The organism is Marinobacterium mangrovicola, assembly GCF_004339595.1.
GTDB classification, from domain to species: Bacteria; Pseudomonadota; Gammaproteobacteria; order Pseudomonadales; family Balneatricaceae; genus Marinobacterium_D; species Marinobacterium_D mangrovicola.
On record NZ_SMFU01000007.1, the window covers coordinates 1 to 112,862 of the forward strand.

A 112,862-nucleotide genomic window follows, 5' to 3' on the forward strand; every position below is an offset into this window, starting at 1 on the left:
TGTCATCAGGTGTGGGCATACATGCTGTCGACACGGTAAGCTCTCGGGTAGATAAAAGGTTTATTTTAAGGCTTTACCCCTTTCGCGACACCCTCTAACGAGCAGGGATTTTTTATGTCTGGGGCTGTGATTAGGCAGCGGCTGCGGTGCTTCGAGTTCGTCTGGCGATCCAGAGCAATAGCAGCCCCGCTGCAGCGATCAGCCCACCAGCAACAGGGATCGCGCTGTAACCGAACCCAAGCTGAAGAGCTCCGCCGCCGACCATTGCCCCAATCGCATTGCCGAAATTAAACGCGGACATGTTCAGCGCAGAACCAAGGCTGGGGGCTTCAGCAGTAGCATGCATTGCTCGCAGTTGCAGCGGCGGTACGATAATGAACGCAGCCACGGCCCAGACCGACAGGGTCAGTGCTGCGCCGGTATGAGTGGTGAGGAACAGCGGTGCAAGCAGCAGTGAGACGCAGAGCAGGGCCTTGCCAATCGCTGTGGCGCCGTCCAGTGACCAGTCAGCCAGGCGGCCTCCGATCCAGTTGCCCGCGGTCAGGCTCAGGCCGATCAACAACAGCATTCCGGTAATAAATCCGCCCGAAGCGCCGGTGATCTCCTGCAGTAGTGGTGCGACATAGGTGTAGAGCGCAAAAAAGGCACTGGCGAACATGACGGTTAGAGAGACCGCGACCAGCATCTCCGGGTGCATAAGGGATTTAAGCTCCGAAAGCATGTCTGGCTTATAGCCTTTTTCACCGTGGGGCAGCGCCTTGAAAAGGGCGCCCATGGCCAATACACCCAGCACTGCGGTACAGATAAAGACTGTACGCCAGCCATATTCTTGCCCCAGCCAGCTGGCCAGTGGAACGCCGCCTATATTGGCGATACTTGCCCCCATAAACATAGTGGCTACTGCGCTGGCCTGCTTTTCTCGGCTGACAACCTGAGTGGCGACGACGGCGCCAAAACCGAAAAAGCCGCCCTGACACAGGCTGGTGATAACGCGACCGACCATGAGCCACATATAATCCGGCGCCATGGCGGAAATGAGGTTGCCTAAAACGAACACTGACATCAGGGCGAGCAGGGCGGCACGTTTGCTGATCTGGCTGAGCAACAGGGTGATAATCGGGCCGCTGATCATAACGCCGACGGCGTAGGCGGTCACCAGGGTGCCGGCGGTGGGGATCGAAACATCGACTCCATCCGCAATAATCGGCAGCAGACCCATGGGAGCGAACTCAGTGGTGCCTATGCTGAATGTGCCCGCAGCCAGCGCAAACAGGGCTGTCTTGGCGTCTGCGGTGTGTTCGGTGTTGCTGTCGGTGGTCATCGGTTCTCTTCTCTATCCATGCGCCCGCAACTGCTGATGCTTGCCATCTCAGGATGGGGCGGAACGGGTATCTTTGGATTTATTCACGGGGCGCCGCAGATGTTCAATCACTGCGGCGGGATGGGCGCTTGGGCGGAGGGGTAGGCGATATCGGGAGCTGTGAGAGCCTGCCTTTTCGCGCCTTGTCTGCTGCTTTAGAGGTTCTCTTTATCTAAAACTAGCCGACGTAAACCGGAAACTGCTTAATTAGTATGGCTAGTGTATAAAAGAGGTCTTGCGGGATTAATAGTCGGTGGCTGATAGCAGATATCGTTCCTGTGCATTAATACAAGCGACAGTCGAGCGGGTTATAGCCTGAGAGCGAAGCTCAAGCGAGGGCGCAAAAAACGGGTGGAAAACTGATTTTTCCATTGTGTGCAGCTGTTTATTTAATATACTGCTCGAAATGTTGCTCAAATTAACGGATACTGGGCGACCCGTATTATTTTCGTTTTTACCTGTGTCTAATTCCAGGTGGTGTTATTTTGACAAAAGTATCTTCTTCTCTTCGTCGCGTTACTGCTTTCATTAAACAGCTTCCCATCGCCTATCGTGCGGTACTACCGGTTCTCTCTCTTTCGCTCCTTGTACTTCTGGTCTATCCCGGTGAGGAATCCAGGGCAACCATTGTCTCGGGCAAGGACGTGGTCGCCGGTGAGCCGGTGATCGATGGCGACCGCGTGGTGATTCCGCTGGAATTACCGGAGCCTGAATCCAGTGCGATGCTGCCGGAAGAGCCTGCCAGCGTTGATGTGGAACCGCTCGTTGAGGATCAGGTCGATGAATCGCGTATGTGGGCCTATGAAATCCAGAAGGGCGATACGCTGACCGGCATCTTCGAGAAACTTAACCTGCCGCTGAGCGACCTGTACCAGGTGCTGGAAGCGGACGAGGCGGTGCTGGCACTGGATAACATCAAGCCGGGTGTGAAACTGCTGATCGATGTGGATGATGAACAGCTGCAGCGGCTCGAGCTGAAGTTCTCCATCGCCCACAAGGTGACCTACAAGCGTAAACTGGATGCTGGTTTTGAGTTTGCTGAGACACGCCTACCGGGTGAGTGGAAGCAGTATGCGATCACCGGAGAGATAGGTCGCAGCTTTTCCGTTGATGCCGAAGCGCAGGGGCTGGATGTCCGCGACGTTTACCAGATTACCCGTCTGCTGAAAGAGAAGATCAATTTTAGCCGTGATATCCGCAAGGGCGACTCCTTTGAAGTCCTGGTTTCGCGCCAGTACGTGGATGGCGAGGCCACAGGGGACACTAAGGTGGAAGCGGTGCGGATGATGGCCAACCGGTCACCGGTATCGATCTTCTACTATGATGGCACCTATTACGACGAGAACGGGCGCAGTTTGAGCAAGGCGTTTATGCGCTACCCGTTCAATGGCAAGCATCGTGTTTCGTCCAGCTTTAACCCGAATCGTCACCACCCGGTCACCGGCTTGTCTCGTCCGCATAACGGTACCGACTTTGCCATGCGCACCGGAACCGGTGTGTTGGCGGCGGGCGATGGCGTGGTGACCCGTGTGGTAAATCACAAGTATGCCGGGCTCTATGTGGAGATTAAGCACAGTGAGCGATATACCACGCGTTATCTGCACTTGAACAAAGCGCTGGTACGCAAGGGGCAGCGTGTGAGTCGTGGTCAGAAGATCGCTCTGTCCGGTTCCAGCGGTCGGGTCACCGGCCCGCATCTGCATTACGAGTTCCGCATTGCCGGACGTCCGGTTAACGCGATGACAGCGGAGATACCGATCGCCAAGCGTCTGGAAGGCAAAAGCCGTAAGGAGTTTGATGGTCTGCTGGCGCAGTACCTGACGCGGATGGATGAAGCTCAGCCGGGCAGAGGTGGGCTGATGGTTTCTCAGCGTTCGGAAAACGCTCAGACGGATAAAGACGCTCAGTCGCTCTAATCTGCAGCGTTAAAACGGAACCGCTCGGTGCGTTGTTCGCCCGAGCGGTTCCGTTTTTTAAATGACGGCATGCGCGGTTAGTCGTCATTTCTTGGAGGCGGACGAGCCGATTCAGTTGAACAGTCGGGTACGTTCGCTCAGGTAATCGAAAGCTTCTCCCTTGCGCTCAGCCTCGGCCCTGGCTTCGTCCAGCTCGGCAAAGCGTTCCAGCTCCTCATCGGCCATGTGGTGCAGGCAGTCTCCGCCGAACAGCCAGAACAGGTCTCGTGCTACCAGGTGAACCAGTTGCGGGTAGGCGCGTACAAGGCGGGACAGAATCTGCTGTCCCTCTTCATAGGCCCAGGTTTCGTTTTTCTCGAACCCCTTTGCCAGCGCCTCGAACTGCTCGAGAAACTCGGCGTCGTCAGCGCTGATGACTGGATCGTTAAACGGCGGCTGCTTGATCAGGTTGTTGTAGGCCAGCTTCATCAGGTTGAGATGGTAGGTGTAGAAATCGGTCACGCTTGCTCCAGGTCTTACAGAGTATTTTCCCCTCGGTGGATGGAGCCGGCAGAGGCCGAACACAAGGGGGAGGAGTTGATTTTTCCGGTAACGGCCCCACATTAGAGGTCCGTTATGCAACGCAAAATATAGTTTAAAGAAGGCGGTTTATGACTTCAGCGCTGAAGATTGAGAATCTGCGCAAGACTTATGGTAATGGATTCGAGGCCCTGAAGGGTATATCCCTGGAGGTTGAGGAGGGTGATTTTTTTGCTCTGCTGGGCCCTAATGGCGCCGGTAAATCCACCACCCTGGGCATTGTTTCATCTCTGGTTAACAAGAGTGACGGCTCGGTCTCGGTATTTGGCCACAGTATCGATAAGGATCTGGCCAGGGCCAAACTCAGCCTGGGCGTAGTACCGCAGGAGTTCAACTTCAACCCGTTCGAGAAAGTGGTCGATATCGTTGTGACCCAGGCGGGTTATTACGGTATTCCGGCGCGCCGCGCTCAGGAGCGTGCCGAGTTTTATCTGAAAAAGCTGGGCCTGTGGGATAAGCGCAATGAGCGCGCCCGCATGCTGTCCGGTGGTATGAAGCGTCGTCTGATGATCGCCCGTGCTCTGGTCCATGATCCGAAAGTATTGATTCTCGATGAGCCCACCGCCGGGGTCGATATCGAGCTGCGTCGCTCCATGTGGGAGTTTCTGCGCGAGATCAACGCAGCGGGCACGACCATCATTCTGACCACCCACTACCTGGAAGAGGCGGAGAGCCTCTGCCGCAATATCGCGATCATCGATCACGGCCAGATTATCCAGAACAGCTCAATGAAAGCACTGCTGGCGAAGCTGAACATGGAGACCTTTATCCTCGATCTGGACGGGGATCTGGAAACCGTGCCGGAGATCGAAGGCTACCAGGTCAACCTGACCGACAGTCACACGCTGGAGGTCGAGGTGCAGAAATCCCAGGGCCTGAACGCGGTATTTAGTCAGTTATCCGAGCAGGGCGTTGCCGTGGCCAGTATGCGTAACAAGGCCAACCGCCTGGAAGAACTGTTCGTCTCGCTCGTCGATAAGAATCTGTAAGGAATATCTATGCACAGCCAGCTGCTGTTTACCGCCTTCTGGACCATCGTGGTCAAAGAGGTGCGTCGCTTTACCCGGATCTGGCCGCAGACACTGCTGCCGCCGGCGATCACCATGACGCTCTACTTCATTATCTTCGGTAACCTGATCGGCTCGCGTATCGGCGAGATGGGCGGTTTCGATTATATGGAGTACATCGTTCCCGGTCTGATTATGATGTCGGTGATCACCAACTCTTACGGCAACGTGGTGTCGTCTTTCTTCGGCACCAAGTTCCAGCACAATATCGAGGAGCTGTTGGTCGCGCCGGTGCCGAACTGGATCATCCTCAGTGGCTATGTCATCGGTGGTATGGCCCGTGGTCTGGCGGTCGGCCTGATCGTGACGGTACTGTCGATGTTCTTCACCGATCTGCAGATCCACCATCTCGGCGTTACCGTCGGTATCGTGCTGCTGACCTCGATCGTCTTCGCCCTCGGTGGCTTCATTAATGCCGTGTTTGCGACCACTTTCGATGATATCTCGATTATCCCGACCTTCGTGCTGACACCGCTGACCTACCTGGGTGGCGTGTTTTACAGTATCGAACTGCTGCCGGAGTTCTGGCAGGGTGTATCTCAGCTGAATCCGATCCTGTATATGGTAAACACCTTCCGTTACGGCATACTCGGAGTCAGCGATATTAATGTCGGTTTCGCCTTTACGATGATCCTCGTATTTATCGTCGTTCTGGCCGGTTTTTCGCTGCACCTTCTTAACATAGGTAAAGGCATTCGCAACTGATGAGTGAACATGAATCGGTAAAGCAGTCACCGCTGGGGCAGGGGACACGTTACGTTAACCGTTACGATCCTTCGCTGCTTTATCCCATCGCCCGGGATATCAACTGGCAGGCTCAGGGGGTTGATCGTGCCACACTGCCGTTTCGAGGTGTGGACATCTGGAACGCGTATGAGTTGTCCTGGCTCGACAGTCGGGGCAAGCCGGTAGTGCGACTGGCAGAGTTCCGTATTCCGGCCAGCTCGGACCACATTATCGAGTCCAAGTCGTTCAAGCTTTACCTGAACTCCTACAACCTGACCCGCTTCGGTAGTGAAGAGGAGGCCCGCTCACACCTGCAGCAGGATCTCTCCCAGGCGGCTGGCGGTCAGGTGTCTGTGCGCCTGATCCGCCCCGATGCGCCGGCGACTATCGGTCAGCTGGAGGGTGTCTGTATCGATGACCTGGAGATCGATGTGGAGCATTACTCTCCGGCGCCGTCACTGCTGAAATGCAGCAGCGAGACAGTGACCGAAACACTGGTCACGCATCTGCTGAAATCCAACTGCCCGGTGACCGGTCAGCCGGACTGGGGCAGTGTGCAGATCCGCTATCGTGGTGGCAAGATCGATCGTAAAGGACTGCTGGCCTATATCGTTTCCTATCGTGAGCACGGCGATTTTCACGAGCAGTGCGTGGAAAATATCTTTATGGATATCTGGCGCCACTGTCGGCCGCAGAAACTCAGCGTCTACGCCCGCTACGTGCGCCGCGGGGGCCTGGATATCAACCCTTACCGTTCGAGCATCCAGGACGAGCCGGTCAATACACGCCTGTCCCGACAGTAAATCGGTTTCAGGTCGAGAGTCAGAAAGGAGAACCCAATGGATGCACTGGAACTGCTGGTAAACCGCACATCAAGCCCCATGCTGCAGGCACCCGCGCCCACGGATGCGCAGCTCGAATTGATGCTGAAGGCCGCCTCACGTGCGCCGGATCATGGTTCGCTGCGGCCTTACCGTTTCCTCAAGATCGAAGGTGAAGGTCTGAATGCACTTGGGGAGCTGTTCCTGTCGGTATCCCAGGCGGAAAACGCTGATCTGCCGGAAGCGCAGATCAACAAACTGCGCAATATGCCGCTGCGGGCGCCCATGATCCTGGTTGCCATTGCGGTCACCCAGGAACATCCCAAGGTGCCGAAGAGCGAACAGATCATCACTGCTGGCTGTGCCGCCCAGGCGGTGATTCAGGCAGCCAGTGCCCAGGACGTCGGCGCCATGTGGCGCTCAGGTGACCTGGCGTTCAATCCCCGGGTAGCCGAGGGGCTGGGACTGGCCGCTAACGAAGAGATTATCGGCTTCGTCTATCTGGGTACTACCGTGAAGGAGAAACCCGTGCCGGAGGTTGATATCTCCTCATTGGTTTCAGACTGGCCCTCCCATGGCTGATACCGGCGCTAGCCTCACCACCGATCCGGCTCAGTTTCTGAGCTGGCTCTATCGCAGTATCCCGCTGACCAGCGCGATGCAGATCGAGCGCCTGGAATTTGATGGTCAGGTGCTGGAGCTGCATGTGCCGCTGGCGCCCAACGTCAACGACAAGGGCACAGGTTTCGGCGGTTCTATCTCGGCACTGGCGACGCTGGCGGGTTGGTGTCTCACCACGCTTTATCTGCGTGGTAAGGGGCTGGATTGCGATGTTGTTATCGCTGATGCCCATCAAAGCTATAAGGCGCCGATCAAGGATGCCTTTTTCGCCCGGGTGCGGCTCTCCTCCAAGGAGGACTGCGATCATCTCCTCAACCGAATCGATGAACGCGGACGTGGCCGCCTGGATCTGAAGATCGACGTACTCTGTGATGATCAGGCCGGTAAGGATGAGGTGGCGTTTGTTATGCAGGGGCGCTACGTCGCGATTCAGCGATAGGTCAGGTGTGATCCCTGAATGAGTTCGAGGCGCCGATGATCGTGCGTGGGGACAGCCCAGGATAGGCCAATAACAGCACTGCCCGCAGAGATCTGTTGCTATCTCTTGAGCAGCACTGTTGAGCCGATCGCCTTGTTTCTTACGGCGTGGAAATAACCACCGCCTTTTCAATCACGACCGGCGTGACCGGTACGTCGCGGAAGGGAGCGCGAGTGGTGGTGTCTACACCGCCTATCCTGTCGACCACATCCATACCTGAAACGACCTTGCCAAACACCGTGTAACCCGGCTTACCCGGCATGCCGTCGAGACGGCTGTTATTCACGGTATTGATAAAAAACTGGCTGTCGGCACTGTCCGGGTCACGGGTACGGGCCATGGCCAGGGTGCCACGCTCATTACTCAGACCGTTGTCAGATTCATTCTCTACCGGCGGCCGGTTCGGCTTCGTCTGCATAGCGGCGTTCATACCGCCGCCCTGGATCATAAAGCCGGGAATCACCCGGTGAAAGATCAGCCCGTCGTAGTAACCGCTGTTCACGTACTCAAGAAAGTTAGCCACGGTTTTTGGAGCTTCATCGGCATAAAGCTCGATCTGAATATTGCCCATGGAGGTTTCCAGGCTGACCTGCTCCTCCGCCTGCGCCAGCGGTGCAAGCATCAGTGGCAGCAGGGCTAGAAGTCTGGTTGTGCGTTTCATTGTGCCGCTCCTTGTTGGTGGCGATCCCAAAAGATGATCCCGGTTATTGTTTCAGAGATGCTGTAAATATAAGTGTTGAATATTTAAGAGGAAACTCATGTAATCGCGGTATCAGCCGATAATTCGGTTCAGGGTAGACAGCATAACCCGTCTAGTGACCGGCAGCCTCCCTGAAATGAAAATTCTCCGGCCCGCCGCCGGCTTTCCTGAATATGTTGTAAGGAATCCAAGATCATGCGTATTCGATTAAAGGGAAAAATCCTTCTGTTCGCCCTGGTGCCGATGCTGTTGGTGACCCTGGCGGTGATGCTGGTAGTCAATTTCCAGATGCGAAGCGTGGGCGAGAGAGAGGTTGAGGCTGTCAGGGAGGAGTTGATTGAGAAGCAGAAAGAGGAGCTGAAAGCCTATATCGATCTGGCAATCACCGCGGTCAAACCCATAGTGGAGAGCCAGGCACCGGATGCCAAAGAGCGGGCTAAAGACGTGCTGCGCTCGATGACCTATGGCGAAGACGGCTACCTGTTCGTTTATGACTTCAACGGCATCACCGTAGCCTACCACCCCGATCCGTCATCGGAAGGGACCGATCGTTCCGGTGTGGTGGACCCCGACGGTGTCAGGGTGGTCAAAGAGCTGATCGACAAAGCCCGCAGTGGCGGCGGCTTTCTGCCGTACGGCTGGATGAAGCCCAGTGCCAATGCGGTGATGCCCAAACTCAGCTACGCGGACCAGATTCGTGAGTGGGGCTGGATGGTGGGGACCGGTGTCTATATCGATGATATCGATGCGGCAGTGTCCGAGCGACAGCAGGCGATCAGCAACAACATCGCGGACACCATGTGGACCATTATCGGCATTTCGGTGGTGCTGCTGCTGATCGTGTCGCTGCTCTCCTGGTTCGGCGCTAACCTGATTGTCAATCCGATACGCAAGGTGGCGGCTGCACTGGCTGAGATCAGCCAGGGCGAGGGTGATTTGACCCAGCGCTTGCCCGACAACAGTCAGGACGAAGTGGGTGATCTGGCGCGTGGCTTCAACGGCTTTGCAGCCAATATCCAGGGCGTCATCGCGGAGGTGAAGGGCGCTGTCGCTTCTCTGACCCAGTCCACCGAGCAGCTTGATGGTGTCGCCGGCCAGACCCGTAGCGATGCGGAACAGCAGAAGCAGGAAACCGATCAGGTAGCCGCGGCGATCCACGAGATGGCGGCTGCGGTGCAGCAGGTGTCCGGCAGCGCAGCCCAGGCAGCGGAAGCAGCGCAGGAAGCGGATCGCGAATCCGGTGATGGTCAGGCCGTGGTAGAGAAGTCGATCAGCTCTATCAATGAGCTTGCCGACGATGTGAACCGTGCCGCCGAGGTGATCAGGCGCCTGGATGAAGATAGCAACGAGATCGGCAGCATCGTCAGCGTGATCCAGGGGATCGCTGAGCAAACCAACCTGCTGGCGCTCAACGCCGCCATCGAGGCGGCCCGGGCGGGCGATCATGGCCGTGGCTTTGCGGTGGTGGCCGATGAGGTACGCTCGCTGTCGGGACGGACTCAGCAGAGCACCGAAGAGATCCACCGTATGATTGAGCGCCTGCAGAAGGGCGCGCAGGAAGCGGTGAAAGTGATGGAAGCGGGCCAGTCGCAGAGCCGCGAAACCGTAGATACGGCCGAGCTGGCCAGCGAGTCACTGAACCGGATCGCCCGTTCTGTAGGCCTAATCACCGAGATGAACACTCAGATCGCCAGTGCCGCCGAGGAGCAGACCGCGGTGGCGGATGAGGTGAGCCGCAGCGTGCAGGAGATCGCCGATATCTCCGAGCGCTCAACCCGCAACGCCGTGGAGGTGGCCGATATGTCCGCGACCATGGCTCAGATCGAACAGCGTTTGGCGACTCTGGTGAATCGCTTCAAGGTCTGAACCGGTTTGCTCTCTCGGGCGTACTTCCACTAAAGGAGGTACGCCATGCTGAAAGATTCGAAACAGCTAATATGGATAACGGGCGGTGGCACCGGCATAGGTCGGGCCACCGCTCTTGCGTTTGCGGCGCAGGGCCACCGGGTCGTGGTCAGCGGCAGGCGGGAGGAACCCCTGCAGGCGGTCAGCGATAGCGTACGGGAGCAAGGCCTGAGCGGTAGTCTCGGCATTCTGGCATTTGATGTGACCGATACAGCAGATGCACAGGGCGCCTTTGAGACGCTGTGCCGACGCGAGGGTGTGCCCGACCTGGTGATGCTGAGTGCCGGCAACCACCAGCCGATGCCGGTCAGCGAGCTCTCTGTAGATAGCTGCCGGGCGCTGATGGAGGTGAACTATTTCGGTATCCTTAACGTGCTTGAGGCAGTGCTTCCTGCGATGCGTGAACGTGGGCAGGGCACCCTGGCGCTGGTCTCCTCGGTGGCCGGTTATCGCGGACTGCCGACCGCTGGCGCCTATGGTGGCAGCAAGGCGGCGGTGATCAACCTGGCGGAGTCGCTGGCCTGTGAGCTGAATGGAACCGGCATCGATCTGCGCCTGATCAATCCCGGTTTTGTGCGTACACCGCTGACCGATCGCAATGATTTTGAGATGCCCTGTCTGATCGAGCCGGAAGAGGCCGCCGAGGCGATTATCAAAGGTCTGAGAGGTCGCGGGTTTGAGATCTGTTTTCCGACCGGTTTTGCGATGATCATGAAACTGATGCGGCTGTTGCCGTACCGACTCTATTTCAGCCTGATAAAACGGAAGACCGGCTTATGAGCGACGCGCAGCAAACACTCGACCTCTATTGCCAGGCGTTTGAACAGCTGACGCCGGAGAATGTCGATCAGCTTGAGGCGCTGGTCAGCCGCGATATCCACTTTCGCGATCCGTTCAACGATGTGACCGGCTGGAGCGCTATGCGTGCAGTGCTGGTGGATATGTTTGAGCACTGCGATAACCCTGGTTTTACCCTTACCGAGCGGTTGGCAGATGAGCAGCGCGCCTACCTGCGCTGGATTTTCACGGCGAAGATTTCGCGGCTTGGCGAGTTTAATATCGATGGTGTCAGCCGGCTGAGCTTCGATGCGGACGGCCGCATCACTGAGCACCTGGATTTCTGGGACAGCAGCCCGCTCTATCTCAGGCTGCCGCTGGTTGGCTGGTTACTGCGCAAGGTGAAAAAGCGGATCAGCGCCGGCGCCTGAGGTCTAAGTTCTGAGTTCTGAGTTCTGAGTTCTGAGCTTTTGGCTATCGACCTTCGAGAACCGGCCATTAGGCCGGTTTGATCCGGTACAGTCCCACATCGATGGTGTCTTCGTAAAAGCCACCGGCGCAGTAGGAAAGGTAGTAATTCCACATGCGGCGGAAGCGTTCGTCGAATCCCAGGCTGCGGATCTCCGGCCAGCGCTCGTTAAAGTCTCGTTGCCAGATCTCCAGTGTGCGGGCGTAATCCCTGCCGAACAGCAGTTCTTCCTGTAGCGACAGACCTCGTTCGGTGATGCAGTTTTTCATCACCGAGGGGCTCGGCAACATACCGCCGGGGAAGATGTAGCGCTGGATGAAATCGGCGCCACGACGGTAACCCTCAAACCGTTCTTCGGCGATGCTGATTACCTGAAGCACGGCTTCGCCACCGGGTTTTAGGCAGTCTTTAACCTTGTCGAAATAGCCGGCCCAGTGGCTTTCCCCCACCGCCTCGAACATCTCTATTGAGACGATATGGTCATACTGCTGGTTCAGGTCGCGGTAGTCGGTCAGACTGAAACTGCACTGCGCGTTAAGGCCCGCTTTCTCTATTCGCTGCCGGGCGAAATCCAGCTGTTCCTGTGACAGGGTAATGCCGTGCACTTTGGCGCCGAATTCGGTAGCGGCGACCTCGGCAAAGCCGCCCCAGCCACAGCCGATCTCAAGTACATCCTGGCCCGGTTTCAGCTTCAGCATTTCACAGATGCGGCGGTACTTGTTCAGCTGCGCATCTTGTAGAGACTGATGCTCTTCGAACAGGGCTGAAGAATAGGTCATGGTGCTATCCAGCCAGAGGCGGTAGAACTCGTTGCCCAGGTCGTAGTGATAGGCAATATTGCGGCGACTGCCGCGGCGTGAATTGTTGCGGCTCAGGTGGAACAGGCGATTAAGCATCCGGATCAGCGGATGGCCATCCATAAAGTGAGTCATCGCCTTTTCGTTACGTACCGCCCAGCGGATCAGGGAGGTCAGATCCGGCGAGTCCCACTCGCCCTCCATATAGCTTTCCGCCCAACCCATGAGCCCGCCGCGCATCAGACGGCGCAGCGGGCGGTAACTTTTAAGGTGCACACTGGCCCTGGGCTCATCGGCCTGAGCCTGGCCAAACTTCAATTGTCGCCCATCGGGAAGAACCAGATCGAGCTGGCCCCGGTCCAGGTGGGGTAGATGCTTCAGCACGGCCTCAAGGCAACGTCGGTTGAACCAGCTCGCTTTCGGAGCCAGGGCCGCAGGGTTCATTTGCGAATACTCAGCGGGTTTCATGTTCCAGCCTCCTGGTTCTGATCAGCGTAATGGCTTCACGTGGTGCTTCCGGACGCGGTTGAATCGGGACTTTTTTGCGCCAGAGTTTCAGCGCCTCCCAGTGGATGCCGGCGATCACTTTCAGTGTCATCAAGGGGTATCGCGTAAAAGTACGCAGCAGGGAGCGATTGTTTAACGGCTCCTGTTTTCCGGTAAAGGTGGCGTGCAGCAGGCTGCCTTCGCTGTCGCTCTGTCGGATGCAGACAGCGACCCGGGTGTCCGGCGCAAGCAGACGGAAGCGATAGGGCGCGTCCATCGGCATAAAGGGCGATACATAGAACGCCTTGTCGCAGCACTGGCGGATCTGATCCGGCAGCGTTTCGCCATCGGCTTCTATCAGATAGCTGTGGCGCTGGCCAAAGGTGTTGCTGACCTCGTACAGCACCGCCTTGAGGTTTTCCTGCCGGTCGTAGCAGTAGTAAACGCTGAGCGGGTTGAAGACATAGCCCAGAATGCGAGGGTAACAGAGTAGCCGTACCGGTCCGCCCGCCGTATCGATGCCGCTCTGCTGTAACAGTTCGTCGATCTGCTGTTTCAGAGGCTGCCTTGATCCATTGCCATGATCGCTTTCGCGAAATGAAAACAGGTTGAAACGATTGACCGAAAACAGGCGCAGTGAGCGGTCCAGCGTCTGCAGTTCGTCCAGGTCGATCAGCCAGGAGACCACCCGATAGATGAAGCGGTGCTGCTTGGGCCGAAAGCGATGATGCATCACATGCCCGGCGTAAAGGCAGCTGGAGAGCTTCATGCCACCGCCTCCGCGACACTTTTGACCGGGCGTTTCTGCGCATGAACCTGGATGCGACTGTTGGGCTCTTTCAGATCCCAGGGTCGTTTTACGCCACCCAGTGCTTCCGCGACAGCGAGCCCCGATTGCAGCCCGTCTTCGTGGAAGCCGTAACCGAACCAGGCGCCGCAGAACCAGGTATTTTGCCGACCCTGCAGATTCCAGAGTTCGCCCTGAGCCTCGATCGACTGCAGTGAGAACTGGGGATGATCGTACAGGTAGCTGCGGTGGATAAGCTCGGTCGCTGGCTCGCGGATCGGGTTCAGTGTCACGAACAGATCCCTATCTGTATTCAGCGGCTGCAGCCGGTTCATCCAGTAGGTGACAGACAGCGGGGAATCCTCGGCATCGGGTTCTGACAGGTAGTTCCAGCTGGCCCAGGCGCGACGACGCTCAGGCATCAATGCAGGGTCACTGTGCAGAATGGCGCGATTCCGTTGATAAGGGAAGCAGCTCAGCAGCCGCCGTTCCTCTGCGGTGGGTGCCGCCAGCAGTTCCAGCGCCTGATCCGCGTGACAGGCGAGGACCACGTGGTCAAAGGTTTCACGCTTGCCGTGCAGATGCTCCACGACGATCTGGCCGCCTTCGCGATGGATTCGGTGGATACGGCTGTTCAGCTTGATCCGTCCTTCCAAGGGTTCCATAAGCCGGCTGACATATTCGCGACTGCCACCTTCTACGGTGCGCCACTGAGGGCGATCCTTCAGCTGCACCAGCCCGTGATTCTGACAGAAACGAAGAAAAGTCAGGGCCGGGTATTGGAGCATCTGGTCCGCGGGTGTTGACCAGATGGCGGCCCCCATGGGGACCAGATGGTCTTCAATAAAGGCACGGCTGTAGCCGCCGCGGTCCAGCATGTCGCCCAGGGTTTCACCGCTGATCTGAACCTCTTCCATCAGGCGGGGCGCGTCCCGGTAGAAGCGCAGAATCTCCCGCATCAGTCCCCAGTGTGAGGGGCGCAGCAGGTTGGAGCGCTGCGCGAAAAAGCCGCCGAGGCCGCAACCGCTATACTCAAGTTGACCGCCGCGGCTGGATACCGCGAACGACATATCGGTGTCGGTGTTCGGTACACCCAAATGGTCGAACAGGCGCACCAGGTTGGGGTAGTTGACCGGGTTGTACACGATGAATCCGGTATCGACCTGCACCGTTCGGTTGTCCAGCCCAAGCGTTGCGGTGTTTGAATGTCCGCCGATGCGGTCGTCCTTTTCAAACAGCGTCACCTTATGGTGCTGATTGAGCAGCCAGGCGCAGGACATTCCGGAAATCCCGGAGCCGATAACGGCGATATTGAGTGGTCGCATGATGCTTATGCTCATAGAAGCTGGCTCGTAAAAATATCATTCGCAATGGGAAATCGTGTTCCCAATCGCTTACGATGCCGGTGTGGATGATGGATCACAAAAAATAATTGTCGAGCGTTGATCCGTGCCCGGGATCCGCGCGTAGAGGAGACAAAATGCAGGAAGATGATAGCGAGGGTAAGAATGTGAGTGCAGCGGCCGATCTGACCCGTGATCGACAGAAGCGGGAGCGGGAAACCTGGACCAAAGTGTTGGCGTCTCTCGCCGAGACGCGGGACAAGCGACTGTTTGCCGAGCTGTTCAGCCATTTTGGCCCACGCATCAAAGCCTACATTATCCGGCTCGGCCTACCCGCGGCCAGCGCTGAAGAGGTGACCCAGGAGGCGATGCTTTCGGTGTGGCGCAAGGCGCACATGTTTAACGCCAGCAAAGCGAGTGCGAGTACCTGGATCTACACCCTGGCGCGCAATCTGTGTATCGACCGGATGCGCAAAGAGAAGGCGGTGGAGTATGAACTCCCCGAAGATGAAGTTGACCCCAGCCCCCGTCATCTCGGGGAGCATGCAATTCTGGAACAGCGTATGAAAGCGGCTCTGGGCACACTGCCTGAAGCTCAGGCTCAGGTTCTCTTTCTTTCATATTATGAGGGAAAGAGTCACTCCGAAATCGCGGAGCAGTTGGGTATCCCCCTGGGGAGTGTGAAGTCGAGGCTCAGGCTTGCTTTCGACAAACTCAAGACCCACTGGGAGGCGCAGTCATGAAAATTCGCCACCACTTTGATGATGCCACTTTAATGGCCTATAGCAGCGGCTCCCTGCCTCAGGGGATGGCCGTGCTGGTTGGTTCTCATCTTCACTGGTGTGACGAGTGCCGAGAGCGCGTAAGCCAGACTGACCGCATAGGTGGCGACCTGCTGGAGGCGATCGAACCCGTGGCGATGGAGCCTGATGCGCTTGCCTCTATCATGGCGCTTATCGATCAGCCGGAACCCGAGCAGAAGCTGCGCAGCCTCTCCTCTGATCGGCTCGATTCTGCACGTACGGGCTTGCCCCTGCCTTTGGCATCGATGCTGGGTAGTTCGCTGGATGAGCTTGACTGGCGTCGCATCGGTTACGGTGTGCAGCAATACGATCTTAAACTGGATGGGCCGGGCGCAACCCGTTTGCTGCGTATTGCGCCGGGCGTTTCGGTGCCGCATCACACTCACCGTGGCAATGAGCTGACGCTGATTCTGCGTGGCTCTTACAGCGATGAGCTGGGTCGCTTCTGTGTGGGGGACGTGGCCGATGTGGATACAGAGGTGAAACATCAGCCGATCGTCGATACCGATGAAGAGTGTATCTGCCTGATCGCTACCGATGCGCCGCTGAAGTTTACCGGCCTGATGGGCCGCCTGGCACAGCCGTTTATCGGTCTTTAAAGACATATTTAAGGGCATCGCCGGTAAGGAAGTATCATGGCCAACACAAAAATCGAAATGGAGCGTAAGATTCCCGTCGGTATCAGCAGTTGTCTGCTGGGGCAGGAGGTACGCTACAACGGCGGTCACAAACGTTCCCGCTACTGTCAGGATGTGCTGGCGGACTGTTTCGAGTTCGAGCCCTTTTGCCCGGAGATGGCGATAGGGCTGGGCGTGCCGCGTGAGCCGATTCGTCTCGTCGGCGAGGCCGATGAAAAGCCCCGCGCCCTGGGCACGGTGGACTCCAGTATCGATGTTACGGAACCGCTGTTGCAGTCGGGCTATGATCTGGCGAGTAAGCGCTCGCACCTGCGCGGCTACATCCTGATGAAGGGCTCACCCAGCTGCGGCATGGAGCGGGTCAAGGTCTATCACCCCAACGGCATGCCTAACACGGCGGATTCCGGTATCTTCGTGCGCGCCCTGCGTGAGGCCAACCCGGCGCTTCCCTTAGAGGAAGAGGCTCGGCTCAACGATGCCGTGCTGCGCGATAACTTTATCGCCCGGGTGTTTGCCTACGATGACTGGAAAACCAGTGTTGAAGCGGACCCCAGTTACCATAATCTGATTCAGTTCCACAGCCGGCAGAAGTACCTGCTGATGGCGCATCACTACCAGGGATACCGGGAGCTGGGGCGTTTCCTGGCCGAGTCCCACGAGCTGCCGCTGGAACAGGCGATGAACGAGTATATCCTCGGCTTTATGCAGCACATGACGCACAGGGCGACGCGCAAGACCCACACCAATGTGCTGATGCATATGCTCGGTTATATGAAAAAGTCTCTGGATACCGAAACCAAACAGGAGCTGCTGGCCAATATTGAGGAGTATCGCCTCGGCACCGTGCCGCTGGTAGCACCGCTGGTGCTGCTCAAGCACTACCTGAAGCGCTACGGCGGCGACTATATCTGCGAGCAGACCTATCTCAATCCCTATCCCCATCAGTTGGGATTACGTAACTACATCTAACTCTTCTCCGGCATACGGATACACAATCGATGGATACGCATTCGATGGCTGAACTGTCACTGATCTGGCTGCGTAACGACCTGCGCCTGACCGACAACCCGGCCCTGACCTGGGCCTGCAAGCAGGCGGAGAAAACCGTAGCGGTGGTCACCCTGACCCCGCAAAGTTGGGAGTCCCACGGTGAGTCTGCTGCGCGCATGGGGCTCTGGCGCGATCAGCTGCGCTCGGTGGCGGAGCATCTGCAAAAACTGAATATTCCTTTGCGTGTGCTGCGCCTCGATTCATTCGATGACTGTGCGCCGGCGTTGACCGATCTGGTGCGGGAGCTCAATGCCGGCGCTTTGGCTTTCAACTACGAGTATCCGCTGAATGAGCGTAACCGCGACAGCGCCGTGTGCCAGGCGCTAGAGTCGGTCGGTGTTGAGGTGCGCGGTTTTCATGGCGAGCTGATTATTCCGCCGGGGCAGGTGCTTACTGGGCAGGGCGGGCCGTTCAAGGTCTACACCCCGTTCAGCCGTGCCTGGCGCCGTCGCCTCGCTGATTTCGACCGGCCGGTACTGCCGGTGCCAGAGGCGCAGCAGACAACCGGGCTCGATTCGGATCCTGTGCCCGATGACCTGGACTATAAGCCGCTTCAGTACCGTGAAGACCTCTGGCAGGTTGGCGAAGAGGCGGTCAGCGAACGTCTTAACCGCTTTATCGATGAGCGGGAGCCGGACTATGCCGACAAGCGTGATTTCCCCGCGCTGCCAGCCACCTCTGCGCTCTCGCCCTATCTAACCATCGGTGCTATCTCACCGCGCCAGTGTATGGCGGCGCTGCGCGCGGCGGCAGGCTCGCGTGACTGGCTGGATTCCAGCTGGCTTAACGAGATCATCTGGCGCGAATTCTACCGTCACCTGCTGGTCGCTTTCCCGGGGTTGTCCCGGTTGGAACCGTTCCGGCCGGAAGTGGAGGAGAAGATCTCCTGGCTTAAAAACGATGCCGCGTTCGAGGCCTGGTGCAAAGGCGAAACCGGCTTTCCCATCGTCGATGCGGCGATGAAGCAGCTGCTGGAAACCGGCTGGATGCATAATCGCCTGCGCATGGTGGTGGCTTCGTTCCTGACCAAACTGCTGCGAGTTGACTGGCGCCTGGGTGCCGACTTCTTTATGCGTCACCTGATCGATGCGGACTTCGCCTCCAATTTGGGCGGCTGGCAGTGGAGCAGCTCAGTGGGTGCCGATGCCGCTCCCTATTTTCGTATATTTAATCCCCAGGCCCAGGGCGAGAAGTTTGACGCCGAAGGCCGTTTTGTCGCCCGCTGGTTGCCGCAGCTGGAGTCATTGAAACCGGGCAAGCCGCGCCAGCAGCCGGGTGCAGGTGCCGCGCTCGGCAGGCCGGAACCGGTGATCGACTATAAAAAGGCCCGCGCCGCCAGTCTCGACGACTACCAGTCCTGAGGTCAGATCCCGTACCATAGGCCTGTTAGTCAGCCGTGGGAGTAAAGTGTGGACGAGCAGTACCGGGTTCCTGTCAGCGAATTCGAGGTCGAGATTGAGATCAAGAAGAGTCGCTTTATCGCCACCGGCGTGCCGGTGAGCTCGGAACCGGAGATGCGTGCCTTTATCGAGTCGCAACGCCAGCGTTTTCCCTCCGCCAACCATCACTGTTCCGCCTATGTTATCGGTCCGCCGAACAAGCCCCGCGCTGCCGGCAGTGATGACGATGGTGAACCCTCAGGCACTGCCGGCAAACCGATGCTCAATGTCTTGATGGGTCAGGATGTGGGCGATGTTTGCGTGGTGGTGACCCGTTTCTTTGGCGGCATCAAGCTGGGTGCTGGTGGTCTGGTGCGCGCCTACGGCGCATCGGTCAAAGAGCTGCTGGCCGAATGGCCGCTGGAATCCCGCGAGCCGATGGCGGCGCTTATGCTGACCTTTCCCTATGATCAGCAGGGGTTCATCGACTCTATGATCGGCCGCTTTGAAGCCGCAGTGGCAGGCAGCGACTACGGCGCCGATGTGAGCCTGACTCTGACCCTGCCGCAGCGTAATATCGATGCACTGAGCAGCGCCCTGGATGAGCGTGCTCATCTGGGTGTCACCTATAAGGTAGATAACCGATAAAGTGGTTCATTCATAAAGTCAGTAAGAGGCACGGAATATGCGGATGCAGTGGTCCGATCTGTTGACGACCAAACGCTACAGCCACGAGCGGGAAGTGGACCAGGAAGCGGGGCGCAGCCACTTCCATAAGGATCATGACCGCATTATCTTCTCCAGTGCCTTCCGCCGCTTGGGGCGCAAGACCCAGGTCCACCCCATGGCGCTCAACGACCATATCCATACCCGGCTGACCCACTCCATGGAGGTGGGTAGCCTCGGGCGCAGCCTGGGCATTCGGGTGGGTGAGCTGATCGCCGACCAGCTGCCGCCCTGGGCTTCGGCCCATGATCTTGGTGTGATTGTGCAGGCGGCCTGTCTGGCCCACGATATCGGCAATCCTCCCTTTGGCCACGCCGGCGAATACGCTATCCGTGACTGGTTCCGCCGCCGTGCCGACGACAGTAGATTTGCCGAACTGACCGAAGGTGAACGCCGTGATCTGCAGACCTTCGAGGGTAACGCCCAGGGTTTTCGCGTGGTCACCCGGATCGAGAACAACCTGTTCGATGGCGGCCTGCGCCTCACCTATCCAACCCTGGGAACGCTGCTGAAATACCCCTGGACCGCAGAGTACGGCGGCAAGAGAGGCAAGTTCAGCAGCTTTCTGGCCGAAGCCGAGATCCTCAACGCCCTGGGGCGTGAGCTGGGCATGATCCCCCAGGGAGAAAACCGCTGGAGCCGCCACCCGCTGGCTTACCTGATGGAGGCGGCGGATGATATCTGTTACGCCATTCTCGACCTTGAAGACGCCATCGAGCTGCACCTGCTGAGCTTTGACGAGGTCAAGCCGATCCTGCTGGAACTCTGCGGTGATCTGGAGTTCGATGACGAGATTTTCTCGACCCAGGCCTCGGCACGTCGCAAAATATCCGCCCTGCGCGGCAAGGCGATGGAAAACATGGTGAACTCGGTGGTCTGTGCTTTCATGGCCAACGACGACGCGATTCTACGCGGTGAATACAGCGGTGAGTTGCTCAGTGATGGTGATCCCATGGTGCGTGACGGTATCGCCCGGGCGAAGCGGATCGCCCGCGAACGGGTGTTCCCGGATACTCGCAAGGCGGAACTGGAAGTGGGCGCTTACACCACGCTGGGGGTGTTGCTGGATGCGTTTATCGAAGCGATCTGGGAGGTACACCAGCAGAGTGGAGAGGAACTGGGCTACCGCAGCCAGAAGATCCTCAATCTGATGGGTATCCACGCGCCCACTGGAGAAATGTCGCTTTACCAGCGCTATATGCGGGGGCTGGATTTCATCGGCGGAATGACCGATACCTATGCCACCTACCTGGCGCGTCAGATTGGCGGTGGCATCGGACTCTGATTTGAATTAGATACAGGAAAAGATTTATGGCTTCACTTCAGGATCAGCTCGGCAAGCTGGTTTATTCTACAGAGAAGGGGCGTCTCTGCCCGGGTTGCGGTGAGGAGCTCAGCGCCTGTATCTGTGACGAGCTGGCGGATAAAGAGCGGATCGCGGGGCTGGATGGCGTCGTGCGTATCCGCCGTGAAACCTCCGGCCGCAAAGGCAAGGGCGTGATCACCATCAGCGGTGTGCCGCTGGCGGAGAAAGAGTTGAAAGCACTGCTGAAAAAACTCAAGCAGCGCTGCGGTACTGGTGGGGCACTGAAGGATGGAATCCTGGAGATTCAGGGCGATCATCGGGACACCATCAAACAGGTGCTTGAGGCCGAGGGCTTCAAGGTCAAGCTGGCCGGCGGCTGAACTCAGCGTCGGTGGAGAAGGCGGCAGGAAGCTGCGCTTTTCCGGGAGAATGAACTCATGCGAGCGTTAATACTGGCGATTCTGCTAGGTGTTTCTTGTTCCGCAGCGGCGGAGATCTACCACTATGTCGATGACAAGGGGCGCAAGGTTTACGTTAACCGCGAAAGCCAGATACCCCACCGTTATCGTGATCAGGTGGAAACACGAAAGGAACGCAGCGGCGGACAGGTCACACCTGTGGATCCTCAGCTGTCGGCGCTGCGCCATGAGCTGAACACCAGCCTTAGCAAACTGGACAAGGCGATCGATGAGCTGGTGACACCGGTGAAGGTACAGGGTAACCAGGTGATCGTACCGGTGCGTGCTGTCTACGGTAACCGCTCGGTCAACACTCGCATGCTGCTGGATACCGGTGCTTCCGGCACCGTATTTCATCGCAGTGCGCTTAAAGACCTGAACGGTGCTACCTACAGGGCGGGCCAGGCCCGGGTGGCCAGCGGTGAGATGATCGAGGTTCAGGGGATCAATCTGGATCGGGTTGAGATCGGCCCGTTCAAGATCGGCACCACCCAGGCGATGGTGATCGACCCAATCAGCGGGGCAGGGCACGATGGCCTGCTCGGTATGGATTTTCTGCGCCAGGTGGATTATCGCATCGACTTCGATAACCAGCGCATTGTCTGGATGCCTGACCGGCTGCGGGAGCTAGAGGAGCAGCGCGCCGATCTGGAGAAAAAGAAAGCGATGGATGCCGATGAGCTGATTGAGTCACTCTCAAGCGCTAAGTAATCGGCACCCGCAACTTCAGGCCAGTAAAACTGCTGCTCAGCCCAGCTGCTGTTCCGCCAGTTTCAGGTCCAGGGTGGCCTTTAGCAGACGGTAGAGCTGGATCGCCGCGTCGATCTCTTCCTTACGGTTGGTCAGACTTTCTATGTTTAGTCCCAGCGGCAGTCCCAGCGGCAGGCAGGCTTCGATAATCTGATCCAGGCTGTTCTGGCAGATCCGAATCGACTCCAGCAGCGGGTTTTCCGCATCCAGAATACGCCAGCGGGTCGCCGGCGGAACGGAAATGCCCAGCCACTCCATAAACTCCAGCGTTTTTGCACTACCGCAGGGTGAGAAGGTCAGCACGATGCGTTTGGGCTCGATACCGCGTTCGCGGCAAGTGCGGGCATAGCTGGCCAGCAGATCAGTAGTCGCCTGGGGGTTGTAAACCGCCTGAGAGACAAAGAACTCCACGCCGTTTTCCTGCTTGCCCAGAATACGCTCGTGCTCGTTGCCCTTGGTCGCGTGGCGCTCGGCGATGGTGACACCACCCAGATGGAAGGGGTGAGCGTTCGCGCCGATCGCCTTGTAGGCTTCCGGCAGCGGCAGGCGAATATCGCCGTCGGATGAGGGGCTGCCCACCAGAACCACGTTCTTCAGGTTGAAGTCGTTCCAGGTCTCTTCCAGCCACTTATCGAAGTCAGCGCGGTCGCGTTGTGCCACGCTTTTGTAGGTGATCGTTTCACGGTCAGAGAGGGCGGAGATCAGACGTGAGTATTCACGTGGATCACGGGTGCGCTTGAACGGGAAGGGGCGCGGTGTATCGATACGCGCGCTCTCATCCTGAATGTCATAAACGATCAGTCCGTCGTACTCCAGTGCCGCCAGACGCCCCAGGAGTTTCTCGGCGATCTCCTGCATCTGCTCGTCGCTGGTGCTCTCGCGGGGCGGAGTAGTGCCGATGAAGTACACGCCTCGGCTAGGGTCAGCAAACTTGTCGCGCAGGGTCTGGTGCATGGTGTAGGTCCACTCGTTCATTAAAAGCTGGCGAGCATTATAAACGTGAAAGAGATTCAGATCTTTTGGTTATATGATGAAATGTTTTGTGGTTGATGTGAGCCAGTCTCATAAAGAACTCTATTCCTGGCTAATCGGCAGGCGATCTGCCGGCTGGTTAGCGTTTGCCGCGTTTATGGTCGCAAAATAGCCAAACTAGTATAGGGTTATTTGAGGGAGGCAAGCGTCTGTATGAAGGCCAGGACTTCAGTTTCCCGCTAATAAGGACAACAAACCCGGGATGGGGCCGCCAGGTATGAAGCAGACCGATCTCACGCTGCTTGAACAGCTTAGAATCACTGAATTTGAAATCGAAAACCGCCAGCGTTTGTTTATGATCAGCGACGAGGATGTGCGTTTGATCGTCGAGGCGCGATCTATCGTCGAGGCGGGGCTTGATGCACTGGTCGATCGCTTTTATGACCTGCAGACCAGTGTGCCGGAAATCGCGCTGCTGATCGGCGATGCGGAAACCCTGGGGCGGCTGCGCAATGCGCAGAAACGCTACATCTCGGACCTTTTCAGTGGTGTTTACGATATCGATTATGTGAACAACCGTCTGCGGATCGGCTTGGTTCATAAGCGGATCGGTGTGGATACCACGCTCTATCTATCGGCGGTATATATCCTCAAGGCGTTGCTGAGCGACCTGCTCTCCGAGCATATCGTTGATCTCAACCGCCGCGCCAAGACGCTGGCTGCGCTGGAAAAGGTTTTCCTGTTTGATATCACCCTGGTCTTCGAAACGTACATTCGTAGCCTGCTCTCCGAGATAGAGACCTCGCGCAAGAAATCCGAGCAATACGCCAGTTCCCTGGAGGAGAAGGTCAAGGACCGTACCCGCCAGTTGGAGCAGATGGCACGCACCGATCCGCTAACAGGCTTGTTTAGTGTCCGCTACCTGGATGAAAGCCTGACCCGATACCTGCGTGCCGCAGAAAGACGTCTCGAGCCGGTAAGCCTGGTTTACATCGACGTGAACGATTTCAAAGAGTTCAACGATAGCCAGGGGCATCAGCGCGGTGATGAAATTTTGCGTGCGGTAGGTAGTGCTATCCGCCAGGTAAGTCGGGCTGAGGATGGTTGCTTCCGGTACGGTGGTGATGAATTCTGCATTATTTTGCCCAACTGTGATCGTGAGCAGGCGCAAAAAAACTATTGTGACCGCCTGGTAGAAGAGCTCGATAAGGCGGAGCAGAATGTGGTTCTCAGCATCGGCATCGCACAGACCGGGCCGGAATCCTACGCCTCGGCCACGGCACTGATCGCGCAGGCGGACAGCGCCATGTATCAGAGCAAGGCGGAGTTCAAATCCTGTCCTCAGCTCGATGGCGCAGAGTTGCCCGCTCTTGAGGCTGACCAGGTGACTGACGAGGCGCTGCTAAAGCAGAAATAGCGAGCCCAGTCCGAGGAATACCACAAACCCCACCACGTCGGTGACCGTGGTCAGGATCACGGAACCGGATAGCGCCGGGTCGATCTTCAGCTTATCCAGCAGGATCGGGATCAGGACACCGGATAGCGCCGCCACGGCGATATTGACCACAATCGCCAGGGCGATGACCACGCCGATGGCAAAACTGGAAAACCACCAGGACGCCACAATCCCGATCACCACCGCCCAGAGCACACCGTTCAGGCCGCCCACGCTGAGTTCCTTGCGTAGCAGCGGCATCACGTTAGCTGCGGTTATCTGACCCAGGGCGAGGCCGCGGATCATCAGTGTCAGGGTTTGGCTGCCGGCTATGCCGCCCATGGAGGCAACCACCGGCATCAATACAGCCAGCGCCACGACCTGTTGCAGGGTGCCTTCAAACAGGCCGATCGCCCAGGAGGCGAGGAACGCCGTCAACAGGTTGATCCCCAGCCAGGTGGCGCGGCGACGGGAGGAACGCATCACCGGAGCGAACAGATCTTCCTCCTCATCGAGACCGGCGCTGGCCATCATCTGTGCCTCGTACTGCTCATGCAGCAGCTCCAGCGCCAGCCGCATCGACATTCTGCCCAGCAGCAGGCCGTTCTCATCCACCACGGGGAGTGCCGATAGCTCGGCATGTTCGAACGCTTCGGTGGCTTCCTTCAATGAACGCAAGGCTGAGAGCGGCTCTATCTCATCGTCGATCAGGTCGACCAGGGGGAGATGGTCTGGTTTGCCGAACAGTGAGAGTGTGGGGACAGCGCCGGTGTAGCGTCCGGTACGGTCGACCAGCCAGAGGTGGGTCGTATATTCCGGTACCTCACGGCGCAGCAGGCGCTCGGCGTCTCGTACGCGGCTGTTTTGCGGCAGGATTAGCAGGTCATGGTCGACATAACGGCCGATGGCATCTTCGTCATACTGCGCTGAACGCTCATAGTGGGCGCGCTGGCGTTCGTCCATGCGCGCCAGGGCGATATCGACCACATCGTCCGGCAGTGACTCGGCCAGTTCGATTAGGGTTTCTGCATCCAGGCCGGAGATCAGCTGATCCAGCGTCTTACTGTCCAGGTCCTTGACCAGCGGCGCTCGCGCTTCGGCGCGCATCTCCACCAGTACATCGACCCGTTGTTCCTCGGGAACCTGTTCCCAGCACTCCTGACGTTCGTCACGGGGCAGGGATTCAAGCAGCAGCGCGACCTGATCTGCTTCAAGATCCTCGGCTACCTCGGCGTAGAGGGCGGCGTCCAGCTCCTCTTCGCTGCGAATAAGTTGTTCTATACGCTGGGTAATATCTTCGCTCATTACTCGCTGCCGCTGTTTCGGGAAATAGGGTAGAGGGGGAGCCGGGCCATCTGTGCGTCATGATAGCGGGGCAAGATGGCAAGTGCGAGAATCGCACCGATCAGCGCCATCAACATATCGGACTGGGTGTCCCAGACGTACCCCTGAGTGCCCAGGAAAGCCTCGGCCTCGGTGCCGCTCAGCAGCGCCACCCACCATTCAATCAGTTCATAGAACGCGCTCAGCGCCAGGCAAAAACAGGTCACCAGAAAGGCACACCAGCGTTTGCGGTTAATAATGCTCAGCCGCAGCAGCAGTTCACGGGCGATGATCGCCGGCACGAACCCCTGGGCAAGATGGCCGAGCTTGTCATAATTGTTGCGGCTCTGTCCGAGCGCTTCTGCCAGCCAATCGAAGGCGGGAACCTTGGCATAGGTATAGTGGCCGCCGACCATCAAAATGATGCAGTGGCCAAGGATCAGCCAGAGACAGAGCGGTGTCAGCGGAAAGCGCTTGTGGGTTGCTCCAAGGATAATCAGCGCAGCCAGGGCCGGGGCCACTTCCAGCCACCAGGTAAGGCGATCCTCAGGAGAGATGCCCGACCAGATCAACACAAGGGCAAATATCAGTATCCAGAGACGGAGCACGGCGCTATCCTTCTGCGGCCCATAGCTTAGTTATCAATATAGTCGCCGCGTCGGCTTCGTGGATCAATATCGAATGGCCCTCAAATCAACGATTTATAAAGCAACCCTGAATATCTCCGATCTGGATCGTCAGCACTACGCCGAATACCCGCTGACACTGGCGCTGCATCCGTCCGAAACGGAAACCCGTATGATGATCCGGCTGCTGGCATTCGCGCTTTACGCGGATGAGGCGCTGAGCTTTACGCGAGGCCTGTGTGTGGATGATGAGCCGGATCTCTGGCAGCACGCGCCCAACGGCGAGATCGAACGCTGGATCGAGGTCGGACTGCCTAGCGAAAAGCGTCTGCGCAAGGCATCCTCAAGAGCGAAAGAGGTAGTGTTGCTGGCGTACGGCACGGATCAGCAGTTCGACCCCTGGTTTCAGGGGGTACGTAAAGCTTTGATGCGTCTCGATAACCTGACAATTCTGCGGATCAATGAGAATGACTGTGAAGGGCTGACTGCGCTGGCTGAACGCCAGATGCGGTTGCAGTGTACGATTCAGGATGCTGAAGTCTGGCTGACCGGAGAAAGTGCCAGTGCGGCGGTGGTTCCCCGGCCAGTGCCTGTTGTCTGACTGGCTTGGCTCTTGGTTTAGCTATCCGCCAGATTTTTCTGCCAGAACAGCGCTTTTCCGGTTTCCGGATCCAGTTCATAACCGCCGTAGCCGTTGCGGCGGTACACCGTTTGGGCGCGAGCATTACCTTCCAGCACTTCCAGGGTCAGTTTGCAGCAGCCGTTGCGTCGGGCGATCCCTTCGGCGGCTTCCAGCAGCTGATCGGCCAGACCCAGTCCGCGGTACTCGCTGCCGACAATCACGTCATGAATATTCAACAGGGGGGCACACTTGAAGGTGGAGAAGCCCTCGAAGGCGTTGAGCAGCCCCGCCGGTTTGCCGTTGCAGAACGCCAGCAGGGTGTAAGCATCCTGGCGCAGGGCCAGTGCCAGCGGCAGCCTTTCAAGCAGTTCCGCGTCCAGCGCAGTGCCACCACCCATGGGGTCGCAAGCGTAGGTTTGCATCATCTGGCGAAAGGCGTCAGCCTGTTCGGCAAGGCCGAGATCGGCTTCTATAATTTCGATATTGCTGGGCGTTGGCATTAGCTGATCGCTCCAATAAACTGACCGGTAGGTTAACTTACAGAGGCGTTCAGTCGCTTACAAGGGACGAAATCAACTCGAGGCCCATTAGTGCTGCGCCCGGCTAAAGTTTGTCCTGTTTCAGCCGATATCCTGCCCATTCCCTCCGTTTTTTGCATTTGCGGAGTCGACTAATACAGATATACGGAGCGGATCGTGATTAATATCTATCCCTCATCAGATTCTTATACTTCTTCAGGCTTGGGCCGCTCGTCGGGGACCACGCTGACCAGCGTTAATGGCAACACCGGTGCTACGGCCAACAAGCCGACCGATACCCTGCTGAACAAGCTGGCGGAGAACATTCCCGGCATGGACGCGGATGGCCTGCGTTCGTTGAAAGCCGAGGATTTTACGCCGGAGAAGGTCGCTGAGCGGATCAGTGGCTTTGTGGCTTCCGGTCTGGAAGCGGCCCGGGCACGTGGTGTCGGCGAAGAGCGCCTGCAGTCGATGTATGAAGCGGCGGTGAGCGGCGTCAAGAAAGGCTTTGAGGATGCGCGTGAGATTCTCGATAACCTGCAGTTGCTCAATGGTGAACTGGCCGAGCAGGTAAAGCAGACCGAGAGCCTGACTTTTGAGGCTCTGGATGCGCTGGCGCCCGGGACCGACGAAATCAGCGGTGGCCTGTCTACCCGCAAGAGCATTATCGAGCGTTTCCAGAACGCCGAAGATATGGAGCTTAACGTCACCACCCGTGATGGCGATGAGGTGCGTATCAGCTTTTCCCGTAACCAGAACTACGAGAGCGGCTATGCGTCCGCCTCTGATGGTCAGGGTAACTCGGCTTCCGTGTTTAGCCTGAGCCGTTCCGAGTACAGCGAATACAGCTTCTCCGTTTCCGGCGAGCTGGATAACGACGAGATCGACGCGCTGCAGAGCCTGATCAAGGATGTCTCCAGCCTGGCCGACGAGTTTTTCGATGGCGATGTGCAGAAGGCGTTTGAGCAGAGTGGCTCTCTGAGTTTCGATACCAGCGAACTCGCTTCCATGAGCCTGGACATGAGCTACACGCGCCAGTATGCCGCGGTTTCCCGCTATGAGCAGGTAGACCAGCTGGATCAGGCTGCCGATAAGCCGGGACGTCGTCTGGGGCATATGATGAAAGATATGGCGGAAACCTTTGGCGCGCCGTCGTTGGGTTTCCTCACGTCTCCCGGGCAGCTTGGGCGGGATCTGTTCGAGGGGCTGGTGAACCAGGACTCGCGCTACAGCGATTCACCGCAGGAGTTGCAGGATATTTACGATAATAACCTGCTGGATCTGCTGAATGCGGTGCTGCCGCTTGAAGAGGCGGAAGTCGCCCAGAACCAGCCGCAGCCTGACGCCTCGACCGACAGTTAATTGCCCTCTATTCAGCGCCGCAGGCCGTTTTTCTCCGTCGCCTGCGGGGCTGATTCCAGCCCGTTTTCCCCTCATTTTGGTCTGTTTCCTCTGCTTGGCTTACATCGTTTTCCGGGAACTTTACACAGCCCCTCCGGTCTTGGAATGTGAATCGGTAAAAAACTGCACAGTACCGCATCTGACCGATGTGGAAGGAACGGAGGAAAGGAGGAAACGTGAAGAAATCGATAATCGCAACTGCAGTAATGGCTTTTTTGCCTGCCATGGCCATGGCTGATGATCTACGTGTGGACTCTGCCGTAGGTGGCGCCATCGGTGGTGCCCTGGGTGGTGTCCTTGGTGCTGAAGTCGGTGGTCGCGAGGGTGCTATCGCGGGTTCTGGCATTGGTGCTGCCGTGGGTACAGCCGTTAACACCCGGGATCACGATGATGGTCGTCGCTATGATGATCGCCGCTATGACGATCGAAAGTATCGCGACCGCCGTGAGTACCGCGAGGTGCACCATTACTACGATGACGGTCGCCGCAACCGCTCCAGCTTCTGTCCGCCGGGACAGGCGAAAAAGGGGCGTTGCTAGACCCCAGTGATCGGCACGCCGCCCCTTCCGGCGTTTGCTGTCACATTTTTTACCGCTATCGTTGCCAAGGGACTGGCAACCTGGTTTCTCCGAATTATCTCCAATTTCCCTGCCTGACAGACCCCATTTCAGCGTACTTCTGCCCGTGCGGCACTGTGTCACATTCTCAATTCACTCCTTATCTCTAAAATCCCAATCCTGTTTATTAGTATTTTTTAATGTAGTATTGAGGGGACGTTTGGGATGAACCTGAGCAGGGGAGCTTTTTGGACGCTGGCGCTCTATGGCGCCATCAATACACCGGTATGGGCGCAAAACCAGCCGTTGCTGATTGATGTGGTCAAGGCGCTGCCGGTAAACGCCGGTGAAGCAGGAATTGATCTGGCGCACTCTCCAGCGCTGGCGGCCGACGGTGGTGAGCTGCTGCGAGACGTGACCGGTGTGTCCGGCTCACGCATGGGCGGACGTGGTATCGACCCGGTGATTCGCGGCCAGCAGCAGAACCGCCTCAATGTGATTCTCGATGGTGCCTATGTCTATGGTGCCTGCCCCAACCGTATGGATCCTCCCACCACCTATTCCGCCGCAGAAAGCTACGACCGCGTCGTCGTGCTCAAGGGCAGCCAGAGTGTGATCTATGGCCCTGGCGGCAGCGGCGGTACTGTCCTGTTCGAGCGTGAGCGCCCGCAGTTTGACGAAAAGGGTTACCGCGGCAGCTTTTCGGCGGGCTATGCCGATAACGGTGAAGCCAGTTCGCTGGCGGCGGATCTGGCAGCCGGAAACGATCGCGGCTACGTGCGTTTTATCACCGAAAACGCTGATGCCGGCAACTACGAGGATGGCGCCGGGGATGAAGTACGCTCCTCCTATGAAACCGACAGCAACGCCCTTTTGCTGGGGGCACGTATTGCCGAGCGGACCTGGCTTGAGGGCAGCTACGAGCAGGTGCGGGAGGAGGATGTACTCTTTCCCGGTGCCGGTATGGATTCTCCTTACAGTGATGCGGACACCTGGCGCTTGAAGCTGGATCACCAACCGGTGAACTCGTCGCTGCAGCGGGTTCGCGCGGAGATCTATCGGGCCGATATCGACCACCTGATGGATAACTATTCCCTGCGTCCGACCGGGATGATGCAGATGGCGGCGCCCACCTCATCGGATACCCTGGGCGGTCGTCTGTTGCTCGATAGCACCCTGGGTGGCCATCAGTTGCAGTGGGGCCTGGATCATCAGGAAAACTACCGCAAGGGCACCCGGCAGATGGTGATGCCGACCGGCGTGCGCAGGGATGTCAGTGCGCTCTGGCCCGATGTCAGCATCAAGCAGACGGGTGTGTTTGGCGAGGTAAAACATTACCTCTCTGCTGACGCCTGGTTGAAAGCGGGTGCGCGTTTCGACCATGTCACGGCTGATGCGGACAGAACGCCGGTTGACGATGATGCCAGCGAAAACAATTTAAGCGGTTTTGTCACCTGGAATCAGCGTCTGCAGGGGCCTTACAGCGTGCAAACGACGCTGTCGCGCAGTGTAAGAACAGCCGATCCGACCGAGCGTTATATCGACGCAGGTACCTGGCAGGGTAACCTGGAGCTGGATCCGGAGATCCATCAGCAGCTGGAGCTGATGCTGAATGCCGATGCGAAGCGGTTCAGCTGGTCGGTTTCCGGTTACGTGGACCGGGTAGATGACTTTATTCTGCGCAGAAACAACCGTTACACCAACGTGGGCGCCGAGCTTTACGGTATCGATTTTGAACTGGCCTGGCAGTTGAATCCCAACTGGCGTCTCAGCAACGGCATCTCATGGGTGCGTGGCAGCAATCGGGATGATGACAGCAATCTGTCGCAGATTCCGCCGCTGACGGCCACTCTGGCGCTGGATTACCAGCGCGATGCCTTCCGTGCCGGCGTCGACTGGCTGGTTGTCGCACAGCAGTCCGATGTCTGTCTGGCAGGCACGGAGTGCGGCGGACTGGATCTGCAGAAAACACCAGGTTATGGCGTGGTCGGTGTGGATGCGGGGTGGGATATCAACCCGAGTCTGAGCCTGGATGCGGGTGTCGATAACCTGTTCGACAAGCGTTATTCAGATCATCTGAACCGGGAGGATCTGCTCGGTAACAGTGTGCAGGTGAGTGAACCGGGCCGCAACGCCTGGGTGCGGATGACGGCCCGATTCTGATCAGAAGGTAGGAGCTCAGCCGCTAAAACGAGTAAGACAGAGCGATGGAGCCGAACTTGTGGCCGCCGTCCTGTTTGTCGAACTGCTGGGTACGGTAGTAGCGCGCCAGTGACAGCTTCCAGCGGTCATAGGTGGCGGCAACGCCCCAGGCCGCATCGGCCACAAAGGGACGTTTGTTCACCGAGTGGCTGTCCCTGAAAGTGTTGCCGTCGAGGAATATATCGCGCAACACCCAGCGACCATCGATGGATACGAAGGCGTGCACACCCCACTGGTCGTGGAAGCGGGGGTCGCCGCTGCCCGGTGTGCTGTTATCGCCGCCCGGGCGCAGGGCCGAGGTGCCAAAGTCCTGTGGCAACTGATAGCCGATACGGTATTCCGCACCGGTGTTTACATAGGTGGCCACGTTACCCAGGCTGCCACCGATATGACCGATAAAGTCATGCTGGATATTATCGATGATGCCGCCCTGGAACAGGCGCTGCTTGCGCTCGTAAAGCAGCTGGATACCGGGTTCGTTATGGAGCTGGTTGTCCCAGCCTTCAAAGCGGTCAAAGCCGCGCAGATCATGGATAAAGTTCTGACTCTCTTCCGCCAGTGACCAGGGGCCGATCATGCCCAGGTTGACCTGGAAGGACTTCAGTTTATGCCGGGTCTGGGTGTGGTAGCCAAAGCCCAGGTAGAGCCAGCCTGCATAGGGGCGATCATCCGGGTCGACGCTGGTGCGCTCCTTGTCCTTGGGCGTATACATCTCCTGCCCGAGGGTGACGATCAGGTGGTGGCGCGGGTCATCTTCAAACGGCGCGGGTTCCGGGTCCAGCTGCGTCAGCCAGTGATTGGCATCGCGTACCCATTCCGGAATCTGCGGATCATCGATGAAGTTACCCACCTCCGGCGATACCCAGGAAGCGCGCACACCGTTGGTGTACTGCTGATCCGTGTCGGTGAACAGATCATTTTCCAGATACAGGTTCAGCGTCCAGGCATCGCTGGGTTTTTCCGCGGGTGTCAGTAGATCTTCGGCCAACCGTTCTTCGGCGAACACGGGGCTGGCCGTAAGGCTGAGCAGCAGGGGCAGGGCCGCGTAACGCAAAGGTTTGCGGAGCCTGTTTTCGAGAGCGCTTCGCACAGTGGCCGTCAGCGTGTTATGCAACAAAGCAGGCATCTTTATTTACGCACCCAACGGCCATCGGGAGTGCGTACGTATTCTCCCGGCGCCGCGCGGTCCAGCAGTCGTTCCCCGGTACGCAGCTCCATAATCTGCAGTTCGACGCCAGCCTGTTTGGCTTTCTCGCCATAGAGTGCTTTGCGCTTGCTGTTGATGCTCTGCACCAGCGCTTTGACCTCAGCGTTGGCGTTGTTGCTGACGACGCCGAGATAACCGGTACTCTGTTCACCAATCAGCCCCTGCTGTTTGGCTTCGTCCAGGCTGATGGCGAAGGCAGGCAGCGACAGCGGCAATGAGATCGATAGCAGCAATGCGGCGATCAGTTTGCGTGGGTTATGAATCTTCATCCCGTTATCTCCGTCAGAATAGGTCACTGTTTTCTTCCAGCAGGGTATCGATCTGTCGGTCCACCTTGACCAGCACTTCATGCTCCACCTTGACGTTAAGGTTGATGGTAATCGGATCCGATGGCGCCGCCAGCTGGACGGTGGGCGTACATGCCGCCAGGGAAAATATCGCCAACGGCAGCGCAAGTGGCAGGCCGATCCTGCGCACACTATGTTTCAGCATTGTCAGAACACCTCCGGTTGGTTGTCCTTGATCCCGAGCTTCTCTGCAGGGCGAGTTGCTCTCTATTCCGAGCTTAGAGCCGTTCAGCTGAACCGGGTCTTACTGGGAGTCAGCGTTCTTCGTTTCCAGATTCTTACGTAAAGAATCGCCAATCTTTTCTGATAGTTGCAGGGATTGGAGAAGCGCCAGCAGATTCTCTTCCACATTCAGCGACAGGTCTATAGGGCGCCCCTGCTGCCAGTCGGGATTATGACCCTGAAGCCGGCTGTTCAGTTCCAGTTTGCCATCCGGGGCGTAGTTAACGTCCAGGTCCAGCGCCTTGATCTGCAGGTCGGTGAGGGCTGACAGCGCGAGTTGCAGCGCTGGATTGCTCTGCGCTGTTGAACTCAGCGCGCTACTGGGTTCATAGCGCAGCCAGCCTTGTGCAGCGCTGCGTATCTCTCCGCCGCTGACGCTGATCTCGCTGCCCTGAACACGGATCGGTAGCTTGCCGTTTAACGAAGTGTCTCCGGTGAGTCCCGGTTGCTGGTAGAGGGCCAGCAGCTCGCTTAGCTGTATACCCTGTAGCCTTGCATTTACGATGAAATCCGGTGCCAGCGGATTAAACGAAAACTCCGGCAGGCTGATCTGGCCACCGAACAGATTCTGGCGGAAGGGCGCCAGTGTCAGTGTCGGTGCGCTGCCGTCGGCGGGTTGGCTGAAGCTATAGCTTAAGGATGTATCGTGCAGGTCGATACCGGTGCGTATCAGGTCGCTGCTCACCGTTCCGCTGGAGGAGAGCTGGCCGCCACGGCTGCGCGCCAGCTTCAGCTTGGCGTTCAGGTTATCGGTCTCCACATGGGTATCCCAGGCGAACGCCAGGTTATTTATGTTGAGGTCGGCATTGAGCGCGCTATCTTCGGGTGTCGGGCCCTGCAGATAGCCCTTGGCTGTCAAGTCTCCGTGGGTCACGGCCAGATCGATGGGCCAGTCCGGTATCCAGCGTCTCAACGTCGGCTGGGCGGACGGTAGATCGATCGGTTGACTGGTCCAGTCGGCGCGGAACTGGTTGGGGCCAAGCAGCCAGAACGCATTCAGTTTCAGCGCCGGTTTATCACTGGCAACAGAGAGCTGGCCACGCTGGCCGTCGGGGGCGCTGCCACCGGTCAGTTTGGCGCTGAAGACCGGCAGTTCTTTTCCCGCCAGGGCCGCCGCTATGCGTTCGGCCTGCAGTTGGTATTTGATCTCTGCGGAGCCTGGATCGTAACCGAAGGTCAGCGATAGAGGCGACAACTCCAAGCTATCCAAAGCGGCTGTATTCAGCCCTTTGGGAATCAGTGAAACCTGGAGGCTGTCCAGCTTACTCGGAGTCTCTTCGGTATCGCTGAAGAGCACATATCTCGCATTGAAGGCCTGTTGCAGGGATAACTGCACCGAGTCGGCGGTCAGCTCGGGAGCGCGAATTTTGTGAGCGCTCAGGCGGCTGGCGTCAGTCAGGCGAAGCCTGGCCTGTGCCTGGCTAAGGTTTAGCTCGCCTTCAGTATTCAGCTCGATCTGTTCTGCGGCGACCTGCTTATCCAGGTTTAAGTTTCGCGCGCTTATCTCCAGGTCAAAGCTTAGCCCGGCGTCGATAGACTCCAGCAGTGCCTGGGTATCCAGTGGGATCTTTGCTGGCCAGTGGCTGGATAGAGAGGTCTTGAGCATGCCTTCGCCGGGTTCAAATGGAAGCTCTGGCAGCAGTGGCTGGCTCCAGCTGTAAAGGTGTTCCAGGTTGATTTCGGTATCGAGATCCAGCCCCCAGTCATCCTCGCCGGTTGTCAGCTGGCCGCTGTTTGCCATCAGACGGCGGCGATTGCTGAACAGGTTCAGCGTGATCTGCTGCTCGGGGTTGTAGCGCAGGTCCATGTAGACCGGTGCAGCCAGAGCGGTGCCAGAGTCATCTGAGAGAGTGATGCGGGCCCAGTTCAGGAACTGATCGGGTGTCAGATCCAGGTTGCCGGTGGCGCGCAGGCGCGGCTGCTCCGGGGCCAGGTAGTCGACCCTTACCTGGCCGATAACCAGGCGGTTTGAGGGTGCGTAATGGAACAGCAGAGAGGGAGGATATGAGTTCAGATCGAAAACAGTCTGGTCACTGCTTTCTATGCGCTTTTCAAGGCTGCGTTCGGTGCGGATCTCGATGCTGAGTTCCGGGATCCGGATCTCTTCAATCTGCCGGTTGAACAGCAGATCGACAGGGTCGAAGGCGAGGCTGATATCGGCACTTTGCAGCGCAATAGTCCGCCCTTCACTCTGCTGAGTCAGCGACAGGCTGGGAATTTCCAGTCGGTCCCAGCCAGGATGGGAGATCAGTATTCGTGGCTGGGTAAAGCCCTGATCGGCCAGCCAGTCTTCAATCAGATTGCGGGCCAGGTAGGGCAGGGCGGCGTAGCCGAGGCTCGATATCAGTACAAGAGGGAGCAGAATCCAGAGCAGTTTGCGCATGCCTCTCTTCCTTTATCCCTGTCTCAGAATCCGGCCCTGCACGGCATGCCGGAACTCAGTCCTTCTTGCGTACCACGTTGAGGCCATCCCGAATGGTCAGGAAGACGTTTTCTACATCCGTATCAGCGGCGATGCGACGGTTGGTCTCGACGAGAATATCGTCAATCTCGGATTCCGGCTGCAGCACCTTGCCTGACCAGAGTACGTTGTCGAGCACGATCAGACCACCGGGGCGGGTCATCTCTTTCACGCGTTCGTAGTAGTTCAGGTAGTTGCGCTTGTCGGCGTCGATAAAGGTGAAATCCAGCTGCATATCCAGCTTTTCGATGGTGTCCAGGGCGCGGCCGAAGATCACCTCGATCTTGTGGCCGTGCTCGCTGCGGTCGAAAAAGCCCTGTGCAAATTCGATGGCTCGGGGGTTGGTTTCACAGCAGACCAGGCGACCATCCTTCGGCATCCCTTCGGCGATCGACAGTGCGGAATAACCGGTGAACATGCCGATCTCCAGCGCCTGCTTGGGCTGGATCATGGCGGCAAGCATTTTCAGCGTGCGGCCCACCAGGCGGCCGGACAGCTTCTGCGGCCAGCCCATGTTGATGTTGGTCTGGTCGATCAGTTCCTGCAGCAGGGGCGGTTCGGCACTGGTCTGTACAAAGGCGTAATCTTCGATCGCTTCGTCAACGAGAAATTCAGGCATAGGAGGTGTCGATAAAATTGGTTTGGGTGGAGCTGTTCAGCGAGAAAGGCGGAGTTTAACACTTTTCCAGCCTGGGCCCGATGGTATGAGGAAATAGCTTTCCTTTGTCGCTACAATTGCCCCTCATCGAAGCTGGAGGCGTTATGGTAGAACCACTGTATATCTTTCTTTTCGCGGGCGTAGTGTCCATGTCGCTGGCACTGAGCGCCGGTGCGCTGAACAAGTTGACGCCGGAGCAGAAGCCCCCATTCATGCAAAAGCCCAACGGTCAGATCGCGGTGGTGATGGCCGGTAACCTGGGTGCGATCACGCTGCTTGGCGCCATGGCATTTGGCTTTTTGAAACTGCACTGGTCGATTCCGCTTTCCTGCATGTTTATCACCTTCCCGGTGGTACATATTCTGCTGTTCCAGCGTCTGCTTGGCGATTTTAAAAGCCTGGTTCTGATGGTTCCGCTGGTGGTGATCGCGGCGGTATCGCTTTACTACTACTGGTAATTGACCGGGAGGCAAGATGATTTCTGTTGTGGGGTTCGGTTCGCTGCTGTCGGAACGTTCGGCACGGGATACGGTGCCCGGTTTGAAAAACTACCGGCTGGTCCGCGTGGACGGCTACAGGCGCATCTTTAACAAGGTCGGTATTCTGTTTATCGCCGGTCACGGCCAGGCGCCGGATAGCCTGGAGGTCTCCTCCTGCTCCACCGAGCCTTGCGCCGATACCTCGATCATCGTCGCCCAGTTTGACTGTCCGGTAGATCAGTTTGGTGAGCTCTACGAGCGGGAACACCGTTACCGCTGGATCCAGGTCGAAGCCCGTGGCCTCGATGGTGCGCTGCAGCCGCCGGCACGTATGTGCACCAGCTACAGCGATCTTGAGTACCGCCTCAACAAGTGCGTGACCGACGAGGAGTATCACGACCGTGTCGGGCGCCATTATGAAGGCCGGATCTGGCGCGACGATATCCTGCCGTTTCCGCGTTACCTCAAGTTCTGCCTGGTATCCGCAGCCTCCCACGGCGATGAGGTGCTGGATAACTTTATCGATACCAGTTTTCTTGCCGACGGCCAGACCTCCATCCGCGAATATCTGCTCGAAAGGAGCGATCTGATCCCGTCATCACTGCGCGAGCGGGCGGCATTCACGCGCAACTCACAAAGCTGAGAATAAGCTCCCGGACAAACCAGTCCAGGTGTTTATTCCATGTTGATTGTTGATGTTCCGCGGCGCGAAGCCTTCCGTGCCCCCGTTCTTCTGCCGCTACTGGCGGCTCTCTCTCTGCAGCTGCTGATCAGCGCCCTCCAGCTTGATAAAGCGTTGGCCGACTTGCTCTATACGCTGGAAGGCGGCCGGTGGCTGTTCAAGGATTACTGGTTTTTCGCCAATTTGCTGCACACTGGCGGGCGCCGCTTCAGTATCCTGCTTCTGCTGTTCGTGCTGGCGCTGTTGGTGGCGAGCTTTTTCGTTGCCTGGTTGAAACCCTATAAACGGGTACTGGGCTATCTGACGCTGGCGCCGCTCTGCGCGACGCTGCTGGTGTCGAGCCTCAAGCAGGCCACCGGCATTGATTGTCCCTGGGATCTGGCACTCTATGGCGGTGACCTTCCCTACGTGCCGCTGCTGTCCGCACTGATAAATGATGCTGGCGAGGGCGCCTGTTTTCCGGCGGGGCACGCCAGTGCTGGCTACGCCTGGGTGGCGGTCTATTTTGCCGCTGCCCTAGTTTGTCCGCGCTGGAAATGGCGTCTTTTGGGAATAGCGATGACGTTGGGTCTGGTATTCGGCGTCTGTCAGCAATTGCGCGGAGCGCATTTTCTGTCGCATGATCTCTGGAGCCTGACGCTGTGCTGGTGCACCGCGGCAGTGATTGCCCGGTTGATGCTGGTGAAGCAGCGCAGCCCGGTGACCCCCCGGATGAACAACCTGAGCGGACTCAGCTTTGTCGAAGCAGATAAAAATTCTGGTGGCCGACGATGACCCCCAGATTCTGGAAGGATTGGTAGATTACCTCGAATTTCACGAGATTCTCGTAGATTGCGCCCGCACCGGCGAGCAGGCGCTGAACCTCTGCCACAGCAATCGCTATGATGTGCTGGTACTGGATGTGATGATGCCGCGCATGGATGGGCGCAGTCTGTGCCAGGCGCTGCGTCAGGAAGGCAGTGCCACGCCGGTACTCTTCCTGACCGCTCTCGATACGCTGGAGGATAAGATTCTCGGGTTTGAGGCCGGTGCCGATGATTATCTGGTTAAACCTTTCGCCATGGCAGAGCTGCTTTACCGCATCCGCGCCCTGAGCCAGCGTGTCTCCCGCCAGCAGGTACGGCGTCTCTGCGTCGGTGCGCTGGAGCTTGATCTGGACAGCCAGCAAGCGATCCGGGAAGGGCGTGAACTATCGCTGACACCGCAGATGTTCCAATTGCTGCATTACCTGGTGGCGCAGTCGCCGCGCGTGATCTCTCGCAGCGAGCTGGAACAGGCACTCTGGGGGGAAGAGCCACCGGAGAGTGATGCCCTGCGCTCGCTGGTCTACCAGCTCAGGCAGAAGCTCGATAAGCCGTTTGCACACCCCATGTTACAGACCCGCAGAGGGCAGGGTATCTGCCTGCTTGAAACGGAGTCGACCACTTGAAGCTCAACTTCACTACCCGCCTTATATGGACTATCGGCACGTCGACGCTGGTACTCACCAGTCTCTATTTTCTGATCGGCTGGCATTACGTCGAGGGGCTGGAGGGAGACCACGAAGCCCGCGTGTTGGATTATCTCGCCGATCACTTTGCGCCGGTAACGGATGGCAGCGCTCCCCATGAATCAGCGGGCTTTGCGGATCTGGCAACGCTGTATCGAAGTGCCGATGAGCTGCCGGCTGAATTAAAGCCGTACGCGGATGCGGCGCAACCGGGAAACTTCGATATCTCTGACAGTGAAATTCTGCTGGCGCGCCAAGCACAGACTACCGGGCAGAGCTATTTTGTCTACCTGCACGATGTGCAGGGGCTGCTGGCTCCAGAGGATTCGGAGTTTGCCGAGGCGGCCCTGGTGCTGGGTGGAATCCTCCTATTTACCCTGGGCACCATGGGACTGACGCTGAGCCTGATCTGGTATCAGACACGGCCGGTGCGACAGTTGACCAAGGCGGTGGCGGCGGTGGATCCGGCCCGGCCGGAGCTTGAACCCCTGCAGCGTGACGATGATCTCGGGCGGATGTCACAGAAAATCGCCGATCTACTGAAGCGCATCTCCGGTTTTATCGACCGCGAACGTAACTTCACCCGTTTTGCCAGCCATGAACTGAGGTCGCCGCTGATGGCGATCCGCAGCTCTGCGGATCTGCTACGTGAAACCGCGGCCGGCAACCGCCTGCAGCAGCGGGCTGTGGCGCGCATCGATGTGGCGCTGCAGCGGATGTCTAAACTGTTGGACGCTTTTCTCTGGCTTAGCCGTGAGAAACGCGATGAGCAGCAGAATCTGAATGAAGCCGAATTTAACGAGCTGATCTGCCAGCTGCGTAATCTGACCCCGGGGCTTGATGAAAGGCTAGAGGTCAGTGGCAGTGTTACCTCCCAATGGCCGGGCGATCCTTTCGTGCTGTCGGTAATCCTCGATAACCTGCTGCGCAATGCACTGGACCACGGTGAGGGCAGTATAGAGCTAGCGCTGAGCGAAGCTGGTATCGAGATCTCCAACGGCATAGCCGCGCAGGAGCAGAGAGAACAGAGCCATTTCGGCTACGGCTTACAGATAGTGGATCTATTGTGTGAAAAGGCGGGCTGTCGCTGCGAGCGTCGGGCGGACGCCGGTATTTACCGGGCCCGCCTGTTTCTGGATCAGTAGCAGGGTTGTGGCTTAACCCGCCTGATCGGCGCTCACCGGTTGCAGTGCCAGCTGGCTTTCGCTCTGGCGGCAGCTGGCAAACATATCCAGTTCCGGCTGGTAGGCGTTGGTAGAAACCTGCATCAGGCCGAGCAGCGAGTGGGGCAGATAATCCTGGCTCAACGCCTTGTCTTTCATTCCCTGCAGGCAGGTCTGGTCGATACCGCGGCTGTTACGGAAGCTTTCGGATGACCAAAAAACCATCGGTACATGTTTCTGCGCATCCGGTGCCAGCAGCCAGGGCATGCCGTGCAGGTAGAGATTATTCTCGCCCAATGACTCGCCGTGATCCGACAGGTAAAGCATCGCGGTGTTGTAGTTCGCCTGCTTGGTTTTCAGGTAGTCGATCACGCTGGCGAGAAAATGGTCGGTATAGAGAATCGTATTGTCATAGGCGTTGACGATATCCGCGGCGCTGCAGGTCTGCAGTTCACTGCTTTCACACACCGGCGTGTAGCGCTGAAAATTCTCCGGCACGCGCTTGTAGTAAGCGGGCCCGTGGCTACCTTTCTGGTGCAGTACCAGCAGTTTCGGACCGCTATCCTGGTTGAGGAACTCATCCAGGCGGTTCAGCATTGACTCATCGAAGCACTCACCATCCGCGCAATCGGCATCGACCACGAACTGCTTTGGCTCTTCGCTGGGGATACGTTCGCAGACGCCCTTGCAGCCTGAGTTGTTATCGCGCCAGAGCAGATCGATCTTGGCGCTGCTCATTACGTCGAGCACATTGCTTTGGAAACGCGCCCTGGTGTCATCGAAGTGATCACGCCCGAGGAAGGAGAACATACAGGGTAGAGAGACTGCCGTGGCGGTGCCGCAGGATTCAACCTGGCTGAAGCTGATCACGTTGCGCTGCTCCAGTTCCGGGTTGGTATCGCGATCATAGCCGTTCAGCGAGAAGTGGTCCGCACGGGCGGTTTCACCGACCACCAAGACCATCAGGTCGGAGCGGGGACTGCTGGTGACCGGCTGCAGTGGGTTAGCCACACGGCGTGCATCCGCACCAATAACCTCAAAACTGTGATCTTCAGGATCATAGGCACCGGCCAGGTAGCGACCACCGTAGTATAAAAAGTTGGATGGCACGGCCAGGTTGCGCACTTCGCGGTGGTTACGGAACAGGGAGGAGTAATCTTTGTAGAGCATGCCCGCGTTGAGGCCGATCAGCGCCAGACAGGCGAACAGGTTGGCGGACTGAAGGGCGAGCATGCGCAGTGGGGCCACCTTTTTAATCGGGATCAGCAAAAACACTAGCGCTGGCAGCAGCCCGGTCAGCAACAGATGCAGAATCAACCCGGAACTCAGCAGCTCGCCGGCTTCAGCCACATCGGTCTGAAACAGGTTCTGCACCATCCCCTTGTCTATCACTATGCCGTAACTCTGCATGAAATAGCTGATCGAGCTGGAGCTGAGAATCAGGAAAATCGCCAGTGGCTTGATTATCTGGCGCCAGCAAAACAGGCCCATACACAGCTGCAATACGGCATAGATAAAGCTGAAAAAAGCGAGCGTAAAACCCCAGCGTTTTAGATCGCTGGGGTAGCTCTGGTCGAGAATAAGTTGCCACAGTGGTGCGTTGTACAGCAGTGCTAGAACCAGCGTCAGCAGGGCCGAGTAGGTCAGCGGGCTGAGTGTGGGGAGGGTGGGGAGCCTGAATCGGGTCATCTTCGAAACCTGAGATTGATAACGATGGTGACGTAGAGCGTAGAGAGGACTGTGTGAGCGGAACGTGAAAGCGGTATACAGAGGCTGAGTATCCGCGCTTAAAATCAATATCAAATATTGAAATTTCTATGAAAAATCAAAATTAAATATTGAATATTTTGCAAAACGTCAAAATTAAATTTTGATTATTCGTCTGTTATTCAAAATTGAATATTGATTTTATATTTAGAAAACCACATGAAAGTTTTTTGACGGACTAATTGGTAAGCGGCAAAAGTTTTCACCTCCGGCAATTCTATTTTTTTGAAATACAACGGATTTGCCCTTTAGAACGGCAAAAAACTGCCGATATGGTGGAATATCACCTTGTTGCTTTTTTAATCACCGGTACGCAATACTTGCTCTCGAAGACCATTGGGGAACAGGGTTTTCGGCCTGGCCTGTAAATTGCTAGAAATTCCTCAGGGTCGGATTCCCAACGCAATATCAGATATCCGGACACGGACAAATATGACGATCGCAAATAACATGATAGTGGCGCTCGATATCGGCACATCCAAAGTGGTGTGTCTGGTGGGTGAAATCACACCGGGCGGCGATATCGAAATCGTAGGTTTCAGCTCCCAGCCATCTCAGGGGCTGAAGCGCGGCGTCGTCGTCAATATTGAATCTACTGTCGCCTCTATTCAGCGCGCGGTAGAAGAGGCCGAACTGATGGCCGGCTGCAAGATCCACTCGGTGACCGTAGGGATCGCCGGCAGCCATATCAGCAGCATGAACTCCCACGGCATCGTCGCTGTACGTGACCGTGAAGTGAATGAATATGACCTGGAGCGGGTGATCGATGCGGCCCGGGCTGTGGCTATTCCGGCGGACCAGAAAATCCTGCATATCCTGCCGCAGGAGTACCTGATCGATAATCAGGAGGGGATTCGCGAACCCCTGGGTATGTCCGGTGTGCGCCTGGAGGCCAAGGTTCATCTGGTCAGCGGGTCGATCAACTCGATCCAGAATATCGAAAAATGTATCCGCCGTTGCGGCCTGGAAGTGGACGCGGTAGTGCTGGAGCAGCTGGCATCCAGTCATGCGGTCCTTACCGATGACGAGATGGATCTGGGTGTCTGCATGGTGGATATCGGCGGCGGTACCACCGATATCGCGGTATATACCCACGGCGCGATTCGTCACACGGCGGTCATTCCCATTGCCGGTGATCAGGTGACCAACGATATCGCCATGGCGCTGCGTACGCCGACGATCAATGCAGAGCAGCTGAAGATCAAGTACGCCTGTGCCCTGGCGCAGCTGACCCGTGCCGACGAAGTGATCAAGGTGCCGAGCGTCGGTGACCGCCCTGCGCGTGATCTGTCGCGTCAGGCGCTGGCGGAGGTGGTGGAGCCTCGCTACGAAGAGCTGTTCAATCTGGTGCAGGCGGAACTGCGCCGTTCCGGGTTTGAAGATCTGATCGCTGGCGGCATCGTGCTGACCGGCGGTACCTCGAAGATGGAAGGGGCGGTGGAGCTGGCGGAAGAGATCTTCCATATGCCGGTGCGCCTGTCCCGCCCTCAGGGTGTGCGTGGTATGGAAGAGCTGCTGCGCAATCCGATTTATGCCACCGCCATCGGGCTGCTGCATTACGCCCGGGAATCGGTGGGCTCGGTGGAAGCTGCCCCGTTGGCGGCACGTACACCGGAAGAGCTGGATTCCTCCAGCCGGTTTGAGTTTCCCGGTATGTTTGGGCGCATGAAAGCCTGGTTGCAGGGGAATTTCTGATAAAGCCGCCAGCAGAGCGGTGAATATGGATCGGCAGTCACTTTTTAATGGTGGCTGGGTAAGAACGACTTTTTAAATAGTGCAGGAACCCGACGCAGAATCGGGGACGGAAAAACCTGGAAGGAGATGCAGATATGTTTGAACTGGTTGATAGCGTGCCGCAGAGTGCGGTTATCAAGGTGGTGGGCGTCGGTGGTGGTGGCGGTAATGCCGTCGATCACATGGTGACTTCAGAAGTTGAAGGGGTGGAGTTCATCTGTGCGAACACCGACGCCCAGGCGCTGAGCAAAATGTCCGCCCGCACCGTGTTGCATATTGGTGGAGAACTGACCAAGGGTCTCGGAGCGGGTGCCAATCCGGAGGTAGGCCGCTCCGCCGCCATGGAAGATCGTGACCGTATCGCCGAGGCGCTTTCCGGCGCCGATATGGTGTTTATCACTGCAGGCATGGGCGGCGGTACCGGCACAGGTGCTGCGCCGATCGTGGCCGAAGTGGCCCGTGAAATGGGTATTCTTACCGTTGCCGTGGTTACCCGTCCGTTCCCGTTCGAGGGCCGCAAGCGGATGAAGATCGCTGATCAGGGGATCCGCGAACTGCAGGAGAGCGTCGACTCCCTGATTATTATCCCGAACGAAAAACTGCTGCCGGTACTGGGCAAAAACTGCAGCCTGCTGCAGGCGTTTAGCACCGCCAACGACGTTCTCAAGGGCGCGGTACAGGGTATTGCCGATCTGATCATCCGTCCGGGTATGATCAACGTCGACTTCGCTGATGTGCGCACCGTAATGTCCGAGATGGGCATGGCGATGATGGGCACGGGCAAGGCGCGTGGCGACAGCCGCGCCGAAGAAGCGACCCTGGCCGCTATCAACAGCCCGTTGCTGGAAGATGTGGACCTGAAAGGTGCCAGCGGCATCCTGGTGAATATCACCGCCGGTATGGATCTGGGTCTCGGTGAGTTCTCCGAAATTGGTGATCTGGTCGAAGAGTACGCCTCTGAAAACGCCACCATCGTGGTCGGTACCGTTATCGATCCGGATATGACCGAAGAGCTCAAGGTAACCGTTGTTGCCACCGGTCTGGCCAAGGCTCAGGGCGCTGAGGCCCGGGTCGTTAATGGCGATACCCGCACGCACGCCCGTTCCACCAAGAGCGTGACCACGGACTTCTCCCAGATGGAGCTGCCTACCGTGATGCGCAATCGTCAGAGCGAAGAACGCGCCAAGCCCAAGGCTGCGCCCGAATCCGAACACCAGGGCGAGATGAAGCGCACCGGTACCGATGATATGGACTTTCTGGACATCCCGGCGTTTCTGCGACGCCAGGCTGACTGAGTTAGACCCTTAGCCTAACTGAAGCGGTCTTACGACCGTCCAGGTTTCCCGCCTGATTTCTGCATTTATCAGGCGGGTTTTTTCGTTTGCTCCGGAGTGCTGACCTCATTCTCGCTGCAGCTGTTCAGGCTGGTTAGCGGGGTGTAGTGGGCGTTTTTCGCAAGAAACTCCGGCGAGAGCTCAAAGCTCGCGTTCTGACGGCGTAGCGGACAGGTAAAGGCCAGTGCCTTGGCCCATAGCTGCAGGCCTGCTCTGTTCTTGTTGCCCTGTCCGTAACGGGGGTCCCCAATCACCGGATGGCCGATGCCGGCCAGATGGCGTCTGATCTGGTGGGTGCGCCCGGTATCGATCTTCACTTCCAGTTCTGCAATATCGTTCTGCGGATCGTAATCCACGCGGACATAATGCGTACGCGCGTTTTTTCCATCCAGCCTGGCTTCAATGGTGCCGCTGTCCGGCGTGTGGCCGAGCACCCGTGCCAGATAGGTTTTATCCACCTGATTATCACGGAACAGCGCCGAAAGCTGGGCAGCAACGCCAGCTTTATGCGCCACCAGCACCAGCCCTGCGGTTTCCCGGTCCAGTCGATGCACCGGAAATGCACCACGTTTGGGTTCCAGAATCTGCTCGGCCAGTCTCAGCAGGGAAAGATGGTCGCCATAATCGTTGCCCTGGGAAAGGATGCCAGCTGGCTTGAACCAGACCGAGTAGCCGCGGGCATCGTGCAGGCAAACGGGCGGCTCGGCCACGCGGGAGAGCAGGTCGGCATCGTAGAACAGCATCAGGCTGTCGCCGTTTTTCAGCGCTTCGGTCACCTTTCTCAGGCGCTTACGGTTGCGCCCACGGCGCAGCCAGACGGCGCCCTTGGTCATGGCATCCTTGATACGCTGTTTCGGCAGGCCGGAGGCCTCCGCGAGAAAGTCGGACGCCTTGCGTCCGTTGTGTTGCTGATCGACGCTCAGTTCCAGGTGCAGTTTGCCGGTCATCGGTTGTCCTTTTTGCGGGCGACGAGCATGAATTCGCGGTTGCCGTCACCGCCCCGGATAGGGCTGTCGGTGTAATTCAACAGGGTGAAGCCGAGCTCGCTCAGCAGCTTTTCCATCTTTGTTCTAAGCGCCGGATAAAGGCTCTCATCGCGGACCAGGCCATTTTTGCCGATATGCTCGCGCCCCAGCTCAAATTGAGGTTTTACCAGGCTGAACAGTAGGCCGCCGGGTTTCAGCAACCCGGCAAGTCCTTCGAGAATCAGTGTCTGGGAAATAAATGACACATCCATGACCGCCAGATCGAAGGCTTCGCCCTGGTTGTGTAGGAGTACATCGCTGCCCAGGTTGCGGGCGTTGTAACCCTCGATGCAGGTCACTCTCGGATCTTGCCGCAGGTTTGGCGCCAACTGATCGTGGCCCACCTCTATGCCGACAACGCGTGTGATACCTCGCTGCAGCAGGCAGTCGGTGAAGCCTCCGGTGGATTGCCCCACATCCAGTGCGCTGAGGTCGTCAAGATTGGGGGCAAAACTTTCCAGCGACGGGATCAGCTTGAGTGCTCCGCGGGAAACGTAGCGGTCGCTTTCGTCCTCTTCGATCTCGATCTCGGTATCGAAGGGCAGCTTCAGGCCCGGCTTTTGCGCCACCTGCCAGTGATTAAGGTTTACTTTGATCCGCCCCTCTTTGATCAGGCGTTGGGCGCGGGCGCGACTGCTTACCAGACCGCGTTCAACCAGCAGAATATCCAGGCGTTGCATGCTCGATCCGAATCGTGGAAAGCGGGCAAGTATAGCGGTTTTGGCGAGGCAGGAGGAATAGGCAGAAAGGGGAGGGCAATGGGGGGGAGGGTGCCGGGCAGCCCCGCTGGGCGCCCGGCGATAATCGGCTAAGCGATCAGTGTTTGTCGAAGTATTCGCGGGTCAGCTTGAACACCACCGGGCTGAGCAGCGCCAGGGCGATCAGGTTGGGGATCGCCATCATGGCGTTCAGGGTATCCGCTACCAGCCAGACGAAATCCAGGCTCAGGGTGGCGCCCACCGGAATCGCGATGATCCACAGGACACGGTAGGGAATGATCGCTTTAACGCCGAACAGGAATTCGACGCAGCGTTCACCGTAGAACGACCAGCCAATAATGGTGGTGAATGCGAAGATTGCCAGCGCGATCGCCACCAGATAGTTACCGAACGAGGGCAGTGCGTGTGCAAAGGCAGCGCTGGTCAGTGAGGCACCTTCGGCACCGCTGGTCCATTCACCGGAGCTGACGATAACCAGGCCGGTGATGGTGCAGACGATCAGGGTGTCGATAAAGGTACCCAGCATCGCCACCAGACCCTGACGTACAGGGTCTTTGGTCTGTGCAGCGGCATGGGCAATAGGTGCAGAACCCAGGCCCGCTTCGTTGGAGAACACACCGCGCGCCACACCGAAGCGGATCGCAGCCCAAACAGCCGCACCGGCGAAGCCGCCTTCGGCCGCAGCCGGAGAGAATGCATGGGTAAAGATCAGGTTGAGTGCATGGGGCAGTTCCGCGGCGTTGATGGCCAGAACGATGATGCCGGCAACGATATAAGAGATCGCCATGAATGGTACCAGAGCGCCGGCAACGTGGCCGATACGCTTGATGCCGCCGAGCAGTACCGCGCCGACCAGCACCATGATGATCAGGCCGCTGATCCAGGTTGGGATGTCGAAGGTGGTTTCCAGTACGTCAGCTACAGAGTTGGACTGTACGGTGTTGCCGATACCAAAACCTGCGCAGGCACCGAAGATCGCAAAGGCCACGCCGAGCCAGGCCCAGTTTTTACCCAGGCCGTTACGTATGTAGTACATCGGGCCGCCGACATGATTGCCGCGCTCGTCGGTTTCACGGTATTTAACCGCGAGAACCGCTTCGGAGTACTTGGTGGCCAGGCCGATCAGGGCGGTGATCCACATCCAGAACAACGCACCAGGGCCGCCGAGGAAGATGGCGGTGGCAACACCGGCGATGTTACCCGTACCGACCGTGGCCGACAGGGCGGTCATCAGCGCCTGGAACGGGGGGATCTCCCCCTGGGATTCGTCGTCAGCGGATGCCTTGCGACCGCTCCAGAGCAGTCGGAAACCGGTGCCTATTTTCAGAATAGGCATCAGTTTCAGACCGAGAGAGAGGAAAAAGCCAACGCCCAGGATAAGGATCAGCATCAGCGGCCCCCAGACAACGCCGTTAATGCTGGATATCAGGGATACCAGAGCTTCCATGAATGATTCTCCATGCGGGTGGGTGATTCATTTTATATAGCACGAAAATGGCATGTTCAGGCGAACGCCATTCGAAGGGCGTGCATTTTCGTGGTCTGACGTCAGGATGGCAAGATGGTAGGGCAGCGCTTTTGATCTGGAGTCGGTCTTAATGCAGGGCGGGGGGAGGCTTACTCCTCCCGCAGGCCTGCAGAGGTGGGAAGGGTGGAGTGCTCCTTGACCTCTTCCATGACGATGTAGCTCTTGGAGTTTTTTACCCCGGGCAGCGTCAGCAGCATCTGGCCGAGCAGTTCGCGATACTGTGACATGTCGTGCAGGCGCGCTTTCAGCAGATAATCGGCATCGCCGGATACCAGGTGGCATTCCAGGATATAGGGCAGGTTTTCCACCGCCTTGTTGAATTTCTCGAAAGCGTCCGGTGATTGGTATGACAGGGCGATCTCGACAAATACCAGCAGGTTATAGTCGAGCATGTCCGGGTTCAGGCGGGCGTGATAGCCGGTGATGACACCGTCGCGCTCCAGGCGTTTGACCCTTTCCATGCAGGGAGTGGTAGACAGACCTACGCGGTCGGCCAGCTCGGTGTAGGAGATACGTCCTTCCTGCTGCAGAATAGTCAGGATGTTACGATCAATCCTGTCGAGCTTTCGTGCTTTTTGATTTTGCGCCATTTTTTGGATTTATTCTCTGAAATCTATCTAAATTCCAGTTTATGTTAGCGTGAACTCGGCAAATTCACAAAAAAATGTTCTTACTCTTCCCTTAGAATGAATGCTCTGCGCCGCGCGGCTCCTGGCGTGCGCGCCATGAGTCAAATGCTACAAGATCACCGGGATCCTTGCATCTGTCCCGGTAGTGACGTGATTTGACTCCGCTGTTTCGGATACGGGCTGACAGAACGAGGGCGATTGAGCGAAGATAGTCGCCTCGGATCCTCCTCCGTTTTTAATCCCTATCAAAGCTTTATAAAAGGATAGAGTATGTCCAACAAGAGCGTTATTTCTACAGATAAGGCCCCGGCCGCTATCGGTCCTTATTCCCAGGCCATCAAGGTGGGTAACACCGTCTATCTGTCTGGTCAGATTCCGCTGGTTCCGGAAACCATGGAAGTGGTCACCGAGTCTTTTGAAGCTCAGGCCGAGCAGGTGTTTCAGAACCTGTCCGCCGTCGCCGAAGCTGCGGGCGGTAACCTGGGTGATATCGTCAAACTGACTATTCTCCTGTCCGATATGGATCATTTTGCCGCGGTTAACGAAGTGATGACCCGTCATTTCACTGAGCCGTACCCGGCGCGCGCCGCCTACGCGGTGAAGCAGCTGCCGAAAGGCGTAGATGTAGAAATCGAGGGCATCCTGGTTACCGGCGAGTAACAGGTGCCGACGGAGGAGGATCAATGAGTCGTAAAGTACGTGCCGATGTGGATCTCAAGGCGATCCGGCATAATTACAGCCTGGCCTGCGGACAAGCGCCCCAGGCCCAGGCAGCAGCCATCGTCAAGGCCAACGGTTATGGCCACGGTGCTGTTCAGGTCGCTAAAACTCTGGAAGCCGAAGTGCCGGCTTTCGGTGTGGCCTGTATTGAAGAAGCGATACAACTGCGTGAAGCGGGTATCACCAAGCCGATTATGTTGCTTGAGGGCTGCTTCGACGCGGATGAACTGTCTCTGGTGGACAGTGAGAATTTCTGGCCCGCCGTGCACAGCGAGCATCAGTTGCAGGCACTGGAACAGGCCGAGCTGCGTAACCGTTTCCCGGTGTTTCTGAAAATCGACTCCGGCATGCATCGACTTGGCTTTCAGCCAGCTGAAGTGGCGGCTGTGGTGTCTCGTTTGCAGGCGCTCTCCTGTGTCTCTGAAGTGATTCTGATGACTCACTTCGCCCGCTCTGATGAGCCGGCTGAGGCCGCTACCCAGCACCAGCTGGAAGCCTTCGCATCGGTCGTTGGCGTTGAAGGGCTGGCTGCCTGTTTGTCCAATTCAGCGGCGGTGATGGCCTGGCCGCAGGCACACCGGAACTGGGTACGCCCGGGGATGATGCTATACGGCGCCACGCCGTTTATGGAGCCGAACCCGGTAGCCGACCAGCTGCAGGCGGCAATGACACTGAGTACTGAGGTGATCGCACTGCGTGATGTGGCTCCGGGAGAGTCGGTTGGCTACGGCGGCACCTTTGTCTGTGAACGTCCGACCCGTATTGCTACCATCGCCATGGGCTACGGCGACGGCTATCCGCGTCATGCCAAAAACGGTACGCCGGTGGTTATAAACGGTCAGAGAGCGGCTGTGGCCGGGCGCGTATCCATGGATATGATGACCATCGATGTCACTGATCTGGATAGGGTGGAGATTGGCGATCGTGTGGAGCTGTTCGGCAAGCAGCTGTCTGTGGCTGAAGTGGCTGTCTGGTGCGATACCATCCCCTATACGATGGTCACCTGTCTGACACCGCGAGTACCGCGCTACTACAGCTGATACCGCTAAGCGGGTCTTTCCGGTTGATCGTAGCGGGGGATGACCACCCTGTTGTCGATCAATCGGTGCGAGGGCGCGCCTCCTGCCGGGGTGTTTCCCGCAGGTGCGGCGACCTTGCAGCGATCATCCGTGGTGGTTTGGTAACCCCCCCCCCGCTAATCAGGGGCGGTTAAGCAGACGCAAGAGCAGTTGCTTCACCGTTTCCGGCTCGAAGGGTTTGTCAGCCATGGCATCCACGCCGGACTGGCTGATCGACTGCAGATGAGCGTCCTGCGCCTCTGAGGTTACCATCAGCACCGGCAGGTGGGCATAGAGTGGCGACTGGCGGATAAACTCTGTCAGCTCCGCGCCGTTCACTTCCGGCATGTTGTAGTCGGTGACCACCAGGTCCACCGTTTCCCGTTGCAGTATCCCGATCGCTTCTTTCCCGTCACAGGCTTCCGTCAGGTAGCGAATCCCCAGGTTCTGCAGCACCCGCATGATATGGCGGCGTGCGAGGCGGCTGTCGTCCACCACCAGGGTGCGGACGCTACTGATATCCATCTCGGCCAGCTCAACTTCATTCTGATCGAGAATATCCAGGGTGGCGTTCAGGGCTGAGCGAAGGTGATCGTGATTGAACGGTTTGGGCAGGATGGCGATAACACCGGATTGCTTGAAAATCTCGAGCTGCGCACGGCGGCGTTCGCTGGAGATCAGCATGAAGGGGGTATCGCTCAGGGTCTCGCTGGCGCGAATCTTTTCCAGCAGCTGATCGGCCGAGCCATCATCGTAGTACAGTGCGCTGATGATCAGGTCCGGGTGGGTGCGGTCGAGCAGTTCGAGCGCTTCACGCATCGAGGCAACGGCATCGATCTCCATCACCTGCTCTTTGGCCAGCTCTTGCGTAATGAGCTTGCGTTGCATCGCTGATGGTTCGATCAGCAGGATTTGCAGGTCATCCAGTTGGAGGTGGCTCATGGGGGCGTGCTCGTTACTGTTGCTTTGTGTGTACACAAAATAGCGGTAGCGAGGTGTAAATGCCAGCCCCTGAGAGGCTGCAGGTTGCGATCAGGCGGTGACCCAGATCACGGTGGCGTCTTCCTCTGAGAGTGACACCAGTGCGTGCCCCATTTCGCAGTCGTAGTAGGCGCTGTCACCCTGCTTGAGCTGGATCGGCTCGTAAAACTCCGTGTAGAGCATGATTTCCCCTTCCAGCACGTAGAGGAACTCCTCGCCATCATGTCGAACCCACTCGCCGTAGGCATCGAAGTCCCGGGCTCTGACCTGGGTGCGATAGGGAATCATCTTTTTACGCGTCAGGCTGGTGGCCAGCAGCTCATGTTCGTAGGTTGGCGTCGGATGGGGGCGACCTTCGCCGAAGCGGGTGATATCGCGCCGGCCGCCGCCGCCACGTTCACGCTTGGGTTGGGTGAACAGCTGGGGCATATCGATCCCCAGGCCGTTGACCAGTTTGGTCACGGCGCTGAAGGTGGGGGAGATCTGTTCGTTTTCGATCTTTGACAGGGTAGAGCGGGCCAGCCCGGTCAGTTTGCTGGCCTCTTCGAGTGTTAGATTCTGGCTGAGGCGGATCTCGCGCACCCGCTGACCGAGCTGAAGCGGCTCTACGCGGGCGTCAGAATCGGCCCGTTCTACCTGCAGGTTTTGCTTGTCCAGCTGTAAAAATCGGGGCTGATCGGACATCGAGCGCTCCACAGAGGAAAGTTCTGGCGATTAAACGAAACAAAGTTTCCAGAAAGTATACTCTGCCTTGAGCGCGTGATCACCACATCAGGTCGTCGGGGATCTGATAGTCCGCGTACGGGTCATCCTCATCCGGCTTATCCTGCTCCGGCATCGGTAGAACAGTGCCAGGCAGGCGCTGCTCGATACGCTCGACGATCTCGCGCGGAATCAGGTTGAAGCCGTCGGCGAGCACCGCTACGCGCAGCTGCCCACGGGCCAGCTGGTTCAGCAGGCTGTCATCTATCCACAGTGACTTGATCTTGGATTCGTAGACAAAGTTGTACTTGGTTTCGCCGTTCTTCGGCAGCGCGACACGGTGCTGTTCGATCAGCTGACGCACCTCGGCAAGCGCGGCTTTCTGGCCCTGGGCTTCCTGGCGCTGGCGGTTTAGCTCGCGATCCTTCTCGGCTTTCGCCTTGCGGGCGGCTTCCAGCTCAGCCTGCTGCTTCACGCTTTCGTCCGGGGTGTTACTTTTTTTCTGCTGCTTTTTCGCCTGTTTGGCTTTCTTGGCCTGTTGCTTGTTGGCTACTCCGGCTTTGAGTAGCTGGTCCTGGAGTGAGATTGCCATGCCAAAACTCCGAAAAAATTTGATGGGGCGGGAACTATACCCCAAGGCGGTTTAACGTTGAACGGGCAGTGTGACACACCTCCCGTAGCGGAGGATAATGGCGCTAAATTTCGCTATTCCAAGGATAGATGATGTCGTTGATGCTTTGGGGCTCCCTGCTGCTGGTCTGTGTGATGGGGGCGATGTCGCCGGGCCCGAGCCTCGCGGTGGTGCTGCGTGAAACGGTGCGCAACAGCCGTGCCCACGGTGTAGTGGCGGGGCTGTCCCATGCGCTAGGGGTTGGGCTCTGGGCCTTCCTTACCGTGCACGGTCTGGCGCTGCTGGTGGCCGAACATCAGACGCTTTATCTGACCCTTAGCTGGGCCGGCGCCGCTTACCTGGCCTATATGGGCGTTCAGGCCTGGCGCCATGCTGGAGAGGGCGGGGCACTGCAGGTTGCTGATGGTTCTGTGCATTCCCTGTTTGGCGCAGCCCGCGCCGGTGCGCTGGTTTCTCTGCTTAATCCCAAACTCGCGCTGTTCTTCATGGCGCTGTTTTCCCAGTTCGTGAGTGCCGAGCAGAGTGTGCTGGCCCAATGGGTGATGGTCCTGACCGCCACGATAGTGGATGGTGCCTGGTATACGCTGGTGGCGCTGCTGCTGTCACACCGCCGCTTGCTGAATGCCCTGAGGCGCCGCGCCAAGCTGGTGGAACGAGCCACCGGTGCGTTGCTGGTGGGGCTGGCGGTAAGGGTGGTGACTCTCTAAGGCGTATTTTGGTTGTCGCGGCACTGATCGCACGAAGTATTGTCCCAAAAGGAAGACTGTCTACAAAGGGAGCGCTATGGGTGTAGGTCGAAAGCTAAAACACTGGATCGGCGACGAGCGGGTGGATCTGGCTCGAAGCCGTCTGCATGAATTCGCCGAACAGAGTACGGAACGGCACCTGCGTCTTGCTGTAACCGGGCTGAGTCAAAGCGGCAAAACCATTTTTATCACCTCGCTGGTTCATCACCTGTTGCACGCTCATCGTAGCGGTTCGCTGCCGTTTTTCGAGGTGGCGGCCAGTGGTCGGGTGGTCAGCAGTCGTGATCTGAGTACCGCTTCCGAGCATCCTTTTCCATTGCGTCAGGCGTTGGCTGGATTGTCCCAGGATCCGCCGCAGTGGCCAGAATCCACCACCGGCCTTTCCGAGGTGCGCCTTGCGATCCGCTATCGCCGTCCGGCGGGATTAAGGCGGGTGCTGGGGGAAACCGGCACCCTGTATCTCGATATCATCGATTATCCCGGCGAGTGGCTGCTGGATCTGCCGTTGCTGGAGATGAGTTTTGAGCAATGGTGCGAACAGCAGACGCAGCTCTTCACCCGTGAACCGCGCGCGAAAGTGGCTCAGGGCTGGTTGGCCCAGCTGGGTGAGATCGACTGGACGGCGCCGGCGGATCCTGCTGTGCTGCGCCGCCTTGCCGATGGTTTTGCATCGGTGTTGCAGCAGCTGCGCACAGGTCCGGATGGGTTGAGCCTATTGCAGCCCGGGCGTGCGGTGCTCCCCGGTGAATATGCTGGCAGTGAATTGATCGAGCTGTTCCCGCTGATGATCGATTACTGGCCGTCGGGAGAGGTACCCGCCGGTAGTTACCTCGATCTGCTCAGGTCGCGCTATGACCAGTATTGCGAGCAGATTATCAAGCCTTTCTACAGCCGTTACTTCTCCCGTTTTGATCGCCAGATTGTGCTGGTGGACTGTCTCAAGACTCTGAATCGCGGGGAGGCTTGCTTTGAGGATATGAAAGCGGCGCTGAGTGCGATTCTGGAAAGCTTCAACTACGGCCGCTCCGGTTTTCTGCGGCGTCTGTTCGCGCCGCGGATAGACAAGGTACTGTTCGCGTCCACCAAGGCCGATCATGTGACCGCCAATCAGCACCATAATCTGGATCGCTTCCTGGAGCTGATCGTTGAGGAAGCGCAGCGCAATATCCGTTTCGACGGCATCGAAACCCGCTCGCTGGCGCTGTCGTCTATTCGTTCGACCCATGCGGCCCAGGCGCAAATGGATGGTCAGGTGCTCTCCTGTCTGCGTGGCATCAGCAAGGAGAGCGGTGAGGAGGTGGCGCTGTTTCCGGGAGAGGTGCCCACGGAACTGCCGGGCGCCGACGACTGGAATGAAGAGCGCTTCAGATTTATCGACTTTGCGCCCCGGCGTCTGCCGCTGAATGATCTGGAGGCGAAGCACCATATAAGGCTGGATCAGGTGCTGGAGTATATGACGGGGGATCTGTTTCGATGAGCGAGTCTAAACGTCGACAGGGTGCGGTCTGGCTGGACCTCGACAAGCTGCAGGCCGCTGAACAGGCTCCGAAAGAGTCTGCGCGGGTGCAGGAGGTGCCCCTGGATCAGGTGGTCGATATCGCTGATAACGAAGGCGCCGAGCTGATTGAGTCGCCAGCGCCACGTCGGCGACGTGGCTGGAAAAAACTGTTTGGCTTTTCCCTGGGCGCGGTTCTGGTGACCGGCGTCGGTGCGGAGCTCTACCGTCTGCTGAACTGGGGATTTTCTATTCACCCCGGTGTCGGCATAGGTTTTTCGGCACTGCTGGCGTTGCTGGCCGTCAGCGGTGGCGTGCAGATCTGGCGCAGTCTCAAGGGGCTGCGTCAGTTGCGTGATACCGAGCGCCTGCATGATCGGGCCCGTGAGTTGCTGGAGCATAGCGGTCAGGGCCGCTCAGCAACTCTGCTGGCCGGCCTTGAGCGCCGTTACCAGGACCAGGCTGGCCACAGCAGTGTGATCGATGCGATCAGGGAGCTCGATTCGGCCTACAGCGATAGGGAGGTGGTGCAGTTTCTGTCGCGCCATGCGCTGGAAAGTCAGGACGTTGCCGCACGCCGCTGTGTGCAGCGTTATAGCGTTGAATCCGGGGTAATGGTAGCGCTGAGTCCCTGGGCTACCTTCGATATGCTGCTGGTGGGCTGGCGCAACCTGAGAATGCTGCGTGAGATCGCCGGGATTTATGGCATCGCGCCGGGGGCCGCTGCGCAATGGAAGCTGCTTAAAAGCGTGTTGCACGGCCTGGCATTTGCTGGCGCCAGTGAAATGGCGATCGACGCCGGTTCCGCCGCCCTGGGCAGTTCGCTCACTTCGACTCTATCGGCACGAGCGGGGCAGGGGCTAGGCGCAGGCCTGTTCACGGCCCGCACCGGTTTGCAGGCGCAGAAGCTTTGCCGCCCACTGCCGCTGGAGCGTGATGAAGGGCGGGTGTTCGATGCAGTCGCCAAGGGGATAGTGCAGCGCCTGGGTGGATCGAAGTAGTCGAGCCCCTTTATCTGGTAATCAAAACCCGGTTTGATAAATCGGGTTTGCATTCGCAGAACACGCTGCTTATACTGCGCGCCTGTTTCGATTTGAGGCGTTAAACCTCTATCGGAACAAGGCGTAAGCCACGTTATGGTGGCTCTGCCGGTCCTCTCGCAACGAGAAGCCGTGAACCTGGTCAGGCCCGGAAGGGAGCAGCCACAGCGGTGGATTCGTGTGCCGGGATGTTGGCTGGTGGGGCCACCCCCAGTTTCCTCTGCTGGGTTATTTTCTCGTGTTCCCTGCTCTGTATCGCCTTGGTGTAACGCAAGCTAGGCCCGATACCCCCCCGAGCAACAACCTATCCACTTCTCTCAACACTCCGTTTGATACCGTCACCTGCATTGATTCTTTGTCTTCAGTAGCGCGTCTGCACAGCCTGTTTCATCCCCGCTGAGTCTACTCGATACATCAACTCAATTGAGGTTTGGCAGATTTTCCAAAAATTTAGATTATCCTGAAATGTGCGGGACGCTGTTGTGAACATTGGATAGCACAGGGGATGCGGATGACTGAATCAGACAGGGTAAAACGCAGTGGAAAGCTTTCGCTAACTTCCAAAATTCTGATCGGGATGATCGCCGGCGTTATTTTAGGCGTGATTTTCAATATCATCGACAATAACTTCGTTAATACGCACATTGTTGGCGGTCTCTTCGCGATGATCGGCAAGATGTTTGTGAATGCGCTCAAGATGCTGGTGGTACCACTGGTATTTTTCTCACTGGTCACCGGCGTAACCGGGATAGGTGATATCCGGCTGCTGGGCCGTGTAGGTGGCAAGAGCTTCGCGCTCTATCTGATGACCACAGCTCTTGCGATTGCCATTGCCATTACGGTCGCTGTGGTGGTCGGGCCCGGCAATAACTTCGATATGGTCGGCGTTGATACCGGCGGCGTCGAGGGCAAGGCGGCGCCGAGCGTTTGGAATGTGTTTGCTGCTATCGTGCCGACCAATCCGGTGGCGGCTTTCGCGAATGGCGAGATGCTGCAGATCATTTTCTACACCATTGTGCTTGGCGTCGCAGTGATGATGTTGGGTCACCGCTCGAAAGCCTTTGTGGAGGGCTGCGAGTATATGAATGAGGTGATGATGAAAATTGTCACCATCGTTATGAGTGTTGCGCCAATTGGGGTGTTTGCCCTGATAGCCAAGACCTTCGCCGAACAGGGCGTTGAGCTGTTTGCACCGGTTTTGGCTTATGTGTTCACGTTGGTGGGAGCGCTGTTCCTGCATCTGTTCGTGACGCTGATGATAATCCTTAAGCTGTTTTCAGGCCTTAATCCCTTCACTTTCATGGCTAAGATGCGGCCGGCGCAAATTTTTGCCTTTTCGACCGCTTCGTCTAATGCCACCATCCCCGTCACCCTGCGATCGGTAACGGAGCGTGTGGGGGTCGATAACTCAGTGGCCTCGTTTTGTGTTCCTTTTGGCGCAACCATTAACATGGACGGTACGGCAATCATGCAGGGGGTTGCGACTGTATTCCTGGCGAATGTTTATGGTATTGAGCTGGGACTTACCGGTTACCTCACTGTCATTGCCATGGCGGTTCTGGCTTCCATTGGTACGGCCGGTGTACCAGGGGTCGGGTTGGTCATGTTGACCATGGTGCTCGGACAGGTGGGGCTGCCGATCGAAGGGGTCGCGCTGATTCTGGGTGTTGACCGTCTTATGGACATGATCCGTACGGCGGTGAATATCACTGGCGATGCTGTGGTGACCAGTATTGTGGCCAAGGGCGAGGGGAAGATCGACATGGCTGTGTTCAACGACCCGGATGCCGGCCTTATTACTCCTGCGGATATGCATATTGATGCGGAGGCGGAAGCGGAGCTCGTCACAGCAGCGCACAAACACTGACAGTAAGAGGGCCTTGTCACGGCTTTTCAGCGGCGATATGAGGGGCTCTCTTAATCTTCCATGCAAAATCAACTCAGTAGAGGGCGGCAGGAGTCTCCAGGTCGCCCTCGACTTTTCCTTGTCCGGGCGGAAGGCTTCTGTTTAGGCCTCTGCATAGCGGTAGACGCGTGAACCGGGACTTCCATCGCAGCTGTTCCTGTCTATGGTTATCTGCTTTAGCACGGTTGTTCTCTGAATCATCGATAACGCTTTGTTGTCCTATATGGAAACGGAGAGTTTCCCATGAGAGGGCGCAGTGATGTGCAGTCTCGGAGTTACACTGCAAGCAGGCCAATGAAAAGGAGAAGGATTCATGGTGACTGGCGAAACGTACACTCTGTCCAATGGTGTAGTTATTCCAAAGCTCGGTCTGGGGACCTGGCTGATTACCGGCGACAGTGCTGAACAGGCGGTCCGGGATGCGCTGAAGCTTGGCTACCGGCATATCGATACTGCCCAGGATTACGGTAACGAGGCCGAGGTGGCTACGGCGATCAAGACCAGCGGTATCGATCGTAACGAGATTTTTCTCACCAGCAAGCTGGCGGCGCAGTACAAATCCTATGAGGGAGCGGTGCAGGCGATTGACGAATCGCTGCAGCGCATGGGGCTGGATTACATCGATATGATGATTATTCACAGTCCTCAGCCCTGGGGGAATTTCGGTGAGACTGATCGCTTTTTTGCGGGTAACCGCGAAGCCTGGCGGGCGCTGGAAGATGCGCAGAAAGCCGGTAAGCTGCGCGCTATTGGCCTGTCCAACTTCACCGCTCCCGATATCGACAATATCCTGCAGTCCTGCACGGTGGCGCCAGTGGTGAACCAGATACTGGCGCACATCAGCAATACCCCGGCGGAGCTGATCAAATACTCCGAGGAGAAAAGGATGCTGGTTGAAGCCTACTCTCCAGTGGGGCATGGCGAGCTTTTTAAAAACGGCGAAATTACGCAGATGGCAGAGAAATACGGCGTTTCCGTACCGCAGCTCTGTATCCGTTACGATCTTCAGTTGGGCCTGCTGCCGCTGCCGAAGACCGCAAACCCGGATCATATGAAAAACAACGCTGATCTGAATTTTGTGATCTCGGATGCCGATATGGCAGTGTTGAAAGACATGAAGAAGATCGAGGATTACGGCGACGCCAGTCACTTCCCGGTCTATCGCGAGGGCTGAACCGCACGCTGATCCGCATTAAACACACCCGCTCTTTTCTTTAAGAAAGGAGTGGGTTTTTCATGTCTGCTCTCCAGACGGATCTCGGGGGCGTCGGCTAACGACTCTGCACTCCTGTCATGCTAATATCGGCCCCCTGCAAAGTTACGGACGCAAGCTGCACGAGGCACAATGAGCTATCAGGTACTGGCACGAAAATGGCGACCCCGCCGCTTTCAGGAGATGGTGGGGCAAGAGCATGTTCTAAAAGCGCTGGTTAACGCGCTGGATGACGATCGCCTGCATCATGCCTATCTGTTTACCGGCACGCGCGGGGTAGGTAAGACCTCCATTGCGCGACTGTTCGCCAAGTCGTTGAACTGTGAGCAGGGAGTCTCTTCCGAGCCCTGTGGCCAGTGTACCGCCTGCCGCGAAATCGCCGAGGGCCGTTTTGTCGATTTGATCGAGGTCGATGCGGCGTCGCGCACCAAGGTGGAAGATACGCGGGAGCTGCTGGAAAACGTCCAGTACGCACCAACCCACGGGCGTTTCAAGGTGTACCTGATAGATGAGGTACACATGCTCTCCAGCCACTCCTTCAACGCTCTGTTGAAGACGCTGGAGGAGCCGCCTCCCCACGTTAAGTTCCTGCTGGCGACCACCGATCCACAGAAGCTGCCGGTCACTATCCTGTCGCGCTGTCTGCAGTTCAACCTGAAAAACCTGATTCCTGAGCGCATCGTCAGCCATCTGCGTCATGTGCTTGAGGCGGAAACCATCAGCTTTGAAGACCCGGCGCTCTGGCTGCTGGCGCGCTCTGCTGATGGCTCCATGCGTGATGCACTCAGCCTGACCGACCAGGCGATCGCTTTCGGTGCTGGCAGTATTACGGAGCCGGATGTACGCGCCATGCTGGGCACCATCGATCAGCGTTTGGTGTATCGCATCCTGGAAGCGGTGGCGAGCCACAATGGCGCCGAGGTCTTGGCTGCCAGCGCTGAGCTGGCTGACTTCTCGCCCGACTACTCCAGTGTGCTAGGTGAGCTGATCAGTCTGCTGCACCGCATTGCGCTGGCGCAGGCGGTACCGACAGCGGTGGATAACAGTCTGGGCGACCTGGAACAGGTCAAGGCGCTGGCGGCGCGAATGCGCGCCGAGGATGTACAGCTCTATTACCAGATCGCCGTGATGGGTCGTAAGGACCTGCCGTTTGTTCCCCATGCCCGCGAAGGGCTGGAGATGGTGCTGCTGAGAATGCTGGCTTTCCGCCCGGCTGGCGCCGCGGTTGGTGCTACCGAGCCGCCGGCGAGCCTGGATGCTACAGCTTCTGGAGCATCTGCCGCGCCGGCTGTGCCAAAAGCCCCTGAGGCTCAGGTGCAGCAGCCTGCGCCGGCACAACCAGTGCCTGTACAGCCGTCCGAACCGGTTAAAGCAGAACCTGTCGCTGCTGAACCTCCGGTGGCTCCCGAGCCTGCTCCGACACCTGGTTCAGAGCGGGCTCCAGAGCCTGCTCCGGAGTCAGAAAAGCAGGCGCCCGTGCAGCCCCAGGCAGAGTTTCAACCGGAGCGACCGGAACCGAATATCCCGGCACCTGCAGCTGCTGAGCCGCAGCACAGTCCTGCCGGTAATGATATGTCGCCTCCGCCGATGGAGGAACCACCGCCCTGGGATGAGTACGACGCAGCGCCCGTAGATTACGAGGAGCCGTCGGCAAAAAAGCCTGAGCCGGCCCCCGCGCCGGTGCCTGCGGCGCAACCCCAGCCTGAACCGGAAGCTGTCAAACCGGAAAACAGGCCGTCGGTCGCTCCGCAGAAAACCGGACCTTCATCCTCCATCGCTGTCCTGCTGGCCGGCCTGGAAGCGCCGCCCGCCAGTGTTGAGCAACTGACGCCCGAGCACTGGGTTGTGTTGTCCGCCGACATTGGCCTGACCGGTATGACCGAAAGCCTGGCGCGCAGTCTCTCCCTGGAGCAGGTGAACGGCGCAGATCTGTGCTTTCATTACAATGCGGAACAGGAAGCCCTGCTGAACCAGACCCAGCGTGAACGTATTGCCGGCGCGCTGAAAACTCGCTACGGCGAAGCGCTGACCGTGGAGTACAAACTGGCGGCGCAGACCCGGGAGACGCCGGCGCAGTTTGCCGATCGCCGCAGGGCTGAGCGCAAGGCTGAAGCGATAGAAGCGATGAAGGCCGACCCGGTCGTTCAGCAGATCCTCGAGCAGTTCGGGGCACATATCGATGAAGAATCTGTCACACCAGTAGACCCGTCTTAAGAAAATAGAGGTAATCGAGATGATGAAAGGTGGCATGGGTAACCTGATGAAGCAGGCCCAGAAGATGCAGGAAGACATGCAGAAGGCGCAGGAAGAGATCGCTAATGCAGAATGCACCGGTGAATCCGGTGCGGGTCTGGTCAGCATTGTTATGAACGGCCGTCACGATGTGAAGAAAGTCAGCATCGACGACAGCCTGCTCGAAGAAGACAAGGAGATGCTGGAAGACCTGATCGCAGCGGCCGTGAACGATGCGGTGCGTAAGATTGAGCAGAGCACTCAAGAGCGGATGTCTCAGGTCACCTCCGGCATGGGTATGCCGCCGGGCTTTAAGATGCCGTTCTGATTATGGCGTTCAGTCCTCTTCTGCAAAATCTGGTCGATGCCCTGCGCTGTTTGCCGGGCGTCGGCCCTAAATCGGCCCAGCGCATGGCGTTGCACCTGCTGGAGCGGGATCGCAGTGCAGCGCTGACGCTGTCTGGCGCGCTGGTGGAAGCGGTCGAGAAGATCGGCGAGTGCACTGAGTGCCGTACCCTGTCTGAAGACCCGGTCTGCGAGATCTGCAGCAGCGAAGCGCGCGATAGAGGCCTGCTTTGTGTGCTTGAATCGCCGGTCGATATGATGGCGATCGAGCAGACCGGCGGCTACAACGGGCTCTATTTTGTGCTCAAGGGGCGGCTTTCTCCGATAGACGGTATCGGCCCGGATGCACTGGGGATCGACAAGCTGTTGAGCAAGGTGATCGACGGCGGTGTTCAGGAGTTGATCCTGGCCACTAACCCGACCGTAGAGGGGGAGGCGACCTCTCATTACATTGCCGAACAGCTCAGCGACCATCCGGTGAAGATCAGTCGCATTGCGCATGGTGTGCCGGTGGGTGGCGAGTTGGAGTACGTTGACGGCGGTACCCTGGCGCATGCGCTGGCAGGCCGTCGTTTACTGCGTTAAGGATATGAGATGACGGAAAAATCCAGGGCATGGGATTGGCAGGAACTGGAACGCTCGGCTGCGGCCCCCTGTTGGATCAGGGATAGCGAGACGCTGGCGCAGCATTGTGAGCGTTGGCGGCAGTTGCCGATGGTGGCGCTCGATACCGAGTTTATGCGGGTGGACACCTTCTACCCACGTCCGGGGCTGATCCAGTTGGCGGACGAGCACAACTGCTACCTGATCGATCCGCTCTGTATTGAGGACTTTTCCGCGTTTGTCGAGCTGATGGCCGATGGTTCGGTGCTCAAACTGATCCATGCTGGCAGTGAGGATCTGGAACTGCTGCTTAACAGCTACGGTGTGCTGCCCGAGCCGCTGTTTGATACTCAGGTGGCGGCGGCGTTTGCCGGCTGGGGCTTCAGCATGGGGCTGCAGCGCCTGGTTGATCATGCGCTGGGCGTGCAGTTGGGTAAGGGCGAGACCACGTCCGACTGGATGCAGCGTCCGCTGACGCGAGAGCAGGAACACTATGCGGCACTGGATGTGGCCTATCTGCCGGCCATTGCCACCGAGCTGCAGAATCAGCTCCGGGAGCAGGGGCGGCTAGACTGGGTCATGGAGGAGTGCTCCACGCTGCGGTTATCGGTGATCGATACCGATCCGCAGGGCTTAAGCTATTATCAGCGGTTCAGCCAGGTCTGGAACATTTCCGAGGTGAAGCGGGCCGGGCTGAGAGATCTTACCGCCTGGCGCGAGCAGGCCTGCCGTGCCCAGGATATTCCGCGTAACCGACTGCTGCGTAATCAGCACCTGCTCAGCATTATTGAGCGCTGGCCGCAGACGCCGGAAGCACTGAGCCGGGTACCCGAGCTGCGGCGGAAGGTGGTTAAGGATCATGGCGAAACGATACTAAACTGTATTCGTAACGCTCAGCATTCTGCTGCTGAAGTGCCGCCGGAGCCGATCCAGCGACCGTTGCACTATGCGTGGAACAAGCGCATCAAGGTGCTCAAGGCGATTGGTCGCCAGGTAGCGGATGAGCAGGGACTGGCGGTCGAAGTGTTGCTGAGAAAGCGTGATATTGACGCGCTGATCCAGTCGCGCTCGTCTGTGGGTGGGTACACACTACCGCCCACGCTCCAGGGATGGCGTAAACCCCTGGTGGGAGAGGCGCTGCTTGAGCAGCTGCAACAATTCGAACAAGAGAATTAGTATGAAAATCTGCAGTATCTATAAGAGTCCGCGTAAGGACGAAATGTACCTGTACGTGGATAAGCGTGATGCGCTGACGCGCGTGCCTGAAGCGCTGCTGGAGATGTTCGGCCCGCCGCTGCACGTTATGGATATGCCGATGAAGGCGGATCGTAAACTCGCCCGTGCCGATGCGGACAAGGTGCTGGATGGTATTACCGAGAAGGGTTACTACCTGCAGATGCCGCCGCCGAAAGAGGAATATCTGCTGGATCTGCATGCCAACCGCCCTGTCACCGGAGTGCGCTGAGCATGGTGGCTCAGGAGGTGTTCTGGCGCCGTAAAACCCTGCGCGAGATGAATCGTGAGGAGTGGGAATCACTCTGCGACGGTTGTGCGCTCTGCTGCCTGCACAAAATCGAGGATGAGGATACCGAGGAAATTTTCTATACCACGGTGGTTTGCCACCTGATGGATACCTCGGATTGCAGCTGCACCCAGTATGAAAAGCGCACGGAGCTGGTGCCCACCTGTATCCAGCTGACTCCGGACGATGTGGAACAGCTGAACTGGCTGCCCCCCACCTGTGCTTATCGGTTGCTGAATGAAGGTCAAGACCTGCCGGAATGGCATCCGCTGGTTACCGGTGACCGTCGCAGTCCGATCAAGGCTCACGCTTCGGTGATCGATATCTACGATATCACCGATGACCAGATCGATGAGGATGATCTGGTCGACTATGTGATCGATCCCGGGTAATTGCCCGGGTCGTCCCGCCTTTCTATTTCCCTTTCTTTTCTGATTCAGCGCCGATAATCGCTGCGGTCTGACGATCTCGCTTCTGCCCGGCCATAACTTTGTTTGGTTAAAGCAGGGCAGCGTTTGGCTGGAACAGAGCGGCGGCCTTTGAGTCCCTATGTTGGTAGAGCGACCGCCGCTGACCTGTTAGCGCTTAATCTGTATCTTGTCGCTGCTTAGCAGCTGCAGCATTGGGTAGCGGGCCAGCACCCATTTATGCAGGGCAGCGCCCAATCCAAGCCCGGCTGCGAAGCCGCCGATATGTGCCATGTAGGCTACCCCCTGTTCGCCGCTGGCCATGCCGAGGAGGTTGAAGCCGAGCCAAACCAGGAAAAATACCCAGGGGGCGACTTTCTTCTGAAAGAAGAAGATCATCAGTGTCAGGCTGGCTTTGCGGAACCAGAGCAAATAGAGGCCGAAGAGTCCGGCTATGGCTCCGGATGCGCCGATTACCGGAATGGTCGATGAGGGGTCCACCATCGCCTGTGCGAAGGCGGCGACGGTACCGCAGAGCAGGTAGATAAGCAGGAAGCGGACATGGCCCAGTGCGTCTTCCAGGTTATCCCCGGTCAGCCAGAGGAAGTACATATTACTGATCAGGTGCAGCCAGCTGCCATGCAGAAATTGGCTGCTGATCAGTGTGCCCAGGTTGCTGCCGTGGCTGATGTGATCGGGAATCATCGCCCAGTCATACATCGCCATTTCAATCCCGGGTTCAAGCATCATGGCGGCGAAAATCAGCGTATTCACCAGCAGTAGCGTCCAGGTCACCCAAGGGCGCTTGTGCGGCTTGATGTTGTACTCCACCGGCATCTGGGTGATCGACTGGAACAGCCAGGTGCGCCAGTTGATGCCTGCGTTCATCGCTTCCAGTGGCTCATGCAGTGCTTTGGCAGCCTTGGCCTCCTCCAACTCGCTGCGCTCTATCCAGCTGCCGTGACCTTTGGGGCAGCACTCGATCTCTATGGTGTAGCCCGGTAGCAGGTGGTGACGGTCCATCGCAGTGCCGCAGTCCGGGCAGGGGAGGTTGGTTTGCGTATGGGCGTCGCGCCGTTTTTGTTCGATGGAGCTCTCTTCTTCCAGGTCAAGCACGGCGTCGAATTCGCCGGCCTCAAACCAGAGTCCTGCGCAGCGTGGGCAGACATCGATCTCCTGACCGTCGTAATCGGTTTCCCGAAGTGCATGCTGGTGGCATTGGGGGCAGTATTTCATGGTGAATCCTTTCGCTGTCCGTTGTCAGCCGGCTATTCCACGGCGACTTCGTTCTTCGCCAGTTCGGCTTTCATTGTTTCCAGGTTTTGATCCAGTGCGACCAGGGTTTCCTGTTCCATTTTGTCAGCGGCTTCCAGCAGTTTGGGCATGAAGTAGGAGCGGCCATAGGTACGCTCCTCGCCCTTGCGTACCAGGTCGTTGACCTCGGCATAGAAGCGGCGGATATCGGAAAGAAAGCGGGAAGGTGTCTGCAGGGTGTTCTTGGAATAACGCATGGTATCCCAGATGTAGGTCTGCAGCTCCGGGTGGAATTTTGTCAGGTCATAGGGGTTGTTCTCTTTGACCAGCTCGACATAGTCGCGGACCAGTTCCACGTTGTCACTGACTTCATCGTAAAGCGAGCGCTGCAGGTAATAGTTGTTCTGCATATCGTCGATCTCGTTGAAGCGGATCGCCTGGGATAAACCCTCCTGCGATGCGAGGTAGACGCCGAGCACGGTGGCGATCAGCATGAAGACCTGACCTACCCAGAAGCCGGTTTTAACCAGTTCCGAGTTATCCAGCTTATCGCGAAGCTTGGTGTTTGTGCGGGTATTTTCCATATCTTCCATGAACGCTCTTCCTTGTTCACTGTGTTGAAGCGGGGGATGGTAACTGTATGAAGGAGTTGGGAAAAGAGGGGGTATAGAAACAAAAATGGCCCGCTAGGCGGGCCATTTTAGGAGTTCAGATGCTAATCAGTCTTTCTGGTTAGCGATCTGCTGCTTGATCAGGTCACCGATGGTGGTCGGACCAGCAGTTTCAACTTCCTGGTTGCGAACGGCGCTCAGAGCTTCTTTCTCTTCAGCCTGGTCTTTAGCACGAACAGACAGGTTGATCGCGCGGTTGCGACGGTCAACACCGGTGATCTTAGCTTCGACGTTTTCGCCTACAGACAGAGCAGTGCTGGCATCTTCGATACGCTCAGCAGAGATCTCGGAGACTTTCAGGTAGCCTTCGATGCCTTCTGCCAGATCGATTACAGCGCCCTTAGCGTCAACGCTCTTAACCGGAGCGGTAACGATGGAGCCTTTCGGGTGAGCTGCCAGGTACTCGCTGAACGGATCGGTAGCGAGCTGCTTGATGCCCAGGGAGATGCGCTCTTTCTCGGCGTCGATAGACAGGATAACTGCGTCGACTTCTTCGCCTTTCTTGAACTGGCGCAGAGCGGTTTCAGGCTCGGCATCCCAAGAGATGTCGGACATGTGAACCAGGCCGTCCAGGTCGTTATCCAGACCAACGAAGATACCGAAATCGGTGATGGTCTTGATAGTGCCGCTGACACGGTCGCCGGCAGCGAACTGCTCGGAGAAAGATACCCACGGGTTAGCAGTGCACTGCTTGATACCCAGGGAGATACGACGACGCTCTTCGTCGACGTCCAGGATCATCACTTCCACTTCGTCGCCGATGTTTACAATCTTGGACGGGTGGATGTTCTTGTTGGTCCAGGACATTTCGGAAACGTGTACCAGGCCTTCAACGCCGTCTTCGATAGAAGCGAAGCAGCCGTAGTCGGTCAGGTTGGTAACACGTGCAGCAACCTTGGAGCCAGCCGGGTAGCGAGCTTTGATGTCATCCCACGGATCAGCAGACAGCTGCTTGAGACCCAGGGAGATACGGCCGCTTTCCTTGTCGAACTTGATGATCTTGACAGTGATCTCGTCGCCCGGAGTGAGCATTTCGCTCGGGTGAGAGATGCGCTTCCAAGCCATGTCGGTGATGTGCAGCAGGCCATCAACGCCGCCCAGGTCGATGAACGCACCGTAGTTGGTGAGGTTCTTAACGTAACCCTTGGCGATCTGACCCTCTTCCAGAGTGGCCAGCAGCTCTTCGCGCTGAGCGCTGTTAGCTTCCTGGAGAACGGCACGGCGGGAAACAACGATGTTGTTACGCTTCGGATCCAGCTTGATCAGCTTGAATTCCAGCTCTTTGCCTTCCAGGTGGTCAATATCACGGATCGGACGAACATCAACCAGAGAGCCCGGCAGGAAGCCCTGGATGTTGTTGATGCTGACAGTGAAGCCGCCTTTGACCTTGCCAGAGATGTAACCTTTGACAGTTTCTTCGGCTTCGAACTTGGTCTGAAGAACTTCCCAAGCTTCAGCACGCTTAGCTTTCTCGCGGGACAGACGGGTTTCACCGAAGCCATCTTCAACCGCTTCCAGCGCTACCTTAACGGTATCGCCGACAGAGATTTCGAGTTCGTTGGCATCGTTGATGAACTGTGAACGCGGGATAACGGCTTCAGATTTGAGGCCTGCGTTCACGGTAACCCAGTCGCTGTCGATGTCGACAACTTCACCCATGACCAGGGTGCCCGGAGTCATCTGTACGTTCTGGAGAGATTCTTCAAACAGTTCAGCAAAGCTTTCGCTCATGAAAATGTCCTATATTGCGCTGCTTCGGCGGGGTTGGAATGAACGCCTTAGACAGCTTGCCAGCCTGTATCGTCAGCTATACAGGGTCGGTTATCGATAGTCATTCCGACCCGCGCCGCGCTGACGTAGGCGAGGGTAGAATGATTAAAGTTGCAAAATTATACAGAGGTGATCTGGCGATTAACAGCGCAGTCTCATGAAAAATTATCCGGCGGGCACATGTTCACAGGGCGCCCACATTGCCTGCCAGATAGGTATCGAGCTTCTTGCGCAGCGGTATGCGACAGGGGGGGATAACGACCTTGAGATCTTCCTGCAGCGCGCTGCCCAGGCGAGCGCTTTGCGGATCTTTCAGCCAGCGCGCCACGCTGCGTGCTTCATCGACGGAGTTGGCGGCCAGCTCTACGGCCTTGCCGATACAGAAACCGAAGTCGACCAGATCCTTGCCGACCAGCTGTTCGCGGCGGGCCTCATCGAGCATCATCCGGTTGGCGTTGATGAACTGACGATATTCGTACATTGATGCGTCGGTCATCATATTGACCCAGAAATCGGTGAATCGCTGGGCTTCGGGCAGGGCGCGGAGCTTATCGCGCAGCTCTGCGCGGGTACGAGTCAGCTCCTGGGCCAGGTTTTCCGGTGCGAACTGCTCGTTGCTGGTTTTGTACTGCTCCAGATTGTCGACGCGGGCCTGGAGGATATCGATCTGGTTCTGCAGCTCGGCGTTTTCTTCGATCAACTGCTCCTTGTCATACATCAGGCCGCGGATCACTTTTTCCACCGGCGACAGGTCGTCTTCGGCAAAAGTGGCGGGCACCTGCTTGGCACCGAGCTCACCGGTGGTTTCGGTGTAGGGACTGTTGGGAACAATTTGAAAACCGAACTTGTGCAGAATCTCTTCGTTGGCTTCCTGGGAGGCTTGCATTGAATCCCAGAAGAAGTAGACCGCGGCCCCCAGGGAGGCAATTATCAGGGGAACCGCGATGATCAGGCCTAGCTTTGCCGCGTTGAGCTTCATTCAGCCCTCTTGAGCAGGGGGGGAGTCTGTTGCGCTGTGGCGAGTCGTTCTGACAGATCGATCATATCCAGAGTGATTGCCGCACCTTCCTTGAGAATCGCTTCCGCTTCCTGATTGATCGGCATGCCCTGGTCGTCCTTGGGCAGCTCATCATCCAGGTCGGTCAGGTTTTCCAGCGGCGTTTCACCCTTGGCGGTGCGGCGACGGTTTTCAGCGCTTAACAACCAGGTTTCAGCCTCGTCGCGCTCCCGCTTTAATTTCTCTTCGTTCAGCGTTACTCGAGTGCTGGCCTTCTTCTCTTTCAGGTGAGCGATCTGCTCTTCCATGAAATTGAAGTCCGGATCTTCGACGGTACGCTGCTGGTGGCGGTTTTTCAGCTCCGGCAGCATGCTGTCAAACGATGGGAAATGGCCATAGCGAACCGGGCGCACCTTGTCCCAGGGCAGGGCGGAATCCAGTGCACTTTCGCCGATCTCGTTTTCGTCGTACAGGGTCGGCAGCTCGATATCGGGTACCACGCCCTTGTCCTGGGTGCTCTCGCCGGAGATACGGTAGAACTTGGAGTGGGTCAGCTTGATCTGGCCGTGATCGATCGGTTCAACCACCTGTACAGTACCCTTGCCGAAGCTGCGGCTACCGACGATCAAGCCACGGTTATAGTCCTGGATTGCGCCGGCGAAGATCTCGGAAGCGGAGGCGCTAAGGCGGTTGATCAGCACGGTCATCGGGCCGTTCCAGGCTACATCCGGATCGAAGTCACCCAGAATATCGATGCGGTCTTCCGGATCGCGGATCTGTACGGTGGGGCCGCGGCTGATAAACAGGCCAACCAGCTCATTGGCTTCGCGCAGGGAGCCGCCGCCGTTGTTGCGCAGATCGATCACCAGGCCTTCGACCTGCTGCTGCTTGAGCTCGTCGATCAGCTTGTGAACGTCGCGGGTGGTGCTTTTGTAGTTGGGATCGCCGCTCTGAAGAGCCGCGAAATCGATGTAGAAGGTCGGAATAGTGATGACGCCTACGCGGTGAGTTTCACCGCCGTGTTCCAGCTCAATCACGCGGCTTTTCGCTGCCTGCTCTTCCAGTTTGACCTTGGAACGCACCAGACGGACCGTTTTGCGGGTGGACTGATCCACCGCATCGGACGGAATAACCTGCAGACGCACCACGGTGTCTTTCGGACCACGGATCAGCTGCACCACGTCATCGAGACGCCAGCCGACGATATCTTCAAAGTCGCCATCCTCACCCTGAGCGACGCCAACGATTTTGTCCGCAGCCTTCAGCTGGCCGCTTTTCTCAGCCGGGCCGGCGGGAACCAGGCGGACGATCTTGGTCATCTCATCTTCGCTGGAGAGCACCGCACCTATGCCTTCCAGCGACAGGCTCATATTGATCTTGAAACTTTCAGCGGTGACCGGTGAGAAGTACTGGGTGTGGGGGTCCAGTTCAGCGGTCAGTGCATTGACGTAGGTCTGGAAGACGTCTTCGCTCTTGGCCTGTTCGGCACGCTGTTTCTGTGAGCGGTAGCGCTTGAGCAGCACTTCGCGGGCGTCATCGACAGTCTTGTCGGCGAGCTTCAGGCTGAGCAGGGCGTTTTTCACGCGGCGGCGCCAGAAATCGTCCATCTCCGCTTCGGACTCGATCCAGGGAGCCTCTTCCCGTGCCAGATCGATCGATTCATCCGCGTTGAAGTCGTAGTCAACGGAATCGTCTTCAAGTCGGCTGATGACATAGTCCAGACGCTCAAGCTGGCGCTTCTCGAAACGGTTGAAGATGTTGTATGCGGCGGAAAGATCGCCGGCGAGAAGCTGGTCGTCGAGCTGGTCGCGAAGCGGCTCAAACTCGGCGATATCGGATGCGTAGAAATAGCTGCGACCGGGATCAAGGCGCTCCAGATACCGATCGAACAGCTCGCTGGACAGCTCGTTGTCGATAGCCACCTTGTTGTAGTGGCCCCGCTGCAGGGTGTCGACCACTTCGGTCAGCGTCTGATTGTGGATCGGTTCAGGACTCAAACGGGCCTGGGCCGGCAGGCTGATCACCAGGGCGCCAACTAGCGCCGGAACAAGTGTGAGGGCCTTGAAATGTTTCTTCATCGGGAAGGAGGGCTCCAGATCGTTCGTTTATAACTCGGACCCGTTCCATTAGTTCCGAGTTCCGCTGGCCGGACTTTCGAGTGTAGTCAGGCATCTAAGTAATGTAAAATCAGTATTTTGTACCTGTTATGGGGCTTGCGATGAGATATTCCAGGCGTTGGCTGCGAAGTGGTGCAGTTTTGTGCCTTAGTGCGGCGGTTTTGATGCTGAACGGCTGCGGTGAAGATCCGGAAGAAGAGCGTTTTCGCCAGGAACTGCTGGATAAAGCGCTGAATGACGACACCCGCCGTGCCGGCGACGCGTTTCTTGCAGAAAACGCCAAAGCATCGGGCGTAGAGGTGAAACCGTCCGGTTTGCAATACAAAGTGTTGCGTGAAGGCGAAGGCGCAAGCCCCGGTCCGCAGGATGTGGTTGTGGTTCACTACGAGGGCACCAACATCGATGGCGAAGTATTCGACAGCTCCTACAAACGAGGTGAGCCGGCGCGTTTCCCGCTGAACCAGGTGATCCGGGGCTGGAGCGAGGGGCTGATGGATATGAAACCTGGCGGTGAGCGTATGCTCTATCTGCCGGCTGATTTGGCCTATGGCGCCCGCAGTCCTTCACCGGCGATACCGGCCAACTCGGCGCTGATCTTCAAAGTCGAGCTGCTGGAAGTCCAGAACGCTGCAACAGGAGAGTGATATGTCGAGCACCCCATTCAATGCTGAACTGATCAAATTTCTCGATGCATCGCCAACCCCCTGGCACGCGGTGCGCTCCATGCAGGAAAGGCTCAGTGCGGCAGGTTTTACCGAACTGGTTGAGCAGGAGAGCTGGTCGCTGGAGCCCGGTGCCGGTTATTTCATCTGTCGTAACGGCTCTTCGATCATTGCCTGGCGTCAGCCGCAGGGCACAGAGCCCGAGAAGAGTGGCTGGCGCCTGGTGGGCGCTCATACCGATTCGCCCTGCCTTAAGGTAAAACCGCAGCCGGAGCTGTTGCGCAAGGGCTATTTCCAGCTCGGTGTCGAGGTCTACGGCGGTGCGCTGCTGAACCCCTGGTTTGACCGTGACCTGTCACTGGCGGGCCGCGTCAGCTGGCGTGATGAGGCCGGTGAGCTGCACAGCTCGCTGATCGATTTCGAACGTGCGGTGGCGACCATTCCCAGTCTGGCGATCCACCTGGACCGGGAGGCTAACTCCAGCCGTGCCATCAACGCCCAGACCTATCTGCCGGCACTGCTGTGCCAGGCAGAGGAAAAGCCCGACTTCCGCAAGTTGCTGGCTGAGCGGCTCAGCGCTGAGGGTGAAAAAGAGGTGGCCAAGGTTCTCGATTACGAACTTTGTTTCTACGATACCCAGGGCGCTGCGGAAGTGGGCCTTGAGGGTGATTTCATCGCTTCAGCGCGGCTGGATAACCTGCTCAGCTGCTTTATCGGCCTCAAGGCGCTGATCGATGCCAAGCCGGGTGTCGGCCAGGTGCTGGTGTGTAACGATCATGAAGAAGTAGGCAGTCTCAGTGCCTCCGGAGCCCAGGGGCCGATGCTGAAGCAGTGGCTGGAGCGTGTGATGCCTGATGCCGAAAAGCGTAACCGGGCGCTGTCGGTTTCCATGCTGATTTCCGCGGATAACGCCCATGGCGTACATCCGAACTTCAGCGACAAACATGATGAAAACCACGGCCCGCTGCTTAACCAGGGGCCGGTGATCAAGATCAACGCCAACCAGCGCTACGCCAGCAACAGCGAAACCAGCGCCGTATTCCGTCATCTGGCAGAAGAGCAGGGCGTGGCGGTGCAGAGCTTTGTGGTGCGCTCCGATATGGGCTGTGGCAGCACTATCGGGCCGATCACGGCGGCGGAGCTGGGCGTGCCGACCCTGGATATCGGCGTGCCTCAGTTCGCTATGCACTCCATCCGCGAGATCTGCGGCAGTCGTGATGCTGAGGCGCTGAGCAAGGTGCTGACACCGTTCTTCGAACGCGTGAAAATCTGATCCCCACGGCGGGCGTTCTGCCCGCCGTCTTCCTGAGTTTTACCCTGTGCAGTCAATGTCTGACCCCGGTCATCCCGCCTGACGCTTAAGTTGAGAACTCGCTGTGATGTGCCATTCTGAAGTTAAAATCTTCAGGGGTTTGCTATGCGACAAGAGCAGCAATACCGTCGATTCTTTCTGCACCGCGCTGCCGTTTCCGGACTGCGTTCCCTGACCCTCAATTCACGGTTGAGCTGAGGCGCGTATGGGACAGGCGATCAGCAATGCCAGCTATTCCGACCGTTCCCTGCAGCGCTTCCAGAAGCGCCTCCTGACCGATCTCGATGTGCTGGCTCAGGTGCTGGCACGACCAAGATTTGGCCAGGGTGCACGCACCTTTGGCGCTGAGCTGGAGCTATATATCGTTAATGACCAGGGGCGTCCGGTGGACGCTAATGCGGAGATCCAGAAGGCGCTGGATGATCCACTCGTGACCCTGGAGCTGAACCGCTACAACCTGGAATACAACCTGGCACCTACCCGCATTAAAGGTCAGCCGTTCTCCGCCATGGAGGCGCAGATCAGTGACGCGCTGCGACGGCTGAACGAGACGGCGACGGATTTCAACGCCCGCATCATACCCGTCGGTATCCTGCCGACATTAAAGCGACGCGATTTCGGCCCGGCTCATATGACCGATCTGAAACGCTACCACTGTCTGACCCAGCGCCTGGCGGATCTGCGCGGCAAGCTGTTTTCGGTGAAGATCAACGGCGCTGAACCGGTGGAACTGCGCTCCCGGGATCTAACCCTGGAGGGCGCCAACACCTCGCTGCAGCTGCACTACCGGGTGGAGCCCAAAGCCTACGCACGTATTTTTAACGCCATTCAATTGGCCACGCCGATAGCGCTGGGGGTCGCCTGCAATTCGCCGTTTATGCTTGGGCGAAGGCTGTGGCACGAAACCCGGATACCGCTGTTCAAACACGCCATCGACGGATATACCCGCGATCTGCGCGATGCTCATCTGCCATCCCGTGTGGATCTGGGCAACGGTTGGGTACGCGAGGGCATTCATGAGCTTTTCGCCGAGAATGTTTACCTGCACCCGCCGTTGCTGCCGATCTGCAGCAAGGAAAACCCGCAGGCGGTGTTCGATGCCGGCGAGGTGCCAGAGCTCTATCAGCTCCAGCTGCACCAGGGCACGGTCTGGCCCTGGAACCGCGCTATCTACGATTCTTCGGGTAAGGGGCATGTGCGTATCGAACTGCGGGCATTGCCAGCGGGACCGAGTGCCTGCGATATGATGGCGAATGCCGCGTTTCTACTGGGGCTGGCGGAAGGTCTGGCGCCGGAGATGGAGCGCTATACCGCGGCGATGCCCTATCAGACCCTGGTCTACAATTTTTACCGTGCTGCACAGCAGGGGATGGAGGCCGAGTTGCTCTGGCCCAGGGAAAAGGGTGGCGGGTTCCACACAACCACACCCTGCGATCTGGCGCTGAAACTGCTGCCTCTGGCTGCCCAGGGGCTGAACGGCATCGGCATCGACAAAGCAGACGTTGATTACTACCTGGGCCTGATCGAAGAGCGCCTTAAAGCCAGAGTGAGCGGTGCCAGCTGGCAGCTGCGTCAGTTTGAGCGTTTGCATAAATCACACAAACGGCACCTGGCCATGTCACGCTTGATGCAGAACTACATGGCGAGCAGTCATGACAATCTGCCGGTTGCCCGCTGGAAAAATATCGATTGAAGCGTTGCACATTTCAGGTTTTGTAGCGGAAAAAGAGGGAGCATGACCAACGATCCGATCCGTGTGCTGGAAGCGTCTCCCCGGTGTAATTGGGGAGAGACCTCGGGTGATTTTCTGCAACGCCTGGGTGGCACCACGCTGATACTGATTCCGGGGCGGGACCGCAGTCGCTGCCGAGCGGTGGCGACCCTGCTGCACGGTAACGAGCCGTCCGGCACCCACGCACTGCATCGCTATCTGCGCACTGGCCAGGAGCCAGCGGTGGACCTGCTCTGCTTTGTGGTGTCGGTGGAGACCGCGCTGCATGAGCGGTTGTTTCTTTACCGGCATCTACCGGGGCTGCGCGATATGAACCGCTGCTTTCAGCCACCCTTTAACGATCTACCGGGCCAGGTGGCGCAGCGGATGATGCAGTTGCTGGACCAGTACCAGCCGGAATGCGTGATCGATATTCATAATACCTCCGGTGCGGGCCCGGCGTTTGGCGTGGTCTCCCATGAAGACGCCTTGCACGAAGCGCTGGTCTGTCTGTTTACCCACCACCTGGTGGTCACCGATCTGCGCCTGGGGGCGTTGATGGAACTGAGCAGGCCTGGTCGTCCGGTCGTGACCATTGAATGCGGCGGAGCGGGGGATGCCCGTGCCGACCGGGTCGCCTACGAAGGGCTGGTGCGCTATGCGGAGAAAGATCGGGTATTGAAGCTCGAGAGCGGGCAGAGGATGGAGCTCTATCACAGCCCGGTGCGGCTGGAATTGGCCAGTGGTGCGACCCTGGCGTTTGATACCCGCCCGGTGGCCGGGATGGATCTGACGGTGCCGCCGGATCTGGAGAGATTCAACTTTGGTACGGCGCCAGAAGGGACCTTTATCGGTTGGGTTGGACCGAACAGCCGACAGCGCTTCAGTGCCCGTAACGGCAACGGCATAGACCGCTTTGATGAATGGTTCAGAGTGGATGATCAGCGGCTGCTGACCGCTCAGCCGCTGAGGTTGTTCATGGTAACCCACCGCCAGGACATCGCGCTGAGCGACTGCCTGTTCTATGCGGCACCTGAAGCGGGACACAGTCGGCTGGATAGCTGACTCTGTCCGCTCAGGCTCAGGCTCAGGCTCAGGCCAGCGCCGGGTAGCTGGTATAGCCTTCCGGAGAGGAGGCGTAGAAAGTGCTCGGATCCGGTGTGTTCAGCTCGGCACCCTGGGCAAAGCGTGTTTCCAGGTCCGGGTTGGCGATGTAGGGCACACCGAACGCCACTGCATCTGCATTGCCGGCGTCGATCCAGGCGTTGGCGCTGTCAAAACCGAAACCTTCGTTGGCGATATAAACGCCGCCAAACAGCTTTTTCAGTTCAGGGCCCAGGCTGTCTTCACCGGCTTTTTCACGGGCGCAGATAAACGCGATGTTGCGCTTACCCAGCTCGCTGGCCACGTAGGAGTAGGTGGTCTTGCGATCGGAGTCGGACATATCATGGGCATCGGCGCGCGGCGACAGATGCACGCCGACACGATCAGCACCCCAGACACCGATCGCCGCATCGGTCACTTCCAGCAGCAGGCGGGCACGGTTTTCCAGAGAGCCGCCGTAGGCATCGGTACGCTTGTTGGTGCCATCGAGCAGGAACTGTTCCAGCAGGTAGCCGTTGGCGCCGTGGATCTCAACACCGTCAAAACCGGCGGCCTTGGCGTTGGCGGCACCCTGACGGTACGCCTCGACAATGCCGGGAATCTCATCGGTCTCCAGTGCGCGTGGTGTCTCATAGCCTTTCTGCGGACGCACCAGGCTGACATGGCCTGCAGGCTGGATGGCGCTGGGTGCCACCGGCAGTTCACCGTCCAGGTAGATCGGGTCGGAGATACGGCCCACATGCCAGAGCTGCAGCACGATCTTGCCGCCTTCGGCGTGAACCGCATCGGTGATCTTACGCCAGCCGGCGACCTGCTCATCGCTCCAGATTCCTGGAGTATCCGGGTAACCCACGCCCTGGGGCATGACCGAGGTGGCTTCACTGATGATCAGGCCTGCGCCAGCGCGCTGGCGGTAATATTCCAGCATCAGTTCGCCCGGAACCCGGCCTGCATCCGCGCGGCAGCGAGTCAGCGGCGCCATGATGATACGGTTGCGCAGTTCCAGTGCGCCGGCTTTAAGAGGTTGGTGAAGAGTGCTCATAGCGAGGATTGCCTCCTTGGGTTGAACAGGCTGTTGAAAATCTATCTGCGTTGCCGGTAGGTCGTTAAAAACAGGCTCAAAGTGCTCATTTAGTTCACTAAACTGCGCTTTTTCGCTTGTTTTTGCCTAGTTCCGGCTGCCTCGATAACGTTTTTCAACACCCTGCTAAAGCTGTTTGTTTCAGGAGGCGTAGAAAGTCACTTAAAGACTTTCCCCGATCGCCTCCAGAAAGGCCTGGATATTGGCTTCATTACGTTTGTAATAGATCCACTGACCGATCCGCTGAGTTTCCACCAGGCCCGCTTTCTGTAGTGTGGACAGGTGAGCGGAGGTAGTGGACTGCGACAGGCCGGTCCGTTTATCGATCATGCCGGCACAGACACCGTAATCCAGCGGATGGGCCTGTTCCGCAAACCACTCCTCAGGGTCTTTGAGCCAGGCCAGTATTTGCCGGCGAACCGGATGAGCCAGTGCCTTGATAATGGCATCGATTTCGGACGAGTCGGTCATATTTATATCGCTTTTTATCGAAATGTATATCGTAAAAAATCGATACACAAGTTACGGAACATGATTTTTTTTAATAGCAGCCAGGGCTGAAGCCTGCGCATTCTCTGCTGAGCAGGCTAAAGGTACAGCGAGCGGCGATGATCCGCAAAGTAACAGAATGATAAACTGGCCAGGTTCAGGAAGCTTTCGAGATTACGCCGGATGGTCGCTTTCTGCCGCGGCGTTCGTTGATCAGCGGCACGCATTGATGGTCATCGCGGTAGATCACCTCGCAGTCATAACACTGGATGCATTCGCGGTAGTTGATCTTGCCTGAAGGCTCGATGGCGCGGATACCGCAGCGGTGGCTGCAAAGCTGGCAGGGGCTACCGCACTCGCTGCGTCTTGGCAGCCAGCGCAGCAGGTGGAAATGACCCATCACCGCGAAGAAGGCGCCCAGCGGGCAGAGGTAGCGGCAGAAGAATTTATGTACGAACAGGCCTGCAACCAGCAGCAGAATCGCGTAGATCACAAAGGGCCACTCGCGCACAAACCCCAGGGTGATAGCCGTCTTGAACGGCTCGACCTCGGCGCCGCGTTCGGCGGAGCTCAGTGAGTAGAAGCTGACGCCCACCAGCCCGGCGAGAATCAGGTATTTCAGCCCCCAGAGTTTCTGGTGCACGGACCAGGGGATCTTCTTCTGTTTGATCTTCAGTTTTGTGGCGAGGGCGGCGGCCATCTCCTGGAGTACACCGAAGGGGCAGAGCCAGCCGCAGAAATATCCGCGTCCCCAGAGTACCAGCGTCAAAATCACGTAGCACCAGAGGATGAAGATCACCGGGTCGATCAACAGTATGGAGCTGTCGGCGGAACCGGTAACCACCTGCAAAATGGTAAAGACGTTGGTGATCGAGAGCTGACCCTGGGTGATGTAACCGATAAAGATCAGCGTGTAGAGCAGGTATCCCCAGCGAATAACCCGGAACAGGCGGGCGTTCTCGGTGACCTTTCGGTGCCAGAGAATAATCGCGGTCAGCAGCGTCAAACCGGCCAGCAGGCCCGCAATCAGACCGGCGCGCTGCTGCCAGATCTGCATCCATAGCGGGCGTGTTTCGGCGGCCTGGATCTCAACGGGTTCGAAGAAGCGTTCCGGCATCTGATACCGGGTGCTGAAGCTGCGAACCTCGTCGGGGCGCAGGTAGCCCTGTTCCTGGCTGACCACCAGCCTCAAGACCCAGGGGGAGGCCGGATCGAAGCCGGCTCCGCTATGTATGCTGAACAGTCGCATCTCTTCGAACTGCGGCAGGTCGGCGGGCAGTTGCGGATCGACGAAGTTATAGAAGTCCATATCCCGCAGTTCGATCTGAATACCGTTCTGCTCCAGTGCCAGGCGATCCGGCGCGGTGCCGCGTACAAACTCCTCGCCCATGATCGAGTAGGGCCCGCGGTTGATGACCGCAATGGCGTGATCGCCCGGTTCCAGTTTCTCCTGCATCAGCCGCTCATAATGGGCATCGCCCAGCAGGTAGCGTCCGGTAGTCGGCGTGTTCAGGTAAACAAAGTAAAGGTTGGCGAAGTCGATGTTGTCAGCGCCAGTAGAGCCGAACGCCTTTGCTACCTCGGCATCGCTCAATCGGATCTGGCCCGCCATCTGGTTGGCAGTCAGGCTTTGCCAGTCCGTATCCTCTTGCAGCTCCGTGCGAACCCTGGCGGGCGGGTTGCGATGCGGAATCAGCCCCGTGCCCTGGGCGGCCTGAATGGCGGAAATCATCACGGTTTCATTCAGCACTATGGCGGAGGCGGTGGCCTTGGTGATGCCGTCTATATAGACATTGCTGCCGGCGCCTTTGCTACGCACCGAAGCGCTGGTGATCTTGATCGGCTGGCGCAGATCCAGGCCCGGATACTGCTCGGTAAAGCGGTGCATCGGCTCGGGGCCGAGCCCATGCAGGAAGATCGGTTCGTGATGCTCAAGTACCTTAACGCCGCGATAGATCCCGTCGCGGTCGATACCGATCAGCAGTTGATAGGGCGCACCGGAAAACCCGGGTAGTTCGATGTAATCGCCGGATAGAAAGGCGAAGCCGATTAGTTCGGTCACCTGGTAAACCGGCCATACCTTGGGGCTGGTCTGCTTTTCACCGATTTCGGTGGCCTCGGGAAAAAGCTCCTGAATCAGTGGTGGCAGGTTGTTTTCCAGCGCCTGCGTTTGAAGAGCATCGGCACGGGCCTGGCTTCCCAGCAGTGGCAGCCAGAGCAGCATGGCCAGGCATATGCGAGGCACCCAGCTTGGCATCACGCAGCTTTGCATCCTCCAGCTTTGCACGATAGTCCCTCTATTATTGTTGTTATCCGGCTTATATATCTGACTCGCTAATCGGGAAAGCGTGGCAGATCAACATCGGTGTGGCTAAGGGTCAAAGGAAGTAAATCGGCTACTACTTTTGGTGGGAAAATGACCAGTTCGGGACCGTGCAAAACCCGGTAGCAATACTCGGCCTACAGAAAAGAGGATGGCTGGGGTATGCTGCAACGAACTGTTTTACTGGGGTTTATCGACCGTGATTGTGCGTGAAAAGCCGGGATTTCTGGCGCTGTTTTTTGTTTTTCAGGGCTCCATCGCACCCAGGGTGATGCCCCAGATTATCCTGGTGTCGCTGCTGGCGGCGCTGACGGTGGTGCTGCATGACCATTTCCCTGACTTTTTCCCGGAGCTGACCACCACCTCGTTCGGCTTTATCGGTGTGGCGCTGTCGCTCTATCTGGGTTTTCGCAATAACGCCTGCTACGAGCGCTGGTGGGAAGGTCGCAAGCTTTGGGGGCAGCTGTTGGTGGAGGGGCGCAGCCTGCTGCGTCTGAGCCTTAGCTACCGCGGCCAGGACAGCGAGCGTCATCAGCGCATGGTGCGGCGCCTGATCGGATTTACCCAGTGCCTGCGTGATCAGCTGCGCGGTACCGATCCGATGCCAGGACTTGCCAACTGGTTGAGTTTTGCTGAGCTGGCCCAGATCGAGTCATCGGTGAACCGACCCGAGGCGATTCTTGGTCTGCTCGGCGAGCAGCTGGCGACCGAGGTGAAAAGCGGCGGCCTGGACCCGGTCACCGTGCGTAACTTCGAGCAGCGGCTGGTGTCGCTCAGTGAAGTGGTCGCTGGCTGTGAACGTCTGGGCAACACACCGCTGCCTTTCGCCTATATGCTGCTGGTGCACCGGATCTGCTACATCTACTGCCTGCTGCTGCCGTTTGGCCTGGTGGCCAGCAGCGGCATCCTGACGCCTCTGCTGACAGCGATCGTCGCCTATGCTTTTTTCGGCCTGGATGAGCTGAGTCAGGAGCTGGAGAACCCCTTCGGTCAGACCGACAACGGCCTGGCGCTAGATTCGATGACCCGCACCTTTGAGCGCGAATGCCTGCAGGCGCTGGGTACACCGGCCCTGCCAGAGCCCCATGCCAGTGAGAACTACCGCTTAAGTTAACCTGAGTCTATAAGGACAGACAGCATGACCGACTGGATTAACAGAGCGCTGCTCGATGATGTGGCTCAGCTTGCGAGGGATGCGGGTGCAGCGATCATGCAGGTGTACGCGCGTGACTTCGAGGTCAACTTCAAGGCGGATGAGTCGCCATTGACCGAGGCAGATCAGGCGGCGCACCGGATCATCGCGGCGGGGCTTGTCGCGCTGACGCCAAAACTGCCGATCCTCTCTGAAGAGGATATAGAAGGTTTTAGTGGCGCTGACGAGCAGGGCCGTTACTGGCTGGTGGATCCTTTGGACGGCACCAAGGAGTTTATCAAGCGCAACGGCGACTTCAGCGTTAATATCGCGCTGATCGAGAAGGGTGAGCCGGTGCTCGGCGTGGTCTATGCGCCGGTGGATGCGGTGCTCTGGATGGCGGCGCGAGGTATAGGCGCTGTGAGAATCGACGCCGAGGGCGAGAAGCCTCTGCAGGTGCGTGAGCACCACTCGGGCCAGACCTGGCACTTGTTGCGCAGCCGTTCTCATCCCAGTCCCGATATGCAGGCCTGGATCGACAAGCTGGAACAGCATGATCAGGTCAGGTTGGAATCGGTGGGCAGCTCGCTGAAGTTCTGTCGCATCGCCGAAGGCACGGCCGATATCTATCCGCGCCTGGGCCCAACATCCCTGTGGGATACCGCCGCCGCTCACGCCGTGTTGAACCAGGCGGGCGGGGCGGTGATCCGCTTCGATGGTTCACCGCTGGGCTATGGCGATACCTCTGAGCTGTTAAACCCCTGGTTTATCGCCCATGGCCGCGGCGAGATCGACTGGAGTCGGTTCTAGCCCTTAGGCCGTCTTTTTCGATCTGCTCCGGCAGCCGCGACTGCAGTACAGCCACGTCAGTGGTGCGCCCCCACATACACAAAAAGAGCATTATTTTGGTGCCCCGTCACCAAACTGGTGCGATTTTAATAGGGCGTTCGGTTGTTCTTAATTACTAACTATCTGTTATCTAAAAGAAGTGCGCTGTTGGCACGGCTTCTGCTTTAAAGATTCCAACAGCCGGGCATATCCCGGACAACATATTTGATGAACAAAGGCGTTCATCGATCAGCTTCCTTTTCAGGGTGCTGATCGGTGAGCGCCTTTTTTCGTTTCTGGGGTTTGCAAAAGCGCAGCAAGCAGGCCCAAAACAGATAAGCAGGAGCAGCACAATGAGTAAAACCGCCCTGGTCGTCGTTGGTAACGGTATGGTGGGTCACCAGTTTCTTCAGAGCCTGGCAGATTCCGGTCGTCTGAATGAGTTCGAGGTGACTGTGTTCTGTGAGGAGCCGCGTCTGGCCTATGACCGTGTCTACCTCAGCTCATACTTCACGGGCGCGACCGCCGAAGATCTCGCCATGGGCAAGATCGATCAGTACCGCGAATGGGGTCTGAACGTGCTGCTCAACGAGCGCGTGGTGGAGATCAACAAGAACGACCGCCTGGTTGTTTCCGACAAGGGCACCACGCTGAGCTACGACAAGCTGGTGATGGCCACCGGTTCATACCCGTTCGTACCGCCGGTGCCGGGTCATGACCGCGACCACTGCCTGGTTTATCGCACCATCGAAGATCTGGAGGCGATCAAGGCCAGCGCGGCGCAGGGCAAGGTCGGAGTCGTCGTAGGTGGCGGTTTGCTGGGCCTGGAAGCGGCCAAGGCGCTGCGTGACCTGGGGCTGGAAACCCACGTGGTCGAGTTTGCTCCGCGCCTGATGGCGGTGCAGCTGGATGAGATGGGCGGCGGTCTGCTGCGTTCCAAGATCGAAGCGCTGGGCGTGCAGGTTCATACCGGCAAGAACACCCAGCAGATCGTCGATGGCGAGCATCATGTGCATCGTATGGAGTTTGCCGACGGTGAAGTGCTGGAGACCGACCTGATCCTGTTCTCCGCCGGTATCCGCCCCCGCGATCAGCTGGCGCGGGAATCTGGCCTGGCGGTGGGCGAGCGTGGCGGTATCCACATTAACAACCGGTGCCAGACCTCCGACGAAAACATCTACGCCATCGGCGAATGTGCCCTCTGGGATGGCAAAATCTTCGGTCTGGTCGCGCCGGGTTACGCCATGGCCAAGGTCGCGGTGGCGCAGCTTAACGGCGGCGAAGCGGAGTTCGCCGGTGCCGATATGAGCACCAAGCTGAAACTGATGGGTGTCGATGTCTGCTCCATCGGCGATGCCCAGGGCCGTACACCGGGTGCCAAGAACTTCACCTGGCTCAACGAAGCTGAAGGTACCTACAAGAAACTGGTGATCAGCAGCGATAACAAGAAACTGCTGGGTGCCATCCTGGTGGGCGATGCCGAAAGCTACGGCACCCTGCTGCAGTACATGCTCAACGAGATCGACCTGCCGGCTAACCCTGAATCGATGATTCTGCCGAGCGTTGATGGCGCTGCCTCCGCCGGGCTTGGCGTGGCGGCTTTGCCGGAAACTGCGCAGATCTGCTCCTGCCACGATGTCAGCAAGGGCGACGTGCAGGGCGCGGTGGCCGGAGGTTGCTGCTCCCTGGGCGATGTTAAAGGCGCTACCAAGGCCGGCACCGGTTGCGGCGGATGCGTCCCGTTGCTGACCAGCCTGGTCAACCACGAGCTGGAAGCTCTGGGCGTCGAAGTCAGCCACGATCTTTGCGAGCATTTCGCGTTCACCCGTCAGGACCTCTACAACCTGATTCGCGTCGAAGGCATTCACAGCTTCGATGAACTGATGGCCAAGCACGGCAAGGGCGGTAAGGGCTGCCATATCTGCAAGCCGGCGGTAGGTTCTATCCTGGCGTCCTGCTGGAACAACTATGTGCTCGATCCCAAACACGTGATTCTGCAGGACACCAACGACACCTTCCTGGCCAATATGCAGAAGGATGGCACCTATTCCATCGTACCGCGTATCGCCGGCGGTGAGATCACCCCTGATAAGCTGATCGTGCTCGGCGAGGTGGCGCGGGATTACAACCTCTACACCAAGATCACCGGCGGCCAGCGTGTTGACCTCTTTGGTGCACGTCTTGAGCAGCTGCCGGAGATCTGGGGCCGCCTGATCGATGCTGGCTTCGAGACCGGCCATGCATACGGCAAATCGGTGCGTACCGTGAAATCCTGCGTCGGCAGCACCTGGTGCCGCTTCGGTGTCGACGACAGCGTCGGCCTCGCCATCGACATCGAGAACCGCTACAAGGGGCTGCGCGCGCCGCACAAGATCAAGTTCGCCGTCTCCGGCTGCACCCGTGAGTGCGCCGAAGCCCAATCCAAGGATATCGGCGTGATCGCCACCGAAAACGGCTGGAACCTCTATGTCTGCGGTAACGGCGGGATGAAGCCGCGTCACGCGGATCTGTTCGCAACAGATCTGGATAAAGAGACGCTGATCAAATACATCGACCGGGTGCTGATGTTCTATATCCGCACGGCGGATCGTCTGCAGCGCACCTCCGTCTGGATGGACAACCTGGAAGGCGGGCTCGATTACCTGCGCGACGTGGTGATCAACGACAGCCTCGCTCTGGGTGACGAGCTGGAATCTCAGATGCAGCACGTGGTGGAAACCTACGAGTGCGAGTGGAAGAAAACCGTCAACGACGAGCAGGCGCTCAAGCGCTTCCGCCAGTTCGTAAACAGTGACAAGTCAGACAGCAACGTGGTGTTCGTGCAGGAGCGTGGCCAGATCCGTCCCGCCCGCCCTGAAGAGAAAGAGATCGAAGCCCAGCCCATCGTGATGGCCTAAGCCGGAGGAGAGAATCATGTCTGTAGAAATGAAAGCTATAGAAACACAGGGCATCCCGGTCTGCACCGTTGATGACCTGGTCGCCGAATCCGGCGTCTGTGCCCTGATCAACGGCCGTCAGGTTGCCCTGTTTTACTTCCCGGCCAGGGCGCGGGTCTACGCCATCGATAATTTCGATCCGGTAGGGCAGGCCAACGTGCTCTCCCGCGGGCTGGTGGGCAGCAGTGAAGGCGGCCTGTTCCTGGCTTCGCCGCTGTACAAGGAGCGTTACTGCCTGGAGACCGGGCGCTGCCTGGATAATCCGGAGGTGGTGTTGGATACCTGGAATACCTGGCTGGAGGGGGATCAGTTGCTGGTGGATCCGCAGGCGGTTAACCAGGGGGTATTGCGCGAGAGTGCTTGATCCCGCTGACTCCGCTTTGAAACGATCCTTTCTTTGGTTATGACCTGATATTTCAGCTGCTTTAGCTGAGTCAGGTTTCGCCTTGCTGGCGAATTAGGGGCCTTGCGCGCTTACATTGATGAAAAAGGGGCCCCTAATAACTCCAAGCCGCCCCGACAGTTTGATCGGCTGCGCCGATTCCCCTGTGCTTCTCGCCTGAAAGAGCAGTACGGCTTCCCACCTTAAAGTAAGTCGCTGCTTCGCTGCTTCGCGGCTCAAGCAGCCTTTCCCTTATTTCTCTTTCAGCCTGTGATGCTCGGCTGCACTGAAGGGGGATGGTTATGGCTGCGAGTAGTTGGTTTATCCTCAGGCTTTCTGGGTTACTTGTTTTACCGAACGCTCGATTTATATCCTGGTTAAATGTTTGAATTAAATCTTTATTTAGAGAGTCAGTGATTGCTATGCTGATTCAAAATATCTGAGAGTTTTTATGCATCCATTTTTAATTTCCTTATTGTTGATTAGCGCTGGGGTTGTTATATCCCCGCTTTTTCTCCCATCAATTGCGCTTTTTGAAATTGACGGGAGTAGCTTCTGGTATGACCTTTCACTTTCTGTAGGCGGAGCTATTCTTGGTGCCTTCATTGGGGTTCGAATCTCTCTTTTTTACCAGAGGCGGGACGAATTTTTTGCGCTGCGGGATGGCATAGCTGGAATCGTATCTCTTGGGAATACGTCTCTACCGTATGAAGAATGGATAGAATATAGGGTATATCCTGCTGGCGGAAAGCAATACAAACTAACAAGAAGAGGCTCGATTGCGTTGTTCGTAATACGAGAAGAGCTTTCGCAAGCAAAAGGGCAGCTAGAGAAGAATGGCTATTCTAATCTGGCCAAAATACTTCTAGATGCTCTTAATACTTATGAGCGGCTTTCGGATGCTGGCTTGGGTTATGAGCAAGAAATATTTGAAAAAGGGTTGGAATTTCGTGCTTTGGTGAAAGATGCAAAACCAGATTTTAAGGCGCTACTTTTCTGGAGGCCAGCAATGATGCTGCGTATCAAAACTCATATCAATATCGACGATTGGGACAGTCGTGTGTCTAGAAAATAATGGAATCTTTATGGTTTGCGAGTTATAGCGAATCGCAGCAAGAATCCCCCTTCAGCGCAGCCGATCAAGCTGTGGGGCGGCTCAGGATTATCAAGGATCTTGGCCGTCCAAGATCCTTGATACGCCAGCAGGCGGAACCTGCACCATCTACAAGCTCCGAAATAAGAACCGTCCCACCAAACAAAAAAACCGGGCACAGGGCCCGGCAAACTTACGCGGAGTGTCGGTAAAACACTACCTGGGGGTGAAAAGGGTGGAGACCCTCAGCTAAGCATCCATACACCGCTGGCCGCGATGGCAGCGCCTGCGCTGCGAACGGCCGCTGGCAGCGCTTTCAGCTTGTCGGTTACGGCGATACCGCTCAGGTGCAGCAGGGCGCTGGTGGCGGAGAAACCGATAGCGAACAGGGCCAGTGAACCTGTGGCTTCGGCGCCGTGGGCATAGCCGTGGAACAGTGCGAAAACAGAGGTCAGCGCCAGGGCGGCAGACGCGGGCAGGCGGGCGGCGATGGTGATGATCAGGCCCAGCAGCAGTACCGAGAGTGCGATGCCGCTTTCAACCATCGGCAGGCCGACGCCGGCAACGCCCAGGGCGAAACCTGCGATCAGTACGCCAACGAAGGTGATTGGCATGGCCAGTTTCATTTTGCCCTGCTGCAGTGCGGCCCAGATCCCGATGGCCAGCATTGCCAGCAGATGGTCCAGGCCCATCAGGGGGTGAGTCAGGCCGGCAATCAGGCCACCGGCTTCATGGCCGGGATGGGCGAATGCCAGGCTCGGGCTCAGCAGCAGTGCAGCGGTGAAAAGCTGTTTCTTCATTGTTGTTTCCTACTCTTAATTTTCTTTCCACACTTTCTTCCCCGTCATGGAGCAAAAGCGATGCCATTGCCGCCGTTGCGGAGAAATTAAGGGGCGATATTGCCTGGGAAGAGCGGAAAATCGAGGCTTGGCGTTGGCGGCGACCGGGGCGGCACGTTCAATGCGTAGGCATACAGAATCTACGGTTTTAGCTGTTTAAGTGGATATTTGGTTGCCGCCCTGGGTGTTAAATGGAAACTCGCTCGTACATTCAATGTGCTGAGCTTCAAAGTGACGAGTTTCCGTGCGCCGAGGTTGGCCTGACCGCGGTCTGGCGGTAGTCTGGAATCTTCCAAACGGGTAAGTAAACGATGGTGCAGCAGCAACACCCCAACAGCCACAAAGAATCGGGCACGGCCGACGAAGCCTGGGTCAGCGTTATACGCAAGATGGACGAGGCCTATGCCGACCTGGTGCGCTACCAGGTTCAGGTGGAAGAGCAGAACGAAGCGCTGGAGGAAGCCCATAACTTCTTCGACAGCGTGCAGTCCGCCATGAGCGATGTGCTGATCGCCTGCGATCATGAGGGGCGGATTCAGCAGGTGAACCGCGCCTTTGAGGAGCTTACCGGCCGCACCATGGAATCGTTGCTGGACCAGCCGATGGAAAGCCTCTGCAGTGGTGAAAGCCGTGACAAGCTGGTGCAGTGCCTGCAAAGGGTACGTAAGGAGGCGGTGCGAGATCAGGAGATCAGCATCGATGGCGTCAATGGCCCGGAGCCACTGGCGCTGAACTGTTCCCCCCGTTTTAATCAACGCGGCCGTCTGGCCGGGATCGTCGTGGCGGGTCGTCCGCTGGGTGAGCTGCAGTGTGCCTTTAATGAGCTGCACCAGGCCCACGCCGAGCTGAAGCTGGCGCAGGAGCGGCTGATCCAGGCAGAAAAGATGGCCTCCCTCGGCCGTCTTGTGGCCGGCGTGGCCCACGAACTCAACAACCCGATCAGCTTCGTTTATGGCAATATGCACGCCCTGCGGCGCTACACCGGACGACTGGTGGAGTATTTCGACCTGGTACAGTCCGGCGCGAGCCGTGATGAGCTGCGCGAGCTGCGCCAAAAGCTGCGTCTGGATCGGGCGATCTCCGATCTGGATTCGCTGGTCGAAGGCACCATGGAGGGGGCGGACCGGGTGCGGGAGATCGTTAATGACCTGCGCCAGTTTTCCTCCACCCAGAGCAGCGAGAAGGCGCCTTTCGATCTGGTCCACGTGGTGCGCTCGGCACTGCACTGGATCACCAAGGAGAGCAAGGTGGCGATCCATGTGGATCTGGAGCTGCCGGATAAACTCGAGGTGGTGGGACACTCCGGCCAGATTCATCAGGTGGTCGTAAACCTGATCCAGAATGCCGCCGATGCCGTCGCTGATCAGCCCAAACCAGCGCTGAAAATAGAGGCGGGCAGTGATCAGGGGCTGGCCTGGCTCAGCGTGGCCGACAACGGACAGGGGATCGCGCCGGAGAATCTGCCGCGTCTGTTTGATCCCTTCTTTACCACCAAACCCACCGGGCAGGGCACCGGGCTTGGGCTTTCGATCAGCTACGGAATCGTCAACGAACATGGTGGCACCTTGAAGATTATCAACGGCGCGGAAGGCGGAGCTGTCGCACAGTTGACCCTGCCGGCCAGCCAGCCGGCGCCAGGTCTGGATGAAAGTACTGATGGCTAACCTGCTCTGGCTGCAGTCCGGCGGTTGCGGTGGTTGTTCCATGTCCCTGCTTGGGGCGGAGGCGCCCGACCTGATCACCACACTGGAAAGCGCGGGTATCAACCTGCTCTGGCATCCTTCCCTGAGTGAGCAGACCGGTGCGGAAGTTCGCCAGCTGCTGGACGATATCGTCGAAGGACGCACCGAGCTGGATCTGCTCTGCATCGAAGGCTCGATGATGCGCGGCCCCATGGGTACAGGTCGCTTTCATCTCCTCGGTGGCACTGGTATCCCGATGATCCACTGGGTTGAGCAACTGGCCGCCAAGGCGCGTTATACGCTGGCGATCGGCTCCTGCGCTGCCTTTGGCGGTATCAGCACGGCGGGCGATAACCCTACCGATGCTACCGGGCTGCAGTTTGAGGGTGAACTGCGTGGGGGGCTGCTGGGCAGCGATTACCGCTCCGTGGGTGAGCTACCCGTGGTGAATGTATCCGGCTGCCCGGTGCATCCTAACTGGGTGACCGAGTCGCTGATCGAGCTGGCGCTGGGCGAGGGCGACCCGGAACGGCTGGATGCCCTGGCGCGGCCCAGGCTGTATGCCGACCAGCTGGTGCATCACGGCTGTACCCGTAACGAATACTACGAATACAAGGCTAGTGCAGAGGCGCTGGGACATCAGGGCTGCATGATGGAGCATCTCGGGTGCCTGGGCACCCAGGCCCATGGCGACTGCAACACCCGGCCCTGGAATGGCGAAGGCTCCTGTACGCGGGGCGGCTATCCCTGCATCAACTGCACGGCGCCAGAGTTTGAAGAGCCGCGCCACCGCTTTACCGAAACACCGAAAATCGCCGGTATTCCGGTGGGGTTGCCCACCGATATGCCCAAGGCCTGGTTTGTCGCGCTGGCGTCCCTGTCGAAAGCGGCCACGCCGGAGCGCCTGAAGGAAAACGCCCGCTCAGAGCAGCTGATTTATCCGCCTTCTGCCAAGAAGACTTCCGGTAATAAGGCTTCTTCTAAATAATTTCGATAAATGAAGAGTTGAGAACGCGTTAATGAGCAGAGTTGTAGTCGGCCCTTTCAATCGGGTGGAGGGTGATCTGGATATCGCCCTGGACACCGATAACGGCCAGGTGACCGAAGCACGTGTGAACTCCACGCTCTATCGCGGTTTCGAACAGATACTGGTGGGCAAGCCGGCGCTGGATGCGCTGGTCTACGTGCCGCGTATCTGCGGGATCTGCTCGGTAAGCCAGTCGGTGGCGGCGGCTCAGGCGCTGTCTCAGGCGCTCGGCATCAAGCCTACCCGCAACGGTGAACTGTGCCGTAACCTGGTGCTGGCGAACGAATCCCTTACCGATCTGCTGACTCACTTTTACCTGTTCTTTATGCCGGACCTGGCGCGGGAAACCTATGCCGCCGAGCCCTGGTATAACGAGGTTGCAACTCGATTCCGTGCGGTGAAAGGCGATGCCACCCGCGATGTGTTGCCGGCTCGCGCCGAGTTTCTGCATCTGATGGGCCTGCTGGCGGGTAAGTGGCCACATACGCTGAGTATCCAGCCTGGCGGCAGTACCAAGCCGGTGCAGCGACAGGAGCGGCTGCGGCTGATGGCGATCCTCAGTGGGTTTCGCCGCTTTCTGGAAAAGGCCCTGTTTGGTGATGATCTCGAGCGGATACAGGCGATCCAGACGCCTGAGCAGCTGGAAAACTGGCGCCATGAAAAGCCCTGGCAACATGACGATCTGCGTACCTTTCTGCATCTCTCCGAGCAGCTAGGCTTTGCAGGGCTTGGCCGCAGCGTTGATCGTTTTATGAGCTTTGGTAATTACTCGCTGGAAGGGGTAAATGCCGTTGGCCAGGGGATCTGGACGCCGGACCAGGGCCTCTCCGGTTTTGATGCCGGTGGGATTGTGGAGGATGTCAGCCACGCCTGGATGCGCCCGTCGGAGGCTTTGCATCCGCAACAGGGTGAGACCGAACCAGTAGCTGAGAAAGAGGGCGCTTACAGCTGGTGCAAAGCGCCGCGATACGCAGGTCAGGTGATGGAAACCGGTGCTCTGGCGAGGGCGCTGGTGGATGGCGATCCCCTGCTGACCGCAATGGTCAGGCAAGAGGGTGCCAATGTGCAGACACGAATGCTGGCGCGGTTGCTGGAGTTGGCGAAAATGCTGCCCAAACTGCAGCAGTGGGCCCAGATGATCGAGCCGGAAGAACCTTTCTGTAACCATCCTGCGTCGATCACCGATGGCGAGGGCGTCGGCCTGATGGAAGCAGCCCGCGGAAGCCTCGGTCACTGGATCGAGGTTCGCAAGGGACGGATCAGCCAGTACCAAATTATCGCGCCCACCACCTGGAATTTCTCTCCTCGGGACGCCTCAGGTCAGCCGGGCGCGCTGGAACAGGCGTTGGAAGGCGCACCGGTGCGTGAAGGCGAAACCGATCCGGTGGCAGTTCAGCATATCGTACGCAGCTTCGATCCCTGTATGGTGTGTACGGTTCATTAGTTATAAGTAATTGATTTTATAGGGGATGGTTTCTTTGCCCCCAAAACTCTGCCCTAAATCTCCTCTGGCTTAAGTGGGCGAACGTGAAGCGATAAAAAATCACTGTATCGATTGGGGAAGGCCGTAAATAAATACCGATCATTAGCAAGTGTTTATGTATTGCCCGATCGGTTAGTATGTTTTCGACTTCCAGGGAGGCAGGTCAGTCAGGTTTACCGCGAGTCTCCTCTGCTTCAAAAACCTGCAGTCTTGGGAAAAACTTTGACGATCGGCCTCAACCGCAAACTCCTCTTCGCAATTGTCTCCCTGCTGCTGTTGCTGGCGGATGCCCTCTTTGTACTTATCAACTACCGCACCGATCGTGCAGCGCTGGATGCGGCGCTGGCTGACGACGGTGAGCAGCTGAAAGAAGCCTATGAGCTGGGTTACTCCATGACGCTGGCGAACATGGAGCAGCTGGCAACCTTTGTCGCCGGTGATCCCCGGGTGCGTGAAACGTTTAGCGATGCGGTCGATGCCGTTGCCGCAGAGGGCGGTGGCGGTGGCGGCAAGCAGGCGGCGGAACTGCGCCAGGAGCTTTACCAGAGCGTTGCGTCCGGCTGGCAGCAGATGACCAGAGAGTACGGCGTGCGTCAGCTGCACTTCCACCTGGGGCCCGGCTCAACCAGCTTTTTACGCGTTCACCGCCCGGACAAGTTCGGTGACAACATGGACGATCTGCGGCATATGGTCGTAGACGTAAATAGCGACCATAAGCCCAGGCAGGGGCTTGAACTGGGTCGTATCTATTCCGGTTTACGCGGCATAGTGCCGGTGTTTGATCTGCATGAGCCGCCACGTCAGGTCGGCGCCCTGGAGGTGGGAACCTCTTTTAGTCTGCTGGTCGATACCCTGAAACAGTCGGTCGATGCAGATGTCGCGGTACTGATGAATCAGGCACGAGTAGATCATGCGACCTGGCAGCGGCCCGATGATGCTGTTCTGGCTGATTGTGGCTGTTTTGTGGAAGCAAGCACATCGCCTGCGCTGTCGCAGCTGCTGTCGGCAGAAGGGTATATCCAGGCGCCGCTGAAACTGAGTGATCCTGTCCGCAGTCACCTGGTCTGGATCGATGGTGCGCCGCTGTCGGTGGCCGAGTTCGCCATACAGGATTATCTGGGTATTCGCGATGGCAGCGATCTCCCGGTTGGCAGAGTGGTGTTCTGGCGTTCGGCAGAGGATCTGGTTACCGCACTGAAACAGGCAACCTGGCAGAACATTTTATATGCCGTGATCGGCTTTATATTGATCGAGGCGGCGCTGTTTATCGGGCTCAGGTTTGTCTTCCGTCAGCTTGAGCTGGAGGTGGATCACCGAACCGAAGAGATCCGGCAGCTGAACTCCCGGCTTGAAGTGATCGCGCACGAGGATTATCTGACCGGGGTCTGTACCCGACGTTATTTCACTGAACGGCTGGGGCAGGAGTGTAACCGGGCGGAGCGTGGCAGCTCTCCGCTGGCCCTGCTGATGCTGGATGTGGATCATTTCAAACGTATCAACGATACCTATGGGCACCCGGCGGGAGATGTTGTGCTCTCGTCCTTGGGGGAGTTGTTGCGCGCCAACTGTCGCAACTATGATCTTGCCGGACGCTTTGGCGGAGAGGAGTTTTGTCTGCTGATGCCGGGGGTGATGCCCGGTGACGCCTTCAACTTTGCGGAAAAGCTGAGGCAACGCATCAACCGGTCGATTCAGATACCGGGGCAGGAAGGCGAGTATATAAGCGTCAGCATAGGTGTCGCTCTGTTCCAGCCGGGGATCGGTTACCAGGAGCTGATCAGGGCTGCTGACGAAGCTCTCTACGAAGCCAAAGGTCAGGGGCGCAACCGGGTGATACTGGCCGCATCGTCAGCCATCGCGGTTTAAGATTAGGCCCCGCAACGGGGCTCACGCAAAGATCTGCTCCGACTTCCATAGCCTTCATCTGCCCTATCTCCAGGCGAGCGCGGCACCGCTTAACCTTGGTATTCAGCGATGCACGCAACGCTGTTGTTACCCGGTTGAAACCTGAATCCCCCACCCTAATGAACTATTTTGAACTGTATCGGTAAGCGGCTTGTCCGAAATGAGAGACGCTGAAGTGCTGTTAGCGTGCACAACAATAATTCCGTATTAGGCTCTTCGCGCTGCCCTGTATCCAGAACATCTCAAGCCCGTGAACATTCAAACAGAACGCCCGGAGCCCGGTTTGGGCACCTGACGCAGAATATGGCCAAGGAGAAATCGATGTTGCGATCGAAAGATTCGTTCAAAACTCAAAGCAACCTGGAAGTTAACGGTCAAACCTACACCTACTACGCCCTGAACGGCGGCGAGTTGGGTGAGATGGCCGGGGCTGCGCGCCTGCCTGTATCGGTCAAAGTGCTGTTGGAAAACCTGCTGCGCCACGAGGATGGCGAGACCTGCAGTCGTGAAGATATCGTTGCCCTGGCGAAAAGCCGGGGTAAAGCGGCGGATCATGAATTTGCCTATCACCCGGCCAGGGTATTGATGCAAGACTTCACTGGCGTACCCGGTGTGGTCGACCTGGCTGCCATGCGTAACGCGTTGGTAAAGCGCGGCGCCGACCCTCAAAAGATCAACCCGCTATCGCCCGTTGATCTGGTGATCGACCACTCGGTCACCATCGACAAGTTTGGCGACTCATCCTCATTCAAGGATAACGTGGCGATCGAGATGGGTCGCAACCTGGAGCGTTACCAGTTCCTGAAGTGGGGGCAGGGCGCGTTCAATAACTTCAGCGTGGTGCCGCCGGGCACCGGTATCTGTCACCAGGTCAACCTGGAGTATCTGGCCAAATCGGTCTGGACCGAGGAAGCTGGTGGTCAGCAGCTGGCGTACCCCGATACCCTGGTCGGTACCGACAGCCATACCACCATGATCAATGCTCTGGGCGTGCTGGGTTGGGGTGTCGGCGGGATCGAAGCGGAAGCCGCGATGCTGGGTCAGCCGATCTCCATGCTGGTGCCGGACGTGGTCGGTTTTGAGCTGACCGGCGAACTCCAGGAGGGGATCACCGCCACCGACCTGGTGCTGCGTGTGGTCGAGATGCTGCGTGAACACGGCGTGGTCGGCAAGTTTGTAGAATTCTACGGCGACGGCCTCGCGCATCTGCCGATTGCGGACCGCGCCACCATCGCCAACATGGCGCCGGAATATGGTGCCACCTGCGGCTTCTTCCCCATCGATAGCCAGACTATCAATTACCTGCGCCTCAGTGGTCGTGACGAGCAGCAACTGGCGCTGGTTGAAGCCTACTGCAAGGCGCAGGGCATGTGGCGCGACGAGAACTACCAGACGCCTGATTTTGCTGCCACGCTGTCGCTGGATATCTCCACCGTTGAACCCAACCTGGCAGGCCCGAAACGCCCGCAGGACCGGGTACCGGTCAAGAATCTGAAGGAATCGATCGACTCCTTTATCGAGCTGGCCGGCAAAAAAGATCAGATCGACACAGGCGTTGCGCTGAAAGGCTCCGATGAGCCCATGCATCACGGTGATGTGGTGATCGCGGCGATCACCTCCTGCACCAACACCTCCAACCCGGCGGTGATGCTGGGGGCCGGTCTGGTCGCACGCAAAGCGGTGGAGAAGGGCCTCAAGGTGAAGCCCTGGGTGAAAACCTCGCTGGCGCCGGGCTCCCGTGTGGTCACCGAATATCTGGAAAAGGCCGGCCTGCAGAAAGACCTGGATGAGCTGGGCTTTAACCTGGTGGGTTATGGCTGTACCACCTGTATTGGTAACTCCGGTCCGCTGCCGGACGAGGTGGAACAGGCGATCAGTGAAAACGACCTGATTGTTTCCTCGGTGCTCTCCGGTAACCGTAACTTCGAGGGCCGCATCCATCCGCTGGTCCGTACCAACTGGCTGGCGTCACCGCCGCTGGTGGTGGCTTACGGTCTGGCCGGCACTACCCGCATCGACCTGGCCAGTGAGCCGCTGGGCACAGGTTCCGATGGTGAGCCGGTCTACCTGAAGGATATCTGGCCGAGCAACGCTGAGATCGACTCCCTGGTGCAGACCATCGACAACGAGATGTTCCGCAAGGAGTACGCCTCTGTGTTTGACGGCGATGAAAACTGGCGCCTGATCGAAAGCGTGAAGGGTGCGACCTACGAGTTCCCGCGCGAATCCACCTACATTCAGGAACCGCCGTTCTTCGAGCCGGAGTACGCTGGCAAGGTAGGCGATATCAAGGGTGCTTCTATCCTGGCGCTGTTGGGAGACTCGGTGACCACCGACCATATTTCACCGGCGGGCTCCATTCCGAAAGACAGCCCGGCGGCGCAGTTCCTGCGTGAGCATGGTGTGCAGGATAAGGACTTCAACTCCTACGGTTCCCGTCGTGGTAACCACGAGATCATGATGCGCGGCACCTTCGGTAATATCCGTATCCGTAACGAGATGGTGCCGGAAATAGAAGGGGGCTATACCCGCAAGCGTGGTGAGAAAGAGGCCAAGTTTATTTATGACGTGGCGATGGAGTACCAGGCGGAGAACACGCCCAGCGTGATTGTCGGCGGTAAGGAGTACGGTACCGGCTCAAGCCGTGACTGGGCCGCCAAGGGTACGCTGCTGCTGGGTGTGAAGGCGGTGATCGTGGAAAGCTTTGAGCGTATTCACCGCTCCAACCTGGTGGGTATGGGTGTGCTGCCGCTGCAGTTTACTGGTGATGACGACCGCAATTCGCTGGGACTGACCGGCGATGAGGAGATCGATATTCTCGGCCTGGAGGGCGAACTCAAGCCCAAGCAGCTGTTCAAGGCGATCATCCACTATGCTGATGGCAGTGAGCGTGAAATCGAGCTGCAATCACGTCTGGATACGCTGGTTGAAGTGAAATACTACCAGGCGGGCGGCGTACTCAACTTCGTGCTGGATCGTCTCGCCGAATCAGCCTGACCCCGCTGCCGTTGCAGACTGGTGCGGGGCAAGGAGGTATAGATGGAACCTCGTATCAGTCTTATCACGCTTGGGGTCGATGACCTCGAGCGTGCCTACCGTTTCTATGCCGAAGGACTCGGCTTCCCCGCCCACCGCACCGAGGGGCAGGATATCGTCTTTTTCAGCACCGCCGGCACCCGGCTGGCGCTCTATCCCCGCGAAAAACTGGCCGAGGATGCAGGCTCGCGACTGATCGGCCGGGATCGAGGTTTCCCCGGTATCACCCTGGCGCATAACACTCGTGAAAAGACAGAGGTGGACGAGATACTCCAGCGGGCGGAAGCCGCCGGTGGCGCGATCGTTAAACCTGCCCAGGACGCATTTTGGGGTGGATACAGCGGTTACTTCGCCGATCCTGACGGTTATTTGTGGGAAGTGGCCTGGGCGGAATTCTGGCAGTTCGATGCCAATGGGGCGCTGGTTCTCGATTAAAATCCTGATGCAGCGTTTTGCACTGCGCCCGCATTCTGCGGCTGCAGAAGAGGGGGAGAGCAAACCATCTTCCCTTTGCTGGCGTATCAGCTAGGTACTAGCTGCTGTGTACTATCAGCTGGGTACTCAAAGCTCTCAGCAAACGGGGACCGATCATGACTCGCCTTATTGCCTGCTTCCGTCATCGCCTTGCTCTAATCACACTGACACTAGCCGCTGCTTTCGTGCCCTTGGGGCTGAGCGCCCAGACCCTGTCAGAGGCGGTTCAAGAGGGTGGTGGCATCATCGTTATCCGCCACGCGCTGGCGCCGGGTGTCGGTGATCCTGCCAACTTTCAGTTGGGCGACTGTTCCACCCAGCGAAATCTGAATGAGGAGGGGCGCGATCAGGCTCGCACGATTGGCCAGCGGCTGCAGCAACTGGGCTTTGGTGAGGCCGAAGTCTATTCCAGCCAGTGGTGCCGCTGCATGGATACCGCGAAGCTTTTAGGAATCGTCGAGGTTCAACCCCAGCCTCTGCTAAACTCCTTCTTTCATAATGCGTCGGCGGGGGTTGATCAGACCAGGGAACTGAAAAACTGGCTGCTAGAGCGGGGTGCCGACCAACCCGCGGTGCTGATCACGCATCAGGTCAATATCACCGCTCTGCTGGATATCTATCCCTCTTCCGGCGAGATGATCCTGATCCGCATGGAGGAGGGGAAGCCGGTGGTGATCGCCCGGGAGCAGACCCGCTGATAGCCTCAGTCCAGCAGCTGGCATAAGCGGATCAGGCGCCAACTAAAGCGGAGCTCAGCATGTTGGAAGAAAGGATGTCAGCCCCTCTGTTCGATAGCCGTTTTACCTGCGCCGAGGTCAGTCGGGGCGATGTGAGTATCAATCTGGTTCACGGCGGTAGCGGCCCGCCGCTGTTGCTGATTCACGGTTACCCGCAGACCCACGTTATCTGGCACCGCATCGCTCCACTGCTGGCGGATCATTTTCACCTTATCTGTCCGGACCTGAGGGGCTACGGCGATAGCGCCAAGCCCGCAGGGCTGCCCGATCACAGTAACTACTCCAAGCGAGAAATGGCTGCGGATATGATCGCCGTGATGGACCATTTCGGCTATCAGCGCTTCGCGGTGGGCGGCCATGATCGTGGTGCCCGGGTCACTCACCGGCTGGCGCTGGATTATCCCGAACGGGTTGAGCGTGCCTGCGTCATGGATATCGCGCCGACGCTGCATATGTTCGACCACACCGATCAGGCGTTTGCCACCGGTTACTACCACTGGTTTTTCCTGATTCAGCCGGATGGTTTGCCCGAGCATCTGATCGGCCAGGACCCGGATTACTACCTCAATGAAAAACTGAAACGCTGGGCGGCGCCAGGCGCTGACTTTGCGCCCGCGGCCAGAGCCGAGTATCTTCGCTGTTTCCGTAATCCAAAGGCGATTCACGGCTCCTGCGAGGATTACCGCGCCGCCGCCGGCATCGACCTGGAGCACGACCGCGCCGATCGCGGACGATCTGTCGACTGTCCACTGCTGGTGCTCTGGGGCGCCAGGGGCTTTGTACATCGCACCTATGATCTGTTGTCTGTCTGGCGGAATTACGCCAGGGATGTCAGCGGATATCCGCTTGAATGTGGGCACTTCCTGCCGGAAGAACAGCCGGATGAGCTGGCCGCGGCGCTGAAGACGTTCTGCCAGGTCGAGAATAACGCCAAACAATAATAAGGAATGTTATCGATGTCGTGGATTCGCCGCCCGGCCAATCTGATCATGCTGCTGTTGCTGCCCCTGGCTCTCTGGGTCGCTATCGCGCCGATCGCGCCTTTGACACCGCTGCAGGGGCGCAGTCTTGCGATTGTTATCCTTACTCTTGGGCTGCTGGTCACCAACGCGCTGCCTGGTTATATGACCGCGCTGCTGTTCTTTCTGGCAGCGCTGCTCAGTGGCATCGCACCGCCGGACGAGGTGTTCTCCGGCTTCTCTTCCGGTGCGCTCTGGCTGATCTTCTCCGGCATGGTGATCGGGCTTGCTATCAAATCAACAGGACTCGGTGCACGTATCGCCGGGTTGCTCGGCCATCACCTCGATGGCAGCTACGCGCGGCTGGTGTTTGGTCTCATAGCGGCCTGCACGCTGCTGGGCTTTCTGATGCCGTCCTCCATGGGCCGAGCGGTGATGATGATTCCTATCGGACTGGCGATCGCCGATCGCTGCGGCTTTATGTCTGGCTCCCGCGGTCGTACCGGTGTGGTGCTGGCGGTGGCTTTTGGTTGCCATATGCCTACCTTTGCCATTCTCCCCGCCAATATCCCCAATATGGTGATGATCGGCTCCGCCGAGACCGTGCTGGATATGACCTTTAGCTACACCCACTACCTGCTGCTGCATTTTCCCGTGCTTGGTGTGCTTAAAGCCCTGGTGATCGGCGGATTGATTGTCTGGTTTTTCCGCGAGCAATCCGATGCGGAGGCGGCGGTGGGGCCTGCTGAGACAGCAAGCGATGCAGGGCAGGGCCAGTTGCGCCTGCTGGTGGTACTGGCGTTGGCACTGGGGTTCTGGATGACCGACAGCCTGCACGGTATCAGTCCCGCCTGGGTGGGGTTGGCGGCGGCCTGCATCCTGCTTTTACCGGGTATAGGGCTGGTGGGCGGCAAGCAGCTTTCCGAGGGTGTGGACTTCACCCTGCTGCTGTTTATCACCGGTATTCTCGGTCTGGGACAACTGGTGGCCAGCACCGGCCTCGGCGATCTGCTGGCGGTCTGGCTGGAACAGCTGCTGCCGCTGCAGCAGGGGGCCGACTTCCTGAACTATATGTCTCTGAGCCTGATGTCCTTTGTGGTCAGCCTGGTGGCAACGCTGCCCGGCGTACCCGTGGTATTAACGCCGGTGGCGTCGGAGCTGGCGGCGCAGACCGGCTGGAGTACCGAAGCGGTGGTGATGACCCAGGTGCTGGGTTTCTCCACCGTGCTTTTCCCCTATCAATCCGGCCCGCTGTTGGTGTCGATGCAGCTGGCCAAGGAGCCGCTGGGGCATCTGCTGAAGATTACCGTGCCGCTGACCCTGATCACCCTGTTTGTGCTGCTGCCGCTGGATTACCTCTGGTGGCTATTGATCGGCGAGATCGGCTAGACGCCTAACCGGCTTATTTCGCTTTGCGCGAGGTCTGTGCGATCAGCAGTTCGCGCAGGGTGCGGATAAACGGCTCGCGGCTGCGGCCGCGGCGGCAGATCATCGAGAAGGGCGCCTGGTAGCCGAATTCGGCGGGTACCAGCGGCCTTAGCCGACCCTGTTTCACAAATGGCTGGGCGTAGTGCTCCGGCAGATAGCCGACAAAGCGGCCGGACAGGATCAGTGCCAGCTGTGCCTCCATGCTCTCCACGGTGGCGGTACTGTGGCCGAAGCCGCGCTTGCGCAGGTCCGCCATGTTCCAGTAGCTGCGGGTGACCAAACCATACTGGGTGATGGTTTCCGGCGGGATGCGGCGCTGGGTAAACAGCGGATGCAGGTCACTGCAGTAGAGCCAGTGCTGCTCGCGGTAAAGCTTCTCCTCGATCACGTTATTGGTGCTCGAGGGGTAGTTACCGATCGCCAGGTCCAGCTGATTGTTCAGAATTCCCTGTACCTGTTCGTAGGGGCTGCGGATCTGCAGATTGAAATGCACCGCCGGAAAGCGGTCGTTGAACTGGCGCAGAATCTCCGGCAGTGAAAGCGCTTCGTCCATCACCGTGGCATCCAGTACCGCCAGGGTGAAAGTCCCACCCTTATCGCCTTTCAGCGCTTCCGCCTGGCGCTCCATTGATTCGTACTCGTCGAGCAGTTTCACCGACTGATGCAGAAACTGCTGTCCCTTCTCGGTTAGCGAAAAGCCGGAACGGCCGCGCTGGCAGAGCACGAAACCAAGGTGGCTCTCCAGTTCGCTCATGTAGTTGCTGATCGCGGAAGCGGTGAGCTTCAGCTCCTGCTGAGCCCCTGAGTAGCCCTGGTGCTGGACCACGGTTACAAATACTTCCAGCAGCCTGATGTTAAGACGCTTGTCCGGTCTCATGCGCGATTTCTATCCCGTTTTTTACTTCAGTAATTTGTGAACTGATTATTTTTGATTTGCTATTTAACCGTCAAGTTGCCGTTCCTAAGATGGATCTAGATTCATTCATTTGGGCCTCAGGCAGGACCTGGAAACAGAGGGTTAAGAGTTATGGAAAAGCAACTTCATCAGCCGCAGAGTGGAAACGACATGCCCCGCTTCGGCGGCCGCGCGACGATGATGCGACTGCCGTTTGTGGAGGAGCTTGAGGGACTGGATGCAGCATTCGTTGGTATCCCGTTGGATGTGGGTACCTCCCAGCGTGCAGGAACCCGTTACGGACCGCGCCAGATACGTGCCGAGTCGGTGATGATCCGTCCGTACAACATGGCGACCGGCGCTGCGCCTTTCGATGCCCTGTCCGTGGCCGATATCGGCGATGTACCGATCAACACCTACAGTCTGCTGAAGTCGGTCGACATCATCGAAGACTACTACACCCGTCTGAACGATTACCCGCTGATCCCGCTGACGCTGGGCGGTGATCATACCCTGACCCTGCCGATTCTGCGCGCCATCGCCAAGAAACACGGCCCGGTGGGCCTGATCCATGTGGACGCCCACACCGACACCAACGACAACATGTTCGGTGAGAAAATCGCCCACGGCACCACCTTCCGCCGCGCAGTGGAAGAGGGGCTGCTGGACCTGAACCGTGTTGTACAGATCGGTCAGCGCGCCCAGGGGTATTCTGCCGATGACTTCAAGTGGGGCGAGCGCCAGGGATTCCGCCTGGTGACCGCCGAGCAGTGCTGGCACAAGTCGCTGGAACCGCTGATGGCGGAAGTTCGCGAGCAGATCGGCGATGGCCCTGTCTATCTCTCCTTCGATATCGACGGTATCGACCCCGCCTGGGCGCCGGGTACCGGCACGCCGGAAGTGGGTGGCCTGACTTCGATCCAGGGGCTGGAGATCGTACGTGGCTGCAAGGGCCTGAACCTGATCGGTGCCGACCTGGTTGAAGTGGCACCGGCTTATGACATCAGCGGTAACACCTCGCAGCTGGCGGCCAACCTGCTTTACGAAATGCTGTGTGTCTTGCCGGGCGTGAACTACCGCTAAGCCGGGACGGATTGAGGAGTACCGCATGGAACTGGATATTTTTCGCACCCTCTGGGGGGTGACGGCGCCGCTGGAAAGCTATGCCGAACAGCTGAAAAGCGTTGGTTTTACCGGTGTCGAGGCCCGCATAGCGGCGACCTCTGAAGAGCGTAAAGCGTTTCGTCAGGCACTGGATAATACCGGCATGGAGCATATCGCCATCCTGTTCACTGGCGGCGATGTAATCCCGGACCAGTTCGAGACCAGCGCCGATCATCTGGCGCGTATGGACCGGCTACTCGATGCGGCGGGCGAGCTGTCGCCGCGCTTTATCAACGTGTTGCCGGGTAATGACCGCTGGGCGATGTCGGAGCAGGTGGAGTTTTTTGGCAGGGCGCAGGAGCTGGCCGACAAGCACGGCATCCTCTGCAGCTTTGAAACCCATCGCGGCACGTCGCTGTACAGCCCCTGGGTGACGCTGGATCTGATCCGTCAGCTGCCGCAGCTGCAGTTCACCACCGATATCAGCCACTGGGTGCTGGTCTGCGAGCGTTTGCTGAACCATTCCAAGGATGACCTCAGCGCCTTTATCGACCGGGTTCACCACGTTCAGGCCCGTGTCGGTTATGACCAGGGGCCGCAGGTACCGCACCCGGATGCACCGGAGTACCGGAGCCAGCTCGAATTTCACCAGTCGATCTGGGAAGCGGTGTGGCGCAAGCATATCGAGAAAGGCTATGAGCGCAGCACGCTGACCACCGAGTTTGGCCCTGACGGTTACCTGCATCACCTGCCGTTTACCAACGTGCCGGTGGCCGATCTCTGGTCGCTGAACGAGCGCATGGCGATCGAAGAGCGCCGTCATTTCAACCAATTCATCCAGTCTGTTTAGGAAGTAGATAATGAGCAGTCAGACAAGCAGCGTCACTGAAGCAAAAGGTCAGGAAACCAGCGCTTTTCAGTCGATTCCGCTGGTGAACGTATCAGGTCTGTTCAGCGATAACCTGGACGATCGCAAACAGGTTGCCGCAGAGATGGGCAAGGCAGCCCGTGAGGTGGGTTTCCTCTATGTGACCGGTCACGGCATTCCCAAGCAGAAGATCGCCAAGCTGCGTGAAGCGGCCAAGTGGTTCTTCGCCCAGTCGATCGATACCAAGATGGATTACTACATCGGTGCTTCCAAAAGCCACAAGGGCTTCGTGCCGGAGGGTGAAGAGATCTACGGCACCGGCAAGCCGGACCGCAAGGAAGCTTATGACGTGGGCTTCCCGGCGCCGGCCGATCATCCGCTGGTGCTGGCGAAAACCCCGCTGATCGGTGAGAACGAGTGGCCGGTGGATGAGAACTTCCGCGCCTGGGTGCTGGATTACTACGAAACCGTTTTCGCCCTGGGCCGCAAGCTGTTCTCCGGATTCGCGCTGGCGCTGGATTTATCTGAGGATTATTTCGAATCTCTGGTAACCTGCCCGCCCTCAAAATTGCGCCTGATCCATTATCCCTATGATGCCGACGCTGAAGACCGCCCGGGTATTGGCGCCCATACCGATTACGAGTGCTTCACCATGCTGCTGTCCGACAAGGCTGGGCTTGAGGTGATGAACGAGGATGGCGAATGGATCGATGCTCCGCCGCTGACTGTTAAAGGGGAAAAGGGAGAGGAGGAAGCATTGGTGATCAATATCGGCGATATGCTGGAAGTACTCACCGCCGGCCAGTTCATAGCTACCTCTCACCGGGTGCGCAAGGTGGCCGAGGAACGTTACTCCTTCCCGCTGTTCTTCGCCTGCGACTACCACACCCTGATCAAGCCGCTACCGCAGTTCAGTGAAGGGGCCGGAGAATACCGGGAGCTGAGCATTGGCGAGCATATGTACAGCCAGGCTCTGCAGACCTACAGCTACCTGCGCGACAAGGTCGCCAAGGGCGAACTGTCGATGCCGGAGCGGGCCACCGCGGTGAAGACCTTCGGCCATATGAAAACCACTCAATGAAACCGGCTAAACGAAAGCTAGAACAAACCAAATAACTGATAATCCCTTTGAGGAGATTGACCGTGAAGATGACCAAAGCGCTTGTAAAAACCGGGCTTTCCGTACTGTCTGCGGGCATCCTGAGCCAGGCTGTCAGTGCAGCACCCCTGATGACAGAGGGTGATCTGAAAGTGGGTATGGAGATCAGCTATCCGCCGTTCGAATCTTACGACGGTGACAAAGTGGTCGGTTTTGACCCGGAAATTTCCGCTCTGCTGGCAGAGAAAATGGGAGCCACCGCCAGCTTCCACGACACCAAGTTCACCGGCCTGATCCTGGGCCTGGGCGCCAACAAGTTTGATGCCGTTATCTCCGGTATGTACATCACCGAAGAGCGCCTGAAAAAGGCCGATGCGATTCCTTACGGCCTGACCGGCGCCTCCATCCTGGTGATGAAGGACAGCGAGGTTAAACCTCAGACCGCTGAAGATCTGTGTGGCGTTAACGTTGGTTTGCAGCAGGGTACCGCCTGGGTCAGCCAGTTGCAGAGCCTGTCTACTGATTACTGCGAAGCCAACGGCAAAGAGCCGGTAGAAATTCAGGAATTCCCCACCGCTCCTGAAGTTTCCCAGGCGCTGATGTCCCGCAATGTGGAAGCGCAGCTGGAGATTGCCGGCGCTGCCAAGATGTTTGTTGAGCGTACCCGTGGTCGTCTCGAGATCAGCTCTCCGGAACTGGTGTATCCGCAGACCTTGGGTATGTACGTGAAACAGGGCAACACCGAAATGAAAGAGGCGCTGGAAAAGGCGCTGGAAGAGATCAAGGCTGACGGTTCTTACGCTGCTCTGATCGAGAAGTACGAGCTGACGCCGGTCGAATAAGAACGGCAGTTAATGTAAAAAACAGGAGCGAAAAATGAGCCTGGATTGGGAATATTTCTTCTCGTTGTTCACCCTGGCCGCGTTTTGGAAAGCGTGTGTCACGGTGGTGGTTCTCAGTACGCTGTCGTGGGGAATTGGACTCGCTCTGGGCTTCCTCGTAGCTTCTGCAAAAATGTCCAGCCATCGTTGGCTGAATATACCTGCCAAGGTGTACGTGTGGTTCTTCCGCAGCGTACCCCTGCTGGTGGTACTGGTCTTTGTATTCAACCTGCCGCAGCTGTTTCCTTCCACCGGCTCATTCCTCGGCGTGCCGTTTATCGCCGGCCTGGTGAGTCTGGTAGTGACTGAAGCGGCCTACATGGCAGAGATTCATCGCAGCGGCCTGCTGTCGGTGGCCAAGGGCCAGCGCGAAGCGGGCCATGCCCTGAATATCGGATTCCTCGGCGTGCAGCGGATGATCGTGATCCCCCAGGCGATCCGTATCTCCATGCCGTCGCTGATCAATGAATATGTCACCATCATCAAGCTGAGCTCGCTGGTATCGGCGATCTCCCTGCCGGAGCTGCTACAGACCGGCCAGCGCCTCTATGCCCAGAACTTCCTGGTGCTGGAGACCCTGCTGGCAGTGGCGGTGTACTACGTGATGATCGTGACCGTGTTTGGCTCGGTGCTGCAGTGGGCCGAGAGAAAGCTCGATGTGCCTTCACGCCGCCCCGGTACGCTCAGCGATGCCGAGTGCGAACGTTTGCGTAAAGAGGCGCAGCCGTTACCGACCCGCCAGCCGGCGCCGTCCCATGGTGCGCCCAAGGCGCTGCAGCTGCGCGGCATTCAGAAATCCTACGGTGAGCACCAGGTACTCAAAAGCGTTGATATGAACGTGGGCATCGGTGAGGTGATCAGCGTGATTGGGCCGTCGGGCTCGGGTAAAACTACCCTGATCCGCACCGTGAACATGCTGGAAGAGCTCAACGGCGGCGAGATCGTGCTGTTCGGAGAGGATTTCATCAAGGGTGGCGCTACGCCGGATCGAAATCGAGTCCGTGCCGGTATGCTGCGCATCGGCATGGTGTTTCAGAGCTTCAACCTGTTCCCGCACAAAACCGCGCTGGAAAATATCATGATGGCGCCGCGCTACCACGGTAAATCGGCCGATACAGAGGTGGGTCGCAAGCAGGCGCTGCATCTGCTGGATCGGGTCGGGCTGCTGATGCATGCGGATAAATACCCGCATCAGCTTTCCGGCGGTCAGCAGCAGCGTGTGGCGATCGCCCGCACCCTTGCGCTCTCTCCTGATATCATCCTCTTCGATGAGCCGACCTCGGCGCTGGATCCGGAGATGGTGGGCGAAGTGCTCAAGGTGATCCAGGATCTGGCGAAAGAGGGGATGACGCTGATCATCGTGACCCATGAGATGGACTTTGCACTGAACGTCTCCGATCGTGTGGTGATGATGGAGCATGGCGTGATCCAGGCGGATGCGTCACCGACGCAAATCATCAACGCGGATAGCAGCACACCGAATCTGCTGCGTGCAAGAGAGTTTATGGGTAAAGCGGAGGCAACAGCATGATGGCAACAGAAGCGGAACTACGACGCGATCTGGCTGCTTCATACCGCCTGGCAGCGATGCTGGGCTGGGAAGACACAATCTACACTCACTTTTCCGTGCGTTTGCCGGGTGAAGGTGAACCACGCTTCCTGATCAACCCGTTCGGTTATATGTTCGATGAGATCCGCGCCAGCGATCTTATCGTGGTCGATGTAAACGGCAAGGTGGTCGATGGCGACGCCAAATACAACCCGGCCGGCTTCACCATCCACAGCGCTGTGCATATGGCGCGTGAAGATGCACACTGTGTCATCCACACCCATACCCTGCCGGGCATGGCGGTGGCGGCCTGTGACAAGGGGCTGCTGACACTGAACCAGATCAGTGCCGAGTTCCATAACCGGGTCGGCTATCATCCCTACGAGGGGGTGGCGTTCAACCTGGAGGAGCGGGAGCGGATCCAGCGGTCACTGGGCGACAACATCGCGCTGATTCTGCAGAGCCACGGGCTGCTTAGTGTCGGTGAAACCATCGCGGATGCGTTCCAGGTGATGTATTACCTGAACAAGGCGTGCGAGATCCAGCTGGCGGCCGCGCAGATGGCGGCGCTGACACCGGTCTCGGAGATTCCCGAGTCGCTGGCGCAGTACGTCTGCGGCCAGTTCAAGGCGACCGAATCCGAGCGCCAGATGGTGTGGCAGGCCTGGCTGCGTAAGCTGGATCGTCTCGATCCTTCTTATAAGGACTGAGTAGCGGAAATTGCATAGCAACGAAAAAGCCTGGGCGTATCCCAGGCTTTTTTATGCGCGAAATGCTTTGCTGAGACTTAATCCGCCAGTGCGTCTTCAGCCTGCTCCAGCGTCTGACGATATACCTGCGCCTGCTGGTCATTACCGAGCGATACCGCCCTGCGGGCATAGACCAACGCTTCGTTGGGCTTGCCGGTATCGATCAGCGTCTGCGCCAGGTTATTGAATGCCGGCGCATAGTCAGCGTATAGCTCGGTCACCCTCAGATACTGCTCCCCGGCCTGGGCCGGCAGACCCGCGTTATACAGGTGGTTGCCATACCCCATCAGCAGGGAGCGATCTTCTGGCCAGTATTGCAGGCCGGTTTGCCAGGCGGTTCTGGCCTCAGTCTCTGGCGCTGGGCGCTCAAAGGCGGCAACTGCCTGGAAATAGTCCCGGGCATCCGCATCCGGCGGCATATCACCGGGTTTAACCGCCACCATGGCCCAGTAGTCGCCGCGCTGCCAGGTGCGCTCGAACACCTTCATATCGGCTGCATAACGTTCGGTGACGCCGGTGCGCAGGATGATGGTTTCATCCTCCAGGTCATAGCCGATCGCCACTGCGTAGTGCCAGCGCGGGTACCACTCCATCGCCAGGTTTTGCAGTACAAGTACCGGATAACCGGCATCGATGGCGCTGATCAGTGCTTCCAGCTGTGGCTCTATGGGGTAGGCGATACGCTGATACTGGCGTGTGGCGCCGAGCATCTCGACCTGAAAGCTACCCTCGCGCTCCGGCACATAGACCTTGGGTACCAGTTCGTCCGGTGTCACCTGCTGACCGCTGTACTCCAGCAGTGTTGCCAGGGCAGCGGGGCCGCACTGGTACTGCTCCTGCGGGTAGAAGGGAACCTCGGTCAACTCCGCACTCAGCGGCTCCTGCTCTGGCAGTGGGCTGCTCAGCAGGGCGTTGGTCTGGGGTGTGGCGCTGCAGCCACCGAGAATGAGCAGGGTGGCGCACAGGGCGAAGATGGAGCGGAAACGAGAGCGCCCGGGCGATTGCCCGGGCGCGGCTGAGCGCTTAGATATTGGGGAATACATCGGTGGCGCCGAGCAGATCCAGAAGAACAAGAATCAGGATAACGGCCAGAACGGCACCGAGAATACCGCCGGCGGGAAGATCATCCATCTTACCGTCAAGCTGGGCCAGTTCACTGGCGGTCATGCTATCGACACGGTCCTGTACCTGGTTTACATCCACGCCCAGGTCCACCAGCTGCTGCTTGACGTCGTCACGCATCAGCATCTGCTGAATTTCGGAGCGGCGATCCTCCAGGTGGGAGTCAGCGGAGATCTGATCTGTGGTCACGATGGCGGCTGAGGCGGGTACCTGAACGCCGGCGAAGGTGAACAACGCCATGAGAATCCAGGCAAGAAAACGGCTACGTGTCGGTTGGTTTGTCATGGTCTCTCCCAGGCCCTGCTCATCGGGCCTTGTTGGTTAAATGGAACGTTTTGTCCGATAACCAGTATTAGCGAAAGTTCATTTTTACGCCTAATTTAGCGCGAACGAATAGCGTCGCTTTTGGGCTGGGTGGGAGTGACGGGGATTAAAGACAGGAAGTGAAACTGCGGCAACCCGCTGACGGACCCCGCAGTTCTTTGGTGCTATCGGCAGCCGTTCAGTTGAAGTCCGGCAGCTGGGGTTTGACCACTGTTTTTCCGGCGCTCTGCCAGGCGTCGAAGCCGCCGATAATCGAGCTGACATGCAGGTAGCCCATCTCTTTCATCGCCAGCGCAGCCAGTGCCGCCCGGCCACTGGTTTTGCAGTAGAGCAGGATATTCAGATCCCGGGTCGACAGCGCCTCATCGCCGCTCAATTTGAATTCGAGCAGACCGCGCGGAATATTGATCGCGCCAGGAAGATGGCCGGCTGAAAATTCATCGGGCTCACGCACATCGATAATCACATCGGCGGATTTTATCTGTATCTCGGCGGCATCTGCGTCGATCTCCTGAATCTGCGCCTTGGCAGCGCCGACAAGGTCCATGGCCGTTTTCATGATTGCTGTACCTCCATTGGCTGTTTTTTCGCGCAGGCTTCCGCTTTGGCTGCCAGCGTGCGTTGTGTTGTTTCCGGGTCCAGGGTTGCCATCGCCTCGTACTGGCTCAGGTACACGTTGCCGGTCAGCTGTTGCAGCAGGTGGCTGTTGCGCAACTGGTTTCGCGCAGGCTTCCGCTTTGGCTGCCAGCGTGCGTTGTGTTGTTTCCGGGTCCAGGGTTGCCATCGCCTCGTACTGGCTCAGGTACACGTTGCCGGTCAGCTGTTGCAGCAGGTGGCTGTTGCGCAACTGGTCCATCACCGGGCCTTTTACCTCCGACAGGTGCAGGGTGATCCCGGCGATGCCAAGGCGCTCATTGATCGCTTCAAGGCTTTCCAGGGCGCTGGCATCGATCAGGTTCACGCCAGGGCACATCAGTACCAGGGAATCGATACCCGGATGGGATTCCACCAACGCCGCGATGCGGTCTTCCAGATAGCGGGCGTTGGGAAAATAGAGGCTTTCATCCACCCGTACCGTCAGTACGTGGGGGCTTTGCACCACGTGAAAGCGCTCCTCATTACGAAAGTGCTGGCTGCCAGGTAACTGGCCCACCACCGCCATATGCGGTTTGCTGGTGCGCCAGAGAAAAAGCACCAGAGACAGCGCGAGTCCGAGCATAATGCCGGTTTCCACACCGACGATCAGTACGCCGATCAGCGTGGCCAACAGGGCGATACCGTCCTGTCGTGAGTACTTCCAGGTACGGGTGATGGCGCGCAGATCCACCAGGGTCAGCACGGCAACGATGATGGTGGCCGCCAGTACGGCGCGGGGCAGGCTTTCAAACAGCGGGGTGAAGAACATCACCGTCACCCCAATTCCCAGGGCTGAAAGGGCACCGGCCAGCGGTGTCTGGGCACCGGCTTCAAAGCTGACCACGGAGCGGGAGAAACCGCCGGTCACCGGCATGCCGCCGCTGATCGCCGAGGCGATATTGGCGCTGCCCAGGGCGCTGAGTTCCTGGTTGGGGTGGATGCGCTGGCGCCGCCGCGCGGCAAAGGTCTGCGCCACGGAGACCGATTCCATAAAGCCCACCAGGCTGATCAGCACGGCACCGGGCAGTAGCTGGTAGATCAATGCCAGATCGAAGGTCGGCAACTGCAGCGAGGGGAGCCCGGTTGGTACCTGGCCAACCACGGGAACGCCTGCTTCTGCCAGGTTCAGCCAGGCCACCAGTGCCGCGGTGACGACCAGCGCCAGCACCGGCGCGGCGCGGCTCAGATTGGCGGCGGCGCCGGTTGAAAGGCCGATCGCCATCAGGGTGTTTTTGCCCTGTTTGCGCGCCAGGTAAAGAAAGGCGATGCTGCCGAGGCCGATCAGCAGGGTCGGCAGGTTAGTGGAGCCCAGCCCCTCCAGCGTGGAGGTCAGCAGCTCAAAAGCGGTATCGCCACCGGCCTTGATGCCGAGGATATGACGCAGCTGGCCCAGCGTGATCAGAATGCCGGAGGCGGTAACAAAGCCGGAGACCACCGGGTGGCTGAGAAAGTTGACCAGGAAGCCGAGTCGCAGCAGCGACATGCCGATCAGAATCAGACCGGAGAGCATCGCCATCAGCATGGCAGCCTGCACATACTCCGCGCTGCCCGCAGGGAACAGCGGCATCAGGATGGCGCCGGTCATTAGTGAAACTACCGCCACGGGGCCCACCGCCAGCGCCCGGCTGGTGCCGAACAGCGCATAGGCGATCAGCGGCAGGATGCTGGCGTAGAGACCGATCACCGGAGGCAGTCCGGCCAACATGGCATAGGCCAGGCTCTGGGGGATCAGCATCAGCGTGACGATGACGGCGGCGAGGCCATCCTTGAACGCCATATCGCGATTGTATTCGCGCGCCCAGCTCAGGCAGGGCAAAAGGCTTGCGGCTTTGATCTTGGGGAAGCGGCTCATGGTTCGCCTCAGAGCTGGTTCAGCGGGATCTTCAGATATCGGGTGCCGTTATCTTCCGCTGGCGGCAGCTCTCCGGCGCGCATGTTGATCTGGACCGAGGGCAGGATCAGTGTCGGCATACCCAGTGTCGCGTCGCGCTCGGTACGCATCTTTACGAAGCTCTCTTCGGTATGCCCTTCGCCCACATGGATATTGCGCTGGCGCTCCTCGCCCACGGTGGTCTCGCAGAGATACTCGTCGCGACCTTCCGCCTTGTAGTCGTGGCACATGAACAGCCGGGTTTCGTCTGGCAGAGCCAGCAGTTTCTGGATGGAGCGGAACAGGGTGCGGGCGTCACCACCGGGGAAGTCACAGCGGGCGGTGCCGTAATCCGGCATAAACAGGGTATCGCCGACAAAGCCGGCATCTTCGATCAGGTAGGTCATACACGCCGGGGTATGTCCCGGTGTGTGCAGTGCCCTTGCTCGCAGAGTGCCGACCTTGAAGCTTTCTTCATCCTGGAAAAGATGATCGAACTGGCTGCCATCGGTGGCGAACTCGCTACCGGCGTTGAACAGCTTGCCGAAAGTGTTCTGGACTGTACGTATCTGCTCGCCGATGCCCAGCTTCCCGCCGAGGGCCTGTTTCAAATAAGGCGCGGCGCTGAGGTGATCGGCGTGAACATGGGTTTCCAGAATCCACTCCACGGTCAGCTGGTGTTCGCGCACATAGCTGATCAGGCTGTCGGCACCGGCGCTGGAGGTACGGCCAGATGCGGCGTCGTAATCCAGTACCGAGTCGATAAGGGCGCAGTGGTGAGTCGCTTCATCGATAACGATGTAGCTGAAGGTAAAGGTGGCCTTGTCGAAAAAAGGAATAATCTGCATGTAAGCTCCCACGGTTGATGAGGTGTTGGTGGGGATCTGATTGTTCAAATATTAGAATATAATTATATAGAATAAGCAAATAATTAAATGGAATATAAGGTTAAAGGCCAAGCATGTTGGTTCATAAGAGTCTGGTCGAGCCGATGTGTAACAAGCTTTGAGCGACGATGAGGGGTCGTATGTGGGGAAAGCTTAGCCCGTTTTCAGCCTTATTTACCGCTTGCGAGGAGTCTAAAGAAGGCTCTTAACGTTTTCGTGTTGAGGCATTCTTGTCGCTGAATTCCAAACAGCGGGAACTGAAAAAGCCTCCGTGCAGGAGGCTCTTTCAAGTGTACTGCAGGTTATTCGAACGGTTGCGGCGGTGGAGTGTTCTCGGAGGAGGGTGGCAGGATAGGCAGCTGGAAGCTCGGCTGCTCGCCGGTTAGTGACTTCAGGAAAGCCACAATCTGCGCGTTCTCGCCATCGGAGAACTGACGGCCCAGCTGCAGCCGGCCCATGATATCCACCGCTTCGGTCAGAGTCTGGGCTTCACCGTCGTGGAAGTACGGATAGGTCAGTTCCACGTTACGCAGGGTTGGCACTTTGAACATGAAGCGGTCGGCATCCACACCAGTGACGGCGACCCGGCCCTCTACCTCGTTGTTGGTCTGGTAAGGCTCAACAACACCCATTTTCTGGAACGAGCTGCCACCCACGGCCTCGCCGTTGTGGCAGGCAACGCAGCCGCTGTCTTTGAACAGTTTATAGCCGGCCAGCTCATCCGCAGTCAGTGCGTCTTCGTCCCCAAGAAGCCACTGGTCGAACGGCGAGTCCGGTGTCACCAGGGTTTTTTCGAATTCGGC

Annotated in this window: 104 protein-coding genes and 1 other RNA gene (1 of these 105 running past the window's edge); 67 read left to right on the forward strand and 38 right to left on the reverse strand. The window is 58.0% G+C overall.

The genetic code is table 11. From position 1 onward, the window contains the following. Positions 1 to 130: 130 nt before the first annotated feature. Entirely contained in the window at positions 131 to 1,321 is a 1,191-nt protein-coding gene (locus CLV83_RS00895; protein WP_132286195.1) for an MFS transporter, read from the reverse strand. A gap of 524 nt (positions 1,322 to 1,845) precedes the next feature. Between CLV83_RS00895 and CLV83_RS00900 the strand changes: the two genes are divergently transcribed. Then, the gene (locus CLV83_RS00900; protein ID WP_243642245.1) at positions 1,846 to 3,276 is read left to right on the forward strand and encodes a peptidoglycan DD-metalloendopeptidase family protein; all 1,431 of its coding nucleotides are present in this window, start codon (positions 1,846 to 1,848) and stop codon (positions 3,274 to 3,276) included. Between the two features lie 111 nt (positions 3,277 to 3,387). Here the strand turns inward: CLV83_RS00900 and CLV83_RS00905 are convergent, their stop codons facing one another. Beyond that, positions 3,388 to 3,777, reverse strand: coding sequence for a PA2817 family protein (locus tag CLV83_RS00905; RefSeq protein ID WP_132286198.1), 390 nt, complete (start codon positions 3,775 to 3,777; stop codon positions 3,388 to 3,390). 149 nt (positions 3,778 to 3,926) lie between these two features. Between CLV83_RS00905 and CLV83_RS00910 the strand changes: the two genes are divergently transcribed. From CLV83_RS00910 to CLV83_RS00930, 5 genes are read left to right on the forward strand one after another with little or no spacing between them, the layout of a single operon-like run. Further along, positions 3,927 to 4,844 carry an ABC transporter ATP-binding protein gene (locus CLV83_RS00910; RefSeq protein ID WP_132286201.1) on the forward strand — a complete coding sequence of 306 codons (918 nt, stop codon included), beginning with the start codon at positions 3,927 to 3,929 and terminating at the stop codon, positions 4,842 to 4,844. Positions 4,845 to 4,853: 9 nt separating this feature from the next. Next, positions 4,854 to 5,627, forward strand: coding sequence for an ABC transporter permease (locus tag CLV83_RS00915; protein ID WP_132286204.1), 774 nt, complete (start codon positions 4,854 to 4,856; stop codon positions 5,625 to 5,627). Then, positions 5,627 to 6,451 (forward strand): NADPH-dependent 7-cyano-7-deazaguanine reductase QueF, encoded by an 825-nt coding sequence (queF, locus tag CLV83_RS00920; RefSeq protein ID WP_132286207.1) that lies wholly within the window; start codon positions 5,627 to 5,629, stop codon positions 6,449 to 6,451. Before CLV83_RS00915 ends, queF begins: the two co-directional genes overlap by 1 nt. A gap of 36 nt (positions 6,452 to 6,487) precedes the next feature. Continuing rightward, on the forward strand, positions 6,488 to 7,051 hold the full coding sequence (locus tag CLV83_RS00925) for a nitroreductase family protein (protein WP_132286210.1): 564 nt from the start codon (positions 6,488 to 6,490) through the stop codon (positions 7,049 to 7,051). After that, positions 7,044 to 7,529 (forward strand): YiiD C-terminal domain-containing protein, encoded by a 486-nt coding sequence (locus tag CLV83_RS00930; protein WP_132286213.1) that lies wholly within the window; start codon positions 7,044 to 7,046, stop codon positions 7,527 to 7,529. Before CLV83_RS00925 ends, CLV83_RS00930 begins: the two co-directional genes overlap by 8 nt. 139 nt (positions 7,530 to 7,668) lie before the next feature. Here the strand turns inward: CLV83_RS00930 and CLV83_RS00935 are convergent, their stop codons facing one another. Next, positions 7,669 to 8,229, reverse strand: coding sequence for a peptidylprolyl isomerase (locus CLV83_RS00935; protein ID WP_132286216.1), 561 nt, complete (start codon positions 8,227 to 8,229; stop codon positions 7,669 to 7,671). Between the two features lie 234 nt (positions 8,230 to 8,463). Between CLV83_RS00935 and CLV83_RS00940 the strand changes: the two genes are divergently transcribed. The 3 genes from CLV83_RS00940 to CLV83_RS00950 are packed head-to-tail and all read left to right on the forward strand — an operon-like array spanning position 8,464 to position 11,381. Continuing rightward, positions 8,464 to 10,134: a methyl-accepting chemotaxis protein gene (locus CLV83_RS00940; protein WP_243642246.1), complete on the forward strand. Its 1,671-nt coding sequence runs from the start codon at positions 8,464 to 8,466 to the stop codon at positions 10,132 to 10,134. Positions 10,135 to 10,179: 45 nt separating this feature from the next. Next, positions 10,180 to 10,953, forward strand: coding sequence for an SDR family NAD(P)-dependent oxidoreductase (locus CLV83_RS00945; RefSeq protein WP_132286222.1), 774 nt, complete (start codon positions 10,180 to 10,182; stop codon positions 10,951 to 10,953). Continuing rightward, positions 10,950 to 11,381 carry a nuclear transport factor 2 family protein gene (locus CLV83_RS00950; RefSeq protein ID WP_132286225.1) on the forward strand — a complete coding sequence of 144 codons (432 nt, stop codon included), beginning with the start codon at positions 10,950 to 10,952 and terminating at the stop codon, positions 11,379 to 11,381. Before CLV83_RS00945 ends, CLV83_RS00950 begins: the two co-directional genes overlap by 4 nt. 67 nt (positions 11,382 to 11,448) lie before the next feature. On the opposite strand, the gene CLV83_RS00955 is transcribed toward CLV83_RS00950, so the two are convergent. Genes CLV83_RS00955 through CLV83_RS00965 form a run of 3 tightly spaced genes read right to left on the reverse strand, consistent with a single transcriptional unit; the run spans position 11,449 to position 14,829 of the window. Continuing rightward, the gene (locus CLV83_RS00955; RefSeq protein WP_132286228.1) at positions 11,449 to 12,684 is read right to left on the reverse strand and encodes an SAM-dependent methyltransferase; all 1,236 of its coding nucleotides are present in this window, start codon (positions 12,682 to 12,684) and stop codon (positions 11,449 to 11,451) included. Further along, positions 12,671 to 13,471, reverse strand: coding sequence for a DUF1365 domain-containing protein (locus CLV83_RS00960; RefSeq protein ID WP_132286231.1), 801 nt, complete (start codon positions 13,469 to 13,471; stop codon positions 12,671 to 12,673). Before CLV83_RS00960 ends, CLV83_RS00955 begins: the two co-directional genes overlap by 14 nt. Next, the gene (locus tag CLV83_RS00965) at positions 13,468 to 14,829 is read right to left on the reverse strand and encodes an NAD(P)/FAD-dependent oxidoreductase (RefSeq protein WP_132286234.1); all 1,362 of its coding nucleotides are present in this window, start codon (positions 14,827 to 14,829) and stop codon (positions 13,468 to 13,470) included. The genes CLV83_RS00960 and CLV83_RS00965 overlap by 4 nt, the downstream gene beginning before the upstream one ends. 140 nt (positions 14,830 to 14,969) lie before the next feature. On the opposite strand from CLV83_RS00965, the gene CLV83_RS00970 reads away from it, so the two are divergent. Genes CLV83_RS00970 through CLV83_RS01005 form a run of 8 tightly spaced genes read left to right on the forward strand, consistent with a single transcriptional unit; the run spans position 14,970 to position 21,903 of the window. Beyond that, a complete protein-coding gene (locus tag CLV83_RS00970; RefSeq protein WP_132286237.1) occupies positions 14,970 to 15,575 on the forward strand; it encodes a sigma-70 family RNA polymerase sigma factor in 606 nt (201 codons plus the stop codon). Continuing rightward, positions 15,572 to 16,234 (forward strand): ChrR family anti-sigma-E factor, encoded by a 663-nt coding sequence (locus CLV83_RS00975; RefSeq protein ID WP_132286240.1) that lies wholly within the window; start codon positions 15,572 to 15,574, stop codon positions 16,232 to 16,234. The genes CLV83_RS00970 and CLV83_RS00975 overlap by 4 nt, the downstream gene beginning before the upstream one ends. A gap of 36 nt (positions 16,235 to 16,270) precedes the next feature. Further along, the gene (locus tag CLV83_RS00980) at positions 16,271 to 17,242 is read left to right on the forward strand and encodes a DUF523 and DUF1722 domain-containing protein (protein WP_132286243.1); all 972 of its coding nucleotides are present in this window, start codon (positions 16,271 to 16,273) and stop codon (positions 17,240 to 17,242) included. Between the two features lie 29 nt (positions 17,243 to 17,271). After that, positions 17,272 to 18,684 carry a cryptochrome/photolyase family protein gene (locus CLV83_RS00985; RefSeq protein WP_132286246.1) on the forward strand — a complete coding sequence of 471 codons (1,413 nt, stop codon included), beginning with the start codon at positions 17,272 to 17,274 and terminating at the stop codon, positions 18,682 to 18,684. 48 nt (positions 18,685 to 18,732) lie between these two features. Next, on the forward strand, positions 18,733 to 19,350 hold the full coding sequence (locus CLV83_RS00990) for a YigZ family protein (RefSeq protein ID WP_132286249.1): 618 nt from the start codon (positions 18,733 to 18,735) through the stop codon (positions 19,348 to 19,350). Between the two features lie 37 nt (positions 19,351 to 19,387). Beyond that, the gene (locus CLV83_RS00995; protein ID WP_132286252.1) at positions 19,388 to 20,713 is read left to right on the forward strand and encodes a deoxyguanosinetriphosphate triphosphohydrolase; all 1,326 of its coding nucleotides are present in this window, start codon (positions 19,388 to 19,390) and stop codon (positions 20,711 to 20,713) included. A 26-nt stretch (positions 20,714 to 20,739) separates the two neighbouring features. Next, positions 20,740 to 21,114 (forward strand): translation initiation factor Sui1, encoded by a 375-nt coding sequence (locus CLV83_RS01000; protein ID WP_132286255.1) that lies wholly within the window; start codon positions 20,740 to 20,742, stop codon positions 21,112 to 21,114. Between the two features lie 57 nt (positions 21,115 to 21,171). Then, positions 21,172 to 21,903: an aspartyl protease family protein gene (locus tag CLV83_RS01005; RefSeq protein ID WP_132286258.1), complete on the forward strand. Its 732-nt coding sequence runs from the start codon at positions 21,172 to 21,174 to the stop codon at positions 21,901 to 21,903. 36 nt (positions 21,904 to 21,939) lie between these two features. On the opposite strand, the gene CLV83_RS01010 is transcribed toward CLV83_RS01005, so the two are convergent. Next, positions 21,940 to 22,896, reverse strand: a complete 957-nt coding sequence (locus tag CLV83_RS01010) for a methylenetetrahydrofolate reductase (protein WP_132290208.1) — start codon at positions 22,894 to 22,896, stop codon at positions 21,940 to 21,942. 295 nt (positions 22,897 to 23,191) lie between these two features. On the opposite strand from CLV83_RS01010, the gene CLV83_RS01015 reads away from it, so the two are divergent. After that, positions 23,192 to 24,331, forward strand: coding sequence for a GGDEF domain-containing protein (locus CLV83_RS01015; protein ID WP_132286261.1), 1,140 nt, complete (start codon positions 23,192 to 23,194; stop codon positions 24,329 to 24,331). Here CLV83_RS01015 and CLV83_RS01020 read toward each other — a convergent pair. Next, on the reverse strand, positions 24,317 to 25,654 hold the full coding sequence (locus tag CLV83_RS01020; RefSeq protein WP_132286264.1) for a magnesium transporter: 1,338 nt from the start codon (positions 25,652 to 25,654) through the stop codon (positions 24,317 to 24,319). The two genes, CLV83_RS01015 and CLV83_RS01020, sit on opposite strands and share 15 nt — an antisense overlap. Next, on the reverse strand, positions 25,654 to 26,280 hold the full coding sequence (locus CLV83_RS01025) for a DUF2238 domain-containing protein (protein ID WP_132286267.1): 627 nt from the start codon (positions 26,278 to 26,280) through the stop codon (positions 25,654 to 25,656). The genes CLV83_RS01020 and CLV83_RS01025 overlap by 1 nt, the downstream gene beginning before the upstream one ends. Before the next feature lie 73 nt (positions 26,281 to 26,353). Here CLV83_RS01025 and CLV83_RS01030 point away from each other — a divergent pair, with 73 nt between their 5' ends. Further along, positions 26,354 to 26,899, forward strand: coding sequence for a YaeQ family protein (locus tag CLV83_RS01030; protein ID WP_132286270.1), 546 nt, complete (start codon positions 26,354 to 26,356; stop codon positions 26,897 to 26,899). 17 nt (positions 26,900 to 26,916) lie between these two features. Here CLV83_RS01030 and CLV83_RS01035 read toward each other — a convergent pair whose 3' ends face one another. Next, positions 26,917 to 27,420 (reverse strand): GNAT family N-acetyltransferase, encoded by a 504-nt coding sequence (locus tag CLV83_RS01035; protein ID WP_132286273.1) that lies wholly within the window; start codon positions 27,418 to 27,420, stop codon positions 26,917 to 26,919. A 195-nt stretch (positions 27,421 to 27,615) separates the two neighbouring features. Here CLV83_RS01035 and CLV83_RS01040 point away from each other — a divergent pair, with 195 nt between their 5' ends. The 3 genes from CLV83_RS01040 (at position 27,616) to CLV83_RS01050 (ending at position 31,559) form a co-directional block, all read left to right on the forward strand. Next, entirely contained in the window at positions 27,616 to 28,800 is a 1,185-nt protein-coding gene (locus CLV83_RS01040; protein WP_132286276.1) for a DUF5610 domain-containing protein, read from the forward strand. A 215-nt stretch (positions 28,801 to 29,015) separates the two neighbouring features. Continuing rightward, positions 29,016 to 29,378: a glycine zipper domain-containing protein gene (locus tag CLV83_RS01045; RefSeq protein WP_132286279.1), complete on the forward strand. Its 363-nt coding sequence runs from the start codon at positions 29,016 to 29,018 to the stop codon at positions 29,376 to 29,378. Positions 29,379 to 29,621: 243 nt separating this feature from the next. Further along, positions 29,622 to 31,559: a TonB-dependent copper receptor gene (locus CLV83_RS01050; protein ID WP_132286282.1), complete on the forward strand. Its 1,938-nt coding sequence runs from the start codon at positions 29,622 to 29,624 to the stop codon at positions 31,557 to 31,559. Positions 31,560 to 31,581: 22 nt separating this feature from the next. Here CLV83_RS01050 and CLV83_RS01055 read toward each other — a convergent pair whose 3' ends face one another. From CLV83_RS01055 to CLV83_RS01075, 5 genes are all read right to left on the reverse strand, one after another. Next, positions 31,582 to 32,652, reverse strand: a complete 1,071-nt coding sequence (locus CLV83_RS01055) for a lipid A deacylase LpxR family protein (RefSeq protein WP_243642248.1) — start codon at positions 32,650 to 32,652, stop codon at positions 31,582 to 31,584. Positions 32,653 to 32,726: 74 nt separating this feature from the next. Further along, a complete protein-coding gene (locus tag CLV83_RS01060) occupies positions 32,727 to 33,074 on the reverse strand; it encodes a YdbL family probable chaperone protein (protein ID WP_132286288.1) in 348 nt (115 codons plus the stop codon). Between the two features lie 13 nt (positions 33,075 to 33,087). Continuing rightward, positions 33,088 to 33,297 carry a YnbE family lipoprotein gene (locus CLV83_RS01065; protein ID WP_207894661.1) on the reverse strand — a complete coding sequence of 70 codons (210 nt, stop codon included), beginning with the start codon at positions 33,295 to 33,297 and terminating at the stop codon, positions 33,088 to 33,090. 99 nt (positions 33,298 to 33,396) lie between these two features. After that, the gene (locus tag CLV83_RS01070; protein ID WP_132286291.1) at positions 33,397 to 35,757 is read right to left on the reverse strand and encodes an intermembrane phospholipid transport protein YdbH family protein; all 2,361 of its coding nucleotides are present in this window, start codon (positions 35,755 to 35,757) and stop codon (positions 33,397 to 33,399) included. Positions 35,758 to 35,812: 55 nt separating this feature from the next. Continuing rightward, positions 35,813 to 36,454 (reverse strand): O-methyltransferase, encoded by a 642-nt coding sequence (locus CLV83_RS01075; protein WP_132286294.1) that lies wholly within the window; start codon positions 36,452 to 36,454, stop codon positions 35,813 to 35,815. Between the two features lie 143 nt (positions 36,455 to 36,597). Between CLV83_RS01075 and CLV83_RS01080 the strand changes: the two genes are divergently transcribed. Genes CLV83_RS01080 through CLV83_RS01100 form a run of 5 tightly spaced genes read left to right on the forward strand, consistent with a single transcriptional unit; the run spans position 36,598 to position 40,288 of the window. Continuing rightward, positions 36,598 to 36,951 (forward strand): hypothetical protein, encoded by a 354-nt coding sequence (locus CLV83_RS01080; RefSeq protein WP_132286297.1) that lies wholly within the window; start codon positions 36,598 to 36,600, stop codon positions 36,949 to 36,951. A gap of 16 nt (positions 36,952 to 36,967) precedes the next feature. Further along, positions 36,968 to 37,615 (forward strand): gamma-glutamylcyclotransferase, encoded by a 648-nt coding sequence (locus tag CLV83_RS01085; protein ID WP_132286300.1) that lies wholly within the window; start codon positions 36,968 to 36,970, stop codon positions 37,613 to 37,615. A gap of 39 nt (positions 37,616 to 37,654) precedes the next feature. Further along, on the forward strand, positions 37,655 to 38,428 hold the full coding sequence (locus CLV83_RS01090; RefSeq protein WP_132286303.1) for a phosphatase PAP2 family protein: 774 nt from the start codon (positions 37,655 to 37,657) through the stop codon (positions 38,426 to 38,428). After that, positions 38,391 to 39,083: a response regulator transcription factor gene (locus CLV83_RS01095; protein WP_243642249.1), complete on the forward strand. Its 693-nt coding sequence runs from the start codon at positions 38,391 to 38,393 to the stop codon at positions 39,081 to 39,083. The genes CLV83_RS01090 and CLV83_RS01095 overlap by 38 nt, the downstream gene beginning before the upstream one ends. Next, positions 39,080 to 40,288, forward strand: coding sequence for a sensor histidine kinase (locus CLV83_RS01100; protein WP_132286306.1), 1,209 nt, complete (start codon positions 39,080 to 39,082; stop codon positions 40,286 to 40,288). The genes CLV83_RS01095 and CLV83_RS01100 overlap by 4 nt, the downstream gene beginning before the upstream one ends. Positions 40,289 to 40,300: 12 nt before the next feature. On the opposite strand, the gene CLV83_RS01105 is transcribed toward CLV83_RS01100, so the two are convergent. Beyond that, on the reverse strand, positions 40,301 to 41,995 hold the full coding sequence (locus CLV83_RS01105) for a phosphoethanolamine transferase (RefSeq protein WP_132286309.1): 1,695 nt from the start codon (positions 41,993 to 41,995) through the stop codon (positions 40,301 to 40,303). Between the two features lie 510 nt (positions 41,996 to 42,505). On the opposite strand from CLV83_RS01105, the gene ftsA reads away from it, so the two are divergent. Both ftsA and ftsZ read left to right on the forward strand, forming a co-directional pair. After that, complete coding sequence (ftsA, locus tag CLV83_RS01110) at positions 42,506 to 43,768, forward strand: cell division protein FtsA (RefSeq protein ID WP_132286312.1); 1,263 nt, start codon at positions 42,506 to 42,508, stop codon at positions 43,766 to 43,768. A gap of 134 nt (positions 43,769 to 43,902) precedes the next feature. Then, positions 43,903 to 45,102, forward strand: a complete 1,200-nt coding sequence (gene ftsZ / locus CLV83_RS01115) for a cell division protein FtsZ (protein WP_132286315.1) — start codon at positions 43,903 to 43,905, stop codon at positions 45,100 to 45,102. A 68-nt stretch (positions 45,103 to 45,170) separates the two neighbouring features. On the opposite strand, the gene CLV83_RS01120 is transcribed toward ftsZ, so the two are convergent. The 4 genes from CLV83_RS01120 to CLV83_RS01135 all read right to left on the reverse strand — a co-directional run bounded on the left by CLV83_RS01120 (position 45,171) and on the right by CLV83_RS01135 (position 49,003). Further along, positions 45,171 to 46,088: an RluA family pseudouridine synthase gene (locus CLV83_RS01120; protein WP_132286318.1), complete on the reverse strand. Its 918-nt coding sequence runs from the start codon at positions 46,086 to 46,088 to the stop codon at positions 45,171 to 45,173. Continuing rightward, positions 46,085 to 46,846 (reverse strand): TlyA family RNA methyltransferase, encoded by a 762-nt coding sequence (locus CLV83_RS01125; protein ID WP_132286321.1) that lies wholly within the window; start codon positions 46,844 to 46,846, stop codon positions 46,085 to 46,087. Before CLV83_RS01125 ends, CLV83_RS01120 begins: the two co-directional genes overlap by 4 nt. Before the next feature lie 136 nt (positions 46,847 to 46,982). After that, the gene (locus CLV83_RS01130) at positions 46,983 to 48,332 is read right to left on the reverse strand and encodes an alanine/glycine:cation symporter family protein (RefSeq protein WP_132286324.1); all 1,350 of its coding nucleotides are present in this window, start codon (positions 48,330 to 48,332) and stop codon (positions 46,983 to 46,985) included. 170 nt (positions 48,333 to 48,502) lie between these two features. Then, positions 48,503 to 49,003, reverse strand: a complete 501-nt coding sequence (locus tag CLV83_RS01135; RefSeq protein ID WP_132286327.1) for an Lrp/AsnC ligand binding domain-containing protein — start codon at positions 49,001 to 49,003, stop codon at positions 48,503 to 48,505. A gap of 309 nt (positions 49,004 to 49,312) precedes the next feature. Here CLV83_RS01135 and CLV83_RS01140 point away from each other — a divergent pair, with 309 nt between their 5' ends. Continuing rightward, on the forward strand, positions 49,313 to 49,702 hold the full coding sequence (locus CLV83_RS01140; RefSeq protein WP_104002922.1) for a RidA family protein: 390 nt from the start codon (positions 49,313 to 49,315) through the stop codon (positions 49,700 to 49,702). A gap of 23 nt (positions 49,703 to 49,725) precedes the next feature. Continuing rightward, on the forward strand, positions 49,726 to 50,802 hold the full coding sequence (gene alr, locus CLV83_RS01145; protein WP_132286330.1) for an alanine racemase: 1,077 nt from the start codon (positions 49,726 to 49,728) through the stop codon (positions 50,800 to 50,802). A 159-nt stretch (positions 50,803 to 50,961) separates the two neighbouring features. Here alr and CLV83_RS01150 read toward each other — a convergent pair whose 3' ends face one another. From CLV83_RS01150 to CLV83_RS01160, 3 genes are all read right to left on the reverse strand, one after another. Continuing rightward, positions 50,962 to 51,762, reverse strand: coding sequence for a response regulator (locus CLV83_RS01150; protein WP_132286333.1), 801 nt, complete (start codon positions 51,760 to 51,762; stop codon positions 50,962 to 50,964). A 90-nt stretch (positions 51,763 to 51,852) separates the two neighbouring features. Next, complete coding sequence (locus CLV83_RS01155; protein ID WP_132286336.1) at positions 51,853 to 52,485, reverse strand: helix-turn-helix domain-containing protein; 633 nt, start codon at positions 52,483 to 52,485, stop codon at positions 51,853 to 51,855. A gap of 79 nt (positions 52,486 to 52,564) precedes the next feature. Then, entirely contained in the window at positions 52,565 to 53,095 is a 531-nt protein-coding gene (locus CLV83_RS01160) for a DUF2058 domain-containing protein (protein WP_132286339.1), read from the reverse strand. A 131-nt stretch (positions 53,096 to 53,226) separates the two neighbouring features. Here CLV83_RS01160 and CLV83_RS01165 point away from each other — a divergent pair, with 131 nt between their 5' ends. The 12 genes from CLV83_RS01165 to CLV83_RS01220 all read left to right on the forward strand — a co-directional run bounded on the left by CLV83_RS01165 (position 53,227) and on the right by CLV83_RS01220 (position 64,628). Continuing rightward, positions 53,227 to 53,841, forward strand: coding sequence for a LysE family translocator (locus CLV83_RS01165; protein ID WP_132286342.1), 615 nt, complete (start codon positions 53,227 to 53,229; stop codon positions 53,839 to 53,841). A 76-nt stretch (positions 53,842 to 53,917) separates the two neighbouring features. Continuing rightward, positions 53,918 to 55,357, forward strand: coding sequence for a YcjX family GTP-binding protein (locus tag CLV83_RS01170; protein WP_132286345.1), 1,440 nt, complete (start codon positions 53,918 to 53,920; stop codon positions 55,355 to 55,357). Beyond that, positions 55,354 to 56,376 carry a TIGR01620 family protein gene (locus CLV83_RS01175; RefSeq protein ID WP_132286348.1) on the forward strand — a complete coding sequence of 341 codons (1,023 nt, stop codon included), beginning with the start codon at positions 55,354 to 55,356 and terminating at the stop codon, positions 56,374 to 56,376. Before CLV83_RS01170 ends, CLV83_RS01175 begins: the two co-directional genes overlap by 4 nt. Before the next feature lie 145 nt (positions 56,377 to 56,521). Next, positions 56,522 to 56,619: signal recognition particle sRNA small type (gene ffs, locus CLV83_RS01180), an RNA gene on the forward strand. A gap of 307 nt (positions 56,620 to 56,926) precedes the next feature. Beyond that, the gene (locus tag CLV83_RS01185; RefSeq protein WP_132286351.1) at positions 56,927 to 58,282 is read left to right on the forward strand and encodes a dicarboxylate/amino acid:cation symporter; all 1,356 of its coding nucleotides are present in this window, start codon (positions 56,927 to 56,929) and stop codon (positions 58,280 to 58,282) included. 352 nt (positions 58,283 to 58,634) lie between these two features. Beyond that, on the forward strand, positions 58,635 to 59,495 hold the full coding sequence (locus CLV83_RS01190) for an aldo/keto reductase (RefSeq protein ID WP_132286354.1): 861 nt from the start codon (positions 58,635 to 58,637) through the stop codon (positions 59,493 to 59,495). Positions 59,496 to 59,666: 171 nt separating this feature from the next. Further along, positions 59,667 to 61,748, forward strand: coding sequence for a DNA polymerase III subunit gamma/tau (dnaX, locus tag CLV83_RS01195; protein ID WP_132286357.1), 2,082 nt, complete (start codon positions 59,667 to 59,669; stop codon positions 61,746 to 61,748). A gap of 19 nt (positions 61,749 to 61,767) precedes the next feature. Beyond that, positions 61,768 to 62,094 (forward strand): YbaB/EbfC family nucleoid-associated protein, encoded by a 327-nt coding sequence (locus CLV83_RS01200; protein WP_132286360.1) that lies wholly within the window; start codon positions 61,768 to 61,770, stop codon positions 62,092 to 62,094. A 2-nt stretch (positions 62,095 to 62,096) separates the two neighbouring features. Further along, positions 62,097 to 62,696, forward strand: coding sequence for a recombination mediator RecR (gene recR / locus CLV83_RS01205; protein ID WP_132286363.1), 600 nt, complete (start codon positions 62,097 to 62,099; stop codon positions 62,694 to 62,696). Positions 62,697 to 62,705: 9 nt separating this feature from the next. After that, positions 62,706 to 63,890: a ribonuclease D gene (gene rnd / locus CLV83_RS01210; protein WP_132286366.1), complete on the forward strand. Its 1,185-nt coding sequence runs from the start codon at positions 62,706 to 62,708 to the stop codon at positions 63,888 to 63,890. A 1-nt stretch (position 63,891) separates the two neighbouring features. After that, positions 63,892 to 64,179, forward strand: a complete 288-nt coding sequence (locus tag CLV83_RS01215; protein WP_132286369.1) for a YcgL domain-containing protein — start codon at positions 63,892 to 63,894, stop codon at positions 64,177 to 64,179. 2 nt (positions 64,180 to 64,181) lie between these two features. Beyond that, a complete protein-coding gene (locus tag CLV83_RS01220; RefSeq protein ID WP_341540369.1) occupies positions 64,182 to 64,628 on the forward strand; it encodes a YcgN family cysteine cluster protein in 447 nt (148 codons plus the stop codon). Positions 64,629 to 64,814: 186 nt separating this feature from the next. On the opposite strand, the gene CLV83_RS01225 is transcribed toward CLV83_RS01220, so the two are convergent. The 5 genes from CLV83_RS01225 to CLV83_RS01245 all read right to left on the reverse strand — a co-directional run bounded on the left by CLV83_RS01225 (position 64,815) and on the right by CLV83_RS01245 (position 71,413). Continuing rightward, complete coding sequence (locus tag CLV83_RS01225; protein WP_132286372.1) at positions 64,815 to 65,879, reverse strand: rhomboid family intramembrane serine protease; 1,065 nt, start codon at positions 65,877 to 65,879, stop codon at positions 64,815 to 64,817. Positions 65,880 to 65,911: 32 nt separating this feature from the next. Continuing rightward, complete coding sequence (locus tag CLV83_RS01230) at positions 65,912 to 66,490, reverse strand: hypothetical protein (protein ID WP_132286375.1); 579 nt, start codon at positions 66,488 to 66,490, stop codon at positions 65,912 to 65,914. Between the two features lie 126 nt (positions 66,491 to 66,616). Then, positions 66,617 to 68,299, reverse strand: a complete 1,683-nt coding sequence (rpsA, locus tag CLV83_RS01235) for a 30S ribosomal protein S1 (RefSeq protein WP_132286378.1) — start codon at positions 68,297 to 68,299, stop codon at positions 66,617 to 66,619. Positions 68,300 to 68,522: 223 nt separating this feature from the next. Next, positions 68,523 to 69,317: a hypothetical protein gene (locus tag CLV83_RS01240; RefSeq protein ID WP_132286381.1), complete on the reverse strand. Its 795-nt coding sequence runs from the start codon at positions 69,315 to 69,317 to the stop codon at positions 68,523 to 68,525. Next, on the reverse strand, positions 69,314 to 71,413 hold the full coding sequence (locus CLV83_RS01245; protein ID WP_132286384.1) for a carboxy terminal-processing peptidase: 2,100 nt from the start codon (positions 71,411 to 71,413) through the stop codon (positions 69,314 to 69,316). The genes CLV83_RS01240 and CLV83_RS01245 overlap by 4 nt, the downstream gene beginning before the upstream one ends. Before the next feature lie 203 nt (positions 71,414 to 71,616). Here CLV83_RS01245 and CLV83_RS01250 point away from each other — a divergent pair, with 203 nt between their 5' ends. The 4 genes from CLV83_RS01250 to CLV83_RS01265 all read left to right on the forward strand — a co-directional run bounded on the left by CLV83_RS01250 (position 71,617) and on the right by CLV83_RS01265 (position 76,202). Then, complete coding sequence (locus CLV83_RS01250; RefSeq protein WP_243642250.1) at positions 71,617 to 72,096, forward strand: FKBP-type peptidyl-prolyl cis-trans isomerase; 480 nt, start codon at positions 71,617 to 71,619, stop codon at positions 72,094 to 72,096. A gap of 1 nt (position 72,097) precedes the next feature. Next, positions 72,098 to 73,387 (forward strand): M18 family aminopeptidase, encoded by a 1,290-nt coding sequence (locus CLV83_RS01255; RefSeq protein ID WP_132286390.1) that lies wholly within the window; start codon positions 72,098 to 72,100, stop codon positions 73,385 to 73,387. Between the two features lie 244 nt (positions 73,388 to 73,631). Continuing rightward, positions 73,632 to 75,119 carry a glutamate-cysteine ligase family protein gene (locus CLV83_RS01260; RefSeq protein WP_132286393.1) on the forward strand — a complete coding sequence of 496 codons (1,488 nt, stop codon included), beginning with the start codon at positions 73,632 to 73,634 and terminating at the stop codon, positions 75,117 to 75,119. A 42-nt stretch (positions 75,120 to 75,161) separates the two neighbouring features. Beyond that, positions 75,162 to 76,202: a M14 family metallopeptidase gene (locus CLV83_RS01265; protein ID WP_132286396.1), complete on the forward strand. Its 1,041-nt coding sequence runs from the start codon at positions 75,162 to 75,164 to the stop codon at positions 76,200 to 76,202. A 28-nt stretch (positions 76,203 to 76,230) separates the two neighbouring features. On the opposite strand, the gene CLV83_RS01270 is transcribed toward CLV83_RS01265, so the two are convergent. The 3 genes from CLV83_RS01270 to CLV83_RS01280 all read right to left on the reverse strand — a co-directional run bounded on the left by CLV83_RS01270 (position 76,231) and on the right by CLV83_RS01280 (position 80,068). Next, positions 76,231 to 77,283, reverse strand: a complete 1,053-nt coding sequence (locus CLV83_RS01270) for an alkene reductase (protein WP_132286399.1) — start codon at positions 77,281 to 77,283, stop codon at positions 76,231 to 76,233. 201 nt (positions 77,284 to 77,484) lie between these two features. Further along, positions 77,485 to 77,793, reverse strand: coding sequence for an ArsR/SmtB family transcription factor (locus CLV83_RS01275; RefSeq protein ID WP_132286402.1), 309 nt, complete (start codon positions 77,791 to 77,793; stop codon positions 77,485 to 77,487). Positions 77,794 to 77,968: 175 nt separating this feature from the next. After that, positions 77,969 to 80,068, reverse strand: coding sequence for a NosR/NirI family protein (locus tag CLV83_RS01280; protein WP_165900207.1), 2,100 nt, complete (start codon positions 80,066 to 80,068; stop codon positions 77,969 to 77,971). Positions 80,069 to 80,285: 217 nt separating this feature from the next. On the opposite strand from CLV83_RS01280, the gene CLV83_RS01285 reads away from it, so the two are divergent. The 5 genes from CLV83_RS01285 to CLV83_RS01305 all read left to right on the forward strand — a co-directional run bounded on the left by CLV83_RS01285 (position 80,286) and on the right by CLV83_RS01305 (position 86,487). Next, positions 80,286 to 81,248 (forward strand): bestrophin family protein, encoded by a 963-nt coding sequence (locus CLV83_RS01285; protein ID WP_132286408.1) that lies wholly within the window; start codon positions 80,286 to 80,288, stop codon positions 81,246 to 81,248. 24 nt (positions 81,249 to 81,272) lie between these two features. Further along, positions 81,273 to 82,076, forward strand: coding sequence for a 3'(2'),5'-bisphosphate nucleotidase CysQ (gene cysQ / locus CLV83_RS01290; RefSeq protein ID WP_132286411.1), 804 nt, complete (start codon positions 81,273 to 81,275; stop codon positions 82,074 to 82,076). 371 nt (positions 82,077 to 82,447) lie between these two features. After that, the gene (gene nirB / locus CLV83_RS01295; protein WP_132286414.1) at positions 82,448 to 84,991 is read left to right on the forward strand and encodes a nitrite reductase large subunit NirB; all 2,544 of its coding nucleotides are present in this window, start codon (positions 82,448 to 82,450) and stop codon (positions 84,989 to 84,991) included. 16 nt (positions 84,992 to 85,007) lie between these two features. Beyond that, a complete protein-coding gene (nirD, locus tag CLV83_RS01300) occupies positions 85,008 to 85,394 on the forward strand; it encodes a nitrite reductase small subunit NirD (RefSeq protein WP_243642251.1) in 387 nt (128 codons plus the stop codon). A gap of 469 nt (positions 85,395 to 85,863) precedes the next feature. Next, entirely contained in the window at positions 85,864 to 86,487 is a 624-nt protein-coding gene (locus tag CLV83_RS01305; RefSeq protein ID WP_132286417.1) for a hypothetical protein, read from the forward strand. Positions 86,488 to 86,750: 263 nt separating this feature from the next. Here the strand turns inward: CLV83_RS01305 and CLV83_RS01310 are convergent, their stop codons facing one another. After that, positions 86,751 to 87,305, reverse strand: coding sequence for a HupE/UreJ family protein (locus tag CLV83_RS01310; RefSeq protein WP_132286420.1), 555 nt, complete (start codon positions 87,303 to 87,305; stop codon positions 86,751 to 86,753). Between the two features lie 350 nt (positions 87,306 to 87,655). On the opposite strand from CLV83_RS01310, the gene CLV83_RS01315 reads away from it, so the two are divergent. The 9 genes from CLV83_RS01315 to CLV83_RS01355 all read left to right on the forward strand — a co-directional run bounded on the left by CLV83_RS01315 (position 87,656) and on the right by CLV83_RS01355 (position 100,036). Further along, on the forward strand, positions 87,656 to 89,008 hold the full coding sequence (locus tag CLV83_RS01315; RefSeq protein WP_132286423.1) for an ATP-binding protein: 1,353 nt from the start codon (positions 87,656 to 87,658) through the stop codon (positions 89,006 to 89,008). Then, positions 88,989 to 90,014, forward strand: a complete 1,026-nt coding sequence (locus tag CLV83_RS01320; protein WP_243642252.1) for an NADH-quinone oxidoreductase subunit B family protein — start codon at positions 88,989 to 88,991, stop codon at positions 90,012 to 90,014. The genes CLV83_RS01315 and CLV83_RS01320 overlap by 20 nt, the downstream gene beginning before the upstream one ends. Before the next feature lie 31 nt (positions 90,015 to 90,045). Beyond that, positions 90,046 to 91,497: a nickel-dependent hydrogenase large subunit gene (locus tag CLV83_RS01325; RefSeq protein WP_132286426.1), complete on the forward strand. Its 1,452-nt coding sequence runs from the start codon at positions 90,046 to 90,048 to the stop codon at positions 91,495 to 91,497. Positions 91,498 to 91,758: 261 nt separating this feature from the next. Next, positions 91,759 to 93,402 (forward strand): sensor domain-containing diguanylate cyclase, encoded by a 1,644-nt coding sequence (locus tag CLV83_RS01330; RefSeq protein WP_132286429.1) that lies wholly within the window; start codon positions 91,759 to 91,761, stop codon positions 93,400 to 93,402. 360 nt (positions 93,403 to 93,762) lie between these two features. Then, positions 93,763 to 96,438, forward strand: coding sequence for an aconitate hydratase AcnA (gene acnA, locus CLV83_RS01335; RefSeq protein WP_132286433.1), 2,676 nt, complete (start codon positions 93,763 to 93,765; stop codon positions 96,436 to 96,438). 42 nt (positions 96,439 to 96,480) lie between these two features. Then, complete coding sequence (locus CLV83_RS01340; RefSeq protein WP_132286436.1) at positions 96,481 to 96,912, forward strand: VOC family protein; 432 nt, start codon at positions 96,481 to 96,483, stop codon at positions 96,910 to 96,912. A 155-nt stretch (positions 96,913 to 97,067) separates the two neighbouring features. Continuing rightward, on the forward strand, positions 97,068 to 97,649 hold the full coding sequence (locus tag CLV83_RS01345; RefSeq protein ID WP_132286439.1) for a histidine phosphatase family protein: 582 nt from the start codon (positions 97,068 to 97,070) through the stop codon (positions 97,647 to 97,649). A 59-nt stretch (positions 97,650 to 97,708) separates the two neighbouring features. After that, the gene (locus CLV83_RS01350) at positions 97,709 to 98,629 is read left to right on the forward strand and encodes an alpha/beta fold hydrolase (protein WP_243642253.1); all 921 of its coding nucleotides are present in this window, start codon (positions 97,709 to 97,711) and stop codon (positions 98,627 to 98,629) included. A 15-nt stretch (positions 98,630 to 98,644) separates the two neighbouring features. Continuing rightward, positions 98,645 to 100,036 (forward strand): SLC13 family permease, encoded by a 1,392-nt coding sequence (locus tag CLV83_RS01355; protein ID WP_132286442.1) that lies wholly within the window; start codon positions 98,645 to 98,647, stop codon positions 100,034 to 100,036. A gap of 13 nt (positions 100,037 to 100,049) precedes the next feature. On the opposite strand, the gene CLV83_RS01360 is transcribed toward CLV83_RS01355, so the two are convergent. Then, positions 100,050 to 100,952 carry a LysR family transcriptional regulator gene (locus tag CLV83_RS01360; RefSeq protein WP_132286445.1) on the reverse strand — a complete coding sequence of 301 codons (903 nt, stop codon included), beginning with the start codon at positions 100,950 to 100,952 and terminating at the stop codon, positions 100,050 to 100,052. A 150-nt stretch (positions 100,953 to 101,102) separates the two neighbouring features. Between CLV83_RS01360 and speB the strand changes: the two genes are divergently transcribed. The 6 genes from speB (at position 101,103) to CLV83_RS01390 (ending at position 107,181) form a co-directional block, all read left to right on the forward strand. Beyond that, a complete protein-coding gene (gene speB / locus CLV83_RS01365; protein ID WP_104002869.1) occupies positions 101,103 to 102,053 on the forward strand; it encodes an agmatinase in 951 nt (316 codons plus the stop codon). A gap of 25 nt (positions 102,054 to 102,078) precedes the next feature. Next, on the forward strand, positions 102,079 to 102,924 hold the full coding sequence (locus tag CLV83_RS01370) for a sugar phosphate isomerase/epimerase family protein (RefSeq protein ID WP_132286449.1): 846 nt from the start codon (positions 102,079 to 102,081) through the stop codon (positions 102,922 to 102,924). Positions 102,925 to 102,934: 10 nt separating this feature from the next. Further along, a complete protein-coding gene (locus tag CLV83_RS01375; RefSeq protein ID WP_132286452.1) occupies positions 102,935 to 104,023 on the forward strand; it encodes an isopenicillin N synthase family dioxygenase in 1,089 nt (362 codons plus the stop codon). Positions 104,024 to 104,091: 68 nt separating this feature from the next. Further along, positions 104,092 to 104,883, forward strand: a complete 792-nt coding sequence (locus tag CLV83_RS01380) for an ABC transporter substrate-binding protein (RefSeq protein ID WP_132286455.1) — start codon at positions 104,092 to 104,094, stop codon at positions 104,881 to 104,883. A gap of 34 nt (positions 104,884 to 104,917) precedes the next feature. Beyond that, entirely contained in the window at positions 104,918 to 106,453 is a 1,536-nt protein-coding gene (locus tag CLV83_RS01385) for an amino acid ABC transporter permease/ATP-binding protein (RefSeq protein ID WP_132286458.1), read from the forward strand. After that, entirely contained in the window at positions 106,450 to 107,181 is a 732-nt protein-coding gene (locus CLV83_RS01390; protein WP_207894664.1) for a class II aldolase/adducin family protein, read from the forward strand. Before CLV83_RS01385 ends, CLV83_RS01390 begins: the two co-directional genes overlap by 4 nt. Before the next feature lie 77 nt (positions 107,182 to 107,258). Here CLV83_RS01390 and CLV83_RS01395 read toward each other — a convergent pair whose 3' ends face one another. The 5 genes from CLV83_RS01395 to CLV83_RS01415 all read right to left on the reverse strand — a co-directional run. Continuing rightward, complete coding sequence (locus tag CLV83_RS01395; protein ID WP_132286461.1) at positions 107,259 to 108,263, reverse strand: PA2778 family cysteine peptidase; 1,005 nt, start codon at positions 108,261 to 108,263, stop codon at positions 107,259 to 107,261. Beyond that, on the reverse strand, positions 108,244 to 108,627 hold the full coding sequence (locus CLV83_RS01400) for a PA2779 family protein (protein ID WP_132286464.1): 384 nt from the start codon (positions 108,625 to 108,627) through the stop codon (positions 108,244 to 108,246). The genes CLV83_RS01395 and CLV83_RS01400 overlap by 20 nt, the downstream gene beginning before the upstream one ends. Before the next feature lie 217 nt (positions 108,628 to 108,844). Continuing rightward, complete coding sequence (sulP, locus tag CLV83_RS01405; RefSeq protein WP_132286467.1) at positions 108,845 to 111,154, reverse strand: sulfate permease; 2,310 nt, start codon at positions 111,152 to 111,154, stop codon at positions 108,845 to 108,847. 8 nt (positions 111,155 to 111,162) lie between these two features. Next, entirely contained in the window at positions 111,163 to 112,020 is an 858-nt protein-coding gene (locus tag CLV83_RS01410) for an MBL fold metallo-hydrolase (protein WP_207894666.1), read from the reverse strand. Positions 112,021 to 112,361: 341 nt separating this feature from the next. Then, on the reverse strand, positions 112,362 to 112,862 hold the 3' portion of the coding sequence (locus CLV83_RS01415; RefSeq protein WP_132286470.1) for a cytochrome-c peroxidase. It continues 498 nt past the right edge of the window; only the last 501 of its 999 coding nucleotides appear in the window; the start codon falls outside the window, past its right edge — the gene reads right to left on this strand; its stop codon occupies positions 112,362 to 112,364.

What these genes read in the sequence shown, in the direction of transcription:
- CLV83_RS01225 (WP_132286372.1), bottom strand. Translation starts at nt 65,879, where the DNA reads ATGAAATACTGCCCCCAATGCCACCAGCATGCACTTCGGGAAACCGAT.
- CLV83_RS01105 (WP_132286309.1), bottom strand. Translation starts at nt 41,995, where the DNA reads ATGACCCGATTCAGGCTCCCCACCCTCCCCACACTCAGCCCGCTGACC.
- sulP (WP_132286467.1), bottom strand. Translation starts at nt 111,154, where the DNA reads ATGAGCCGCTTCCCCAAGATCAAAGCCGCAAGCCTTTTGCCCTGCCTG.
- CLV83_RS01185 (WP_132286351.1), top strand. Translation starts at nt 56,927, where the DNA reads ATGACTGAATCAGACAGGGTAAAACGCAGTGGAAAGCTTTCGCTAACT.
- speB (WP_104002869.1), top strand. Translation starts at nt 101,103, where the DNA reads ATGGAAAAGCAACTTCATCAGCCGCAGAGTGGAAACGACATGCCCCGC.
- CLV83_RS01130 (WP_132286324.1), bottom strand. Translation starts at nt 48,332, where the DNA reads ATGGAAGCTCTGGTATCCCTGATATCCAGCATTAACGGCGTTGTCTGG.
- CLV83_RS00940 (WP_243642246.1), top strand. Translation starts at nt 8,464, where the DNA reads ATGCGTATTCGATTAAAGGGAAAAATCCTTCTGTTCGCCCTGGTGCCG.
- CLV83_RS01005 (WP_132286258.1), top strand. Translation starts at nt 21,172, where the DNA reads ATGCGAGCGTTAATACTGGCGATTCTGCTAGGTGTTTCTTGTTCCGCA.
- CLV83_RS01360 (WP_132286445.1), bottom strand. Translation starts at nt 100,952, where the DNA reads ATGAGACCGGACAAGCGTCTTAACATCAGGCTGCTGGAAGTATTTGTA.
- CLV83_RS01160 (WP_132286339.1), bottom strand. Translation starts at nt 53,095, where the DNA reads ATGGCAATCTCACTCCAGGACCAGCTACTCAAAGCCGGAGTAGCCAAC.
- CLV83_RS00910 (WP_132286201.1), top strand. Translation starts at nt 3,927, where the DNA reads ATGACTTCAGCGCTGAAGATTGAGAATCTGCGCAAGACTTATGGTAAT.
- CLV83_RS01320 (WP_243642252.1), top strand. Translation starts at nt 88,989, where the DNA reads ATGAAAGTACTGATGGCTAACCTGCTCTGGCTGCAGTCCGGCGGTTGC.
- CLV83_RS01220 (WP_341540369.1), top strand. Translation starts at nt 64,182, where the DNA reads ATGGTGGCTCAGGAGGTGTTCTGGCGCCGTAAAACCCTGCGCGAGATG.
- CLV83_RS00955 (WP_132286228.1), bottom strand. Translation starts at nt 12,684, where the DNA reads ATGAAACCCGCTGAGTATTCGCAAATGAACCCTGCGGCCCTGGCTCCG.
- CLV83_RS01315 (WP_132286423.1), top strand. Translation starts at nt 87,656, where the DNA reads ATGGTGCAGCAGCAACACCCCAACAGCCACAAAGAATCGGGCACGGCC.
- CLV83_RS01385 (WP_132286458.1), top strand. Translation starts at nt 104,918, where the DNA reads ATGAGCCTGGATTGGGAATATTTCTTCTCGTTGTTCACCCTGGCCGCG.
- CLV83_RS01035 (WP_132286273.1), bottom strand. Translation starts at nt 27,420, where the DNA reads ATGCCAACGCCCAGCAATATCGAAATTATAGAAGCCGATCTCGGCCTT.
- CLV83_RS01170 (WP_132286345.1), top strand. Translation starts at nt 53,918, where the DNA reads ATGGGTGTAGGTCGAAAGCTAAAACACTGGATCGGCGACGAGCGGGTG.
- recR (WP_132286363.1), top strand. Translation starts at nt 62,097, where the DNA reads ATGGCGTTCAGTCCTCTTCTGCAAAATCTGGTCGATGCCCTGCGCTGT.
- CLV83_RS01260 (WP_132286393.1), top strand. Translation starts at nt 73,632, where the DNA reads ATGGGACAGGCGATCAGCAATGCCAGCTATTCCGACCGTTCCCTGCAG.
- dnaX (WP_132286357.1), top strand. Translation starts at nt 59,667, where the DNA reads ATGAGCTATCAGGTACTGGCACGAAAATGGCGACCCCGCCGCTTTCAG.
- CLV83_RS01255 (WP_132286390.1), top strand. Translation starts at nt 72,098, where the DNA reads ATGTCGAGCACCCCATTCAATGCTGAACTGATCAAATTTCTCGATGCA.
- CLV83_RS01015 (WP_132286261.1), top strand. Translation starts at nt 23,192, where the DNA reads ATGAAGCAGACCGATCTCACGCTGCTTGAACAGCTTAGAATCACTGAA.
- CLV83_RS00975 (WP_132286240.1), top strand. Translation starts at nt 15,572, where the DNA reads ATGAAAATTCGCCACCACTTTGATGATGCCACTTTAATGGCCTATAGC.
- CLV83_RS01380 (WP_132286455.1), top strand. Translation starts at nt 104,092, where the DNA reads ATGACCAAAGCGCTTGTAAAAACCGGGCTTTCCGTACTGTCTGCGGGC.
- CLV83_RS01325 (WP_132286426.1), top strand. Translation starts at nt 90,046, where the DNA reads ATGAGCAGAGTTGTAGTCGGCCCTTTCAATCGGGTGGAGGGTGATCTG.
- CLV83_RS01155 (WP_132286336.1), bottom strand. Translation starts at nt 52,485, where the DNA reads ATGTCCGATCAGCCCCGATTTTTACAGCTGGACAAGCAAAACCTGCAG.
- CLV83_RS01355 (WP_132286442.1), top strand. Translation starts at nt 98,645, where the DNA reads ATGTCGTGGATTCGCCGCCCGGCCAATCTGATCATGCTGCTGTTGCTG.
- CLV83_RS00950 (WP_132286225.1), top strand. Translation starts at nt 10,950, where the DNA reads ATGAGCGACGCGCAGCAAACACTCGACCTCTATTGCCAGGCGTTTGAA.
- queF (WP_132286207.1), top strand. Translation starts at nt 5,627, where the DNA reads ATGAGTGAACATGAATCGGTAAAGCAGTCACCGCTGGGGCAGGGGACA.
- alr (WP_132286330.1), top strand. Translation starts at nt 49,726, where the DNA reads ATGAGTCGTAAAGTACGTGCCGATGTGGATCTCAAGGCGATCCGGCAT.
- acnA (WP_132286433.1), top strand. Translation starts at nt 93,763, where the DNA reads ATGTTGCGATCGAAAGATTCGTTCAAAACTCAAAGCAACCTGGAAGTT.
- CLV83_RS01310 (WP_132286420.1), bottom strand. Translation starts at nt 87,305, where the DNA reads ATGAAGAAACAGCTTTTCACCGCTGCACTGCTGCTGAGCCCGAGCCTG.
- nirD (WP_243642251.1), top strand. Translation starts at nt 85,008, where the DNA reads ATGTCTGTAGAAATGAAAGCTATAGAAACACAGGGCATCCCGGTCTGC.
- CLV83_RS01400 (WP_132286464.1), bottom strand. Translation starts at nt 108,627, where the DNA reads ATGACAAACCAACCGACACGTAGCCGTTTTCTTGCCTGGATTCTCATG.
- cysQ (WP_132286411.1), top strand. Translation starts at nt 81,273, where the DNA reads ATGACCGACTGGATTAACAGAGCGCTGCTCGATGATGTGGCTCAGCTT.
- CLV83_RS00995 (WP_132286252.1), top strand. Translation starts at nt 19,388, where the DNA reads ATGCGGATGCAGTGGTCCGATCTGTTGACGACCAAACGCTACAGCCAC.
- CLV83_RS01120 (WP_132286318.1), bottom strand. Translation starts at nt 46,088, where the DNA reads ATGACCGGCAAACTGCACCTGGAACTGAGCGTCGATCAGCAACACAAC.
- CLV83_RS01065 (WP_207894661.1), bottom strand. Translation starts at nt 33,297, where the DNA reads ATGCTGAAACATAGTGTGCGCAGGATCGGCCTGCCACTTGCGCTGCCG.
- CLV83_RS00930 (WP_132286213.1), top strand. Translation starts at nt 7,044, where the DNA reads ATGGCTGATACCGGCGCTAGCCTCACCACCGATCCGGCTCAGTTTCTG.
- rpsA (WP_132286378.1), bottom strand. Translation starts at nt 68,299, where the DNA reads ATGAGCGAAAGCTTTGCTGAACTGTTTGAAGAATCTCTCCAGAACGTA.
- CLV83_RS00960 (WP_132286231.1), bottom strand. Translation starts at nt 13,471, where the DNA reads ATGAAGCTCTCCAGCTGCCTTTACGCCGGGCATGTGATGCATCATCGC.
- CLV83_RS00945 (WP_132286222.1), top strand. Translation starts at nt 10,180, where the DNA reads ATGCTGAAAGATTCGAAACAGCTAATATGGATAACGGGCGGTGGCACC.
- CLV83_RS01370 (WP_132286449.1), top strand. Translation starts at nt 102,079, where the DNA reads ATGGAACTGGATATTTTTCGCACCCTCTGGGGGGTGACGGCGCCGCTG.
- CLV83_RS01285 (WP_132286408.1), top strand. Translation starts at nt 80,286, where the DNA reads ATGGCTGGGGTATGCTGCAACGAACTGTTTTACTGGGGTTTATCGACC.
- CLV83_RS00915 (WP_132286204.1), top strand. Translation starts at nt 4,854, where the DNA reads ATGCACAGCCAGCTGCTGTTTACCGCCTTCTGGACCATCGTGGTCAAA.
- CLV83_RS01275 (WP_132286402.1), bottom strand. Translation starts at nt 77,793, where the DNA reads ATGACCGACTCGTCCGAAATCGATGCCATTATCAAGGCACTGGCTCAT.
- CLV83_RS01000 (WP_132286255.1), top strand. Translation starts at nt 20,740, where the DNA reads ATGGCTTCACTTCAGGATCAGCTCGGCAAGCTGGTTTATTCTACAGAG.
- CLV83_RS01230 (WP_132286375.1), bottom strand. Translation starts at nt 66,490, where the DNA reads ATGGAAGATATGGAAAATACCCGCACAAACACCAAGCTTCGCGATAAG.
- CLV83_RS01250 (WP_243642250.1), top strand. Translation starts at nt 71,617, where the DNA reads ATGCTGAACGGCTGCGGTGAAGATCCGGAAGAAGAGCGTTTTCGCCAG.
- CLV83_RS01020 (WP_132286264.1), bottom strand. Translation starts at nt 25,654, where the DNA reads ATGAGCGAAGATATTACCCAGCGTATAGAACAACTTATTCGCAGCGAA.
- CLV83_RS01070 (WP_132286291.1), bottom strand. Translation starts at nt 35,757, where the DNA reads ATGCGCAAACTGCTCTGGATTCTGCTCCCTCTTGTACTGATATCGAGC.
- CLV83_RS01280 (WP_165900207.1), bottom strand. Translation starts at nt 80,068, where the DNA reads ATGCCAAGCTGGGTGCCTCGCATATGCCTGGCCATGCTGCTCTGGCTG.
- CLV83_RS01265 (WP_132286396.1), top strand. Translation starts at nt 75,162, where the DNA reads ATGACCAACGATCCGATCCGTGTGCTGGAAGCGTCTCCCCGGTGTAAT.
- CLV83_RS01085 (WP_132286300.1), top strand. Translation starts at nt 36,968, where the DNA reads ATGATTTCTGTTGTGGGGTTCGGTTCGCTGCTGTCGGAACGTTCGGCA.
- CLV83_RS01080 (WP_132286297.1), top strand. Translation starts at nt 36,598, where the DNA reads ATGGTAGAACCACTGTATATCTTTCTTTTCGCGGGCGTAGTGTCCATG.
- CLV83_RS01390 (WP_207894664.1), top strand. Translation starts at nt 106,450, where the DNA reads ATGATGGCAACAGAAGCGGAACTACGACGCGATCTGGCTGCTTCATAC.
- CLV83_RS01075 (WP_132286294.1), bottom strand. Translation starts at nt 36,454, where the DNA reads ATGCCTGAATTTCTCGTTGACGAAGCGATCGAAGATTACGCCTTTGTA.
- CLV83_RS01010 (WP_132290208.1), bottom strand. Translation starts at nt 22,896, where the DNA reads ATGCACCAGACCCTGCGCGACAAGTTTGCTGACCCTAGCCGAGGCGTG.
- CLV83_RS01345 (WP_132286439.1), top strand. Translation starts at nt 97,068, where the DNA reads ATGACTCGCCTTATTGCCTGCTTCCGTCATCGCCTTGCTCTAATCACA.
- CLV83_RS01215 (WP_132286369.1), top strand. Translation starts at nt 63,892, where the DNA reads ATGAAAATCTGCAGTATCTATAAGAGTCCGCGTAAGGACGAAATGTAC.
- CLV83_RS01375 (WP_132286452.1), top strand. Translation starts at nt 102,935, where the DNA reads ATGAGCAGTCAGACAAGCAGCGTCACTGAAGCAAAAGGTCAGGAAACC.
- CLV83_RS00895 (WP_132286195.1), bottom strand. Translation starts at nt 1,321, where the DNA reads ATGACCACCGACAGCAACACCGAACACACCGCAGACGCCAAGACAGCC.
- CLV83_RS01410 (WP_207894666.1), bottom strand. Translation starts at nt 112,020, where the DNA reads ATGCAGATTATTCCTTTTTTCGACAAGGCCACCTTTACCTTCAGCTAC.
- CLV83_RS01060 (WP_132286288.1), bottom strand. Translation starts at nt 33,074, where the DNA reads ATGAAGATTCATAACCCACGCAAACTGATCGCCGCATTGCTGCTATCG.
- rnd (WP_132286366.1), top strand. Translation starts at nt 62,706, where the DNA reads ATGACGGAAAAATCCAGGGCATGGGATTGGCAGGAACTGGAACGCTCG.
- nirB (WP_132286414.1), top strand. Translation starts at nt 82,448, where the DNA reads ATGAGTAAAACCGCCCTGGTCGTCGTTGGTAACGGTATGGTGGGTCAC.
- CLV83_RS01350 (WP_243642253.1), top strand. Translation starts at nt 97,709, where the DNA reads ATGTTGGAAGAAAGGATGTCAGCCCCTCTGTTCGATAGCCGTTTTACC.
- CLV83_RS01200 (WP_132286360.1), top strand. Translation starts at nt 61,768, where the DNA reads ATGATGAAAGGTGGCATGGGTAACCTGATGAAGCAGGCCCAGAAGATG.
- CLV83_RS00985 (WP_132286246.1), top strand. Translation starts at nt 17,272, where the DNA reads ATGGATACGCATTCGATGGCTGAACTGTCACTGATCTGGCTGCGTAAC.
- ftsZ (WP_132286315.1), top strand. Translation starts at nt 43,903, where the DNA reads ATGTTTGAACTGGTTGATAGCGTGCCGCAGAGTGCGGTTATCAAGGTG.
- CLV83_RS00980 (WP_132286243.1), top strand. Translation starts at nt 16,271, where the DNA reads ATGGCCAACACAAAAATCGAAATGGAGCGTAAGATTCCCGTCGGTATC.
- CLV83_RS01150 (WP_132286333.1), bottom strand. Translation starts at nt 51,762, where the DNA reads ATGAGCCACCTCCAACTGGATGACCTGCAAATCCTGCTGATCGAACCA.
- CLV83_RS01175 (WP_132286348.1), top strand. Translation starts at nt 55,354, where the DNA reads ATGAGCGAGTCTAAACGTCGACAGGGTGCGGTCTGGCTGGACCTCGAC.
- CLV83_RS01340 (WP_132286436.1), top strand. Translation starts at nt 96,481, where the DNA reads ATGGAACCTCGTATCAGTCTTATCACGCTTGGGGTCGATGACCTCGAG.
- CLV83_RS01240 (WP_132286381.1), bottom strand. Translation starts at nt 69,317, where the DNA reads ATGAAGCTCAACGCGGCAAAGCTAGGCCTGATCATCGCGGTTCCCCTG.
- CLV83_RS01305 (WP_132286417.1), top strand. Translation starts at nt 85,864, where the DNA reads ATGCATCCATTTTTAATTTCCTTATTGTTGATTAGCGCTGGGGTTGTT.
- CLV83_RS00935 (WP_132286216.1), bottom strand. Translation starts at nt 8,229, where the DNA reads ATGAAACGCACAACCAGACTTCTAGCCCTGCTGCCACTGATGCTTGCA.
- CLV83_RS01125 (WP_132286321.1), bottom strand. Translation starts at nt 46,846, where the DNA reads ATGCAACGCCTGGATATTCTGCTGGTTGAACGCGGTCTGGTAAGCAGT.
- CLV83_RS01030 (WP_132286270.1), top strand. Translation starts at nt 26,354, where the DNA reads ATGGCCCTCAAATCAACGATTTATAAAGCAACCCTGAATATCTCCGAT.
- ftsA (WP_132286312.1), top strand. Translation starts at nt 42,506, where the DNA reads ATGACGATCGCAAATAACATGATAGTGGCGCTCGATATCGGCACATCC.
- CLV83_RS00965 (WP_132286234.1), bottom strand. Translation starts at nt 14,829, where the DNA reads ATGAGCATAAGCATCATGCGACCACTCAATATCGCCGTTATCGGCTCC.
- CLV83_RS01050 (WP_132286282.1), top strand. Translation starts at nt 29,622, where the DNA reads ATGAACCTGAGCAGGGGAGCTTTTTGGACGCTGGCGCTCTATGGCGCC.
- CLV83_RS01395 (WP_132286461.1), bottom strand. Translation starts at nt 108,263, where the DNA reads ATGTATTCCCCAATATCTAAGCGCTCAGCCGCGCCCGGGCAATCGCCC.
- CLV83_RS01190 (WP_132286354.1), top strand. Translation starts at nt 58,635, where the DNA reads ATGGTGACTGGCGAAACGTACACTCTGTCCAATGGTGTAGTTATTCCA.
- CLV83_RS01165 (WP_132286342.1), top strand. Translation starts at nt 53,227, where the DNA reads ATGTCGTTGATGCTTTGGGGCTCCCTGCTGCTGGTCTGTGTGATGGGG.
- CLV83_RS01245 (WP_132286384.1), bottom strand. Translation starts at nt 71,413, where the DNA reads ATGAAGAAACATTTCAAGGCCCTCACACTTGTTCCGGCGCTAGTTGGC.
- CLV83_RS01135 (WP_132286327.1), bottom strand. Translation starts at nt 49,003, where the DNA reads ATGGCGCAAAATCAAAAAGCACGAAAGCTCGACAGGATTGATCGTAAC.
- CLV83_RS01270 (WP_132286399.1), bottom strand. Translation starts at nt 77,283, where the DNA reads ATGAGCACTCTTCACCAACCTCTTAAAGCCGGCGCACTGGAACTGCGC.
- CLV83_RS01090 (WP_132286303.1), top strand. Translation starts at nt 37,655, where the DNA reads ATGTTGATTGTTGATGTTCCGCGGCGCGAAGCCTTCCGTGCCCCCGTT.
- CLV83_RS00970 (WP_132286237.1), top strand. Translation starts at nt 14,970, where the DNA reads ATGCAGGAAGATGATAGCGAGGGTAAGAATGTGAGTGCAGCGGCCGAT.
- CLV83_RS01140 (WP_104002922.1), top strand. Translation starts at nt 49,313, where the DNA reads ATGTCCAACAAGAGCGTTATTTCTACAGATAAGGCCCCGGCCGCTATC.
- CLV83_RS00925 (WP_132286210.1), top strand. Translation starts at nt 6,488, where the DNA reads ATGGATGCACTGGAACTGCTGGTAAACCGCACATCAAGCCCCATGCTG.